General features: G+C 59.2%; 106 protein-coding genes, 1 tRNA gene and 2 pseudogenes (2 of these 109 running past the window's edge). 40 read left to right on the forward strand and 69 right to left on the reverse strand.

What is annotated here, in order from left to right; all coding sequences use genetic code 11:
- The 4 genes from secD to queA all read right to left on the reverse strand — a co-directional run.
- A protein-coding gene (secD, locus tag AC1RS8_RS07875; protein WP_057716306.1) for a protein translocase subunit SecD crosses the window boundary here: on the reverse strand, positions 1-793 show its 5' end (the start). 1,076 nt of this gene lie to the left of the window's left edge; the window shows 793 of its 1,869 coding nt (coding positions 1-793); it begins with the start codon at positions 791-793; the stop codon falls past the left edge of the window.
- A 64-nt stretch (positions 794-857) separates the two neighbouring features.
- Positions 858-1,193 (reverse strand): preprotein translocase subunit YajC, encoded by a 336-nt coding sequence (yajC, locus tag AC1RS8_RS07880; RefSeq protein WP_007956696.1) that lies wholly within the window; start codon positions 1,191-1,193, stop codon positions 858-860.
- Positions 1,194-1,236: 43 nt separating this feature from the next.
- On the reverse strand, positions 1,237-2,352 hold the full coding sequence (tgt, locus tag AC1RS8_RS07885; protein ID WP_162130301.1) for a tRNA guanosine(34) transglycosylase Tgt: 1,116 nt from the start codon (positions 2,350-2,352) through the stop codon (positions 1,237-1,239).
- A gap of 14 nt (positions 2,353-2,366) precedes the next feature.
- Positions 2,367-3,431 carry a tRNA preQ1(34) S-adenosylmethionine ribosyltransferase-isomerase QueA gene (gene queA / locus AC1RS8_RS07890; protein WP_150718723.1) on the reverse strand — a complete coding sequence of 355 codons (1,065 nt, stop codon included), beginning with the start codon at positions 3,429-3,431 and terminating at the stop codon, positions 2,367-2,369.
- Between the two features lie 107 nt (positions 3,432-3,538).
- On the opposite strand from queA, the gene AC1RS8_RS07895 reads away from it, so the two are divergent.
- From AC1RS8_RS07895 to AC1RS8_RS07905, 3 genes are all read left to right on the forward strand, one after another.
- A tRNA-Leu gene (locus AC1RS8_RS07895) sits at positions 3,539-3,623 on the forward strand.
- 158 nt (positions 3,624-3,781) lie between these two features.
- The gene (locus AC1RS8_RS07900; RefSeq protein WP_493162484.1) at positions 3,782-4,111 is read left to right on the forward strand and encodes a hypothetical protein; all 330 of its coding nucleotides are present in this window, start codon (positions 3,782-3,784) and stop codon (positions 4,109-4,111) included.
- Positions 4,112-4,394: 283 nt separating this feature from the next.
- Entirely contained in the window at positions 4,395-4,607 is a 213-nt protein-coding gene (locus AC1RS8_RS07905) for a hypothetical protein (protein WP_493162485.1), read from the forward strand.
- Positions 4,608-4,667: 60 nt separating this feature from the next.
- On the opposite strand, the gene AC1RS8_RS07910 is transcribed toward AC1RS8_RS07905, so the two are convergent.
- The 4 genes from AC1RS8_RS07910 to AC1RS8_RS07925 all read right to left on the reverse strand — a co-directional run bounded on the left by AC1RS8_RS07910 (position 4,668) and on the right by AC1RS8_RS07925 (position 7,236).
- Positions 4,668-5,645 (reverse strand): ImmA/IrrE family metallo-endopeptidase, encoded by a 978-nt coding sequence (locus AC1RS8_RS07910; RefSeq protein WP_493162486.1) that lies wholly within the window; start codon positions 5,643-5,645, stop codon positions 4,668-4,670.
- A gap of 1 nt (position 5,646) precedes the next feature.
- Positions 5,647-5,961: a hypothetical protein gene (locus tag AC1RS8_RS07915; protein WP_493162487.1), complete on the reverse strand. Its 315-nt coding sequence runs from the start codon at positions 5,959-5,961 to the stop codon at positions 5,647-5,649.
- The gene (locus AC1RS8_RS07920) at positions 5,954-6,145 is read right to left on the reverse strand and encodes a colicin E3/pyocin S6 family cytotoxin (RefSeq protein WP_493162526.1); all 192 of its coding nucleotides are present in this window, start codon (positions 6,143-6,145) and stop codon (positions 5,954-5,956) included. Before AC1RS8_RS07920 ends, AC1RS8_RS07915 begins: the two co-directional genes overlap by 8 nt.
- Positions 6,146-6,441: 296 nt before the next feature.
- Positions 6,442-7,236, reverse strand: coding sequence for an endonuclease NucS domain-containing protein (locus AC1RS8_RS07925; RefSeq protein ID WP_493162488.1), 795 nt, complete (start codon positions 7,234-7,236; stop codon positions 6,442-6,444).
- A 918-nt stretch (positions 7,237-8,154) separates the two neighbouring features.
- On the opposite strand from AC1RS8_RS07925, the gene AC1RS8_RS07930 reads away from it, so the two are divergent.
- The 5 genes from AC1RS8_RS07930 (at position 8,155) to AC1RS8_RS07950 (ending at position 11,272) form a co-directional block, all read left to right on the forward strand.
- Positions 8,155-8,847: a hypothetical protein gene (locus AC1RS8_RS07930; RefSeq protein WP_493162489.1), complete on the forward strand. Its 693-nt coding sequence runs from the start codon at positions 8,155-8,157 to the stop codon at positions 8,845-8,847.
- Between the two features lie 275 nt (positions 8,848-9,122).
- The gene (locus tag AC1RS8_RS07935; RefSeq protein WP_493162490.1) at positions 9,123-9,452 is read left to right on the forward strand and encodes a hypothetical protein; all 330 of its coding nucleotides are present in this window, start codon (positions 9,123-9,125) and stop codon (positions 9,450-9,452) included.
- A gap of 252 nt (positions 9,453-9,704) precedes the next feature.
- Positions 9,705-10,160 (forward strand): hypothetical protein, encoded by a 456-nt coding sequence (locus AC1RS8_RS07940; RefSeq protein ID WP_493162491.1) that lies wholly within the window; start codon positions 9,705-9,707, stop codon positions 10,158-10,160.
- On the forward strand, positions 10,160-10,447 hold the full coding sequence (locus tag AC1RS8_RS07945; protein ID WP_493162492.1) for a hypothetical protein: 288 nt from the start codon (positions 10,160-10,162) through the stop codon (positions 10,445-10,447). The genes AC1RS8_RS07940 and AC1RS8_RS07945 overlap by 1 nt, the downstream gene beginning before the upstream one ends.
- Before the next feature lie 3 nt (positions 10,448-10,450).
- Positions 10,451-11,272, forward strand: a complete 822-nt coding sequence (locus AC1RS8_RS07950) for a hypothetical protein (protein ID WP_493162493.1) — start codon at positions 10,451-10,453, stop codon at positions 11,270-11,272.
- A gap of 85 nt (positions 11,273-11,357) precedes the next feature.
- On the opposite strand, the gene AC1RS8_RS07955 is transcribed toward AC1RS8_RS07950, so the two are convergent.
- Together AC1RS8_RS07955 and AC1RS8_RS07960 are read right to left on the reverse strand one after the other, a co-directional pair.
- Positions 11,358-11,855, reverse strand: coding sequence for a DUF4411 family protein (locus tag AC1RS8_RS07955; RefSeq protein ID WP_493162494.1), 498 nt, complete (start codon positions 11,853-11,855; stop codon positions 11,358-11,360).
- Positions 11,852-12,988, reverse strand: coding sequence for an ImmA/IrrE family metallo-endopeptidase (locus tag AC1RS8_RS07960; protein WP_493162495.1), 1,137 nt, complete (start codon positions 12,986-12,988; stop codon positions 11,852-11,854). Before AC1RS8_RS07960 ends, AC1RS8_RS07955 begins: the two co-directional genes overlap by 4 nt.
- 718 nt (positions 12,989-13,706) lie before the next feature.
- On the opposite strand from AC1RS8_RS07960, the gene AC1RS8_RS07965 reads away from it, so the two are divergent.
- The 5 genes from AC1RS8_RS07965 (at position 13,707) to AC1RS8_RS07985 (ending at position 19,894) form a co-directional block, all read left to right on the forward strand.
- Entirely contained in the window at positions 13,707-14,018 is a 312-nt protein-coding gene (locus AC1RS8_RS07965; protein WP_489340602.1) for a DUF3077 domain-containing protein, read from the forward strand.
- A 749-nt stretch (positions 14,019-14,767) separates the two neighbouring features.
- The gene (locus AC1RS8_RS07970) at positions 14,768-15,244 is read left to right on the forward strand and encodes a formate dehydrogenase subunit gamma (RefSeq protein WP_489339785.1); all 477 of its coding nucleotides are present in this window, start codon (positions 14,768-14,770) and stop codon (positions 15,242-15,244) included.
- Positions 15,244-16,803, forward strand: a complete 1,560-nt coding sequence (locus tag AC1RS8_RS07975; protein ID WP_489339784.1) for a formate dehydrogenase beta subunit — start codon at positions 15,244-15,246, stop codon at positions 16,801-16,803. Before AC1RS8_RS07970 ends, AC1RS8_RS07975 begins: the two co-directional genes overlap by 1 nt.
- Positions 16,800-19,676: a formate dehydrogenase subunit alpha gene (fdhF, locus tag AC1RS8_RS07980; RefSeq protein WP_102669172.1), complete on the forward strand. Its 2,877-nt coding sequence runs from the start codon at positions 16,800-16,802 to the stop codon at positions 19,674-19,676. The genes AC1RS8_RS07975 and fdhF overlap by 4 nt, the downstream gene beginning before the upstream one ends.
- The gene (locus AC1RS8_RS07985) at positions 19,673-19,894 is read left to right on the forward strand and encodes a formate dehydrogenase subunit delta (protein ID WP_046040259.1); all 222 of its coding nucleotides are present in this window, start codon (positions 19,673-19,675) and stop codon (positions 19,892-19,894) included. Before fdhF ends, AC1RS8_RS07985 begins: the two co-directional genes overlap by 4 nt.
- Before the next feature lie 154 nt (positions 19,895-20,048).
- Here AC1RS8_RS07985 and AC1RS8_RS07990 read toward each other — a convergent pair whose 3' ends face one another.
- The 8 genes from AC1RS8_RS07990 to AC1RS8_RS08025 form a co-directional block, all read right to left on the reverse strand.
- Positions 20,049-20,390, reverse strand: coding sequence for a potassium channel family protein (locus AC1RS8_RS07990; RefSeq protein ID WP_090453218.1), 342 nt, complete (start codon positions 20,388-20,390; stop codon positions 20,049-20,051).
- Positions 20,391-20,683: 293 nt separating this feature from the next.
- Positions 20,684-22,327 (reverse strand): fatty acid--CoA ligase, encoded by a 1,644-nt coding sequence (locus AC1RS8_RS07995; RefSeq protein WP_489339783.1) that lies wholly within the window; start codon positions 22,325-22,327, stop codon positions 20,684-20,686.
- Between the two features lie 24 nt (positions 22,328-22,351).
- On the reverse strand, positions 22,352-24,130 hold the full coding sequence (locus tag AC1RS8_RS08000; protein WP_489339782.1) for an acyl-CoA dehydrogenase C-terminal domain-containing protein: 1,779 nt from the start codon (positions 24,128-24,130) through the stop codon (positions 22,352-22,354).
- Between the two features lie 6 nt (positions 24,131-24,136).
- Positions 24,137-26,656, reverse strand: coding sequence for an efflux RND transporter permease subunit (locus AC1RS8_RS08005; RefSeq protein ID WP_489339781.1), 2,520 nt, complete (start codon positions 26,654-26,656; stop codon positions 24,137-24,139).
- A gap of 16 nt (positions 26,657-26,672) precedes the next feature.
- Positions 26,673-27,764 (reverse strand): WD40/YVTN/BNR-like repeat-containing protein, encoded by a 1,092-nt coding sequence (locus tag AC1RS8_RS08010; RefSeq protein ID WP_489339780.1) that lies wholly within the window; start codon positions 27,762-27,764, stop codon positions 26,673-26,675.
- Between the two features lie 209 nt (positions 27,765-27,973).
- A complete protein-coding gene (locus AC1RS8_RS08015) occupies positions 27,974-29,332 on the reverse strand; it encodes a DUF1329 domain-containing protein (RefSeq protein WP_489339779.1) in 1,359 nt (452 codons plus the stop codon).
- Positions 29,333-29,373: 41 nt separating this feature from the next.
- Complete coding sequence (locus tag AC1RS8_RS08020; RefSeq protein WP_102669165.1) at positions 29,374-31,377, reverse strand: DUF1302 domain-containing protein; 2,004 nt, start codon at positions 31,375-31,377, stop codon at positions 29,374-29,376.
- A gap of 124 nt (positions 31,378-31,501) precedes the next feature.
- Positions 31,502-32,068: an RBBP9/YdeN family alpha/beta hydrolase gene (locus AC1RS8_RS08025; RefSeq protein ID WP_057716669.1), complete on the reverse strand. Its 567-nt coding sequence runs from the start codon at positions 32,066-32,068 to the stop codon at positions 31,502-31,504.
- A 356-nt stretch (positions 32,069-32,424) separates the two neighbouring features.
- Here AC1RS8_RS08025 and AC1RS8_RS08030 point away from each other — a divergent pair, with 356 nt between their 5' ends.
- Positions 32,425-33,441 carry an AraC family transcriptional regulator gene (locus AC1RS8_RS08030; protein ID WP_150815013.1) on the forward strand — a complete coding sequence of 339 codons (1,017 nt, stop codon included), beginning with the start codon at positions 32,425-32,427 and terminating at the stop codon, positions 33,439-33,441.
- A gap of 179 nt (positions 33,442-33,620) precedes the next feature.
- Here the strand turns inward: AC1RS8_RS08030 and AC1RS8_RS08035 are convergent, their stop codons facing one another.
- The 7 genes from AC1RS8_RS08035 to AC1RS8_RS08065 form a co-directional block, all read right to left on the reverse strand.
- Entirely contained in the window at positions 33,621-34,631 is a 1,011-nt protein-coding gene (locus AC1RS8_RS08035) for a YeiH family protein (protein WP_057716325.1), read from the reverse strand.
- Positions 34,628-34,954, reverse strand: a complete 327-nt coding sequence (locus tag AC1RS8_RS08040; protein WP_057716326.1) for a Rieske (2Fe-2S) protein — start codon at positions 34,952-34,954, stop codon at positions 34,628-34,630. The genes AC1RS8_RS08035 and AC1RS8_RS08040 overlap by 4 nt, the downstream gene beginning before the upstream one ends.
- A complete protein-coding gene (locus tag AC1RS8_RS08045) occupies positions 34,951-35,613 on the reverse strand; it encodes a DsbA family oxidoreductase (protein WP_154947348.1) in 663 nt (220 codons plus the stop codon). Before AC1RS8_RS08045 ends, AC1RS8_RS08040 begins: the two co-directional genes overlap by 4 nt.
- Positions 35,610-36,941: an MFS transporter gene (locus AC1RS8_RS08050; protein ID WP_090453203.1), complete on the reverse strand. Its 1,332-nt coding sequence runs from the start codon at positions 36,939-36,941 to the stop codon at positions 35,610-35,612. Before AC1RS8_RS08050 ends, AC1RS8_RS08045 begins: the two co-directional genes overlap by 4 nt.
- Before the next feature lie 92 nt (positions 36,942-37,033).
- Positions 37,034-38,086, reverse strand: coding sequence for a beta-keto acid cleavage family enzyme (locus AC1RS8_RS08055; RefSeq protein WP_090453201.1), 1,053 nt, complete (start codon positions 38,084-38,086; stop codon positions 37,034-37,036).
- A 115-nt stretch (positions 38,087-38,201) separates the two neighbouring features.
- Positions 38,202-39,050: a TauD/TfdA dioxygenase family protein gene (locus AC1RS8_RS08060; protein ID WP_057716330.1), complete on the reverse strand. Its 849-nt coding sequence runs from the start codon at positions 39,048-39,050 to the stop codon at positions 38,202-38,204.
- Positions 39,051-39,063: 13 nt separating this feature from the next.
- Positions 39,064-40,044 carry a quinone oxidoreductase family protein gene (locus tag AC1RS8_RS08065; protein WP_008050013.1) on the reverse strand — a complete coding sequence of 327 codons (981 nt, stop codon included), beginning with the start codon at positions 40,042-40,044 and terminating at the stop codon, positions 39,064-39,066.
- A 205-nt stretch (positions 40,045-40,249) separates the two neighbouring features.
- Between AC1RS8_RS08065 and AC1RS8_RS08070 the strand changes: the two genes are divergently transcribed.
- Entirely contained in the window at positions 40,250-42,172 is a 1,923-nt protein-coding gene (locus AC1RS8_RS08070) for an alkaline phosphatase D family protein (RefSeq protein WP_489339778.1), read from the forward strand.
- Positions 42,173-42,381: 209 nt separating this feature from the next.
- On the opposite strand, the gene srmL is transcribed toward AC1RS8_RS08070, so the two are convergent.
- Positions 42,382-43,530, reverse strand: coding sequence for a PheS-related mystery ligase SrmL (gene srmL, locus AC1RS8_RS08075; RefSeq protein WP_057716332.1), 1,149 nt, complete (start codon positions 43,528-43,530; stop codon positions 42,382-42,384).
- Between the two features lie 554 nt (positions 43,531-44,084).
- On the opposite strand from srmL, the pseudogene AC1RS8_RS08080 reads away from it, so the two are divergent.
- Positions 44,085-44,921: pseudogene (locus AC1RS8_RS08080) on the forward strand (CgnE/CgnB domain-containing protein); the annotation flags it as partial.
- 252 nt (positions 44,922-45,173) lie between these two features.
- Positions 45,174-45,674 (forward strand): P-loop NTPase family protein, encoded by a 501-nt coding sequence (locus AC1RS8_RS08085; protein WP_489339777.1) that lies wholly within the window; start codon positions 45,174-45,176, stop codon positions 45,672-45,674.
- A 128-nt stretch (positions 45,675-45,802) separates the two neighbouring features.
- Here the strand turns inward: AC1RS8_RS08085 and AC1RS8_RS08090 are convergent, their stop codons facing one another.
- Positions 45,803-46,978, reverse strand: coding sequence for an aspartate aminotransferase family protein (locus tag AC1RS8_RS08090; protein WP_489339776.1), 1,176 nt, complete (start codon positions 46,976-46,978; stop codon positions 45,803-45,805).
- Positions 46,979-47,080: 102 nt separating this feature from the next.
- Here AC1RS8_RS08090 and AC1RS8_RS08095 point away from each other — a divergent pair, with 102 nt between their 5' ends.
- On the forward strand, positions 47,081-47,986 hold the full coding sequence (locus AC1RS8_RS08095; protein WP_090453193.1) for a LysR family transcriptional regulator: 906 nt from the start codon (positions 47,081-47,083) through the stop codon (positions 47,984-47,986).
- A gap of 46 nt (positions 47,987-48,032) precedes the next feature.
- Here AC1RS8_RS08095 and msrA read toward each other — a convergent pair whose 3' ends face one another.
- Genes msrA through msrB form a run of 3 tightly spaced genes read right to left on the reverse strand, consistent with a single transcriptional unit; the run spans position 48,033 to position 51,098 of the window.
- Positions 48,033-48,740, reverse strand: coding sequence for a peptide-methionine (S)-S-oxide reductase MsrA (gene msrA, locus AC1RS8_RS08100; RefSeq protein WP_489339775.1), 708 nt, complete (start codon positions 48,738-48,740; stop codon positions 48,033-48,035).
- Between the two features lie 30 nt (positions 48,741-48,770).
- Positions 48,771-50,546, reverse strand: a complete 1,776-nt coding sequence (locus AC1RS8_RS08105) for a cytochrome c biogenesis protein DipZ (RefSeq protein ID WP_489339774.1) — start codon at positions 50,544-50,546, stop codon at positions 48,771-48,773.
- A 33-nt stretch (positions 50,547-50,579) separates the two neighbouring features.
- The gene (gene msrB, locus AC1RS8_RS08110) at positions 50,580-51,098 is read right to left on the reverse strand and encodes a peptide-methionine (R)-S-oxide reductase MsrB (RefSeq protein ID WP_340315268.1); all 519 of its coding nucleotides are present in this window, start codon (positions 51,096-51,098) and stop codon (positions 50,580-50,582) included.
- Positions 51,099-51,395: 297 nt separating this feature from the next.
- Between msrB and AC1RS8_RS08115 the strand changes: the two genes are divergently transcribed.
- The 4 genes from AC1RS8_RS08115 to AC1RS8_RS08130 all read left to right on the forward strand — a co-directional run bounded on the left by AC1RS8_RS08115 (position 51,396) and on the right by AC1RS8_RS08130 (position 56,325).
- Positions 51,396-52,115 (forward strand): response regulator transcription factor, encoded by a 720-nt coding sequence (locus tag AC1RS8_RS08115; RefSeq protein WP_090453186.1) that lies wholly within the window; start codon positions 51,396-51,398, stop codon positions 52,113-52,115.
- On the forward strand, positions 52,112-53,632 hold the full coding sequence (locus AC1RS8_RS08120) for a sensor histidine kinase (RefSeq protein ID WP_489339773.1): 1,521 nt from the start codon (positions 52,112-52,114) through the stop codon (positions 53,630-53,632). The genes AC1RS8_RS08115 and AC1RS8_RS08120 overlap by 4 nt, the downstream gene beginning before the upstream one ends.
- 323 nt (positions 53,633-53,955) lie before the next feature.
- Positions 53,956-54,660 carry a hypothetical protein gene (locus AC1RS8_RS08125; RefSeq protein WP_489339772.1) on the forward strand — a complete coding sequence of 235 codons (705 nt, stop codon included), beginning with the start codon at positions 53,956-53,958 and terminating at the stop codon, positions 54,658-54,660.
- A gap of 234 nt (positions 54,661-54,894) precedes the next feature.
- The gene (locus AC1RS8_RS08130; RefSeq protein WP_489339771.1) at positions 54,895-56,325 is read left to right on the forward strand and encodes an aminotransferase-like domain-containing protein; all 1,431 of its coding nucleotides are present in this window, start codon (positions 54,895-54,897) and stop codon (positions 56,323-56,325) included.
- A gap of 114 nt (positions 56,326-56,439) precedes the next feature.
- On the opposite strand, the gene AC1RS8_RS08135 is transcribed toward AC1RS8_RS08130, so the two are convergent.
- The 10 genes from AC1RS8_RS08135 to AC1RS8_RS08180 form a co-directional block, all read right to left on the reverse strand.
- Complete coding sequence (locus AC1RS8_RS08135) at positions 56,440-57,240, reverse strand: N-acyl homoserine lactonase family protein (RefSeq protein WP_057716346.1); 801 nt, start codon at positions 57,238-57,240, stop codon at positions 56,440-56,442.
- Between the two features lie 14 nt (positions 57,241-57,254).
- Complete coding sequence (locus tag AC1RS8_RS08140) at positions 57,255-58,214, reverse strand: diiron oxygenase (RefSeq protein WP_493162496.1); 960 nt, start codon at positions 58,212-58,214, stop codon at positions 57,255-57,257.
- 66 nt (positions 58,215-58,280) lie between these two features.
- Positions 58,281-59,039 carry a TauD/TfdA family dioxygenase gene (locus tag AC1RS8_RS08145; RefSeq protein WP_090453177.1) on the reverse strand — a complete coding sequence of 253 codons (759 nt, stop codon included), beginning with the start codon at positions 59,037-59,039 and terminating at the stop codon, positions 58,281-58,283.
- Positions 59,040-59,057: 18 nt separating this feature from the next.
- Positions 59,058-59,933, reverse strand: a complete 876-nt coding sequence (locus AC1RS8_RS08150; RefSeq protein ID WP_349733644.1) for a branched-chain amino acid aminotransferase — start codon at positions 59,931-59,933, stop codon at positions 59,058-59,060.
- Positions 59,934-59,964: 31 nt separating this feature from the next.
- The gene (locus AC1RS8_RS08155) at positions 59,965-61,305 is read right to left on the reverse strand and encodes a KamA family radical SAM protein (RefSeq protein ID WP_489339770.1); all 1,341 of its coding nucleotides are present in this window, start codon (positions 61,303-61,305) and stop codon (positions 59,965-59,967) included.
- A 32-nt stretch (positions 61,306-61,337) separates the two neighbouring features.
- Positions 61,338-61,982: a glutathione transferase gene (gene yfcF / locus AC1RS8_RS08160; RefSeq protein ID WP_489339769.1), complete on the reverse strand. Its 645-nt coding sequence runs from the start codon at positions 61,980-61,982 to the stop codon at positions 61,338-61,340.
- A gap of 243 nt (positions 61,983-62,225) precedes the next feature.
- Positions 62,226-62,711, reverse strand: coding sequence for a cupin domain-containing protein (locus tag AC1RS8_RS08165; RefSeq protein WP_489339768.1), 486 nt, complete (start codon positions 62,709-62,711; stop codon positions 62,226-62,228).
- Positions 62,712-62,794: 83 nt separating this feature from the next.
- Positions 62,795-63,289 (reverse strand): RidA family protein, encoded by a 495-nt coding sequence (locus AC1RS8_RS08170; protein ID WP_489339767.1) that lies wholly within the window; start codon positions 63,287-63,289, stop codon positions 62,795-62,797.
- A 48-nt stretch (positions 63,290-63,337) separates the two neighbouring features.
- Positions 63,338-64,618 (reverse strand): ATP-grasp domain-containing protein, encoded by a 1,281-nt coding sequence (locus tag AC1RS8_RS08175; protein ID WP_489339766.1) that lies wholly within the window; start codon positions 64,616-64,618, stop codon positions 63,338-63,340.
- Between the two features lie 42 nt (positions 64,619-64,660).
- Positions 64,661-65,761, reverse strand: a complete 1,101-nt coding sequence (locus AC1RS8_RS08180; protein WP_090453168.1) for an MFS transporter — start codon at positions 65,759-65,761, stop codon at positions 64,661-64,663.
- A gap of 148 nt (positions 65,762-65,909) precedes the next feature.
- Between AC1RS8_RS08180 and AC1RS8_RS08185 the strand changes: the two genes are divergently transcribed.
- Positions 65,910-67,328 carry an aminotransferase-like domain-containing protein gene (locus AC1RS8_RS08185; RefSeq protein WP_090453166.1) on the forward strand — a complete coding sequence of 473 codons (1,419 nt, stop codon included), beginning with the start codon at positions 65,910-65,912 and terminating at the stop codon, positions 67,326-67,328.
- Positions 67,329-67,611: 283 nt separating this feature from the next.
- Here the strand turns inward: AC1RS8_RS08185 and AC1RS8_RS08190 are convergent, their stop codons facing one another.
- From AC1RS8_RS08190 to cyoA, 7 genes are all read right to left on the reverse strand, one after another.
- Positions 67,612-68,064: a hypothetical protein gene (locus AC1RS8_RS08190; protein ID WP_057716355.1), complete on the reverse strand. Its 453-nt coding sequence runs from the start codon at positions 68,062-68,064 to the stop codon at positions 67,612-67,614.
- Positions 68,048-68,686: a DUF6036 family nucleotidyltransferase gene (locus AC1RS8_RS08195; RefSeq protein WP_218494955.1), complete on the reverse strand. Its 639-nt coding sequence runs from the start codon at positions 68,684-68,686 to the stop codon at positions 68,048-68,050. Before AC1RS8_RS08195 ends, AC1RS8_RS08190 begins: the two co-directional genes overlap by 17 nt.
- A 268-nt stretch (positions 68,687-68,954) precedes the next feature.
- Positions 68,955-69,842: a heme o synthase gene (cyoE, locus tag AC1RS8_RS08200; RefSeq protein ID WP_053154791.1), complete on the reverse strand. Its 888-nt coding sequence runs from the start codon at positions 69,840-69,842 to the stop codon at positions 68,955-68,957.
- A gap of 11 nt (positions 69,843-69,853) precedes the next feature.
- Positions 69,854-70,195, reverse strand: a complete 342-nt coding sequence (cyoD, locus tag AC1RS8_RS08205; protein WP_090453161.1) for a cytochrome o ubiquinol oxidase subunit IV — start codon at positions 70,193-70,195, stop codon at positions 69,854-69,856.
- On the reverse strand, positions 70,196-70,816 hold the full coding sequence (locus AC1RS8_RS08210) for a cytochrome o ubiquinol oxidase subunit III (protein WP_030128695.1): 621 nt from the start codon (positions 70,814-70,816) through the stop codon (positions 70,196-70,198). It abuts the gene before it with no gap.
- Positions 70,817-70,819: 3 nt separating this feature from the next.
- Entirely contained in the window at positions 70,820-72,850 is a 2,031-nt protein-coding gene (gene cyoB / locus AC1RS8_RS08215; RefSeq protein WP_015093557.1) for a cytochrome o ubiquinol oxidase subunit I, read from the reverse strand.
- 3 nt (positions 72,851-72,853) lie between these two features.
- Entirely contained in the window at positions 72,854-73,798 is a 945-nt protein-coding gene (gene cyoA, locus AC1RS8_RS08220; RefSeq protein WP_489339765.1) for a ubiquinol oxidase subunit II, read from the reverse strand.
- 27 nt (positions 73,799-73,825) lie between these two features.
- On the opposite strand from cyoA, the gene AC1RS8_RS08225 reads away from it, so the two are divergent.
- On the forward strand, positions 73,826-74,086 hold the full coding sequence (locus tag AC1RS8_RS08225) for a hypothetical protein (RefSeq protein WP_057716360.1): 261 nt from the start codon (positions 73,826-73,828) through the stop codon (positions 74,084-74,086).
- Between the two features lie 551 nt (positions 74,087-74,637).
- Here the strand turns inward: AC1RS8_RS08225 and AC1RS8_RS08230 are convergent.
- Together AC1RS8_RS08230 and hmpA are read right to left on the reverse strand one after the other, a co-directional pair.
- On the reverse strand, positions 74,638-75,147 hold the full coding sequence (locus AC1RS8_RS08230; RefSeq protein WP_057716361.1) for a disulfide bond formation protein B: 510 nt from the start codon (positions 75,145-75,147) through the stop codon (positions 74,638-74,640).
- Between the two features lie 296 nt (positions 75,148-75,443).
- Positions 75,444-76,625, reverse strand: coding sequence for an NO-inducible flavohemoprotein (gene hmpA / locus AC1RS8_RS08235; protein WP_057716362.1), 1,182 nt, complete (start codon positions 76,623-76,625; stop codon positions 75,444-75,446).
- A 156-nt stretch (positions 76,626-76,781) separates the two neighbouring features.
- Between hmpA and norR the strand changes: the two genes are divergently transcribed.
- The 5 genes from norR to AC1RS8_RS08260 all read left to right on the forward strand — a co-directional run bounded on the left by norR (position 76,782) and on the right by AC1RS8_RS08260 (position 81,229).
- Complete coding sequence (gene norR, locus AC1RS8_RS08240) at positions 76,782-78,332, forward strand: nitric oxide reductase transcriptional regulator NorR (protein ID WP_407514323.1); 1,551 nt, start codon at positions 76,782-76,784, stop codon at positions 78,330-78,332.
- A 196-nt stretch (positions 78,333-78,528) separates the two neighbouring features.
- Positions 78,529-79,431 carry a chemotaxis protein CheV gene (locus tag AC1RS8_RS08245; protein WP_007970363.1) on the forward strand — a complete coding sequence of 301 codons (903 nt, stop codon included), beginning with the start codon at positions 78,529-78,531 and terminating at the stop codon, positions 79,429-79,431.
- 27 nt (positions 79,432-79,458) lie between these two features.
- Positions 79,459-79,917, forward strand: a complete 459-nt coding sequence (locus AC1RS8_RS08250; RefSeq protein WP_489340601.1) for a GNAT family N-acetyltransferase — start codon at positions 79,459-79,461, stop codon at positions 79,915-79,917.
- 152 nt (positions 79,918-80,069) lie between these two features.
- Positions 80,070-80,396: a hypothetical protein gene (locus tag AC1RS8_RS08255; RefSeq protein ID WP_489339764.1), complete on the forward strand. Its 327-nt coding sequence runs from the start codon at positions 80,070-80,072 to the stop codon at positions 80,394-80,396.
- 83 nt (positions 80,397-80,479) lie between these two features.
- The gene (locus AC1RS8_RS08260) at positions 80,480-81,229 is read left to right on the forward strand and encodes a YkgJ family cysteine cluster protein (protein ID WP_493162497.1); all 750 of its coding nucleotides are present in this window, start codon (positions 80,480-80,482) and stop codon (positions 81,227-81,229) included.
- A gap of 128 nt (positions 81,230-81,357) precedes the next feature.
- On the opposite strand, the gene AC1RS8_RS08265 is transcribed toward AC1RS8_RS08260, so the two are convergent.
- Positions 81,358-81,615 (reverse strand): hypothetical protein, encoded by a 258-nt coding sequence (locus AC1RS8_RS08265; RefSeq protein WP_407514329.1) that lies wholly within the window; start codon positions 81,613-81,615, stop codon positions 81,358-81,360.
- 195 nt (positions 81,616-81,810) lie between these two features.
- Between AC1RS8_RS08265 and AC1RS8_RS08270 the strand changes: the two genes are divergently transcribed.
- Positions 81,811-82,785 (forward strand): 2-hydroxyacid dehydrogenase, encoded by a 975-nt coding sequence (locus AC1RS8_RS08270; protein WP_493162498.1) that lies wholly within the window; start codon positions 81,811-81,813, stop codon positions 82,783-82,785.
- Positions 82,786-82,972: 187 nt separating this feature from the next.
- A complete protein-coding gene (locus tag AC1RS8_RS08275; RefSeq protein ID WP_493162499.1) occupies positions 82,973-83,482 on the forward strand; it encodes a DUF2165 family protein in 510 nt (169 codons plus the stop codon).
- 27 nt (positions 83,483-83,509) lie between these two features.
- Here the strand turns inward: AC1RS8_RS08275 and AC1RS8_RS08280 are convergent, their stop codons facing one another.
- Positions 83,510-84,412, reverse strand: coding sequence for a DMT family transporter (locus AC1RS8_RS08280; protein WP_057716370.1), 903 nt, complete (start codon positions 84,410-84,412; stop codon positions 83,510-83,512).
- Between the two features lie 151 nt (positions 84,413-84,563).
- On the opposite strand from AC1RS8_RS08280, the gene AC1RS8_RS08285 reads away from it, so the two are divergent.
- Positions 84,564-85,439, forward strand: a complete 876-nt coding sequence (locus tag AC1RS8_RS08285) for a helix-turn-helix domain-containing protein (protein ID WP_057716371.1) — start codon at positions 84,564-84,566, stop codon at positions 85,437-85,439.
- Between the two features lie 141 nt (positions 85,440-85,580).
- On the opposite strand, the gene AC1RS8_RS08290 is transcribed toward AC1RS8_RS08285, so the two are convergent.
- The 5 genes from AC1RS8_RS08290 to AC1RS8_RS08310 form a co-directional block, all read right to left on the reverse strand.
- On the reverse strand, positions 85,581-88,010 hold the full coding sequence (locus AC1RS8_RS08290) for a TonB-dependent siderophore receptor (protein ID WP_489339761.1): 2,430 nt from the start codon (positions 88,008-88,010) through the stop codon (positions 85,581-85,583).
- Between the two features lie 237 nt (positions 88,011-88,247).
- The gene (locus tag AC1RS8_RS08295) at positions 88,248-89,237 is read right to left on the reverse strand and encodes a FecR family protein (RefSeq protein ID WP_489339760.1); all 990 of its coding nucleotides are present in this window, start codon (positions 89,235-89,237) and stop codon (positions 88,248-88,250) included.
- Complete coding sequence (locus AC1RS8_RS08300; RefSeq protein ID WP_150812778.1) at positions 89,234-89,812, reverse strand: RNA polymerase sigma factor; 579 nt, start codon at positions 89,810-89,812, stop codon at positions 89,234-89,236. Before AC1RS8_RS08300 ends, AC1RS8_RS08295 begins: the two co-directional genes overlap by 4 nt.
- Positions 89,813-90,035: 223 nt before the next feature.
- Complete coding sequence (locus tag AC1RS8_RS08305; protein WP_057716375.1) at positions 90,036-90,443, reverse strand: HPF/RaiA family ribosome-associated protein; 408 nt, start codon at positions 90,441-90,443, stop codon at positions 90,036-90,038.
- Between the two features lie 214 nt (positions 90,444-90,657).
- Positions 90,658-91,605 (reverse strand): LysR substrate-binding domain-containing protein, encoded by a 948-nt coding sequence (locus AC1RS8_RS08310; RefSeq protein ID WP_057716376.1) that lies wholly within the window; start codon positions 91,603-91,605, stop codon positions 90,658-90,660.
- A gap of 135 nt (positions 91,606-91,740) precedes the next feature.
- Between AC1RS8_RS08310 and AC1RS8_RS08315 the strand changes: the two genes are divergently transcribed.
- A complete protein-coding gene (locus tag AC1RS8_RS08315) occupies positions 91,741-93,117 on the forward strand; it encodes an L-serine ammonia-lyase (RefSeq protein ID WP_489339759.1) in 1,377 nt (458 codons plus the stop codon).
- Positions 93,118-93,427: 310 nt separating this feature from the next.
- Entirely contained in the window at positions 93,428-93,742 is a 315-nt protein-coding gene (locus tag AC1RS8_RS08320; RefSeq protein ID WP_057716378.1) for a DUF3509 domain-containing protein, read from the forward strand.
- Here AC1RS8_RS08320 and AC1RS8_RS08325 read toward each other — a convergent pair.
- The gene (locus AC1RS8_RS08325; protein ID WP_057716379.1) at positions 93,739-94,239 is read right to left on the reverse strand and encodes a phosphate-starvation-inducible protein PsiE; all 501 of its coding nucleotides are present in this window, start codon (positions 94,237-94,239) and stop codon (positions 93,739-93,741) included. The genes AC1RS8_RS08320 and AC1RS8_RS08325 overlap by 4 nt on opposite strands.
- 276 nt (positions 94,240-94,515) lie before the next feature.
- Between AC1RS8_RS08325 and AC1RS8_RS08330 the strand changes: the two are divergent.
- A pseudogene (locus AC1RS8_RS08330) lies at positions 94,516-94,755 on the forward strand (YebG family protein); the annotation flags it as partial.
- Between the two features lie 188 nt (positions 94,756-94,943).
- Here AC1RS8_RS08330 and AC1RS8_RS08335 read toward each other — a convergent pair.
- Entirely contained in the window at positions 94,944-95,963 is a 1,020-nt protein-coding gene (locus AC1RS8_RS08335; RefSeq protein WP_057716381.1) for a Glu/Leu/Phe/Val dehydrogenase family protein, read from the reverse strand.
- A 183-nt stretch (positions 95,964-96,146) separates the two neighbouring features.
- Here AC1RS8_RS08335 and AC1RS8_RS08340 point away from each other — a divergent pair, with 183 nt between their 5' ends.
- A complete protein-coding gene (locus AC1RS8_RS08340; protein WP_489339758.1) occupies positions 96,147-96,950 on the forward strand; it encodes a SirB1 family protein in 804 nt (267 codons plus the stop codon).
- Positions 96,951-97,007: 57 nt separating this feature from the next.
- Here the strand turns inward: AC1RS8_RS08340 and maiA are convergent, their stop codons facing one another.
- From maiA to hmgA, 3 genes are read right to left on the reverse strand one after another with little or no spacing between them, the layout of a single operon-like run.
- Entirely contained in the window at positions 97,008-97,643 is a 636-nt protein-coding gene (gene maiA, locus AC1RS8_RS08345) for a maleylacetoacetate isomerase (protein WP_057716383.1), read from the reverse strand.
- Between the two features lie 12 nt (positions 97,644-97,655).
- Positions 97,656-98,960: a fumarylacetoacetase gene (gene fahA, locus AC1RS8_RS08350; RefSeq protein WP_489339757.1), complete on the reverse strand. Its 1,305-nt coding sequence runs from the start codon at positions 98,958-98,960 to the stop codon at positions 97,656-97,658.
- A gap of 3 nt (positions 98,961-98,963) precedes the next feature.
- Positions 98,964-100,268, reverse strand: a complete 1,305-nt coding sequence (hmgA, locus tag AC1RS8_RS08355; RefSeq protein WP_090453136.1) for a homogentisate 1,2-dioxygenase — start codon at positions 100,266-100,268, stop codon at positions 98,964-98,966.
- A 165-nt stretch (positions 100,269-100,433) separates the two neighbouring features.
- Between hmgA and AC1RS8_RS08360 the strand changes: the two genes are divergently transcribed.
- Complete coding sequence (locus tag AC1RS8_RS08360) at positions 100,434-101,219, forward strand: IclR family transcriptional regulator (protein WP_090453134.1); 786 nt, start codon at positions 100,434-100,436, stop codon at positions 101,217-101,219.
- A 3-nt stretch (positions 101,220-101,222) separates the two neighbouring features.
- Here AC1RS8_RS08360 and AC1RS8_RS08365 read toward each other — a convergent pair whose 3' ends face one another.
- From AC1RS8_RS08365 to AC1RS8_RS08380, 4 genes are all read right to left on the reverse strand, one after another.
- On the reverse strand, positions 101,223-101,912 hold the full coding sequence (locus AC1RS8_RS08365; RefSeq protein ID WP_489339756.1) for a hypothetical protein: 690 nt from the start codon (positions 101,910-101,912) through the stop codon (positions 101,223-101,225).
- A 171-nt stretch (positions 101,913-102,083) separates the two neighbouring features.
- A complete protein-coding gene (locus AC1RS8_RS08370; RefSeq protein WP_489339755.1) occupies positions 102,084-104,630 on the reverse strand; it encodes a LuxR C-terminal-related transcriptional regulator in 2,547 nt (848 codons plus the stop codon).
- A 141-nt stretch (positions 104,631-104,771) separates the two neighbouring features.
- Entirely contained in the window at positions 104,772-106,142 is a 1,371-nt protein-coding gene (locus AC1RS8_RS08375; protein ID WP_057716389.1) for a DUF1329 domain-containing protein, read from the reverse strand.
- A 23-nt stretch (positions 106,143-106,165) separates the two neighbouring features.
- Entirely contained in the window at positions 106,166-107,959 is a 1,794-nt protein-coding gene (locus tag AC1RS8_RS08380; protein WP_489339754.1) for a DUF1302 domain-containing protein, read from the reverse strand.
- A gap of 581 nt (positions 107,960-108,540) precedes the next feature.
- Between AC1RS8_RS08380 and AC1RS8_RS08385 the strand changes: the two genes are divergently transcribed.
- Positions 108,541-109,311: an N-acetylmuramoyl-L-alanine amidase gene (locus AC1RS8_RS08385; protein ID WP_340315206.1), complete on the forward strand. Its 771-nt coding sequence runs from the start codon at positions 108,541-108,543 to the stop codon at positions 109,309-109,311.
- Between the two features lie 74 nt (positions 109,312-109,385).
- On the opposite strand, the gene AC1RS8_RS08390 is transcribed toward AC1RS8_RS08385, so the two are convergent.
- From AC1RS8_RS08390 to AC1RS8_RS08405, 4 genes are all read right to left on the reverse strand, one after another.
- Positions 109,386-110,297: an SDR family oxidoreductase gene (locus tag AC1RS8_RS08390; RefSeq protein WP_057716392.1), complete on the reverse strand. Its 912-nt coding sequence runs from the start codon at positions 110,295-110,297 to the stop codon at positions 109,386-109,388.
- Positions 110,298-110,583: 286 nt separating this feature from the next.
- Positions 110,584-111,486 (reverse strand): alpha/beta fold hydrolase, encoded by a 903-nt coding sequence (locus tag AC1RS8_RS08395; RefSeq protein ID WP_057716393.1) that lies wholly within the window; start codon positions 111,484-111,486, stop codon positions 110,584-110,586.
- On the reverse strand, positions 111,486-112,268 hold the full coding sequence (locus AC1RS8_RS08400; RefSeq protein WP_218494938.1) for a class II aldolase/adducin family protein: 783 nt from the start codon (positions 112,266-112,268) through the stop codon (positions 111,486-111,488). Before AC1RS8_RS08400 ends, AC1RS8_RS08395 begins: the two co-directional genes overlap by 1 nt.
- Before the next feature lie 191 nt (positions 112,269-112,459).
- Positions 112,460-112,915, reverse strand: a complete 456-nt coding sequence (locus AC1RS8_RS08405; RefSeq protein ID WP_102669108.1) for a flavodoxin — start codon at positions 112,913-112,915, stop codon at positions 112,460-112,462.
- Positions 112,916-113,017: 102 nt separating this feature from the next.
- Between AC1RS8_RS08405 and AC1RS8_RS08410 the strand changes: the two genes are divergently transcribed.
- Both AC1RS8_RS08410 and AC1RS8_RS08415 read left to right on the forward strand, forming a co-directional pair.
- Entirely contained in the window at positions 113,018-113,494 is a 477-nt protein-coding gene (locus AC1RS8_RS08410) for a PAS domain-containing protein (RefSeq protein WP_218494936.1), read from the forward strand.
- A 54-nt stretch (positions 113,495-113,548) separates the two neighbouring features.
- Positions 113,549-113,956, forward strand: partial view of a hypothetical protein gene (locus tag AC1RS8_RS08415; RefSeq protein ID WP_057716397.1) — the 5' portion only. It continues 198 nt past the right edge of the window; only the first 408 of its 606 coding nucleotides appear in the window; its start codon is at positions 113,549-113,551; its stop codon lies beyond the right edge, outside the window.

Consider the following 113,956-nt stretch of genomic DNA (forward strand, 5'->3'; position numbering starts at 1 on the left):
GCTCAACCACGATGCGGTTGGCGCCCTGACGCTGGACGATCGGTTCGGCAACACCCAGCTCGTTGACGCGGTTACGTACCGTGGTCAAGTTCTGCTTGATGGAGTATTCACGGATTTCCGCCAGCTTGGCCGGGGTCATCGCCAGACGCAGCACCGGTTGACCGTTGAGGTCGGCCGGAACAATGTCGAAATCGTTGAAGTTCTTGCGGATCAGCGTACGGGCCTGTTCGCGGGCTGCTTCATCAGTGAAGCCCAGCTGAATGGCACCGCCCAGTTGCGGCAGACTGCGATAGCGCAGCTTCTCTTTACGCAGCAGGCTCTTGACGTCACCTTCGTAGACTTTCAGGCGCGCGTCGAGGGCTTTGTCCATGTCCACTTCCAGCAGGAAGTGCACACCACCGGACAAGTCCAGACCCAGCTTCATCGGATGCGCAGCGAGGTTGCGCAGCCATTGCGGGGTGGTTTGTGCCAGGTTCAGCGCGACGACGTAGTCATCACCCAATGCCTTGCGCACGACGTCCTTGGCCGGCAGCTGGTCTTCAGCCTTGGTCAGGCGAATCAGACCGCCCTTGCCGCCCTCTGCCAGCGTGGCAGCCTTGACGTTGATCCCGGATTCCTTGAGCGCAGCGCTCACGCGATCCAGATCAGCCTGATTGACCTGCAGCGCAGTGCTTGCACCGCTGACCTGAATGGCCGGGTCATCAGGATAAAGATTGGGAGCGGAATAAATCAGACCGACCGCCAGCACCGCCAGGATCAGAATGTATTTCCACAGAGGATATTTGTTCAGCATCACGCCGCCCGTTTATGACGCGGGGCGCCTTGCGCGCCCCGTCGATTGAAAATGAAGTTGAAACTTAGATCGCTTTGAGCGTGCCTTTTGGCAGCGTGGCGGCGATGGCGCCTTTCTGGAACTTCATTTCGACGGTGTCGGAAACTTCCAGAACGACGAAATCGTCGGCCACTTTAGTGATCTTGCCGGCGATGCCGCCGGTGGTCACAACTTCGTCGCCTTTCTGCAGGCTGCTCAGCAGGTTTTTCTGCTCTTTGGCGCGCTTGGCCTGTGGACGCCAGATCATCAGGTAGAAGATGACCAGGAAGCCGACCAGGAAAATCCACTCGAAACCGCCGCCCATAGGGGCTGCCGCAGGTGCAGCAGCGTCTGCCATGGCATTAGAGATAAAAAAGCTCATTTAGCACTCCAGTTGCAAATGTTGAATCTTGGGGTCAGTAAACTCAGTCCAAAGGCGGAACAGGCAACCCGCGTTTGGCGTAGAAGGCATCGACAAAGGCGGCCAATGTACCCTGTTGAATAGCCTCGCGCAAACCAGCCATAAGCACTTGATAATGGCGCAAGTTATGGATGGTATTGAGCATGCTTCCCAGCATTTCGCCGCACTTGTCCAGGTGATGCAGATAAGCGCGGGAGAAGTTCTGGCAGGTATAGCAATCGCAGGTCGGATCGAGCGGCGAATCATCATGGCGATGGAACGCGTTACGGATCTTCAGCACGCCGGTATCAATGAACAGATGCCCATTGCGGGCATTACGGGTTGGCATCACGCAATCGAACATGTCCACACCGCGGCGCACACCCTCAACCAAGTCTTCCGGTTTGCCAACGCCCATAAGGTAACGAGGTTTGTCAGCCGGCATCATGCCCGGCAGGTAATCCAGCACCTTGATCATCTCGTGCTTGGGCTCGCCCACCGACAGGCCGCCGATGGCCAGGCCGTCGAAGCCGATCTTGTCCAGGCCTTCCAGGGAGCGCATGCGCAGGTCCTGGTGCATGCCGCCCTGAACGATTCCGAACAGCGCCGCCGTGTTGTCGCCATGGGCTTCTTTCGAACGCTTGGCCCAACGCAGGGACAATTCCATGGAAATACGGGCGACGTCTTCGTCGGCCGGGTACGGCGTGCATTCGTCGAAAATCATCACGATGTCGGAGCCCAGGTCACGCTGGACCTGCATCGACTCTTCCGGCCCCATGAACACCTTGGCGCCGTCGACCGGGGAAGCGAAGGTCACGCCCTCCTCCTTGATCTTGCGCATCGCGCCCAGGCTGAACACCTGGAAACCGCCGGAGTCAGTCAGAATCGGGCCTTTCCACTGCATGAAATCGTGCAGGTCGCCGTGTTTCTTGATCACTTCCGTGCCCGGACGCAGCCACAGGTGGAAAGTGTTGCCCAGAATGATTTCAGCGCCAGTCGCCTCGATATCCCGTGGCAGCATGCCCTTGACCGTGCCGTAGGTGCCCACCGGCATGAAAGCCGGGGTCTCGACGGTACCGCGCGGGAAGGTCAAACGACCGCGACGAGCCTTGCCATCAGTGGCCAGCAGCTCGAAAGACATACGACAGGTGCGACTCATACAGTTTCCTCTGGGCCCGATTCTTTAGGGGCAGTCGGCGCAGGATTACGCGTGATGAACATCGCATCACCGTAGCTGAAAAAGCGGTAACCGTTGTCGACCGCAGCCTTGTAGGCAGCCATGGTCTCGGGATAACCGGCGAACGCCGAAACCAGCATCAACAGCGTGGATTCAGGCAAATGGAAGTTGGTGACCAGGGCATCGACCACATGAAACGGCCGGCCAGGGTAGATGAAAATGTCTGTATCGCCGCTGAACGGCTTGAGCACGCCATCGCGGGCGGCACTTTCCAGGGAACGCACGCTGGTGGTCCCCACCGCCACCACGCGACCACCGCGAGCGCGGCAGGCGGCAACGGCATCGACCACGTCCTGGCCGACTTCCAGCCATTCTGTGTGCATGTGGTGGTCTTCGAGCTTCTCCACCCGCACCGGCTGGAACGTACCGGCGCCAACGTGCAAGGTCACGAACGCGGTCTCGACGCCCTTGGCGGCAATCGCCTCCATCAGCACCTGATCGAAATGCAGCCCCGCCGTCGGCGCCGCCACCGCGCCCAAACGCTCGGCGTAGACGGTCTGGTAACGCTCACGGTCCGCGCCCTCGTCCGGGCGGTCTATATAAGGAGGCAACGGCATGTGCCCGACGCGGTCGAGCAGCGGCAGCACTTCCTCGGCAAACCCAAGCTCGAACAACGCATCATGACGCGCCAGCATCTCGGCCTCGCCACCGCCGTCGATCAGGATCTTCGACCCCGGCTTCGGCGACTTGCTGGAGCGCACATGGGCCAGCACGCGATGACTGTCCAGCACCCGCTCCACCAGGATTTCCAGCTTGCCGCCGGAAGCCTTCTGGCCAAACAGCCGCGCCGGAATCACCCGGGTATTGTTGAACACCATCAAGTCGCCGGGACGCAAATGCTCCAGCAAATCAGTGAATTGACGGTGTGCCAGGGCGCCGCTGACCCCATCAAGGGTCAACAGGCGACTATTGCGCCGCTCGGCCAGCGGATGGCGGGCGATCAGCGAATCAGGGAGCTCGAAGGTAAAGTCAGCAACGCGCATGATGGGGTTCGTCTAGCAGGGCCGGGAAGTCTAGCGGAATTATCAAAAATTCTCCATGTACCTGATTGACCAGCGGTTATCTCATCTCTATACTTCGCCGCCATTGAGCCCTGATGGCGGAATTGGTAGACGCGGCGGATTCAAAATCCGTTTTCGAAAGGAGTGGGAGTTCGAGTCTCCCTCGGGGCACCAAAATTAAGAAAGGTCTTGCTTAGCAAGGCCTTTTTTTTCGTCTGCAGAAAAGCACCTGCCATCTCACCGACCTGTAGGAGCCGGCTTGCTGGCGATGCTTTTGACCCTGCTCTTCCACACCACCCGCACCGCCGGAAAATTTCACAAGGATTCCCCCCATGGAATTGCACCTGGAAACCGTCGCCCTCTTCTCCCTCAAACTGGCTTACGAATCGGAAGATTCAAGCCCGATTTTGCGTGACGATCTGGTCATGGGTGACTACCAGCGGGATGTGTTTGAGTTGCTGGTGCGGCGGGGGGATGTTGAGACGATTCAGGTGAAGGTGGGTGAGTGTGTGGGGTTGGCGCTGGAGGCCATTGGCGGTGTGGATAAACCGTTGGGGCGGGAGTTGCGGAGGTTGGCGGGTGAATTTCGCAGTGCGCAGACGATAGAGCAACTTGATGCTCCGCTCATCGGGCTTAAGGATTACTTGAAAGACATTCAATGAATGAAGGCGGGTGACCTAAGAAGCAGGAACGCCCAACTGCCGGACGGCACTGGTAGCCCATCTTATCCAATAATAAATCTGCTCCTTTCACCCAGCAGGTTAAGCAATCGATGCCCTTGAGGCATCGAGCTAACCAACTCCAGCAACCATTTGAGTATAGGGGTCATGCAGCTACCCAGTCCTGAGCACTCAAACTTTTCTGTAATAGCCGGGTGAGTTCGACCCAAAAAAGACACTCTAGGGGGAGAGGCGATTCAGCACCCAATGGACAGGAGGTAGTTAGTTGAAGAAGAGTCTTCCACCTCAGTCCCCTGATCAAAAGCGGATTTTTTCACCCATCACCGATAAGCGCAACCCGGCCATACTGACCATCGCAGGCGGAGAACATGTCGAACTTGAGATAATCGCTAGCAAACACGCTTTCACCTCTTTCGACAAAGTGATGATCGGCAGACCGATAGGACAGGTCGAAGGCGGCTATGTGATCAGCGAATAGACGAACTTATGCCAAGACGAATTCTTTCTTGACAATTTGATCCGACATAGGCGCTATTTACTACCCTCTCGCTTTTTCGATCAAATCTCGTACTTTAGAGGAAAGGAATTCTTTAAATTTTGGATGACTTGTAATCGGCTCAAGCTGTTCGTTTCCTGCCAATCGCTGGATGCATATGCTACACAAAGATTTTTCATTATAATTCCCTCTACGAATGACTCCATTCGCGTACCCCAGCACGCCGTTTAGTTTCTGCTTGTATTTAATCTTTTGCTCTTCGCCACCTGAGACTTCAGAAACTATTTCTTCGAGAATCTCGCGCCAGTCTCCTTGAGAGACTGAATGCAACTCCACTTCAGATGGAAGCTTTAACCATAAGTACCGATCTCGACCAGAATAAAACTCGTATATCTCTTCGGCATATTCGTACCTATCTATTGCGCTTTCGCCCTCCCCCCGCTGCGGTGGACTAGCATAGGTGCCGTCACTTCGTCCAGAATATGAAACCACGCCATCTCCACCATAAACAATAAATATATAGCCAGGAGACAGGATTGATCTAAGGCGCAGGGTTGCAGCAATAGGTGAGACTTCTGCTTTTTTGGCTATCCGCTCGTTGAGCTTCGCAGGATTGGAAGTTTTTTTTATCAAATCCTCGATCCATGCGGTAGGCATTAGCAGCTCAGTTGCAAATGCATTGGCTTCAGCCTCCATTTCCCAATAATCAATAGTTCCATCCGAGTTTGCGCCATTGGTAATATCGAAAATCGTTCCCATATGCCAAGGAATAATCACATGACCTATTTCATGTGCGATTGTAAAACGCTGCCTCGTTTTTGGGCGGTTTTTATTGACAAGTATTGTCGGCCTAATCCCAGCTTTCTTTAAGTTTGCTGCCACGCCATCAATTTCAAATGGTATATCAACAAACTTCAAATCTCCGTACTTTTCTGCCAGCCCGATAACATCAACCGGAATATCCAAGGAATATTTTTCGTGCATCCGTTTGGCATAATTAACTACGGTCTCTTTGCGCAAATTAGAACCCTTCCTTCCGAAGCCATCTCATCAGAAATTTTGCCTTCTCAGGAGAGTCCGCCCTTGCCGCCAATGGTAACTCGTGCAAGTCAGCAACGACATCATCAATAACCCGATTTTGAATTCTTGCTGTGATTATAAACGCGAGAATGTCGGGATCGTGGACCCATAGGCGATACTCTTGCCGCGTCATCCCTAAGTAAGAATATATTGATCCCATACTATCAAGCTCATGCCACTCATCAATAAAATCGTCTATCTCTTCAGGGAGAACTTCTCCTTCTACACAAAGATCAATGAATCGCTTGTTAGACATCAACTGTCCTCCCCTTTACGGCATCTTTAATGTTTTCGCCAGTGGTGGCGTCGAGAACACCCAAATGTTTGCCTCGCGACGAAAACACTTCAATTTCTCCATGGAATGCATCCCAAGTATAAAGCCGACGGCCACATAACGACCGCCACCGACGCTCACCGTGGACGAACCCCAGGTACTCCATGCTGTCGAAGTAGGATGGCTTGGGAATGGTTTTTTTTGTCACCGTTCCTCCTTGATGTCGTTATTCTATGCGGGGCATCATAACGTCCAGACCTTCATGTCAGATACCCCAGAATTCTCGATCTCAGCACTCCAAGCAATGGTATGCCGCGTCCCAGCTCTCTGGAGTCTCGACGGAAAAGCGGAAAAGGGGGCAAAAAGGGGACAGATTTATTTTCAAGAAAATAAATCTGCCCCCTTTTTGCCAGTCCCCTTTTTGCCTTTTTGCGCGTTGCTGGATTGGTCGTGCGGTCTTCTTCATTCCGGTAGCTGCAGCGCCGGTACTTTAGTTACGGCTACGGAAAGCTTGTATTCGAACAGCTCCACGTCCTTCATGCTCGAGCAGGCCAGAAGCAGATCCTCGGACATGCTGCGGCAAACAATGATGCCGCGTACCTTCTGGTCTAGCTCCGCGAGATCGCGCCGAACCCAGTTCATATAGCGCAGCAGTTGGCCGATTACGCGGTCGTAGCCCCGAGAAACCTTCAGCTCAATCACAACGAACGCACCATTACGGTCGACGGCGAGAATGTCGATACGTCTTCCTCCACCCGCTTCATATTCGATGCCACGTAGGTCTTCGTCTTCGTACAACTTCAAGCCCGGCTCGATGCATTCGAGGTTTTCGGCCAGGTAACGCTGCAGGTCTTTCTCCAGTAGAAATTCGGTGGAGCCCGGTAGGTTGGTTTCGTCAGAACACTCGCGACCGCTTTCAACCTCCTCTATATCTTGCTCGGCGATATCGCCCTTGACCATTTCCCGAATAGGCGCCGGATCCTTGCCCGCTTCATAGAGCCGAAACTCTCCGGGGGCCACCTTGAACAGAATGTCGTCAGTGGTATTGGTCGAGGGATGATGCAGGCGACTTGGGTCGTTCGTAGCGGCCTGGACTAAATGCGCGCGGATGCTGCCTGGTTTGAGTTTGGGGTAGTTCGTCGCAAACCACTGTATCGCGCGAGCAGCAGTGAATACTTGGCCCGCTTGGAGGTTCCAGCTCACGAGCATGTCTTTGAGCAGCGCGCGGGTGGTCTTGTCGTAAATCGTCCTGGCCATGTGGGCTTCCTTGCAGCGTTCGATTTGACAGAATGCGCCACATATTGCCTTTAGTGGCGCACAGACATCAAATTGACTTGCGGCGCGATGCTCTGCGAAATAGAAAATCAGCCCAAGTTTCCTTTGCTCGATTGTCCTCTTCTGGCCGAATGCGGCCTACCGTATACTCAATTTTGTAAACGCTGCTGCAACACCTATTAGGCTTGTAACACCCAACGCACGTGGAAGATGAACGGTGTGCAACATCAACAATATTTAGCAAATTCAATTAGTTAATATCATTTGTAACACCTGCAACACCTGTAACACGTCTTTTCGAGCCCCCACACCCTATCGCGTCATAGCGCCGCCTGCGAAAGCAATACTGGCTTGGTATCGACTAATGCAGAATTCGAACGCTGGGCCGCTGAATGCCAGGACGCTTGGGAGGTGCCGTCTGCCAACAACGAACAGAGGATCGGGGCACCGACAGCGCCTGGGACCCTGGAGACGTTCGGCAAGCACGGGGTCGGAAACCCGCGCCTTCGTGTTAGTGGGAGGTTTTTTCACATTGGTTGACAGGTTGACGTGGTTGACACCTATCCCCGTGGTTGACGGTGCTCTGGCATTCACAATCTTCAACACGAAGGGACACCTTTACAGATGCGGTAAAGGTGCTTCTTTTTCTTTAATATCCTTACAATTTCAACATTGAAATTTCAGTAAGCTGGGTAAGCTGCTGCTACCACGATCCCGCGGGTTTCCGACCCCGTATCCATGGTGGATGCTCAGGGTCCCCAGCAGGATTCCAAAATGCTCTAATGGCTTCGCCTATCTCCGTTGAACAACCGCCAGGGTTATGGTTTGCAACGGGCTGCAACATCACCTTTGCCTCCCCGATTAAGCAGATCTGGACAACCTAATGAAAGGGATCCACTCGTGACTACATGGAACTTGGCGGTTTTGAGGGGTGCTGTACAACAGCGATACGGGGATGATCAGCAAGAAATGCTCAGTCCTTCTTTAAATTCAATAGTTCAACGTGGAGCATTCGCTAAATATCACTACGGAGAGGCTAAACGCTTACTGAATGCCGCGACCACTGGTCATGCTGAACCGGGCGAGATGATGAAGTTGATTCTTGGGGACGATGCTGCAAGCATCGCTTTCAATCAGGCTCGATTCCAAGCTGCTGCACACATCACCGCTTGCGTCCAGAATATGCATGCAACAGCAGATATCCTCGCTCACACAGTGTACTTCGCTCTTGGGATGAATTTGGATCCGAGTACCTTCCTCAAACCCCGAGAGATATGCATAGCGAAAATTATTGAAAAATTACCGACCGGGCTGATCCATCAGCAGCTGACTGACCTAGTGGTTCATGAGGGCTTTCGCTATCTATCGGCCCTCAACAATCACTCGAAGCATCGCAGTATGGTCGACACCCCTTACTCCCTCGATTTAACTTCGAAACCTGCTCCGTCAGGACTAAAATTCGCGGCATTCAAGTATGGCAAGAAAGTATTTGCAGAGCGCTGGGCTATGCCAACGCTAGACGAAGAATACGGTCGTCAGTCGAAGCTCATAATTCACATTGGGCAGTTAATCAATTCGACCCTCATTTCCTAGCACACCTCGAAAGGGTGACAACTCGATAGCAGCCGACACCCCGCATCCCTACGTGTATCCCTCACTGTATAATCAAGCTGCAAGCCACGTAATATATAGAGCCCTACAGTCCCCCCTCGGGCACCAAAATTAAGAAAGGTCTTGCTTTGCAAGGCCTTTTTTTTCGTCTGTAGAAAAGCCACCTCGTCGCTGTAGGAGCTGCCGAAGGCTGCGATCTTTTGATCTTGCTCTTCAACGTCGCCCACACCGGTGGAACATTTCACAAGGATTCCCTCATGGAATTGCAGCTGGAAACTGTCGCTCTCTTCTCCCTCAAACTGGCTTACGAGACGGAGGATTCAAGTCCGATTTTGCGTGATGATCTGGTCATGGGTGACTACCAGCGGGATGTGTTTGAGTTGCTGATGCGGCGGGGGGATGTTGGGGCGATTCAGTTGACGGTGGATGAGTGTGTGGGGCTGGCGCTGGAGGCTATTGGGGGTGTGGATAAGCCGTTGGGGTGTGAGTTGCGGAGGGTGGCAGGTGAGTTCAGCGGCGCTCAGTCGCTGGAGCAGCTTGATGCCCCGCTCATCGCGCTCAAGGATTATCTGAAAGACATTCAATAATGAGGGGGCGGCTGAAAAAGCTGGTGCGCCTGCTAGTGGGACACGTCGGCGCTACTATCCATTTTTTTCCAATAATATATCTGTCCCCTTTTCCGGTCCCTTTTCCGGTCCCCTTTTCCTCCAGCCACACCTGGTCGCGAGCTTCAATTACCGAGCTACACTGCAACGACTTGGATTACGATGCTTTACTTGTCCTGCTCGAGCTAGGACAGCATACCCCCAACGGTTGAAATACCTAATAAGGAACGCAAGATGTCTGATGATGAAGGACGGAACTTACAAGTGTCTGGGAAAGGTGCCGAGGTGCCGACAGATAAGTCCCTGAAGCTGACGCAGAATGATGTAATCGACTTGAGCGGTCTAAGCGACAATCAGGTTTCGGAGCTACGTCTTCAGCACGCCAAAGGCTTGCTTTCGCTTCAACAGAAAGCACAGGAAATGAAGATCGACGTTGCTGCTCTAGATGCGTCGTTAAATTCTTTCAACGACCAAACTGCGAAGGCCACTCAAACTGGTGCTTCAGCAACTATTCAGCACTCGCAGACCACGTCGATTGGGCGCACCGAGGTGATCATCGGGAATACTGACCGCGCTGCTGCAGGGAAACTGTCGCGTTCTGCGGCAGGTGAAAGGGATCGAACACTGATGATTATCGGCATAATCGCTGTGGCTGTGGTGCTTGTCGCGATGTTCATGGGAGGGAAGTAATGTTTCGGAGCAGCATCACAATTCGCGCCCCCGAAGATGCTGTGACTGAGCTGGAGCGATTCCAGATCGCCCTTAACAAATCAGGTTTGTCAGAAACGACTTCTGTGTTTTTGTGGGATCAAGTAAAGATGGCACTTCAACAGTTCAAAGATCAAATGGCGCTTCGTCACATGCAAATGATTACTGCCGACAGGGTTTTCGAGGGCAAAGACTACCGTGTCTCAATTACCGTTCGCCAGGGACAAGAAAGCCTGATGTCCAAGATCATTCGCTTGATCAGGGGGTAAGCCATGGGACGTTATCACCATGGTTCTCGCAAGGGCACCAAATATCACCACAGTACTGGCGCGGAAGCAGCCCGACGCCACATTCAGGAAGCGCAAGCGTTTTCGCAGGAAATTGGCGGAAATGATACAGATGTGAAGTCATATTTCTTCGGCTTATCTGGAACTGAATTTGAATCCATCCTAACGGAATACGGCAAAACGTACGGCCCTGAAGCGGAGAGTTATGCACGGAATACCATGTATAAATGGCGCTCGGGCGTGACAAAAATGTCGGGCATGGTAGCAAAGCGGTTGTTCGACCTACTGCCGCCCCGAATGCCTGAGAAAAAAAAATACGAACTAGCAGAAAGTGTGTGGTTGCACTTTGGCCCTTCCTCGCGTCACGCCTATACAGTTGGGCCACAAGCCGATGTTGCCGCCCTTGCGCATGTAGTCGTGGAAAAGTTGGATCAGGTCGTGCTTTCTTACGGGCTCCCCGAAAACGTCAAGGCCCGCTTCGCCTGGTTGGCTTCGGGAGACGTGGTAATTAAGGAACAGCTCCTGAACCACTTCAGACAATTGCAGAAATCCATAGCGGCTGAGAAGGTCAATCTTGAAATCCCCGTCTTGCAAAAGCAGGTTCTTGATCACCCGGACACTACTGGATTGGTTCGCTCTCACATTGAAATTCATAAGCATGTGGTGAGCATTACAGTGGATAAGCGTCTGACAATGGAGGTCAACGAAGGTGACCCGGAACCATTGAAGAGCACGGCGAGCGGAAGTCTGTGGTGGCTATGGGTTGTTGGTGCCGCGATCGTTTTCTTTCTGTTGTCTAGGCGGTAATACAAAGAAAAAAGGGACCTCAGATTTATTTCCATTTACTCTGCTAAAAATTTCGAGCCCAAACGATTTGAGCGAGCCACTTTTATCAAGCAGGCAACACAAACCTAGCTTCAAGTCTATGCAACAACTCAAACGTATTCAAAAAAGGAACATTAAGCTCCCGACAAATATTGGGAATGATGAATTTTCGTTTAACGTCGAGATTCAGCACTTCATGAGTAACGACTGTAGCCCCTGTCGTCATCGCTTTCGCAATTAACCAAGGGTCAGCGCCCGCTAGAAATTCTTCCATAGCGCCTATTTTCATCTTATGCGCTTGATCAGCCACAAGCCCCGCAATCTGCGCGAATGCCAGTTGCGTATCCTGATCGGTGGTGGAGTGAAAGAAATCGGAATTGTCCTTCGCCCAACCCGCCAGATCGTCATGCCCTTTTGTTAGCTCATCCATTACAGGTGCAATGCTTGCTAAATCCAATGCTTTATTTTTAAGCAATAACCATTGCCAAAATCCAGGACAGATAGCCATCCCGTAGTAACGATTCTTCGCTTCGATCAGTGTGTTAGCGTCGAGTAAATGATTCATTCCGTAATCTTGCTGGCGAGAGTCCTTAATTTAGCAGGTTGCACGCCGAGCAAGTGTCCCGCCTCGCGCAGCAGCATCCGGCCACTCATTGCTTCAGTCAGCACTGCCTTGCTTAGGCGAGGGCTGTTTTTCGCGGTGGCGTTACGGTAATAGTCACCCGCTCCACCTTTTTCATCCTGGAAAGCCTTGAGGATCATTCGATAGTAAGCGCTGTATTGCGCTTGGTTTATATATCCAAGATCCAATGCGCGGCGCCCGATAACTAATTTACTGATATGAAACCGAGTGGCTAGCGGAGCTAAATTGTCTTCCCAGCTAACATCTGCGTTCCACAGGGCGCGAAATAGAGCTTCGGGAGTAAGAAACTCACCTGCGACTGCATTGCAGAAACGCTCCTCGTCTCGACCATTTGCGGAATTCCCGTCAGACACTCCACTGCTGCCTATCCAGATATGGGCAAGCTCGTGAATTAAAGTGAACAGCCTGGCGGTCGGTGCGTCGGAACTGTTGATAAATATAACGGGGGCGTAGGCATTGCTGATGGCAAAACCTCGAAATTCGCTCACTTCAAGTTTGCGGTGAGTGTTCCCTAGCGCAATGCCACTGCGCATCACCAAAACGCCAGCCGCTTCAGCAGCTTCGATCAAGGCACGGCTGTATTTTTCATAGTCCAATCGAGCAATGTCAGGGTTCACGCCGAGGACCCGACGGATATCGTCCACCACCTCTCTGACTTGAGATCGACTACTGAAGCGACCTACAAATGCCAGCGGTTGATGCTCCTGATTTTGCAGATACTCCAGGTACCAGTCCTGCTTACGTATGGCATCCCTTACGGTATCCAACAGTTCCAAAGTGGGACGTTGTGGAGCAATCCCTCCCACTGTCCGCAGATCTGGTAAAGGCAGCTGTTCGACAGGCGGGTGCTGAAGAAACAAGAAGCCAAAAGGGATGTGAGCAACACTCGCCCACTTTTGAGCCTGTAGGAACGTTGGTTTCGTCTCGCCAGTTTCCCACTCCTTTACTCGATCAGGCTTCACTGGCAGCTTTTTTGCCACCTGCTCAGTGGAGAGACCTGCGCGCTCACGAGACCAGGTGAGTAGGCTGGGATTGACTAGGGCTGCTTGGCTCATAGGGTCGCACGCAAATCAGATAGGGCCAGTAATCGCTCAAGCGCATCCGTGGCAGATGCATCGGGCTCACGCCTGTTCCAGCTATTTTGCATTGCCGCTCTCCTTGGCTATGAAAAGGTCTGGTGGTAGCGACTACAGACTAGTAGAGAACCAGAACTACTGACATGAGAAGACTGGTGGAAGCGCGCGATTATGGGGGAAGTCCGCAACGACCCGAAGCGCAAATATGTAACCCGCAGACAAATGGCATGTTGCAATACTTGTCATAACGCAAAAGCCTGCCCCTACGCCGTCAATACTGAACCTCAGCAACAACTGGCTACATAGTCATCCCCAGCACTCTCGACGGTTGCAGGAAACGGATCTCCACGATACCCTCCCACCGTCGCTGCCAATTCAGCGACCGGGTGTGAGAGCCCGAAACAATCAAGGCGCAAAGCGCCCAAAAACCTATCGCGGCGTTTTTTTTCGTCTGCGATATGGCTTTATGGCGGCTGTGCGTGGGAGACCTTCGGGTCTACCGGTTGCCTTGATTGCCGGTTTCTCACCCCGCGCACGGCTGTCACCCAAGCCCGTGAGAAGGCTCGTGGCAGCTCCTCAAATCAAGGATGTTGACCATGACCAAGACAAATCCGTTTGAAATTTGGCTGTCCCCTCTACGCAATCCCCAATCGCGTAACACCCTCCCCCATTGCCTCTCCATCCTCGGAGGTGGCCAATGACCGAACAACCCGAACTCAAAACCATCGGCCTGACACCTGCCATCTACTGCGCGGATCAAGCGCTGTTTCATGTCACTCGCGGCGTTCCTCTCGGCGATGCATTGTCCATGGCCTCCGATTTTCTGTTCCTGGCCAAGACGCTCACTGAAGATGCTGCTTATGCCAGAGATACCGACCGTCACGCTTGGGCGGCGCATTATCTGACTTCGATGAGTAAGGCGTTGGTGGATGATGCAGTGAAGGTGCTTACTCGGGATCGGGATAATGAGCTGGCGTCTAAACGGACGGGGACTAAGGCTGAGGGGTAGTGGGCGAGGCGCCAGGATAGTTTTTGGTTTCAAAAGTCAGGCGTGACGCTGTGAGAGCGGGCTTGGTTGCGGTGGCCGGGGTATTCAGCGGGACACGTGGATGCCTTGCGTTTTTCGCGAGCAGGCTCGCTCCTACAGGGGGTTGCGGTGGGCTGGCGGGCATTGTTTGGCCCCAGTGTGTGAGTGGGTTTGTGGTGCAATCTTCAGCATTGAGGGTGGTTGGGCTGGCGCTATCGCGAGCAAGCTCGCTCCCACAGGGGGGTTGTGTGGCGGGTGGTATTTCGGCTTGGCCTTGAGGTTTTTCGGGGCGTTTTGTGTTCGGTTCGGGGGATGGCTTTCGGTTTGTAGCAGAATGGATCGGCGGATCTGCTCCGTAGAATTGCCCTTGGTTCTGATGCTTCTTTTCACCTGTAATGCTTGCTATACATCAGCCATCGACAAGCCCTCAGGGCATTGGGCCAGTGTATGAACGCCCCTTGCGGCACTCATCTAGACTTAATGGATAGTCGTAGGCAGAACCGAGCACGTCGCTTTGGTGCAGGTCGATCAACAGCAGCGTGGCAAGCTGCCCTTTATGCCCAGTAGAGATGCGGCGAAGACCGCGCCGGGCACAACAAGATGCCCGCTCAGGGTGCCCTGGCCAACGGCCTGAAAATGCCACGATACCGTGACGTGGTGTGAGTGCCGCAGCCGACACTTTCGGACGACCGACGACCATCTGGTTTGTCCGTGACCGTGAGGATTGCTGAATGCCTGATGAGATGTTGCACCTGCCTGTGGTCAACAGTCTGCTGGAGCGCCACAAGGGCTCTGCGGGTGCGCTGTTGCCCATTCTTCATGATATTCAGGAACGCATCGGTTACGTCCCCGATGTCGCCGTCCCCGAGATTGCTCATGCCCTCAATCTGAGTCAGGCCGAGGTTCGCGGGGTGATCAGTTTTTACCATGACTTCCGTACCGCGCCGCCGGCCAAACATATCCTGCGGCTGTGCCGGGCTGAGTCGTGCAAGAGTCGCGGTGCCGAGCAGTTGGCCGCGCAGTTGCGCGATCGTCTGCAACTGGACGATCACGGCAGCAGCGCCGATGGCAGCATCAGTTTGCGTCCGGTGTATTGCCTTGGTGCCTGCGCCTGTTCGCCGGCGCTGGAGCTGGATGGCCGGGTGCATGCGCGGCTCAGTGCCGAGCGTCTGGATGCATTGCTCGATGCTTGTCGGGAGGACGCGTGATGCCGACTCTCTATCTGCCCTGTGATTCGCTAGCCCGTGCCGTGGGTGCCGATGAGGTATCCGTGGCCCTGATCACTCAGGCCAAGGAACGCAATCTGCCGCTGGAGCTACAGCGCACCAGTTCGCGCGGCCTGTACTGGCTGGAGCCGCTGCTGGAAGTGGACAGCCCCCAAGGCCGGATCGGTTTCGGCCCATTGACCGCTGCCGATGTGCCGTCTGTGCTCGATGCGTTGCAAGGCGAGCCGTCCAGCCATCCACTGGCCTTGGGCCTGGTGGAAGAATTGTCTTATCTGAAGACTCAACAACGCCTGTTGTTCGCCCGTGCTGGTATTACCCGGCCGCTGTCCCTCGAAGATTACCGGGCTCATGGCGGTTTCGAGGGCTTGACCCAAGCCATCGCCCTGGGCGGCGAGCAGACCGCGACGGCGGTGTTCGATTCAGGCCTGCGTGGCCGTGGCGGTGCGGCTTTCCCCGCCGGGATCAAATGGCGCACGGTGCGCGGCACTCAGGCTGCGCAAAAGTACATCGTATGCAACGCCGACGAAGGCGATTCCGGCACCTTCGCCGACCGCATGTTGATGGAAGGCGACCCCTTCCTGCTGATCGAAGGCATGGCCATTGCCGGCATTACCGTCGGTGCCACTTACGGCTACATCTATGTTCGCTCGGAATATCCCGATGCTGTGGCCACGCTGCGTGCGGCGTTGAACATCGCCCGAGACGCCGGTTACCTCGGCGCCAATGTCGGCGGCAGCAGTCAGGCTTTCGATATGGAAGTGCGCGTCGGTGCCGGCGCTTACATCTGCGGTGAAGAAACCGCGCTGCTGGACTCCCTCGAAGGCAAGCGCGGGATCGTTCGTGCCAAGCCGCCAATTCCTGCCTTGAAGGGTCTGTTCGGCCTGCCGACGCTGGTGCACAACGTGCTGACTTTGGCCTCAGTGCCGCTGATTCTGGCCAAGGGTGCGCAGTTCTATCGCGATTACGGCATGGGCCGTTCCCTGGGCACCATGCCCTTCCAGCTGGCGGGCAATATTCGTCACGGTGGCCTGGTGGAACGGGCCTTTGGCCTGACCCTGCGCGAACTGGTGGAAGACTACGGCGGCGGGACCGCCAGTGGCCGGCCGCTGAAGGCTGCGCAGGTGGGCGGCCCTCTTGGCGCCTGGGTGCCACCTTCGCAATTCGATACACCGCTGGATTACGAAGCCTTCACCGCCATTGGCGCGATGCTCGGTCACGGTGGTGTGGTAGTGGCTGACGACACCCTGGACATGGCCCATATGGCGCGCTTCGCGATGCAGTTTTGCGCCGAGGAATCCTGTGGCAAATGCACGCCGTGCCGCATCGGTTCGACCCGTGGCGTTGAGGTGATCGACCGGCTGCTCGCCGCGCCAGACGCGAGCGGTCGCGATGAGCAAGTGATCATCCTCAAGGACCTGTGCGACACCCTGCAATACGGTTCGCTGTGCGCGTTGGGCGGCATGGTTTCCTTCCCGGTCGCCAGCGCCCTCAAGCACTTCCCCGCCGACTTCGGCTTGCAGCCCTCGGAGGCCGAGCAATGATCACTCTCTTTGACCCTAAAACCGATATCGATCTGGGTACACCTGCCCGCGACAGCCAGGTGCAAGTCACCCTGAACATCGACGGCCGCAGCATCAGCGTGCCTGAAGGCACCTCGGTAATGCGCGCTGCCGCGCTGCTGGGCACCACCATTCCGAAACTCTGTGCCACCGACAGCCTGGAAGCTTTTGGCTCCTGCCGCATGTGCCTGGTGGAGATCGACGGCATGCGCGGCTACCCTGCGTCCTGCACCACGCCGGTCACTGAAGGCATGACCGTGCATACCCAGACGCCGAAGCTCGCGACCCTGCGCCGCAATGTCATGGAGTTGTACATCTCCGATCACCCGCTGGATTGCCTGACCTGCTCGGCCAACGGCAACTGCGAGCTGCAAACCGTCGCCGGTCAGGTGGGCCTGCGGGAAGTGCGTTATGGCTATGAAGGCGAGAACCATCTGGAGGACGTGAAAGACACCTCCAACCCCTACTTCGACTACGACCCGAGCAAGTGCATCGTCTGCAACCGTTGCGTGCGCGCCTGCGAAGAAACCCAGGGCACCTTCGCCCTGACCATCACCGGGCGTGGTTTTGAGTCCCGCGTGGCTGCGGCTGGCGGTGATAACTTCCTCGATTCGGAATGCGTGTCCTGCGGTGCCTGTGTACAAGCCTGCCCTACCGCGACGCTGATGGAAAAAAGCGTGGTCGAGCTGGGCCAGCCGGAACGCAGCGTGATCACCACCTGTGCCTATTGCGGCGTGGGTTGCTCGTTCCGCGCCGAGATGAAAGGCGACCAACTGGTGCGCATGGTTCCGGACAAGAACGGACAGGCCAACCATGGCCACTCTTGCGTCAAAGGGCGCTTTGCCTGGGGCTACGCCACCCACCCGGATCGCATCACCAAGCCGATGATCCGCAAGCACATCAGCGACCCTTGGCAGGAAGTCAGCTGGGATGAAGCGGTGACTTACGCCGCCAGCGAATTCCGACGTCTGCAGCAAAAATATGGCCGCGACTCTATCGGTGGCATCACCTCCAGCCGTTGCACCAACGAAGAAACCTATCTGGTGCAGAAACTGGTGCGTGCGGCCTTCGGCAACAACAACGTCGACACCTGTGCGCGGGTCTGCCACTCGCCGACCGGCTATGGCCTGAAACAAACCCTGGGCGAGTCCGCCGGCACCCAGAGTTTCGACTCGGTGATGCAGGCCGATGTGATCCTGGTGATGGGCGCCAACCCCAGCGACGCCCACCCGGTGTTCGCCTCGCAACTCAAGCGCCGCCTGCGTGAAGGCGCGCGGCTGATCGTCATCGATCCGCGACGCATCGATCTGGTGGACACGGTGCACGCCCGCGCCGAATATCATTTGGCTCTGCGCCCTGGCACCAACGTCGCCATGCTCAATGCCTTGGCCCACGTGATCATCACTGAAGGCCTGCAAAACCAGGCCTTTATCGACGCCCGTTGCGAGGGTAGCGATTTCGCGATCTGGAGTGAGTTTGTCAGCCGCGCGGAAAACTCGCCGGAAGCCCTTGGCCCGATCTGCGGTGTACCCGCTGCCGACATTCGTGCCGCCGCGCGCCTGTATGCCACCGGTGGCAACGCGGCGATCTACTACGGCCTGGGCGTTACCGAGCACAGCCAGGGCAGTACTTCCGTGATGGGCATCGCCAACCTGGCCATGGCCACGGGCAACATCGGCCGCGAAGGCGTGGGCGTGAACCCGCTACGGGGGCAGAACAACGTTCAGGGCTCCTGCGACATGGGCTCCTTCCCCCACGAACTACCTGGCTACCGGCACATCTCCAACGAGGTGGTGCGGGCGCAGTTCGAACAGGCCTGGAACGTCACCCTGCAACCCGACCCGGGCCTGCGCATCCCCAACATGTTCGAGTCGGCCCTGGCCGGCAGTTTCAAGGGCCTGTATTGCCAGGGCGAAGACATCGCCCAGAGCGATCCGAATACCCAGCACGTCACTGCGGCCCTGTCGGCCATGGAATGCGTGGTGGTGCAGGACATTTTCCTCAACGAAACCGCCAAGTTCGCCCATGTGTTCCTGCCGGGCAGTTCGTTCCTGGAAAAAGACGGCACCTTCACCAACGCCGAGCGGCGTATCTCGCGGGTACGCAAAGTCATGGACCCGCTGGGCGGCAAGGCCGACTGGGAAGGCACGGTGGCCCTGGCCAATGCGTTGGGCTACCCGATGAATTACACGCACCCGTCGCAAATCATGGATGAAATCGCCAGCCTGACGCCGACGTTCACCAACGTCAGCTACGCCGCGCTGGATAGCCACGGCAGCCTGCAATGGCCGTGCAACGCCGAGGCACCGGACGGCACGCCGACCATGCACATCGAGGAGTTCGTGCGCGGCAAGGGGCGCTTCATGCTCACCGGTTACGTGCCCACCGAGGAAAAGGTCAACAGTCGCTATCCGCTGCTGCTGACCACCGGGCGCATCCTCAGCCAGTACAACGTCGGTGCTCAAACCCGGCGTACCGACAACGTCGCCTGGCATGACGAAGACCGCCTGGAAATCCACCCGACCGACGCCGAAAGCCGTGGTATCAACGAAGGTGACTGGGTCGGTATCGGCAGCCGCGCCGGGCAAACCGTGCTGCGTGCGCGGATCACCGAACGGGTCGCCCCGGGCGTGGTGTACACCACCTTCCACTTCCCGGAATCGGGGGCCAACGTGATCACCACCGACAACTCCGACTGGGCCACCAACTGTCCGGAGTACAAGGTTACCGCCGTGGAAGTCAGCCGCGTTTATCACCCTTCTGAGTGGCAAAAACGCTTCCAGGAATTCAGCGATGAACAGCATCGTCTGCTCAAGGACCGGGGCCGTGGCGCCAAAGCGGAGGTACGCCGATGAGCACGGACAACCTGATCAAGATGGCCAACCAGATCGCCCAGTACTTTGCCAGCCAGCCGGACCAGCAACAGGCGGTGCTCAGCGTGCGCAATCATATGCAGATGTACTGGGCGCCCAGCATGCGCAAGGAGTTGCTGGCCTGGCAGACGGAACATCAAGGAGCGGACTTGCACCCGCTGGTGCAGGCGGCGGTGACTGGGGCGGGTTGGGAGGCTTAGCCTGCTGGCTGCAAAAAACTGTGGGAGCGAGCTTGCTCGCGATGAGGGCTTAACATTCAGCATTTTTGCTGGCTGATACGCCGCTATCGCGAGCAAGCTCGCTCCCACAAGGGTTTTGTGTTGGGGTTTGGCTTTGGGTTGACCAGGCTACACCCTATTCCTCCTTCCTCGCCGCCGTCACCGTCACTTCAATGGCCCGGACACTGATCGCCGCGAATGTCGCGGTCATCAGCACGCCGTTGAAACCCAGCAGGATCGCCAGCACCCGCGACACACCCAGTTTGGGCACCAGCTCTCCATAGCCGATGGTCAGGCCGGTCACGAAGGCGAAGTAGATACCGTCTAACGGGCCCCAGCCTTCCAGGTGGGCGATGATGAGGCCGAACGTAATGATCACCAAAAGCAGTATCGAGAAGATCGGCCAGACCACTTTTAAATAGAACCAGACGGCTTTGTAGAACTCGTGGCGAACGTTTGATGCACGGGCGAGGTTCATGGCATGGGCTTCCTGGGGTTTGACTGGCCGACATTTGAATGCCCGGCGCTAATACCCCGTTCAGCTTGGCACAGGCGCTGAAAACTGCGACTTACGGGGCGTTATCTCAGACGAGGACTATGACAAAGATGACGCCAACCGGGCTATCCAGAAACCGCCTGCTGCTGGACTCGTTGTAGGAGCGAGCTTGCTCGCGATGGTCGTGAACGATAACGCGTGTTTACAGGATAAACGCGGCGCCCTTGAGTCCATCGCGAGCAAGCTCGCTCCTACAGCGTTCGGGTCAGTTCGTGTCAGTTCGCTTCAGTTTCCCGAATCAGCTTCTTGTTGATCTTGCCGACGCTGGTCTTGGGGATTTCGGCGACGAATTTGAACTGCTTGGGAATCGCCCATTTGTTGATGCGGCCGCCATCGACGAAGGCTTGCAAATGCATCTCCAGAATCTTGCGGTCGAGGTATTGCCCGGGCTCACAAACGACCATGGCCATCGGGCGTTCACCCCATTGTTCGTCGGCAATGCCCACCACGGCGACAGACATCACGCCCGGGTGTTCGCTGATCAGGCTTTCCAGTTCAAGCGAGCTGATCCACTCACCGCCCGTCTTGATCACGTCCTTGATGCGGTCCTTGATTTCCACGCCGCCCAGCTTGTCGATCGAGGCCATGTCGCCGGTGTGCAACCAGCCGTTGTGCCACAGCTCCGCACCTTTGTCCGGGGCTTTCAGATAGCCCTGGGTCAGCCACGGCGCGCGCACCACGATCTCGCCCAGGGACTCACCGTCATGGGGCACATCTTTGCCGTCGGCGTCGATGATCTTCAGGTCGACCAATGGCACCGGCGTGCCGGTCTTGATGCGGATCGGCAGTTGCGCTTCGGCGGACAGCTGCAGGTCTTCATCGCGCAGGTACGTCAGGCACAGCAACGGGCAGGTCTCGGACATGCCGTAGCCTGCGTGCACCACCATGCCTTTGGCATTGGCTTCGCTGGCCACGCCGAGGGTCAGCGCGCTGCCGCCCAGGAGCATTTTCCAGCCATCGAAACGGGTCGCTTTGCCTTCCTCGCAGTTGAGGATCATCTGCAGAATGGTCGGCACGCAGTGGGAGAAGGTCACCTTCTCTTCACGGTACAGCTTGACCAGGCTGTTGGGTTCGTAGCGGCCCGGGTAGACCTGCTTGATGCCCATCAGGGTCGCGACATACGGCACGCCCCAGGCATGCACATGGAACATCGGCGTGATCGGCATGTACACGTCGTCGGAGCGCAGCAGCGGCTGGCCCTGATAGACGCCCAGGGTGCCGACGGCGTTCAGGGTGTGCAGGACCAACTGGCGGTGGCTGAAGTACACGCCTTTCGGGTCGCCGGTAGTGCCGGTGGTGTAGAACAGCGTGGCGACCGAGTTCTCGTCGAAATCGGGGAAGTCGTACTGGTCCGAGGCCTGGGACAGCAGGTGCTCGTACTCGCCCAGCACCGGCAGCGAGGTCGTGGTCGCCTCGTCATCGGTGAGTTGCAGGTAGCCTTTAACGGTTTCCAGCCGACCGTGGATCTGCTCGACCAGGGGCAGGAAATCATCATGCACCAGCACCAGGTCATCCTCGGCGTGGTTCATGGTGAACAGCACCTGCTCCGGCGACAGGCGAATGTTCACCGTGTGCAGCACCGCGCCGATCATCGGCACGGCGAAGAAGCATTCCAGGTAGCGGTGGCTGTCCCAATCGAGCAGGGCCACGGTGTCACCGGCCTTGACCCCGGCCGCCGTCAGCGCATTGGCCAGGCGGCGAATACGCTTGTTGAGGGTCTCATAGCTGTAGCGCAGCTTGTCGGCGTAGACGATTTCCCGGCCCGGCTCGTAGCGCACGCCGGACAGCAGCAATTGCTTGATCAGCAAGGGGTAGGCATAGGCGCCGTCGGCGGGCGGAATTATTTTTGTCGCCATCATGTTTAAGGTTCCTTGTCCTTTCGATCAGAACTGATCGGCTTGCAGCTCGTAGAGGCAGTCGCTGCCGGCCTTGGCCGATGCGCTCAACGAGTGGATACGCGGCAGCAACCGGGCGAAGTAGAAACGCGCGGTGGCCAGTTTGCTGGTGTAGAAATCGTCCTCGCCATCGCCGCTCATGACGGCCTTGGCCATGCGCGCCCACATGTAGGCATAAGCGGTGTAGCCGAACACATGCAGGTACTCGACCGAGGCCGCGCCGATTTCGTTCGGGTTGTTTTGTGCCCGGTCCAGCAGCCACGCGGTCAGGTCGTCGAGAGTGTCGACGGCGGCGTTCAGCGGTTGGATGAACTCGGCAAAGTCAGCGCCAACGTTGGCGGTGAAGTTGCGGATTTCCGAAGCGAACAAGCGGTAGAGCGCCCCGCCGCTGCCGACGATCTTGCGCCCGGCCAGGTCCAGGGACTGGATGCCGTTGGTGCCCTCGTAGATCTGGGTGATGCGCACATCACGCACCAGTTGCTCCTGACCCCACTCGCGGATGTAGCCGTGGCCGCCGAAGATCTGCTGGCCATGGATGGTAGTTTCCAGGCCCATGTCGGTGAGGAAGGCCTTGGCCACCGGCGTCAGCAGCGATACCAGATCCTGCGCGCGCTGGCGTGTCGGTGCGTCTTCGCTGTACTTGGCGATGTCCAGTTGCAGGGCCACGTAGCTGGAGAACGCACGGCCGCCTTCGTTCAAGGCTTTCATGGTCAGCAGCATGCGGCGCACGTCCGGGTGCACGATGATCGGGTCGGCGGCCTTGTCCTTGAATTGCGCACCGGTTGGCGCACGGCTTTGCAGACGGTCACGGGCGTATTCGACGGCGTTCTGGTACGAGCGCTCGCCTTGGGCCAAACCCTGGATGCCCACGCCCAGACGCTCGTAGTTCATCATGGTGAACATCGCCGCCAGGCCTTTGTTCGGTGCGTCGACGATCCAGCCGGTGGCGCCATCGAAGTTCATCACGCAGGTGGCGGAGGCCTTGATGCCCATCTTGTGTTCGATGGAGCCGCAGGACAGCGCGTTGTTTTCACCCAGCGAACCGTCGGCGTTGACCAGCACTTTCGGCACCAGGAACAGCGAGATGCCTTTCGGGCCGGCCGGTGCATCGGGCAGCCGCGCCAGTACCAGATGGATAATGTTTTCCGTCAGGTCGTGCTCTCCACCGGTGATGAAAATCTTGCTGCCGCTGACCTTGTAGCTGCCATCGGCCTGGGGTTCGGCCTTGGTGCGGATCAGGCCCAGGTCGGTGCCGGAATGGGCTTCGGTCAGGCACATCGAACCGGTCCAGGTGCCGGCGTACATGTTCGGCAAGTAAGCCGCTTTCAGTTCTTCGCTGGCGTGAGCCTTGATCGACAGGCAGGCGCCGGCGGTCAGCATCGGGTACAGGCCGAACGACAGGCTGGCCGAGTTGACCATCTCTTCAACCTGGGCCGAAATCGCCTTGGGCATGCCCATGCCGCCGTACTGCGGATCACCGCCGACACCCACCCAACCGCCTTCGGCGAAGGCTTGATAGGCCTGGGCAAAACCGTCCGGGGCGGTGACCGCGCCGTCGTTCCAGGTGCAACCCTGTTCGTCGCTGGCGCGGTTCAGTGGCGCGATCACTTCGCCGCTGATCTTGCCGGCCTCTTCGAGGATGGCGGCGGCGGTCTCTTCATCGATCACGTCGGCCAGGCCGGGCAATTGTGCCCAGAGCCGGGACACCTGGAAAACCTCGTTGAGTACGAAGCGCATATCGCGCAGGGGAGCTTTGTAATCAGACATCTTGGCTTACTCGGAAGTGGTCACGGCATGGGGCATGCCGGGACGTTCAGTGGATTCGGTGTTTTCGGTTGCCGCGACAGAACCGGGCTTGGGTGCCCGTTCGCGCAGCAGGAAGTACGACAGAGCGGGAATCAGGATCAGCGCGCCGAGCATGTTCCACAGGAACATGAAGGTCAGCAGGATGCCCATGTCGGCCTGGAACTTGATCGGCGACCAGACCCAGCACACCACACCGGCGGCGAGGGTGATGCCCACAAGCCCGACCACTCTGCCGGTGAAGGACACGGCGTTGCGATAGGCCTGGGACAGCGGCAAGCCCTGGCGCTGGAAGTGCAATTGCACGCTGAGCAGGTACAAGGCGTAGTCGACGCCGATGCCCACCCCGAGGGCGATCACCGGCAAGGTTGCGACTTTTACGCCGATACCCATGGCCACCATCAAGGCTTCGCAGAGGATCGAGGTCAGCACCAGCGGCAACAAGGCCACCAGTGTGGCGCGCCAGCTGCGGAAGGTGATCAGGCAGAACAGCGTCACCGCCGCATACACGTACAGCAGCATGGTGCGGTTGGCTTCGCGCACCACGATGTTGGTCGCGGCCTCGATACCGGCGGTACCGGCGGCGAGCAGGAACTGGCGATCCTCGCTGCTGTTTTCCCTGGCGAACTTGTCGGCAATCGCCACCACGGCATCGAGGGTTTCAGCCTTGTGATCCTTGAGGAAGGTGATCACCGGCATCAGTGAGCAGTCGGTGTTGAACAGCTCCGGCGAGTTGACCGAGGCTTGCTGGGCGGCGTAGTTGAGCACGTCCTGGTTGCGCTGGATGCTGTTGAGCTTGGGGTTGCCCTCATAAGTACCGGCAGTGATCTGCCGTACCGCGTTGACCAAGGACGCGGTCGCCTGCACACCCGGATACTGTTGCAGCTCCCAGGCCAGGCGGTCGGCGAGCACCAGGGTCTTGTAGTTCAGGCAGCCTTCCGGCGCGGTCTTGATCATCACCGCGAACAGGTCGCTGGACAGCGCGTAGTGGCTGGTGATGTAGGCGTTGTCGCGGTTGTAGCGCGAGTCGGCGCGCAGCTCCGGCGCTCCGCTTTCCAGGTCGCCGATCTTCAGGTTCAGGCTGACCATGAAACCGCCGATACCCATCAACACTGCGACCAATACTGCACCGGTGGCCCACTTGCGCGTGGTGAAGCGGTCGAGCAGGTCCCACAGTTTGCCGAAGCCTTTGTGGTGTTCGGCGCGGTTGTCGATTTTCAGCGCACGCTCGGCGGCTTTCGCGCCCACACCGACATAGGACAGCGCCACCGGCATCAGCAACAGCGAGGTGAAGATCAGCACCGCGACGCCGATGCTGGCGGTAATCGCCAGGTCCTGGATCACCGGAATATCGATCAGCATCAACACGGCGAAGCCCACGGCATCGGCCAACAGCGCGGTGACACCGGCGATGAACAGACGGCGGAAGGTGTAGCGCGCAGCGATCAGCTTGTGGGTGCCACGAGCGATGTCCTGCATGATGCCGTTCATCTTCTGCGCCGCGTGGGACACACCGATGGCGAAGATCAGGAACGGCACCAGCACCGAGTACGGATCGATGGCGTAGCCCAGCCAGGCGACGATACCCAGTTGCCAGACCACCGCGACCAGCGAGCAGCCGACCACCAGCAGGGTGCTGCGCACGCAACGGGTGTAGGCGTAGATGATGATCAGCGACGTGACGACGGCCAGGCCGAAGAACATCATCACTTGAATGAGGCCGTCGATCAGGTCGCCCATGAGTTTGGCGAAGCCGATCACCCGCACCTTGTAATGACCGGTGCCTTCGACCCCGGATTTACGCGCAGCGCTGTCACCGGCGTATTCGATCTTGTCGCGCAACTGCTCTTCGAGCATCTGCGAGAAGGCGTGGTAGTTGATGCGTTGACCGCCGGCGGCGGCTTTGTCCATCAGCGGCACGATCAGCATGGTCGACTTGAAATCACTGGCTACCAGGCTGCCGACCACACCGGCGCGGGAGATGTTCTGGCGCAACTGTTCGATTTGCTCAGGCTGCCCCGAATAGGTGTCGGGCATCACCGGGCCACCCTGGAAACCGTCCTCGGTGACTTCGGTCCAGCGCACGGCCGGGCTCCACAGCGACTTCATCCACGCGCGGTCGACGCCTTCGGTGAGGAACAGCTGGTCGTTGACCTGCTTGAGCACGTCGAGGTATTCGGGGTCGAAAATATCGCCCTGGGTGTTCTCGACCACCACGCGCACCGAGTTGCCCAGACCGCGCAGCGACTGGCGGTTTTCCAGGAAGTTCTGGATGTAGGGCTGGCTCTGGGGAATCATTTTTTCGAAGCTTGGGCGCAACTCCAGGCGAGTCACGGCCATGAAGCCCAGCACCACGGTGGCGAGCGCCATCAGCAGCATGAACAGCGGGCGGTAGTTGAACACCAGCCGCTCGAGGAGGTTGCCGGAGCGGTGGTCGAAATCCCGCAGTTCGCGGATCACCGGCATGGCGTCTTGTTTGATATTGCCCATGTCTGGGTTCTCGCTCTTAGGGTTCGAGGGCTGGATCGGCGGACAGCGTCCGGGCACCACGGCTGCCCGCCAGCACCAAGGCGCCATTGGCGGACTGGGTGGCGCCGGCGACCGGGGTCGGCGCCGGTTGCTGCTTCAGATGCAACTGCGCGCCCGTCCCTTGGCTGACCAGCATCTGCCCGCCCTGGGTGAACAAGCGATAATTGCCACGGGCATCGATCAGGCCTGCGGTGATGCTGACGCGCAGGCCGGTGTCCAGTGCGGTCCAGCTCTGGCCGCCGTCGGTGCTGCGCAGCACGTTGCCGCGCAGGCCATAGATCAGCACTTCGCCAGGCTTGCCGAGCACGCCGAAGAAGCTGCCTTGATAAGGCGTCGGTACCGCGTTGAAGCGTTGGGCGCTGTCGTCCCATTTGAGCAGCAGGCCTTGCTCGCCCGCGATGTACACACTGTCGCCGGTAGAGGCGATGGCGTTGAGATGGAAACCCTGGGGGTTGTCGGTGCGGTCCTGGAATGGCGTCCAGGTCAGGCCACCGTCGTCGGTGCGCAGGATCAGGTTGAATACCCCGACCACATAGCCGGTTTTGTCGTTGGCGAACCAGACGCCGAGCAGCGGTTTGTCCGCGCCCTGATCGGCTAGTCGTTGGCCTTCCATGGCCAACTGGGGCCATTGCTCATTGCCCGGTTCGGCGCTGGCCAGCGCCGTGTAATGCTTGACCAGCAAGGCGCCGATCTGACGACCGTCGAGTTGCTTTTGCCAAGTCGCGCCGGCGTCGCTGCTGTGCAGCACCACGCCGTCATTACCCACCGCCCAGCCTTGGGTGGTGGTCGGAAAATTCACCGCAGTGAGGTCGGCACTGGCCGGTACGGCGGCCTGTTGCCAGTGGTTTCCCGAATCATCGGAAAACAGAATATGGCCACGCTGGCCGACGGCAATCACGCGCGCGCCGGCGCGGGTCATGCCGGACAACGGGCTGCTGATCGCCAAGGCACTGACCCTGGCGGGCAGGTCCAGTACATCGACGTAATCGGCCGCCTGGGCGATGCCCTGCGACAAGCCGAGCACAACGCCAAACGCCAGCTGCAAAATATTGTTTTTATACGAACACATGCTGCGTCCTCTTCGGAAAACCGCGCCGGGACACACATCGGTGTGCCTGACGTTCAAACCTTGCGCCGTGCAGGTCATGTGGGAGCGAGCCTGCTCGCGATGGACGTTAACGATGACGCGTGCTGTCTGGATGCCCGCGTCGCCCTCTGGTCCATCGCGAGCAGGCTCGCTCCCACAGTGGATCGTGCGAGCGTCTGCTTGCGGTTGGCTTAGCGAATACCGGCGCCGGCCAGGGATTCCGAAGACCACTGGGCCTTGGAGAGCGGCTCGATGTACTTGATGCCGCCGTAAGGGCCGACTACGCCGTTGATGTTGTAGGAACCACCGACCAGGTCGTAGATCATGAACGGCGTGGAGTCCGGAACCTGCTTGTCATAGCTCTGGCTCAGGAAGGCGAAGGAACCGCGATAGAGCTGACCACGGGCGTCATATTGATCCGAGGCCAAAGCGGTCCAGCTGTCTTCGTCGAGGTAGAAGCGGCGCTTCTGGTAGATGTGACGAGCACCGGCCTTGAGGTTGCCTTCGACGACCCATACACGGTGTTTTTCCCAGCGTACGAAATCCGGTGCCAGGTGATTGGCGGTGGTCAGCGACTTCGGATCCTGCACGTAGGTCAGCTTGTAGGTGTTGTAGGGCACGATCATTTCCTGCTTGCCCACCAGCTTCCAGTCGTAGCGATCCAGCGCACCGTTGAAGACGAACACGTCATCGTAGGTGCCCGCACCGGCGGTACCCGGGTTTGGCGTGTCGTAAGCCAGGCTCGGAGCCAATTTCACTCGACGCTGCCCCGGCAAGTACTGCCAGGCGCGACGCGGTTGCTGCAACGGGTTGGCGGCATCCTTGAGCATGATCGCCTCACCGGCGCGGCGCGCAGGGCCGGTGTATGCCAGCTTCATCTGGTAGTACACGTCGGCGCTGCTGATCGGCTGCGAGAGGTTTTCATAGATCGGGTAGGAGATGTTCGCTTGCCCGGTGGTCGCCAGGCTTGGAACGCCCGCGGAGTCAACGTTCCAGGAGTCGTACTTGGAACTGATGCTGACGCCTTGGTAGCGCAACAGGAAGTTCCACATCGCTTCGTTGCCCGACTGCGGAATCGGGAATGGAATGCCCGGCAGCACGTTGTCGATGGCCAGGCCACCTTCCAGGGACTTGGCGCCGCTGGCGTTCTTCACGCCGTTATCCAGAATCGCTTGAGGCAGCGAAACGGTGCGGTGCGTCGGGAACACGTCGACACGGAACGTCGGGAAACGCTTGGCCAGTTCTACCGTGGTCGCCGTGAGCATGCCCTTGTACTGATCGACGTTCTTGCCGTCGATCACCAGTACCGGCTTTTCACTGGCAAACGGGTCCGGGCGCATGCTGTCGCCGGCCTTGAAGCTGGCCGGCGGGGTGGTCAGGCCACCGTTGTAGGCAGGAATGGAACCATCAGCGTTCCCGGCTTTTTCAGCCCCTACCTGTGTCAGGCTGGTGCCCAGCTTGGCAGCTTCCTGAGTTGAAACAGCAGCCTGTGCCTGAGCGGCGAAGACCATGGCCAGCGAAGCGGCCAACACGGTTTTTACAAATTTCATCTTGTTATTCTCCTGCTTGCATTGAGCAAATCAGTGGTGAATCAGAATGTTGTTTTCATCGTCAGGTACACGGCGCCACGGTCCTCAGTCGTGGCACCACCTCCGGAGAAGGACGAGTAGCCACCGGCGTAACAGGCGTAGTTTTCGTTGCCGCTAAAGGCGTTCGGGGTGGAGCCGTCACCGCCCTTGGAGCCGGTGCTCACACCGCTGACGTTGCACTTGTCGGTTTCGCCAAAGGAGTCCACGTACTTCAGGTCGACAAAGTATTTGTTGTAGACAATGGCACCCACGCCCACGGCATAGTTGCCGGTGTCCTTGGCACCGCCACCGGAGACCGGCGACACACCGTCGAGACCGACGTTGACGGACATCGGTGCGTTGAGATCGACACCCGGGAAGACCTGGTACCAGGTCGGTGTGAAGTTGACCGCCAGACCCCAGTTGTCACGGGTCGGTGCATCGATGCCGCGATAGCTGTCCTTACCCTTGTAGAGCGCTTCGTTCTTGCTATCGAGCTTGAGCAGGTTGCTGTAGTACAGCTCGGCAAGCACAGTCGCCTGATCGAACACCGGCGTTTTCGGCAGGGTCATCAGACCGTTGAGCGTCCAGTGCAGGGTGTCGCCTGTGGCGCTCATGCTGTCGCCACGGCTCGGAGTGTCATAGACCACACCGGTGGCGTCCGTACGTGCAGGCAGCAGACCAAGCCCTTGCCCCAGGCCCAGCGGGCTGCGGGTACTGACGATCGCCGGGATACTGGCCAGCGGCATGTTGTGACGAACGTTCAGGTCCGAACCCACGCTCACGCCACCCACGTCCTTGGACAAGCTCAAGCCAAGGATCTTGATGTTGTCGGCATAGGCCAGTTGATAGGTGGCGGTGTCCAGCGAATTGAGGGTGTTGATCACCGCAGGCACTTGCCCCGCCGGACGGGTGCCGTTCGGGTTGGCCGAGGTAATGCCTCTGGCGTCCAGATAGGCTTGGGGCAGGATTTCCGAGGTTTCGCGGTAGTAAACGCCGAGGGTGCCATCCAGCCAGGCCGGCGACCATTTGGCCATGACGCCCCAGTCACCGCTGTCATGCGGAGTCAGGTCCTTGCCACGACGCACATTGGTCAAGGCGTTGCACGGCGCCAGGCCACAACCTAGCGGGCTGCCCGGTACCACGGCGTTGGTGTTGCCCAACAGGAACGATTGCGCGCCGAAGCCGACCAGGTCGGAACCACCGTAATAGGTGCCCGCTTCCGGCAGACGCGCGGCATCCCAATTCAGGAAATACTGGGCACCCACGGTCAGCTCGGGATTGACGGTGAACGACATCGACAACTGGTTACGCGGAACGAACAGTTCCTTGGCCTCGGTACCCGGCGACGCGGCAAGCTTGGCCAGGTCGAGGCCGGACTGGCCATAGCTGACCGAGTGCACCGGGTTGAGAATGGTCTCGCCCCAGAACACGTTGTGCTGACCGGCCTTGGCGCTGAACATCGACTCCTCGCCCACTTCTGTGCTGTAGAACACGAAGGCATCGAGGATTTCGCCCGAAGGACCGCTGTAGTAGCGCTGGGCATAATTGCTCAGGTGCGAGCTGCCGTTGCCGACGTTGTCACGGGTGACCCCTGCCAGGCGCGGGTCATTGGCGATCAGGCCCGAGGTCGATCCATTGCCGTTGACGAACGGGTTGGAGTTGGAGCCGGTATTGTCATAGGCCTTGTCGTACCAGCTGGCGGCGCTGACGCGAAAGCCCATGGCGTTCTTGTAGACCACGTCCATTTCGGTCAACAGATCGATACGGTTGGTGATGTTGGTCCCGGCCTTGCGGAAGTTGTAGTCGCCGTCGTTATTGTTCGGCGTTCCCAACATGCGTTTGTCGGCGCTTTCGGTGCGCACGCCATAGTTGTACTTGATGGTGTTATCCACGCGGACGTTCCAGTCCGGATTCCCCGTCTCGATCTCGACCGCATGGGCCGCAGGTACCGTTGCCGCAAGAATGGCTGAGGCCAGCAAGGTGTAGCGTGGAGCGGTGAAGCCGTGACTCTTATTGTTGTGCATTGCGTTGTCTCCGCTTTTTTGTCTTTGTTTTAAGCGCAGCCGCCCTCGCGCAAACATTGATGGGTTTGCGTTTAAGGAATGAGGGCAAATGCCGGTTGGCGTACTGCCAGTCCAGCTCCTTGTACTAGCGATCGAGCTCCAGGATGAGTGCTTCAGCTTGCTGCCAGTGGCCAAATCCTGCGGCCGGATTGAGGTGGCCGACATCGCCCAGATTGAGCAATTCGGCGCCCCAGCCTTCTGCCATGCGGGTGACCGCAGGAAGGCTGGCCAAGTGATCGTTGGTGCTGCCGGCCACGATGCTGCGAAATGGCAGCGGGCCTTGTGGCAGAGGATTCCAGCCCTGGCTACGCAGGGTTTCGGAAGACGGATAGTTTGACGGCCAGACCGCATCGAGGTCCGGTGGCGCGGCCAGCAAAGCGCCCTTGATCGGACGGCTGTAGTGCGCAGCCCAGTGCGCGACCATCAGCACACCGGCGCTGTGGGCCACCAGAATCACGGGGCCGTCGATTTGTTCGAGTTCGTGTTGAATCGCCCGCACACGGGCCATGCAATCGAGTTTGTCGGTCTCCAGCGGCGCAACACTACGCACGTTGCTCAGCCTGGCGGCAAGCAATGTTTGCCAATGTTCGGCCACGTGCTCGCGCAGACCCGGAACGATCAGAATGGTGGCGGCAGTTTGCAGTTTATCCACGGTCAACACCTTCGCTTTCTCGATAACTCGACTGGCTGTTTTCGCCAGGGGCTTTTTGTAGTGTCGACATTAAAGAGCGCCCACCCGAAGCGCTTTACATTGGACGTCATGCACTTTTCTTTTGATGACAAATTGTCCGACAGCAGGACAGTGCGACCACTGGTCGAAAATCCCCGCAGGTTGGCGCAAGGTCACTGTAATCAACGGATGAGCGCTGATGGCTCCATGCAGCGTAGAAGATTGGTGACCGTATGGCATGAAATCCATCAACGACATGACAACTGTTCAACTGTTGATACGCTGGATATAGTCGCCACGCTCACGCCAACCGCCATCGGCACAGGGAAGACTTTCGCATGACCAAGCTTGTTCGCGCCGCTGTCTTGACCAACTACCTGGAGGTCACCCAGTACCTGGGTTTCAACCCGCGCGACGTGCTGGCCGGTGTCGGCTTGAGCAGGGCCCAACTGCAAGCCCCTGAACACCGCATCCATATCGATGCCGCCGTCCGTTTGCTGGAAGACTCGGCCGCCGCCAGCGGCTGCCAGACCTTCGGCCTGAGCATGGCCGAATCGCGCCAGCTCTCGGACTTCGGCGTGGTCAGCCTGTTGCTCAGCCACCAGCGCACGCTGCGCGATGCCTTGCAGGTCGTAGTGGATTACCGGCACCTGATGAATGACTCACTGGCCATCTTCATTGAGGAGGCCGGCAAGATGGTGATCATTCGCGAAGAGGTGGTCACCGAAACGCCGATGCCCAGCCGCCAGGCCACGGAGCTGGCCATCGGTGTAATGTTCCGGCTGTGCTCGGCCCTGCTGGGCTCACACTGGCATCCCTACAGCGTCAACTTCATGCACCAGCCACCGGACAACCTGCACCTGCATCGCCGCCTGTTCGGCTGCAACCTGGAGTTCGGCAGCGAGTTCAACGGCATCGTCTGCCCTGACATCAGCCTCGACATGACCAACCCCAACGCAGACCCGGCCATGGCCCGCTATGCCCAGGGCTACCTCGACTCGCTGCAGAACCACGAAGGCGCCTCGATGCTGTTCGAGGTGCGCAAGGCCATCTACCTGCTGCTGCCCATGGGGCGCGCCACCATTGAGCAGGTGGCCCAGAGCCAGGGCATGAACGTGCGCACCCTGCAGCGCCGCCTCAAGGACGACGGCTGCGCCTTCAACGACGTGATCAACGACGTGCGCCGCGACCTGGTGCTGCGTTACCTGGACAACCCCAACTACTCCCTCAGCCGCATTGCCGACATGCTCGGCTACTCGATGGCGAGTTCGTTTACCCGCTGGTTCATCAGCCAGTTCGGCATGCCGCCGGCGACGTGGCGTGCGCAGAAGCAGGCTGGGGCGAAACCGTCCTGACAGCAGGGCAAAAAAAACGGCGACTGCTGGTACAGTCGCCGAAAGCGCGAGATTGGAACTGCAATCCTTGTGGGAGCGAGCTTGCTCGCGATGGCGGTGTGTCAGCCACCATGAGTGTTGAATGTGAAACCGCTATCGCGAGCAAGCTCGCTCCCACAGGTTTTGTATCAACCTGACAATTAGAGCCCCCAGCGCAGCAACAACAGCACCAGCACGACCAGGAACACCGTCTCCCCCACCATCAGCAGAATCGGCTTGATCCCGACCGCCGCCAGCTCGCGCAAGCGGGTCTTCATGCCCAGGGCACTGATGGAAATCACCAGGCACCAGCGCGACAGTTCGTTGACCGATCCCTGCACCGCAGGCGCTATCCATCCGGTGCTGTTGATGCAGGCCAGAATCAGAAAACCGACGGCGAACCACGGCAACAGCGGCGGGCGCTTGCCGGTCGGATCGGCGCCTTGCATGCGGGTGATCATCGCCGCAGTGACGATCACCGGCAGCAGCATCGCAACGCGCATCAGCTTGACCACCGTGGCCGTGTCGCCCGTCTCGGTCGACATGCTGTAGCCGGCGCCGACCACCTGGGCCACGTCGTGGATCGTGGCGCCGAGGAACACACCCGCCACCTGCGGTGACAACTGCAGCCAGTTGGCGATCATCGGATAGACAATCATCGCCAGAGTCGACAACGCCGAAACGCCAATGACGGTGAACAGGGTCGCCCGCTCTTTCTGCGGATGGTTCGGCAGCGCCGCTGCCAGCGCCAAGGCCGCCGAAGCGCCACAGATGGCCGTCGCGCCGCCGGTGAGCATGCCGAACAGGCGCTGGAAGCCCAGGGCCTTGGCGGCGATCACAGACACGCTGATGGTCACCACCACCAGGATCACCACCAGTGCAATCGGCTTCCAGCCCAGCGCGGCCATTTGCTCCAGGGTGATGCGCATGCCCAGCAGCGCCACGCCGATGCGCAGCACGGTGCGGGCGGTGAACTCGATACCGGCCTTGCAGGGGCCGTCATCGGCGAGAAAATTCAGGGCCATGCCCAACAGCAAGGCAAACAGCATGACCGGCGCACCGTAGTGCTCGGACAAGAACGACGCGGCGGCCGCGACAATCAGACTGACGATTAACCCAGGTGCCAGTTCGCGCGTGCGAGTGTGGATACGGGTAAGAGCAATGGCGCTCATGGCGCGGACTCCTCGGATGCGATGACGATAAACGCCTGGCCGTCGATGATCTCGACCGGGTAGTTGGTGACTTTGACCTGCCTGGAGTTGAGCAGGTAGCCGCTGTGCAAATCGAAGCGCAAACCATGGGCGAGGCATTGAATCACCCGGCCTTCAAGACGCCCCCCACATAGGGAAGAGCCCTGGTGCGGGCAACTGTCGTCAATGGCAAACAACTGCCCGTCGACGTTGAACAGCGCCAGGCTTTTGTCTTCGAACTCGAACAGCGCCCGGCCTCCAGCCTGCGGGTGTTTGCCGGCTGGCACGGGAATGCGTCGGGTCATGCTGGCTGCCGCTCGCGATCACTTTCCTTGAGGGCTTCGGTCATGGCCGCGAGCAGCGCCTGAGCAGGTTGTGCGCCGATCACCGTCATGCGGTTGTCGAACTTGAAGCTCGGCACGCCACTGGTCGCGTCGGGGGATCCTTCAAACGGCGTGGCATCGCCCTTCAGGCAATCGAGCACCCCGTCCGGAGCGACGCCGCAGGAGCGGGCAATGGCAAGCAAGGTCTCACGGCAACCGAGGTTTTCGCGCCTCAGGAAATAAGCGGCGAACAGTCGTTCGAGCAACATTTCACGCTGACTGGCATTGCCCAGTGCGCTGGCACGCTCGAACAAACGATGGGCGTCCGCGGTGTTGGGCATCGTCTCGATACGGCTGAGGTCGATGGCCAGTCCAACCGCCCCGGCAGCCTGCTGTACCTGATTCTGGCGCATGGTCATTGCGTCGGCATTGCCCAGGCGCTTGCGGTAGAAATCGGCGAAAGGTTCACCTTCTACCGGTATCTGGGGCAGCAACTGCACGCCATGCCACACCGTGGTGATCTGCACATCCGGGTGACGACTGCGAAACTGCACCTGCGCATGCTCCAGTTGGCGTTTGCCGATCAGGCACCAGGGGCAGATAAAATCGAAAAACACATCAATACGTAAACGACGACTCACAACTTCACCTCTATCCCGGCTGCACTGACAGGCTCAGGCACGCTCTGACCCTCAAGCCGGGCGATATCTTTTTGGTAATGACACTTGGCATAGAAGAACACCGCTGCCGCCGCGAGGCTGACCAGTGGCACTAATTGGAAAGCGGCATGCAGGCCGATGAGGTCGGACACACGGCCAGTCAGGAACGGCCCGGGTGCCAGCCCCAGCAGGTTATTGGCCAGGGTCAGCGTGGCGAACGCCGTACCGTGGACGGAGTAATGGGTCAGGTTGGCAACCATCGCACCGGCGGGGCCGGTGGTGCCGGTGGCAATCGCCATGCCCAGACAGATCAGCGCCAATTGCACAGGCCCTGCCGACAATGCGAACGCTGCCGACAGCAACAGGCAACTGCCCAGGCAAAAACCAATGGCCAGGCTGACCTTGCGCTCCGGCGAGTTCCGACACAGGCGATCGCTGAGCATGCCGCACAGGATCATCCCCGCACCGCTGCACAACACGATGATTGCCGCCATGCCACCGGCCTTGTCGGTAGGCATGTCGTAGTAGCGGTTGAGGTAGCTGGGAATCCACACCATCACCGTACCGCCGACGAACAACTGCAAGCCGCTGGCGATGTAGGTCGACACCACCGAACGGCTGGACCACAGCGTGCGCAGCGGACGCTTGACCGCGGCAGCCGTCTTGTTCGCAATCTGCGCGGCACGTCGTGGCGCTATGCGCGCTTCCTTGACGATGAGCGGATAGAGCATCGCCAGCACCAGGCCAAACAGCGACATGCCGGCGAACGACCAGCGCCAGCCCAGCTTGGCGGCAATCGCACCGCCCAAAGCCATGCCCAACACCGAACCGAACATGCCGCCAGCCATGAAGGCACTGGCCAGGGTGGCCCGCATGTGTTTGGGGAACACCGAAATCACCACCGCGATGCCCACGCTGCCGTAGGCGGCTTCGCCGACGCCGACCATGAACCGCGCAATGAACATCTGCTGGTAGTCCTGAGCCAGCGCGCAACCCAGGGTCGCCACGCTCCACAGGAAAGCCATCAACGCCAGGCTCTTGACCCGACCGAAGCGGTCAGCCATCAACGACAGGGGAAATGTCAGCAGGCCGACCATCAGGGCAACGATGCCGCTAAGCAGACCCAGTTGTCCGTCGCTCAACGCCCACTCAGTCTTGAGCAGGGGGAATACTGCGTTCAGTACCTGACGCGACATGTAATCGGAAATCAACAGACCGAACGTCAAGGCAAAGACGATCCAGGCATATTGGCGCGCAACGCCGACTCCGCAGGAGTCGTCATCGTCAGCGGCTATTGGGTGAAAGGCCATGCAGCCTCCTCAAGAGCTTTGTTTTATTTTTCTTATCAAGCGTGTAACGGTCAGGCGGACGAGAGGTCACGGCCTCTCGCCCCGACCCTAGGTCAACCGCGTTGCGGTACACCTTTCTGCCCAACCTTGCGGTTGGGGGCCATGCCGTTGGCCAACAGGGTTTCTTCGATGGTTTCGTACTGCACGCCGATGCGGTAGATCTCGCGGGCTTCTTTGCCGGTGGCGATTTCACGGCCCAGTTCATGGGCAATGCGCACGGTTTGCTGGATCTGTGCAACCGAGCCGAAACGATCGCCCTTGTGATCAATGATAGTGTCTTCATTGCCCACGCGCGGGTGCATGCCCATGGCCATCGACATGGTGTTGAACGGCATGACGTTCTTGAGCAGCGATTCGGAGGTCAGGGTGCAACCGTCCGGCGCGCGGTGGATGAAGTTGAAGAAGTTGAACGGGTTCGGGCCGTCGAAACCGCCGCCGATGCCGATCCAGGTCAGGTTCAGCGGGCCCTTGTAGATGCCCCTGCGCACCAGGCGCTCGAGGGTTTCCATGGCGTGCATGCCGGTCAACTGGAAGTGTGGCTGGATGCCGTTGTCCATCAGGCGCTTGAGGTGCTCGGCCACCCAGGCCGGCCCTGCCGGTACGGTCATTTCGCTGTAGGCGGCGTGGATCAACGGGTTGTCCAGGGAAGTGCCCTTCAGGTACTCCGGATACAACAGCTCCATGATGTTCATTTGCGTGGTGTTGATCGCGACCGTGACCTGATCCGGTTTCGGCGTCAGCTCGGCCAGCATGTGGCGAGTGTCGTCGGACAGCCACTTGGCCGCTTCGCCATCGCTTTCCGGAGCGAAGGAAATCGAGCCGCCGACCTGGATGATCATGTCTGGCACGGCTTCACGCACACCGGCGATCAGCTCGTTGAACTTCGACAGGCGCTTGGAGCCCTTGCCGTCCAGTTCGCGCACATGCAGGTGCAGCACGGTGGCGCCGGCTTCATAGCATTCGACCGCTTTCTGGACTTGCTCATCCATGGTCAACGGGATGTCTTCCGGGAAGTCTTCCGGCATCCACTCCGGGCCGTACGGGGCCACGGTAATGACTACCTTTTCCATGTTTTCGGGGTGCAGGGAATCGTCGAAGAATTGCATGGGTTACTCCAGTTCTTATGCCAGTTCTTATGATTGTCTCGCCCACCCGGGGTCGTGCCGGGCAGACGTGTTTACGAGTGCGAATGCTGCTAGTGCGGATGCAGGTGGCGTTCGATCAGAACGTCTTGTCGCCGATAATCCCGGCACGCTCCATCTTGCGATGGCACGGCGGGTAATCCATGACGGCGTAATGCTGGGTACTGCGGTTGTCCCAGATGGCGATGCTGTTGGGCTTCCAGCGCCAGCGAACCTGATACTCAGGGATGTACGCCTGGCTGATCAGGTAACGCAGCAACTCGCCGGCGCCGGGGTTGGCGTCCTGGCCGAAGCGCACCCGCTCAGGGGTGTGGTAGTTGCTGAAGTGGGTGGTGAAAGCGTTGACGAACAGCACCTTCTCGCCGGTTTCCGGATGAGTGCGCACCACCGGGTGTTCGGCGTCCGGGTACATCGCCTTGAGCGCCAGGCGTTTTTCAATCGGCATGGCGGCACCGAAGCTCGCTTCGATGCTGTGGCGGGCACGCAGGTCGGCGATCTTGACCTTTACGTCTTCCGGCAAGTTCGCATAGGCCTGGACCATGTTGGCCCACATGGTGTCGCCGCCCACTGGCGGACATTCCACGCAACGCAGCACGCAGCCCATCGGCGGTGCTTCGCGCCAGGTGGCGTCGGTGTGCCAGGCGTTTTCATAGCGGTCCATCGGCTGGTCAGGATTCTTGTAGATCTGCACCAGCCCCGGATGCTCCGGATCACTGCCGGCCACCGGATGATCCTCCAGCTCGCCGAAGCGCCGGGCGAAGGCCACGTGCTCGGCGCGGGTGATGTCCTGATCACGCAGGAACACCACGCGGTGCTTGAGCAACTGGGCACGAATCTCCGCAAACAGACCATCGTCATGCACCGCGTCGGCCAGGTTGACGCCGATCAGTTCGGCGCCAATGCTGCAGGTCAATTGTTCGACTTTCATGGCTGGCCGCTCCTTAAACGACGAAAATCGATGAGCCGGTAGTCTTGCGCGATTCAAGGTCGCGATGGGCCTGCACGGCGTCCTGCAAGGCGTAGTGCTGGTTGATCTCGATCTTGATCCGGCCGCTGCCGACATGGTCGAACAACTCGCCGGCCAGGGCGGCTTTTTCCGCAGGGTCGCTGATGTAGTTGGCCAGGGCAGGACGGGTCAGGTACAGCGAACCTTTCATCGCCAGCATCACCGGGTCGAACGCCGGGATCGGGCCGGACGCGGTACCCACGCAGACCATCAGGCCACGGGGTTTCAACGAATCCAGCGAACCCATGAAGGTGTTCTTGCCAACGCTGTCGAACACCACGTTGACGCCCACACCGTCGGTCAGTTCGCGAACGCGAGCGGCGACGTCTTCATGGCTGTAATTGATCGTATGGTCGCAACCGTGAGCCCGGGCGATTTCCGCTTTTTGCTCGGTCGAAACCGTGCCGATCACGTTCAGGCCCAGCAACTTGGCCCACTGCGAAACGATCAGACCGACACCGCCAGCGGCGGCATGCAACAGAATGCTGTCGCCCGGTTTGAAGTCGTAGATGCGGCGCATCAGATACGAGGACGTCAGACCACGCATGGTCATCGCGGCAGCGGTCTCGAAGCTGATGGTTTCCGGCAGCTTGATCAGCGGCGCGGCCGGGATCAGGCGCTCGGTGCTGTAGGCGCCGAGGGTGTTGAGGAAACCGGTGTAGGTGACGCGATCACCGACCTCGACGTTGGTGACCCCTTCACCAACGGCCTGGACTACGCCAGAGGCCTCGACGCCCATGCCGTTGGGCATCGGAATCGGGTAGGTACCGTTACGGAAATAGGTGTCGGCATAGTTCAGGCCAACCGCCACATGACGAAGGCGAACCTGGCCGGGACCGGGCTCGCCGACTTCGACGTCCTCATAACGTAGAACTTCGGGACCACCGGTTTCGTAGAAGCGTACGGCTTTGGCCATTTTTCTTATTCTCCAATCTGCAATATGGGCGTGTTGCATCGAATTGCGCTGATTGGACTGTAGGACGAGGCCTGTTGAGACGCTTCTCATCAGACGACAATGGCTTTTCATTTGGTGACAGGCAGAAACGGGATCGTTCTAGCCGGTCCCGTCGTCACCTGCGCTATCATCGCCCGCCTCGATTCCCCAAGAGCCTTGACCCCGGATGTCCGAAGCACTGCCACTGTCCAACGATCACCCAGCCCTGCCGCCGGTCCTGGCCGGCCCGCTGTTGCGGCGTCTTGAGCCCATGCGGCTGGTGCTGTGGCTGGTGGGTTCCCGGGCGCTGGCGCTGACCTTGCGTTTGCAGGGCGTCGGCGATATCCGACTCGATGCCGGGCAATGCACCGTGATTGCGGTGGGGGGTCATGCCTTTGTGCACTTGATTGATGTGCAACTCGATTGCGCCCTGCCCCGGGATGAATCGATCGACTATGACCTGCTGATCGATGGCACAGAAAAAGGCATCGCCGACTGGGCACCGCACCTGCTGTATGGCGATGCCCATTGCCCGAACTTCGTCCTGCGCGCACGGGTCGATCAGTTGCTGCACGGTTCTTGCCGCAAACCTCATCACCCGGCGACAGACGGCTTGCTGTGCGTCGACCGGTTGCTTGCCCAGGAACACGAGGCAAAGGACCGCCCGGCACTGCTGATGATGACTGGCGATCAGGTCTACGCCGACGATGTCGCGGGGCCGATGTTGCGGGCGATTCACGCCTTGATCGCGCGTCTGGGGCTGTTCGGGGAGCACCTCGAAGGCGCGGTGGTCAGCGACAGCGCCAGGCTCTACGAGCATCCGGCCAGTTACTACCACCGCGCGGATCTGCTGCCGGCACTGCAAAGCAATGAAACCCTGCGCGAGCGATTTTTCGGTGGCGCGCGCAAGCCGATTTTCACCAGCAGCAGCGCCGACAATCACCTGGTGACCTTCGCCGAAGTCATGGCCATGTACTTGTTGGTCTGGTCGCCAGTGCCCTGGACCCTGATCGCGCCCCAGGCACCGACGCTGACGCCGCAAAGGCTCAAGCGCTACGCCCTTGAGCAGACGCGCATCGATGCCTTCAAGGCAGGCCTTGGCGACGTCGCGCGGGCACTGGCGCATCTGCCGACGCTGATGATTTTCGACGACCACGACATCACCGATGACTGGAACCTTTCCGCGCAATGGGAGGAAACGGCCTACGGCCATCCGTTCTCCCGGCGCATCATCGGCAACGCGCTGCTGGCGTACATGTTGTGCCAGGGCTGGGGCAACAACCCGGATGCGTTCACTACCCTGCTGGAAAAGTCCGGAGCCTTGAGCGACAGCGCACGCGACCTTCACCTCGACAGCACGGTTCAGGATGACTTGATCAGTGATCTACTGAAGTTTCAGCACTGGCATTACGTGCTGCCGACCACCCCGGCCATGGTGGTGATCGACACCCGCACCCGGCGCTGGCGCAGCGAAATGAACCTCAAGCAGCCTTCCGGTTTGCTCGACTGGGAAGCCCTGAGCGAACTGCAACAGGAACTGCTGGACCACCCGAGTGCGATCATCGTTTCGCCGGCGCCGATCTTCGGCGTCAAACTGATTGAAACCGTGCAGCGGGTATTCAGCTGGTGCGGTTATCCACTGCTGGTGGACGCGGAAAACTGGATGGCCCATCGCGGCGCGGCACAGGTGATCCTGAACATTTTCCGCCACTCGCGCACCCCGGGTAACTACGTGGTGTTGTCGGGGGATGTGCACTATTCCTTCGTCTACGAAGTGCTGATCCGCCACCGCAAGGCCGGACCGCGCATCTGGCAGATCACCAGCAGCGGCATCAAGAATGAATTCCCGCCCAGCCTGCTCGAGTGGTTCGACCGCCTCAACCGCTGGCTGTACTCGCCACGCTCACCGTTGAACTGGCTGACCAAGCGTCGACGCATGCGCATCGTGCCCCACTTGCCCGAACACGCCGAAGCGGGTGAGCGGCTATGGAACTCGGCGGGGATCGGCCAGGTGTATTTCAATGACCTGGGACAGCCGCAGACCATCTATCAGCACAATTCGAACGGCTCACCGAAGACCCGGATGATTGCGCCGGCAAGCGATGATTGAGGCAGAGAAGACACCACAAAAAACTGTGGAAGCGACGGTGCCGCGATCTGACCTGCTCCGGGCGGCGTACCGACGAATGCTGTCTGTCAGACTCTACAATTGTGACTGTCATACCGCCTTCGCAAGCAGGCTCGCACACACTGGATTTCTGGCGTATACACTTCTTGTGCTATTTCCAGATCCTGTGGGCCTGCTCGCGAAGAGGCCAGTTAAATATTGGGGGAATCCATTCTGTAACCCGCCCCCGGCGTACCTTCATGGAGTGCCACCTGAATTTTCGAATACAAGGCATTCGCCTCAGCAGTGGTGATTGATCGCGAACAATCACGCAGTACAACACGTAGTAGCACATTCTCCTGCCCCGGCAGCAATCCGAGGCGATCAATGGCCTGCAGAGGCAGTTCTGTGAACGCCCAGCGCCCTTTGATCTGCATTTCCTCGATCCAATCTGAACAATCGCCAGCTGCCTGCAACATCCTTTCAGTCAACACCTCCTCGCTCAGCCCCGGCGTTACCGCCAACGAAATATCTCGAGTAATCGAAGGCAACCGAGAGACGGCGCTCCACAGATTCAGATCATGCATCTGTGCCTGTACTCGTTCGTTCTGATCACGTAGCAAACGAATATCCGGGATGCCTTTGCGCAGCATGGTCAAGCGATCCAATCCCATTCCCAGCGCCAGTCCTCCATGACGCAAAGGATCGATCTTCAGTCGCTCCAATAATGATTTGGCAATTCGACCGCACTCCAGAACCTCTACCGGGACGCCGTCATTCAACAGGTTTACTTCGATCCCGCCCTCAGTGTAGTGATGCGGACTATCACTGTAGATCCAAGGCATATCTGGCACGGCAGATTTGAGGATATCGCCGACCAAGCAAAGTAAATGCTCATGCGTCGACAAATCAGGATCACCGAGCACCCAGATATCCATCTGATGGGGTTCCGCACAATGCCAACGATCCCGGCTGTCGCGACGAAAAGTGATACCAGGCGCGGCCAATAATATTGACTGCCCCGGTTGCCGTAGCTGGGCAGCTCGCTGAAGCGCTGCTGGAATTTGACTGGTGGTTTGCGTTCGCAGCAACGAACACTCATCAACCCAGCGGGTGTGTGCACTTCCGAGGGTGATTTCTGCTGGGTCATAACCGAGCAATCCGTAGTTTTCTTCAGCTGAGACAATTCTCGGCCCCGTCTGCACTTGCGCTTGTGGCCAGCCTTTATCCGTTAATCCTTGAAGGACCTCCTTGAGTAATAATCGAATGGCGTGATCGGGTGCAGCGGGTTCTGTTAGATCAGCCAGTAACAAGGCTTGGTGTACGGACGTATCCGTCAGATATTTCTTTGATTCCTGCACTAAACAACCTCCTTATTAACAATTGAATGTAGCCCCCCGTAAAAAGAGCCCCGTAGACCAACCTAACGATTTCAGATCGTCCATCACAACCAAACTCGGTGAAAAACTAAATTTTCAGAAGAGGACTACAGCCACTACTTACACAAATAACCAAGAGCCTCTTACAAGACACTTCACAAGCATCATTAGTTCTAAAAAACCTCAAGCAACCTATTTAATACATCAAAAAAACCTATATTAATTATTTCACCCCTCAGGACCACCAGGGAGCACAAAACCAACAAAATGAAAAATGACGATCAAATGAAAAAGAAAAATGTCGTTAAAGAAAAGCTCACCCGCATAACTTCCGGCCCGGAAAATTTTGGCTGGGCGCCGTTAGCTTGGGCTCATACTGAAGAGTAAATGATGAAAATGGGCGTCAAGATCACTCTTGCCGCCCACCGACAAAAAAGGAGGTACCAATGTTATCCAGAACGATGATAACAACGCTCTTTGGTCAAGAAGAGCCTTCCATAATTGCGGACTTTTAGGAGTTCCTCCAAGAGTGCTCTAATTTAGGATTCAAGACACTCAACATTTCTGACATCGACAACCCCCCCAAAAACAGCATCATCTTTTCATTCACTAATGATGCAGCGAAAAAGACATTTGAAATTGCGAAAAATACCAAACACAAAAAAAGCATCTTTTGTGCAACACAAGTATTCGAGCCTACTTTAAAAGCAGCACTTTATAGTTTGAATCTGTTATTGATAAGCGACTTTCAACAAGCGCTAAGCACACAAAGACGTGTACTGAACATGCTCAATTCACACAACTCATTTTTCTTGACCGGAAATGACGCTGACGCGCAAATAACGATACCCCCTCACGTTCAGCCTTATGCTTTGATTACCGAGGATATAGAAAACGATTTCATTCAGTCCGTGGCGGAGTTTTTTGAAGTCCATTATGCTCACATGAAGCCACAAGAGCCGAGTCCGTTTTCCTTTCACGGAACATTAAAAATATCCGGAATACTTACAGCTCTTAGAAGACCCAACCCAGCTTTACCAGAAGGCTTAAATATTTCTTTAAAATGGTTGAGTGATCGCATATCTGAAGAAGGCGCACTATTAACCATTGAAGACAACACAATCACCTCACTGAAAATAAATGGCAATGAACACATAAAACTATTGGATCTTGCAGCAGGACCTAGAGGCCTCAAGCTGACTGAGTTTGCTATTGGAGTAAACGAAACAATCGCAAATAGCATTGACTACAAAATCAACTCTCAATTAAACGAAGGAATTAATGGCGTTCATATAGCAATTGGGGACGGTTCCTCTGGCTATCACATAGATTTCCTGAGCCCAGCAGTAAAGGTAAGCCCAACTCACAACTGAGCCAACCTAATCGCCCTCACTACAACCACCCACATCATAGCGATGTCTAAAAACTGACACTATAAAAGGGCTTACAGAAATGATGAGCAGTGACGCACGGCAAGTTACCGATGGACCTCAAGGCGCACAGGCCGGCAGATTCTGGTGTACCTGCAGGCTTGCCCGCGATAAGACCAGCACATCCAGCATCAATACTGACTGAAGCACTGCTTTCGCGAGCAGGTTCACACCCACAATTGATCGGTGTCTCTCATGAACCTCACCCGAACCTTGATCATCGGCAACTCCGGCTCGGGCAAGAGCTGGCTGGCGCAGCGGCTGGCCGAGCAACTGCGTGTGCCCTGGACCGATCTCGACCGGATTCACTGGCTGTCCGACGAACACAGCATCCCCCGCCCCCGAAATGAAGCGCTGGGAATGGCGCGGATCGCTGCCGATGAAGAGCGCTGGGTGATCGAAGGGGGTTACGGCTGGATCGTCAGTGAAATCCTCCACCGGGCCACGGCGTTGATCTGGCTGTGTATCGATGACGTCGATTGCGTTGCCAACATTCGCCGGCGGGAAGCCAACGATGACGAACGACTGGTTGCAATGCTGGAGTGGGCTAACAACTATCGCACCCGTGACGACTCAAGTGGATTTGCGGCGCATCAGCGGATATTCGATGACTTTGGTGCCTCGAAGATCCGCCTGACCAATCGGATTGAAATCACCGACTTCGCTTCAGAAGCAGGAATATTACCCATCAGTTAAAGTACAAAACCTGTGGGAGCGAGCTTGCTCGCGATGACGGCAACACATTCGACATCAATGGTGACTGACCCATCGCTATCGCGAGCAAGCTCGCTCCCACAGGTATTGCGGTGCCCAGGGAGCGTATTTCAAGCCACCGTCACCACACCACTCACCCCTCTGACAATCATCTCCACTTCCCGCTCATCGATGGTCAGCGGCGGCAGCAGGCGAATGGTTTTCCCCCGCGTGACATTGATCAGCAAGCCTTGATCCCGGGCGGCGATCAGGCTCAGGTCGCGGATCGGTTGCTTGAGTTCGATGCCGATCATCAGGCCCTGGCCGCGTATTTGCGAGACGTTCGGGTTGCCCGCCAGTTCTGTGCGCAATCTTTCGAGCAGGCGCGCCCCCTGAAGCCGGGCGTTTTCCAGCAGCCCTTGTTCTTCGACGATATCCAGCACGGTGCATCCGACTCGACAGGCCAGCGGATTACCGCCGAACGTGCTGCCGTGGCTGCCCGGCGTGAAAAGTTCGGCCGCCTTGCCACGGGCCAGGCAAGCGCCGATGGGCACGCCGTTGCCCAGGCCTTTGGCCAGGGTCATGACGTCCGGGACGATGCCTTCGTGCTGGAACGCGAACCACTGGCCGGTGCGGCCGATGCCGGTCTGGATCTCATCGAGCATCATCAGCCATGAGCGCCGGTTGCACAGTTCCCGCACGGCCTTGAGATAGCCCGGCGGCGCCAGTTGCACGCCGCTTTCGCCCTGGATCGGCTCCATCAGGATCGCCACGATCCGCGAGCCAAAGGCCTGTTGCACCTTGTCCAGCGCGCCGAGGTCGCCGAACGGCACTTTGACGAAATCCCCCGGCAGCTTGTTGAAACCCAGGCGCACCGCCGGGCCATCGCTGGCAGACAAGGTGCCAAGGGTGCGGCCATGGAACGCATTCTCCATGACCACCACCAACGGCTGCTCGATGCCCTTGTGCCAGCCATGCAGCCGGGCGATTTTCAGTGCGGTTTCGTTGGCTTCGGCCCCGGAGTTGTTGAAAAACGCCCGGTCCATGCCCGCCAGCTGCGTCAGTTTCTGCGCCAGCCGTTGCTGCCAGTCGATGCTGTAGAGGTTCGAGGTGTGCAGCAGCAACCCGGCCTGCTCGGTAATGGCGGCAACGATTTTCGGATGGGAGTGGCCAACGTTGGTCACCGCCACACCGGCGACCGCATCCAGGTATTCGCGACCGGCCTGATCCCACAGGCGAGTGCCCAGGCCCTTGTTGAAACTCAAGGCCAGGGGTTGGTAAGTGCTCATCAGGCAGGCGGCGGTCATGACATCAAGCTCCAGCAAGGGTCGGTGTTTTTGCAGTATGGTTAGCCACCAGAGCTGGATAAACACTGTAAAACTTCAATCATTTAAAAGCAGAGCTTGATAATGGATTTATTCCAGGCAATGACCGTCTACGTGAAAGTGGTGGAGACCGGTAGCATGACCGCCGCTGCCTTGCAGTGTGAAATGTCCACGACCATGGTCGGCAATCACCTCAAGGCCCTGGAGCAACGGCTGGGTGTGCGCCTGCTCAACCGCACGACGCGGCGCCAGCGGCTGACCGAGTTCGGCGCCGCGTATTACCAGCGCTGCCTGGAAGTGCTGGGGTTGGTGGCCGATTCCGAGCGACTGGCCGAGCAGGCTCTGGACGAACCGAGCGGCATCCTGCGCATCACCGCGCCCCTGACCTTCGGGACCGAGCGCCTGGCCCCGGCACTGAGTGAGTTCAGCCGGCAAAACCCGCGGGTGAAACTTGACGTGGTGCTGACCAACCGACGCCCGGATCTGCTGGAAAACGGCCTCGATGTAGCGTTTCGCCTTGGGGCGCTGGAGCCCTCCAACCTGATCGCCCGCCCGCTGATCGACTACACCCTGACCATGTGCGCGTCACCGGACTACCTGGCCCGTCGCGGCACTCCGCAAACACCTGAAGACCTGCGCCATCACGACTGCCTGTCCTTTGCCTATCCGGCCGGAGATGACTGGCAATCGGTGCAAAAGGAATGGCGCCTGGCCGGTCCCGATGGCGAAGTCAGCGTGGGGGTCGGCGGGCCGATGCTGATCAACAGTTCCGCCGGACTGCATCAAGCGGCGCGCACCGGCATGGGCATCGTGATGATGCCCGACGCCTTGGTCGAGCAGGACCTCAAGGACGGAAAGCTGTTGGCCTTGATGCCCGATTACTGTCCGCCCAGCCGGCCGATGCACCTGGTCTATGCCCAGGATCGCCACCGTTTGCCGAAGTTGCGCCGTTTCGTCGAATTCGCCATGCAGCTGTGGGGCAAGCACTGATCCGCTGACCGACGATTCAGTGCCAGGGTCGTCGATTCCCCATTCACTACATCCCCGCCTTCACCAGCACCGGCTGTTCCTGATAACGATCCGGGTACAGCTGCTTCAACTGCGCCACTTTTGGCAAATCGTTGATCACGATGTATGGATAGGTCGGATGCTCGGTCAGGAAATCCTGATGCTCCTCCTCCGCCGGGTAGAAACCGTTGAAGGTTTCAAGCTTGGTCACGATCGGTTTGTCGAAGACTTGCGCGGCGTCGAGCTGGGTGATGTAGGCCTGTGCGACCCGCTGCTGCTCAGCGTTTTTGGTAAAGATCGCCGAGCGGTACTGGGTGCCGCTGTCCGGGCCCTGGCGGTTGAGCTCGGTCGGGTTGTGCGCCACTGAAAAGTAGATCTGCAGCAAGGTGCCGTAACTGACCTGGGCTGGATCGAACGTGACTTCGACCGACTCCGCATGGCCGGTATTGCCGTTGCTGACGCGCTCGTATTGCGCGGTATTGGCCGCCCCGCCCGCGTAGCCGGAGACGGCGTTCTTCACGCCTTTGACATGCTGGAACACACCTTGAACACCCCAGAAGCAGCCACCGGCGAACACCGCGGTTTCGCTGCGGGCCTGGGTGCTTTCATCAAGGGCCGGCGGTGGAAGGATGACCGCCTTTTCGGCACCGCCGAAAGAGAAGGCCGAGCATTGGCTGATGATGCCGGCAGCCGCCAGCCCCAGCAGGGTACGGCGCCAGGTAAAGAGTGTTTTCATGGGGCGAACTCCTGAAGCGTTGAACAGTTATCAGCCGAAAGTGAAGGCGTAAGCCGACGCCCCCGGATCAAGAAACTCGATACTGAAGGTCCGGTCGGTCACGCCGCCGCTCTGGCGTACCAGTTGATACAAACGCTGGTCCGTCACGGTGCCGCTGCCATCGGGTGCCACGTCCATGCCATGGGCATCGCCGGGGGCCTTGCCGTCGATCAGCACCTTGAAACGCACCGGTTTGCCATCGGCGCCAGGGCCGAGCACCAAATGCAAATCACGGGCGTGGAAGCGATAGACGATGCGGCTGGCCGGCGCGCTGGCGGTGGCCCGCTCCGGGCCGACATGCCACTGGCCGCCCAGGCTCCAGTCATTGAGGGCCAGTTGCGCCGGCGGGTTGTAGGCCGCGACCTTGTCCGGCACCAGCGCGGTTTCGGGCACGAAATGCTCAGCGCGCTGGTAGCCGACATAGGTTTCCGGCGACTGCACGGCGTCCTTGTCCGGGGCCATTTGCACGCCATCGGCCTTGGCACTGATCAGCCCGTCGGCGACCTTGGCCGCCCCCGCCTCGCGCAGTAATTGCTGGATGACCCGCTCCGATTCGGCGTACGCGCCTTCGCCGAAATGGTGATAACGAATGCGTCCCTGGGCGTCGGCAAAGTAATGCGCCGGCCAGTACTCGTTGTTGAAGGCGCGCCAGATCTTGAACTCGTTATCGATGGCCACCGGGTAGTTGATGCCCAGGTCTTTCATGGCCTTGGTGACGTTGCTGACGTCGCGTTCGAAGGCAAACTCCGGCGCATGCACGCCGATCACCACCAGGCCTTGATCGCGATACTTCTCGGCCCAGGCTTTCACATAGGGCAGCGAGCGCAGGCAGTTGATGCAGGAGTAGGTCCAGAAATCCACCAGCACGACCTTGCCTTTCAAGGCCTGGGCATCGAGGGGTGGCGAGTTGAGCCATTGCACGGCGCCCTCCAGTGACGGCAGGTTGCCTTCGACCGGCAAGGTGCCCGGGGTTTTGTCAGCCACTTGCACCGCGCCGGCGGAGGTCGAGTTTTGCGCCATCATCGCCCCGCTGTTACGCGGTGACTTGCCGGACAGTTTCTCCACCAGCGCTTGCTCGATACCACTGGTCGACGCCGTGGAAAACCGCGCCAGAATCCCCGTGTCCAGACCCAGGGCAATCGCTGCCACACCGGCCAGCATCGCCCCGCCAAGGCCGCGACGCAGCCATTCGCCCGCGCCAATCGAGCGTTTCATCGCGGTGAAGACTTTGCCGCCCAGCAACAAGGCCAGCGCGAGGGAAGTGGCGGCACCGGCGGCGTACGCCAGCAGCAAAAAGGTGGTTTGAATGCTGGCGCCTTGCAGCGCCGCACCGGTCAGCAGCAGGCCCAGGATCGGCCCGGCGCACGGCGCCCACAGCAGGCCGGTGGCCACGCCGATCAGGAGCGAAGCACCAGGACGTGGCCGTGCATCGGCGCCCGCCGCCTCCGACAAACGACTGCCCGCCGCCACCAGTGGCCGGGTCAGACGCTCGGCCAGTTGCGGCAGCAACAGCGTCAGACCGAACAACGCCACGAACACCAGCGCCAGCCAACGCCCATATTGATTGAGTTGCACCACCCAGCCACCGCCCACCGCCGCCAACGTGGCGACCAGCGCGAAGGTCAGCGCCATGCCCACCAGCAGCGGCAACCCGCTTTTGACGAAGGGTTGCCCGGTGCGGGCGAAGACAAACGGCAATACTGGCAGAATGCACGGGCTGACAATCGTCAGCACACCACCGAGATAAGCGAGGACCAGCAGCCACATGGCGATTACCTGCAAAAAGTGAGTGGAATGGAATCACACCGTCTTGGGCACGAATTTCATCGCCAGGCCGTTCATGCAGTAACGCAGGCCGGTGGGTTTCGGGCCGTCGTCGAAGACATGCCCCAGATGCCCGCCACAGCGCCGGCAATGAACCTCTTCACGGACCATGCCGAACGCACGGTCCTGGCGGGTCGCCACGGCCTTGTCCAGCGGTGCCCAGAAACTTGGCCAACCGGTGCGGCTGTCGAATTTGGTCGCCGAGGAAAACAGCGGCAGCTCGCAACCGGCACAGACGAACGTGCCATCGCGGTGCTCGTTGTTCAGCGGGCTGCTGTAGGCCCGCTCGGTGCCCTCTTCGCGCAGGATTTCGTACTGCTCGTCGCTCAGAAGAGCGTGCCATTCGCTGTCGCTGTGGATCACTTCGAATACCTCCGCTGCGCTGGCTTCACTGATCAAGGCCGAGCCTGTGGAAAACTTCGGCAACAGGCCGATCGCCAGGGCTGCCACCCCCAGCCCGCCGCTCGCTACAAGAAATTGCCGTCGTGAAAACATGTTCGTCTCCAAAAATCCAGGGGTGTTTCATAGAACACAGCCTAGGCTTTGGGTGATCGCCAAATCCTCACGGGAAGTTAAACAATTCGTGATAACTCGGGCGCCGAAAAACCCGCACAATGCATATGCCAATTTTGAACAATGCATTTCCTGTGGGAGCGAGCTTGCTCGCGATGACGATTGCACAGTCAGCATCGTCGTTGACTGACATTGCGCCATCGCGAGCAAGCTCGCTCCCACAGTTTTTGCGCCTTTACCGAGCGGCAATGCGTCCATTGCGCCGAAGGATTGAGCTGTATGGAACAGACCAAACGCGTCCTGGTGGTCGAGGACGATATGCATATCGCCGACCTGATCTGCCTGCATCTTCGCGACGAGCAGTTCGAGGTGGTGCACAGCGCCGATGGCAATGAAGGCATGCGCCTGCTGCAGCAAGGCAACTGGGACGCACTGGTCCTCGACCTGATGCTGCCCGGTGTCGACGGCCTGGAAATCTGCCGCCGCGCCCGCGCCATGGCCCGCTATACGCCGATCATCATCACCAGCGCGCGCTCCAGCGAAGTGCACCGGATTCTCGGCCTCGAACTGGGTGCCGACGACTACCTGGCCAAGCCCTTTTCCATGCTTGAACTGGTGGCCCGGGTCAAGGCGCTGCTGCGCCGGGTCGATGCCATGGCGCGCAACCTGAAGATGGACGCCGGCAGCCTGCTCACCGACGGCCTGGCCATCGACCCGATCACCCGCGAAGTGTCCCTCGATGGACGACGCCTGGACCTCACGCCCCGGGAGTTCGACTTGCTGTATTTCTTCGCCCGCCAGCCCGGCAAGGTGTTTTCGCGCATGGACCTGCTCAATGCCGTGTGGGGCTACAGCCACGAAGGCTACGAGCACACGGTCAACACCCACATCAACCGCCTGCGCGCCAAGATCGAGGCCGACCCGGCGCAACCGGTGCGCATCCTCACGGTCTGGGGGCGCGGCTACAAATTCGCCACCGGGGAGGAACCACGGCCATGAGGCTGACCCTGACGCAACGCCTGTCCCTGGTGTTCGCCGTGCTGCTGCTGGTGTGCTGCGGCACGTCGGCGTGGATGCAGGTGCGCTCCAACCAGATGCATGAGCAGGAAGTGGTGCAAGGCTTGTCCCGGGACCTGGCGCAGCACATCGCCCGCGACACGGTGCTGATGGACACACAGGGCTTGATGCCCAATGCCGTGCGTGACCTGTTCAGCAAGCTGATGCAGGTCAACCCGAGCGTCGAGGTGTACCTGCTGGACACCGAGGGCAAGATTGTCGGCAGCGCCGCGCCCGAAGGCCGGATCCGTCGTGAGCGGGTCGACCTGGCGCCGATCCAGCGCCTGTTGCGGGGCGATGCCCTGCCGATTCTCGGCGACGACCCGCGCAGCGTCGATGCGCGCAAGGTGTTCAGTGCTGCGCCGCTGAAGGTCGACGGCAAGCCGGCCGGTTATCTCTACGTGGTGTTGCTCGGTGAAGACCACGACCGCCTGGCCGAACGCGGTGCGACCAGTGCAGCGCTCAACACCGCGCTGTTGTCCATCGGGCTGGTGGCGTTGCTGTGCCTGATTGCCGGTCTCACCGCATTTGCCCTGATCACCCGGCCGTTACGCCGCTTGACCGAAACCGTCAGCCAGTTCGACATCGATGGGGTGCCGGTCACACCGGCCCTGCCCGTCGTGGTGGAAAAAGCCGCGAGCCACGATGAAATCGCCGTACTCGATGCGGCGTTCCGACAGATGCAGACACGCCTGGGCGAGCAATGGCGCTCGTTGACCCGCCAGGATCAGGAGCGCCGCGAACTGGTGGCGAACATCTCCCACGACTTGCGCACGCCGCTGGCCTCGTTGCACGGTTATCTGGAAACCCTGTCGCTCAAGGACGCCACGCTGTCCCCTGCCGACCGCCGCCGCTATCTCGGCATCGCCCTGGACCAGAGCCGCAAGGTGGGTGGTCTGGCGCAGTCGCTGCTGGAACTGGTGCGGCTGGAACATGGCTTCGTACAGCCGGTGCTGGAACGCTTTTCCCTGACTGACCTGGCCCAGGACATCTTCCAGAAATTCGAACTCACCGCCGAAGCGCGTCAAGTCGAATTGAAGGCCACTTTTGCCGCCAACGTCTCGGCGGCCTGCGCCGACCTTGGGCTAATCGAGCGGGTGCTGACCAACCTGTTCGACAACGCCCTGCGCCATACCCCGGCCGGTGGCGAGGTCGAACTGGGCCTGCGCCCGCAAGGCTCATTCATCGAAGTCACGGTCAGCGATACCGGCCCCGGCATCGCCCCGGAACTGCGCGAAGGGTTGTTCCTGCGTCCGTTCAATATCGGCGGCGCACGCCGTGATGGCGGGTTGGGGTTGCGGATCGTGCATCGCATCCTGCAATTGCACGGGCGCGAGATTCAGTTGATCGATGTGCCGGGGCGGGGTGCGACGTTCCGGTTTTCGCTGCCGATCGATGAAGAAACAGCGACTGCGTTGGCGGTGCGGTCGATGAACCTGAATACCCCGCGGCAGGCCTGAAAAGTTGTGGTGCCTGACAGGGCCCCATCGCGGGCAAGCCCGCTCCCACAGGGTGAGTGGGTGTACGCAAGATCTGCGAACAACCCAAACCACTGTGGGAGCGAGCTTGCTCGCGATGGTCTCAAGGGCACCGCGTTCATCCAGAATGAACGCGTTATCGTTAACGTCCATCGCGAGCAGGCTCGCTCCTACAGGGGAGCAAAAACATGACCGGCCGCCTGTTGATCCGTGACAACGCCGCCCCGGTCCAATAGATTAGTCGGCCTGAAAAAGCCCCCAGGCTTTCTCGCCCCAATTCAAGTTATAGAAGTAGTGAAATTTCAATGTCCGATTCCAATACCGCTGAAACCGTAGTCACCTTGTCGTCCAAAGCGGAATACGAAAACTCCATCAATCTTTCACAACACGTGCCTCAGGCCAAGACCATCAGCGAGATGGTGCTGGACGCGTTCCAGTCCACCCGCGAAAGCGACCAGATCCGCGAACTGCGCGCCGCGATCCGCCAGGCCCACGACAGCTTCGATGACGATAAAGCCTACGAACTGATGGGCCAGCTCAAGCAGCTCAAGGACGCCGAGGCCGCCGATATCGCCGCCCTCGAAGACCTGAGCAGCAAATTCCCGATCAGCCGCATCCTGTCCAGCTTCAAGGACGATCCGGCGTTCCAGGAAATCGTCTACGGCCTGGCCCTGAAGGTGCTGAACCAGACCCACCAGGCCATCAGCAACCCGAGCGGCGGCAAGAGCAAAGCCGCCAAGGCGAAGAAAGAAGTCGAAGTGTTCACCATCAGCAAGGACGGCATCAGCGTCACCCTGCCGCTGCGCACCCCGCGCTCGCGCCTGAGCGTCGACCGTGAAGCCCTGGAATTCCTCGGCCTCACCTTCGTTGGCGAAGGCGAAGAGGCGGAACTGGAAAGCGAGACGTTCCTGGACAACAGCGGCGCCGAGCAAGCGGTCAACCGCAAGAACATCATCACCGCCCTGCAGCAGCAGACCGCGTTCGACGGGTACAGCATCGCCGCTCAGTAATACCTGTTGTTGTGGCAAGCCCCCTCGCCACAAGGTCCTGAGCGACCGACTCAAGAGCCCCGCCATCAGTGCGGGGCTTTTTATTGCCCGTGATTCGGGCAAAACCGCGATTACTCTTCCAGTATCGACGCAGAACACCACTTCCCTTCACCCATGAGCACCACGGGTCCGCCTGCGGGGAGCGTCAACTCACTTTCCAGCCCAGACCTCAGTGGTGCAACTGCCGAGGTCATCATGAACACGCCCCCCTTGTATCGCCAGCTGGCCAACCACTACCTGGACGCTATCCGCAGCGGCACCCTGAAAACCGGTGAACGCCTGCCCTCGATTCGGTTGATGATGGAAAAACACGCCGTCAGCCTGTCGACCGCCGTGCAGGTGTGCCGGGAGCTGGAGGACTATGGCGTGCTGGAAGCCCGGCCACGCTCCGGCAACTACATTCGCCAGCCCGACACCCTGCCCAGGCCCGCCCCGACGACCTCGGCGCCAGCGCTGGATACCCGCGCGTATGTCGGCATTCATGAACAGGTCTGTGCGGTGCTCAAGGCCAGTCAGCGCGCGACGATCAAGGTCAATTTCGCCAGCGCCTACTGCGCGCCGCAGCTTTACCCACTGAAGACCTTGCAAGACAACATGATCAAGGCGCTGCGCTACGACGCCTGCCTGCTCGGCACCGCGGGCGGCGCCTGCGGCAACAGCGCATTGCGCAACATCCTGACCCGGCGGGCACTGGCCAGCAAGACCCACCTGGCCTCCGAGCGGATCGTGATCACCAACGGCGCCACCGAGGCGATCAATCTGGCCTTGCGTGCGGTCACCCGCCCCGGCGACACCGTGGCCGTGGAGTCGCCGACCTTCTACGGTCTGCTGCAAATTCTCGAAAGCCTGAACCTGCGCGTGCTGGAAGTCCCGGCCTCGGCCCATACCGGGCTGAATCTGCAGGCCCTGCAACGGCTGCTGCAAGGCCCCGAACGGGTCAAGGCGCTGATCGTCATCCCCAACCTGCAAAACCCGTTGGGCAGCATCATGCCCGACGCCAACAAGGCACGGCTGGTGAAGCTGTGCGCCGAGCACGACACCGTGCTGATCGAGGACGACACCTACGGCGACCTGGTGGACACCGAGCAGCCGCTGTCCACGCTCAAACATTGGGATAGCACCGACAACGTGATCTATTGCGCCTCGCTGAACAAAACCCTGGCACCGGGCATGCGCCTTGGCTGGATCAGCGCCGGCAAATGGCACGACCGCGTGGAGATGCTCAAGCATACGCAGTCGCGCGGGTGCGAGGCGTTATCGCAACTGGCGGCCAGTGCGTTCATGAAGACACCGTCCTACGAACGTTACCTGCGGCGGTTGAGGAAAACCCTGACCGTACAACGCGAGCAGATGAGCGCAGCGATCACCCGCTATTTTCCCATCGGCACCAGCGTGACCCACCCGCAAGGCGGCACGCTGTTATGGGTGGAACTGCCTCGCCGGCATTCATCGATGACGTTTTTTCACGACGCGTTGAAGGCCGGCATCCAGATTTCACCTGGGGATATCTTTTCCAATGCCCGGCGTTTCGATCACTTTGTGCGCATTGGCTGTGGCGCGCCGTATTCGCCGCGGGTTGATGAGGCACTGCAGACGTTGGGACGTATCCTGAAAAATCAGGGTTGACCGCGGACCTGTGGGAGCGAGCTTGCTCGCGATGGCGGTGTCTCAGACACATCAATTTTGAATGTACTGACGCCTTCGCGAGCAAGCTCGCTCCCACAGGGTTGTAGGTGATCTTCAGAGCGGATTCTGATGCAGGCAAATGATATGCGGGTCATCATTCCAGTGCGGAAAACGCTCGGCGATCAGCGGGTCGTGGCCGGGGATGACATGGTCTTCGCTGTCGGCCAGACGGTCGATCTCGGTGAAGGCTTCAAGGGTTTGCGCCAGGTCATCGAGAATCGGAAACGGACTTCGCCCGCGAATGTTGGCCCACAAATGCGCCGCATCCGAGGCCAGCACAATCCAGCCGCGCTCGGTCGCTACCCGCACCACCTGACTGCCCGGTGTATGTCCGCCTACCGGATGCAGGGTCACGCCCGGAACGACCTCGACAACTCCGTCGTGCAAACGCATCCGCCCTTCGAACAGCGGCGGCAACGCCGACATCACGTCCTCGACTTCGTAGGTTTTGTTCACCGTGCGATGGACCATTTTCGGCCCGGTGCAGAAACGCAACTCCGCGTCCTGCAAATGCACGGTCGCCTTGGGGAACAACCCGAGGTTGCCGGCATGATCCCAATGCAAATGGGTAAGGATCAGGTGCTCGACCCGGGCCGGATCGATGTCCAGTTGCCGCAGGGATTCTTCCGGCAGGCGATACATCTGGCGATTGCGCCGGTGCGCCGTGGCCGGCTGAAAACAGGTGTCGACCACGATCACCTGTTGCTCGTTGCGGATGACCCAGAAGTAGTAGTCCAGCGGCATCGGCGCATTCGGATCACCACAGCAGGCGTCGTAGAGAAAATTCTCCCTGGCGGTGCGCTGGGCATTGGCACCGACACGGATGGCGAACACTTCGTACACAGGCGTGGACATAAGCACCTCCGGGTTCAGGCGACCGCCGTGGTTTTGAGGGTCGGACGAAAGTCGAAATCGATCTGGTCGCTGATACCCAGGTCATGGGCCAATTTATGCAGGCCACTGTAGTCGCGCATGATGGTCGCGTTCCTGTTGCTCTCGCGGGTGTCGGCAATGATCAGCGCCGCCTCCTCGACCCCGAGCTGCGTCAGAATCGCCTCCCACATGGAGTAGTCCTGAGCGATAAAAGCACTCAGCGCCACTGACAGGTTGCGTGCGAAAAATTCCCGTTGCGTGGGCTGCATGTTGGCGTACATGACTTTCGCCACTTCGGCCAGCACCTTGCTGTGGGCGTACTCGTCGCGGTTGTGCAGTTCGGCCACCCGGCGGTTCTGCGGCTGGATTGTCTGGTCGTCCGCCAGCAAGTCCAGATAGGCGTTGACGCTGATCTCGGCTACCACCGCAAACGTGATCGCCGCCAGATCCCGCTGCCATTGCTCGGGCAGTGCTTCACGCTGGGCTTTCAGGCGCAGGTAAGTGACGGAGGGTGGCAAGTCCAGATCCTGGTCCAGCGCCCGATCGAGTTTGGTCCGTTCGATGGCGCGCAGGTGCATCAGCGTGTGGTAGTGCTCGTCGATCAGGGTCTGTTGCATGGCCTCGCGAAAATGCCAGTCATCCTTGCCCAGGTACTGATTGGCGATGACACTGAGTGCCGGGTTGACCACGTGTTCTTCGGCGGTGACGGTGCGCAGGTTGTAGCCGATCCAGCCCCAGGTCACCACGCTGCTTTTGAGCTCGTCGCTCAAGGCCTGGAATTTCGGATGATGGAAGAACGGCACCATACACTCCGGGTAGTCCGGCCGCGCGGGGTCGAACACTTCCTCCACCTGGCCCCTGTCCGGCGAACACACCGTGGCGCGCTTGGTCCAGGCCTGGCTGAGCCGCACGATCAGTTGATGATCGACCTGGGCGATCTCGATTGCTGTTTGCATGACGCGATACCTGTAAGGCGCGTACCCGCCAGGGGTACGCCAAAAGAATGTAGGGCGACGGAAAAATCAGGCCAGCCAATAGCGGGTCAGGTTGCGCGCCGGGTCAGTGTAACGACTGCGGGCGTGAATCATCCGCCAGTTATCCCAAATCAGCAGGCATCCGTCGGGAATCAGCACCGGAACGTTGTGCTCGACGAAATACGCTTCGCCGAGCACGGCAAACCTGGCCAGCGGCGAGGTGTTGTTGGTCACCAGTGATTGCTGCAACGCTTCCTTGGACGGGTTCACGTCGCCGTAGTGAAACTGGTTGTAGCTGAAGCGGAAAATATCCCCGTCTTCCGTAGGCGTGAGGATGTACTCCTTGACCCGCCGTTGTCCCGGTTCACCCGGTTTGGCGGTGGCGACAAATTCTACCGGTGTGTCATCCAGCCACTCACGCAGTTCCGGTTCACTGCGCTCCAGGGACTTGAGAAATTCGTAGCCGTCCACCAACCCGGTGTGCCCGCCACCGCACCTGGCCTGTTTATGGCAATGCAACGCCAGATAGCGTGGAGGCGGCCCGTACACCGGCGCTTCAGTGTGCGGGCCGATGCCGTTCATGCTCTGGGAATACGGCAAGTCTTCGTAACCCGGCTTGCGGGTAATGGCAAAGGCCGTCTGGCCGTTGAACTGCGGAATGATCCGACCGAACTCGCACAAGGTGCCTACGACATCATCGGCAAATTCGTCCGGGATCAGCACCGTCCAGCCCAACGTCGACAGTTCTTCGTGACGATGGCCGAGCGAAATGCAAGGTTGAGACGCAACAATCCCTTGGTCTGACATGGTGAGATTCCTGGCGGGTTATCCGGCGTTGACGGTTGAGGTGTAAGCGGCGATGAAGTCGCGGCAGGCGTCACCCGGTCGATAGTGCTGCTCATCGATGCTCTGCACCGGGGTGATTTCGGCGGCGGTGCCGGTGAGAAAACACTCATCGAAGTCGCCAAGCTCTGTAGGCAAAATCGTGCGTTCCACCACCTGGTAGTCCAGCGCTTTGGCCAGTTCGATCACGGTCTGCCGGGTGATGCCGTTGAGGAAGCAATCCGGTAGCGGCGTATGCAGCGTCCGGCCTTTGACGAAGAACACATTGGCGCTGGTGGCCTCGGCAACGTGGCCGCGCCAGTCGAGCATCAGCGCATCGTGGTACCCCGTGTTCTCGGCGTCGTGCTTGCTCAGCGTGGCGATCTGGTAATGCCCGGAGGCCTTGGCCTCGAACGGGCTGCTGCTCGGCGGCGGGCGGCGCCAGCTCGCGGTTTTCAAGCGGATACCGGCCATGCGCGCCGCCGGGTCGAAATAACTCGGCCACTGCCAGCACGCGATGGCCACATGCACACGGTTGAAACGCGCCGAGGTGGAAATCATCTCGCTGCCACGCCAGGCCACCGGGCGCAGGTAGCCGTCGACAACCTTGTTGCGCTGCAGCAGTTCATGGCTCGCCGCTTCCAGTTCAGCCATCTCATAGGGGATGGCAAAATCCATCCATTGCGCCGAGCGATACAAGCGTTCGCTGTGTTCGCGCAGCTTGAAAATCCTGCCGTTGTAGACCCGCTCGCCTTCATACACGGTGCTCGCGTAATGCAGGCCATGGGTCAGCACATGCAACTGCGCCCGGGACCACTCGACGAACTCGCCGTCGAGCCAGATAACGCCCTCGCGCTGATCAAACGGGATACTGCTCATATCCATATCTCCCCATTGTTCATGAATTTTCCTACGCCGTTTCCAGCAACACGGGTATCAATTCCGGCACGGCGGTGAGCTCGGTCTGAAAGAAGAACGCACGCTCACCGAAGGCCGGTTGCAAGTCGTCGAACCAGGTCACTTGCGGATCGAAGCGCGCGTAGAACGTGCGCAACACCCATTGCGGATTGCGTGCCTGGAGGAACTGCAAGACGAAGACCTTTTCCCCGGCGACGGTCTCGATGCCGTTGATCAACACCTTGCCGTAGAAGGTGCTCATGGACGGCCCGCGCACCGTTCGCGCCAGCCCCGATACCGTGCGGTACGCCGCCTGGAAGATCTCGAAAGCCCGGGCCAGCGGCATCGCGAAGTAGTGGCTGGGCCCGGTGTCACGCTCGACGAACATGTAATAAGGCACCGCCCCGAGCCGCACCCCTTCGGTCCACAGCGCTGCCCAGTCAGCGGGATTTTCATTGACGTGGCGGATCACCGGCGCCTGCATGCGCACCGTCGCGCCCGTCGAGCGAATACGCTCGATGGCCTGGCGGGCGATGACCTGGCGGATCTCCACCGGGTGGTTGTAGTGGCCCATGATCGACAGGTTTTTCCCCGCCGCGACGATGCGCTGGAACAGCTCCAGCAGCTCAGGTGCATCCTTGTCGCTGACAAAACGCTGCGGCCAGTACGCCACGGACTTGGTGCCGATGCGGATGTTCTTCAGGTGTGGCAAATCCAGCAGCGGCTCGATGTAACCGGCCAGGGAGCGGGTGTTCATGATCATCGGGTCGCCGCCGGTAATCAGCACGTCGGTCACTTCGGTGTGCACCCTCAGGTAACTGACCAGCTCCTGGGACTCACGGGCGTTGAACTTGAGTTCTTCCTCGCCGATGAACTGCGCCCAGCGGAAACAGAAGGTGCAGTACGCGTGACAGGTCTGACCGGCACCGGGGAAAAACAGCACGGTCTCGCGGTACTTGTGCTGGATGCCCGGCAGGACCTTGCCGTTGAGGGTGACTCCGTTGTGGGTCAACTGCCCGGCCGGATGCGGGTTCATGCGCCGCCAGATCGCCTCGATCCGACGCTTGATCGCCGCGCTGTCATCCTGCTCGATCAGTTGTTTGAGCGAGGCATACTCCTCCGCCAGCAACATGTCCTTGTGGGGAAAAGTCATGCGGAAAACCGGATCGTCGGGGATGTTGCTCCAGTCGATCAGCGTGCCCAGCACGTATTCGTTGGTGCGAAACGGCATGACCCTGGCCACCACGGTCATGGCCTCCTGCAACGCCGGCGTCAGCTTGTGCCAGTACGGTGTGTCGCGGATGGTGCGTGAGTTATAGGGTTTGTAGCGTTCGTGCTCCGACAGTCCTTGCATGGCCGCGCTCCTGGTGATTGCCCTGAGTGTTGTTACGCGATGGCCGGCGCTTTGCGCTCTATGTCCATCCACGCCCGAACGCTGTCGCGATCCCACTGGCGACGCACATACGCTTCGAGCCGTGCCGGCACCGGATCGCCGTTGGCAACCAGTCGGTTGAGCATGATTGCCAGGTCGGTGTCGGCAATGCTCCAGTCACCGAACAGATGCTCGGCGCCCTCTTCCAACAAATGCCCGGCGACAAAGAACAAGCGCTCGACGGCGGCTTGGGCCTCGTCGGACAGCACGGTGTTTTTCTTGCCGAAGTACACCAGGTCAAACGGGCGCTCCTTGCGCACCACCAACAAGTCACTGCGCAACCAGGCCTGCAATTGACGGGCACGGGCGCGCTGGCGAATGTCCTGCGGATAGAGTTTTTTATGCCCCGGGGAGAGTTCATCAAGGTATTCGGCAATCGCCGATGATTCCGACAAGGCAAAATCGACGTGAACCAGCGTTGGAATCTTGCAGGTCAGCGAAAGATTGCGATAAGTCGCCAGATAGTTTTCGCGTGCTTTTAAATTGACAGTAACAAGTTCAAATGAAAGTTGCTTTTCCTTGAGCGCCACAAAAGCCGACATCGCAAAAGCGCTGACATGATCGGCGCCGACATACAGTTTTAGCTTCCTGTTATCCATAGAACACTCCATTCACTGACTGCAGGGATTAACGTGCATTGGAAGTGATCGTAGTTAGTTGGATGAAGGCTGGATAGATACAGAATTTGCCTGTTTCAATCGATACAGAAAGTTGTTTTTCACCGACAGATACGCAGCGAAAATCCCGGCAATAGCGCTGCAAAAGGCGATACCGGTGGCAGGTCTGAAAAACAAAAAAGGGAGCCAACGATGGTTGGCTCCCTTGGCTGATGCGCTGGGAAATTACGGCTGGGTGGTGATCAGGCCATGGCTGTCGGCAAAGTTCGAAAGCAGTGCCATTTGCGGCATATTGCTCATGTTCAGCATCGCCAAAGGCTCGTGTTTACTGGTGTTGACGAAGCCGTGTCTGGTCCACGCCGGTACCAGTAGCACATCGCCGTTGCTGACGTTGACCCCGTCGGCATCGCCTAGGGTCAACACGCCGCTGCCGCACTGGATGACAAACAGATGCCACCAGGAATGGGCATGACCGTTGAGCGTCACACCGGGGTTGAGCCATTGCATGGCGATCGCCATGCCAGGCGTCACTTCACAGCCTTCAATGCTCTTTTCATGAGCCAACGCGACAATATCAACGTCGCTGGCTTCAAGGGCCTCACGCATACTCGCTAGTTCGGCGCCTTTCCATACCTTGGGACTTGGCGCTCGATGGTGCAGGCTTTGACGAAAATCCTTATATGAAAAAAATGCACCTTGAAAGTTATCCATTCGCACATCCTTTCTTATTATTTCCCATACTTCAGCGCCAAACCTTAAGTTAAGGATTCAGCGCTGTAAAGTCGGAAAACAACTTACAAAACCGATGGGCGCAAGGCAGCAATCATGTCCACTTCTATCGCGGCATTCTTGGGTAACTGATAAACACCCACCGTGGTGCGGGTATGTTTACCGGCATCGCCCAGCACATGGCTGAACACATCCGAGGCGCCGTTGGCCACTTCGCTCAAATCGACAAAGTCCGCCGTGGACCTCACATAGACCGTTACCCGGATCAGTGACTTGATCTTGTCCAGGGAACCAATGGCATCGACGATCAACGCCAACCCCCGCATCGCACTGATGCTGGCGGCGGCTTGCGCATCGACCATGCTGAGGTCCAGCCCGACGCGGCCGGGGTAATGGATCTTGCCGTTCATGCGCGGCACCAGGCCGCTGATGTACAGCTCATCGTGATGACGGATCAGCGGCGCGTAATGCCCGCCTGCGGTGTTTTCGCCGTAAATGTCATAACCAAACTCTTTGGCCAGGGCGATGAAGCGTTCATCGCAGGTCATGTGCTGGATCATTGATCGAACCCTCTTGATCAGTAATGCAAAAAACGGGTGCTTGCTGGCTCAACACACGGCGCGAGTGACCGGTGCCAGGCAAGTCACCTCGATGCGTGACTCAATCACCTCGGCCAGACGCAACAGGTCGTTGCTCAGTTGCCCGTAGTGTTCGTTGAACAACACGATGTGGCCGATGAATGAGAAGTTGTCCTTGACCTGCGCGCTGACCGAGTCACCGATGCGCTTGGCGTACTGGCCTTCCAGCAGTTCAATGCGCAGCGAACGGGCCACGGTGGCGATGTCGGGCGTCGCCCGCAGGATGCCGCCGGCCGGCGCCCTGAGCAGGCGAATGCCGCAGTAGCCGCGGGCCACTGGCTCATGCTGTTCGGTCTTGCCTTCCACCGCCCAGCGCACCCAGCGTTCCCACGGATCGAAATTGACGAAGGCGCGTTTGGCCAGGTCCCAGATGTGCATGCCGCCGGGGCGCATGTTGGTTTCCACGGCCGAGGTCAGGTTGTCGCTGCGCAGGAACACTTCGTTGTGCCAGGCACCGTTGTCCTGGGAGACCAGCGCCGACATGTGCCGGCCAGCCGCCATCAGCCGCGCCTGCACGTCCACCGACAACGGCGCAGGCACCACTTGCTGGATCTCGGCGCGGTAGGCGCCTTCGGTGGTGGTTTTTTCCGTCACCCAGGTGCTGCCGGCAACACAGTCCCAGCTGTATTCACGGGCGTTCTGCACCAGCGCTTCAAGGACGATGCCGCCGTCGCGGTAAGGCTTCAGGGCCAGCCAGGCGTCATCGCATTCCGACGGATGATGGATGACGCGACAGCCCCGGCTCGCACCTTCGCAGGCCGGTTTGATGAAGGCCTTGCCGCCCAGTTCGACGACGCGCTGGCGCAGTTCCGACAGGTTTTCGACCCGCGCGGAAAACACCGGCCGGTAATCTCCGGGGGAGGTGCTGGCCGCCGCTTCGAGCCGACGGAAGATCTGCTTGTCCAGGCCCGCCCGCGCTTCTTCCGGGGTAATGCCCGGCAGGCCGAAGTGAGTGGCCAGCGCTGCACCGAGCAACACGCCGCGATCGGAGAACGGCAGTATGCCGATCAGCTTCCAGCTGTCGGCATTCAGGCACCCCACCACCAGTTCAAGGGACGCCGCCACATCTTCTTCCGCCAGCGAAGTGCTGCAGACGTGATCGGCCACCTGGTCGTCATGGGGCTGGATTTTCTCGACCAGCAGGATGAGCCTGGCGTTGTAGAGCGACTTGCACAGCTCGCGCAGTTTCTGGATGTCGTGCACCCGATTGCCGTTGTAACCGACCACTACTACACATGAAGTCGTATTCATAATGCCCCTGACCTGCAAAGTGAAAACCGCAACGGCAATGACTCAGTCATGCAACGACGCATTGGATTTACGGTTGAGCCAGTACCAGGCCAGGATCCCTGCGGCACCGATGGCGGCCAGTACCAGCGCGTTGTACGGCGCCGGCACCACCCGCATGATCAACACGGTCAGCCCGGCCCCGACGCCCAGGGACACTTCCTTGACGAACATGTTGTTCTGTTTGACGGAGAAGTAATCGAGGTAGCTGAAGGCGCATTCGGCAATGGACAGCAGTGCCACCCAGACCAGCGCCCCGGCGAGGGTTTCGACGTGGAACGCGGCAGGCGAAGACAGCACCGCAAAACCGCCGACGATGATCCCGATCACCGCCACGACCTTGTAGCGCCCGGTGCGCTCGATCAGCTTCATCACCGGCACTTGGGCGAAGACCACCACGGCGCTGTTGAGGATCAGCATCAAGCCGTACCAGGCCGGCAACTCGCCGGTCTTGAGCAGGATTGCCTGTGGCAGGATCGAGAACACCCCGAACAGCTTGATGCCCATGATGATCCCGGCGATCACCCAGGGCAGTTTGTTGCCCCAGTTGCTGCCGACCTGAGTGGCCGGGCGGGCTACCACCGGCTCGGTGGTGAATGTCGCGCCGAGGGCGATCGGCAGGCACAGCAACACGAAGGCCGCCGCGCCGAGGAAAAACATCGTCGGCGTGAGAAGCGGCGACAGCAGGATCAAACCGGCCACCAGGCTGCCCAAGTTCATGGCGACGCGGTTGTAGGCCGCGCCTTCCTTGGTCTGGGCCGCTTCGCTCTTGATCAGGTAACCGGCAATGGCAATGCCGTAGGCAAACAACGCGGCAGCAAACATCACCATGCCTTGATTGCTGGTCAACGCCAGCAGTACCAGGCCAAGGCCGGCACACAGCAGCGTGACGCTCAGGGAACGACGGCCAAGTACCAGTAAAGTCAGGGGCAACAGCAGCAACAAGGCGCGATATCCAAGGGCCAGGATGCTGTTGGTGGCCGTGTCGAGCCAGACGTTGGCCTTGCCCAGTACCGCGAACAGCGAGACGGCGGTGATGATCCGGATCGTGAATAACCGCAGGTTAATGACCGGTTTAGCCACCGCGACCGTTGTTTCGACACTCATGCAGCACCTCAGGAACCGGGTGAACGCCCGCCGACAAAGGCTGACATTCAGAAAAGTCTGTAAGGGCATGGTAGAGAGAGAGGCGTGTCCTGATCAGGGCAAGTTCGTATAGAATCCAACGAACTTTACTGCCGGAGAGACCAGTAAAATGCAGGTTCAACGTGCAGTCATTGCCGCCATTGAATTCCAGCCCGGTGCGCCGCTGGTGCAGCAGATCGTCGATCAGCTGACGCATGCCATCAGCACCGGGGGCCTGCCCCACGGCGCCAAGCTGCCGCCGATTCGCGAACTCTCCGACTTGATGAACGTAGGCAAGTCCACGGTGGTCGATGCACTGGACCGCATGCGGGCCAAGGGGCTGGTGGTGTCGCGGCAGGGCTCCGGGCATTACGTGCATCGCTCCGAAGCGGCGCTGAAAAGCGGCACCGGCCCGGACCTGCAACCCCAGGACACCCTCAGCGTGATTCGTCGCGCCTTGCTGCTGGACAACGGCGCGCTGCGCCCCGGCTGCGGTTTTCTGCCGACCTCGTGGCTACCCGCCGAAGAATTACAGAAAGCCGTGCGCAGTACCCTGCGAGCAACGTCGTTGCGCATGGGCGAGTACGGCGTGGCCGGCGGTTACTTACCGTTGCGCCAGGCCCTGCGGGTGAAGCTGGCGACCTTCGGCATCGAAGCGCCGGTGGACCAGATCATCACCACCGCCAACACCATGCAGGCCATCGACCTGCTGATGCGCCTGCTGGTCAAACCCGGCGACACCGTACTGCTCGACGACCCCTGCTACTTCAACATGCACGCCAATCTGGCGCTGCACGGGGCCAAGGTCATCACCATCGCACGGGATTGCGACGGCATGGACCTCGACGCCTTCGAGCAACTGCTGATCGCCCACAAACCCGTGCTGTACATGACCAACAGCACGCTGCATAACCCCACCGGCCACTCGTTCACCCCGGCCCAGGTTTACCGCTTGCTGGAACTGAGCCACCGCCATGGCTTCCACATCGTCGAAGACGACCTGTACTGCGACATCCAGCATCGCCGCACCCCGCGCCTGGCCGCCAGCGGGCTGGACAATGTGAGTTATGTCTCCGGCTTCTCCAAGACCCTGACCGCCAACAGCCGGGTCAGCTACACCGTGCTCTCGCCACAATTGGCGGCGCGGATGGTCGCGTTGAAAATGGCCTGCGGTGGCGTGACCTCGGAACTGGCGGAGCAGATCACCTGCACCATGCTCAGCGACGGCAGCTATGCCAAGCATGCGCGGCGCACGGTGGATCGGCTCTATGAATCGAACAGTCGTGTGGCCAGTTGGTTAGCGGAGGCCGGATGTTCGCTTTCCTCGCTTCCCGGAGAAGGGGTGTTTATATGGGCGCGGTTGCCGGACGGCCTGCATGCCGAAAACCTGGCTCGCCAGGGGCTGGAGAACAATATGGTATTGGCGCCGGGCACCTTGCTGAGCAAAGGGCCGGATGCCAGCCAGTTCCTGCGCTTCAATGTGGCGCACAGTGACAGCTTGCAGGTGCGCGAGCGGTTTTTCCGGTTGCTTGATAAACAAAGCAAGTAACCGACGACCACCGATCTTGTGGGAGCGAGCTTGCTCGCGATGAGGCCGTCACATTCAAAATTGATGTTGCCTGACACGCCGCCATCGCGAGCAAGCTCGCTCCCACAGGGGTTCAGCGTCGTACTCGATATCAGCGATAACGTGGTGAAGGTGCTCGATGCCCCCTGTAACAACCGCGCATGAATGAAAAAGCCCCACCGTTCTCTCGAAAGGAGGGGCTTTGCGCTGCAGGCCATTTCAATTTTTGGGCCAAACGATGCAGCCTCTTCGCTGCAACCAGAGCTCAGGAAAACATGGCGCGCTGCTCAGCTTCGTAATGCCGGGTCTGAAAAGGCATGAGGGCTTGGGCTTTTAGGCCGAGGCCCTCACTCAACCCCCAAGAGACAGCGAGTTCATCACGGCGTCGACGCAGTGGCGTGACGGTTTGTAGCACCACGGCTTGCACGGAAGTCGAATGTGCAAAAAGCTCGAGGACATTGAGCGTTTCCGACACCCGGAGATCGGACAAGCAAGTAAATCGAGTGAATCGCTCGAGCAGATAGCCAGCGCGCCGAACCTCCACTTCGTCAGTGTGACGATTCAAAAAAGCGGTTACCTCGCTTTCAAGATTTGAGTCCGAGTACCAGACAGCTTTGGCGGCGCTCACGAGAGCAGCGTCATCCGCTTGATTTAAAGGTCTTTTTACCAGCGTGTCCAAGGCGGATGAGAGGACGTGGCCGCTATGGGGCTTCGTCATCTGTGCTCTCCAGATAATCATGCAAAATATTAGTGAGAACGGAGATTGGTGGCTCCTTGTTGCCAACATATACATCAATCGCCTGCAATGCCAGTCGACGGAACTCGGTAGTCAAGATGAAACCAGCCCTGAGAAGTGCCTTGATATCACCAATGTCCTGATCGGTCGCTCTGCCCAGTTTGGAGATGGCAATGTCGACAGGTGCTGCGATATGAACGTGCAGCGGGGACTCTATCGGAAACGCTTCAATAGGAAGGCTCCGCTCCCAATAGTCCTCATGTATTGGCCCAAAACTGGTGTTGTATTGCAGGTCGTAGTTCAGCTCCATCAATCGACCGGATCGCTCATCAACAAACTGTTCGGGTATCTCTGCGAGCATGGTTTGCAGGTGTAAACCTTCGGGAACATGAGCCTCATAAATCTCGGCATCGACGTCGGTGGAAACGCGATGATGGGTATAAAGGTGAACAGCGCAGCCACCGAAAACGATAATTTTGACGGCCCCTGGTCCTGCGTTCTCTAGCTCCAGTTCCGCTTCGACAGATTTGAATATTGAAATCAAAGCCTGCCCCAACGCTGTTTCCGTATTAACACGCGGGGTGATTACCTCTGGTAGCTCCATCGTAGATCCTCTGGGATGCTCGTAATAACGGCTCCCGAGGCTAGATAGGCGACTTCCGACCCTCAACCTGAAAAACCCGTGGGAAAGTTCAGGCAAATCCGTAAGCATTTTTGCCGGTCAGGCCCCCTATCGTAAGAGGCCTGTCAGTCCGCGTCGCGGCCATAGCAAGCAGGCTCGCGATGGCGGCAACGCGGTCCCGCAGAAAGCACCCAACAAAAAGCCCCGCTCTTCTCTCGAAGGCGGGGCTTTTCTTTACAGCATCCGACGCTTAAGGCGCGTACGTCAGCAGCAGCTCGGTCGGCACTTTGAAGTCCAGGGACATCATCACGCTCAACGCGGTAATGGTGAAGATCGAGAACACGAACAGCTTGCGTGCCCAGACCGTGTCATCCACTGCCTTGTAGCCGGTCCAGGCCATGTACAGCCAGTACATGCCCATGGCGGCGGCGACGGCGAGGTAGCTCATGCCGGCGTAGCCGCTGAAGGTCAGCATCAAGGTCGCCACGAGGAACGCCAGGATGTAGAGCAGGATGTGCTTCTTGGCCACCTGGATGCCGCGCTTCACCGGCAGCACCGGAATCGATGCGGCCAGGTAATCGTTGAAGCGGAAGATCGCGATGGCGTAGGAATGCGGCATCTGCCACAGGCTGAACATCACCAGCAGGGTCAGCGCGGCCATGTCGAAGGTGTTGCTGACTGCGACGTAGCCAATCACCGGCGGCATGGCGCCCGACAGACTGCCCACCAGCGTGCCGTGAACCGACTTGCGCTTGAGGTACAGGCTGTAGAAGCCGACGTAGATCACGAAGCCGATGACTGCGAACAGTGCGGCCAATGGGTTGGCCACCTTGTACAACAGTGCAACGCCGGCGACACCCAGGACGGTCGCGTAGATCAGGGCCAGTTTCAGAGAGATCAAGCCCTGGACCAGCACCCGGTTCTTGGTGCGTTCCATCTTCAGGTCGATGTCGCGGTCGATGCAGTTGTTGAACACGCAACCGGAGGCAACCACCAGGGACGTGCCGATCATGGCGGCCAGGAAGATGGCCAGATCGACATGCCCTTTGGAGGCCAGGAAAAATCCGCCTGCCACAGAAAGCACGTTACCGAAAATGATCCCCGGTTTGGTGATTTGGATAAAGTGCTTGAGGGACATGCGGACTTACCTCACTTCGCCATCATGAACGTGTGGATGCTGAACATGATCCACAGCGACAGGCCAACCAGCAGGACAATCACGATCGCGGCGAAGACAAACGCAATCACGTTGTTTCGCTGCGCGGCCGAACGGTCCAGGTGCAGGAAGTACACCAGGTGCACCAGCACCTGGACGATCGCGAACGCCAGGACGATCAACAGGGTGATCGACTTCGGCAGTGTCGGGTACATCACCAGACCGAATGGAATGGCGGTCAGGATCACCGACAGGATGAAGCCGATGACGTACGACTTGTAGCTGCCGTGACCGGCGTCGTCGTGGCCATGGTGGGAATGAGCTGGGTTAGCCATTTACATAGTCCCCATCAGATAAACAACGGTGAATACGCAGATCCAGACGACGTCCAGGAAGTGCCAGAACAGGCTCAGGCAGCTCAGACGGGTCTTGTTGGTCGAGGTCAGGCCATGCTTGTTGACCTGATACATCATGATCGCCATCCAGATCAGACCGCTGGTCACGTGCAGACCGTGGGTACCGACCAGGGTGAAGAACCCGGACAGGAAGCCGGAACGGCTAGGGCCGTAGCCTTCGGAGATCAGGATGTGGAACTCGTTGATCTCCATGCCGATGAAGCCCAGGCCGAACAGGAAGGTCATGGCCAACCAGCCCAGGACCTGCTTCTTGTTGCCCCGGTAGAACGCCAGCATGGCGAAGCCGTAGGTGATCGAACTGAACAACAGCAGAGCGGTTTCGCCCAGCACGTATGGCAGTTCGAAGATGTCGTGGCCCGACGGACCACCCGCTACGTTGTTAACCAGTACCGCGTACACCGCGAAGATCGACGCAAACAGAATGCAGTCGGTCATCAGGTAGAGCCAGAAACCGTATACGGTCATCTCGCCCGAGTCGTGGTGGTCATCGTGCCCATGGTCACCATGGGCGTGTCCAACATTGGTCACTAAATTCGACATGGTTTAAGCCTGTTCCAACGAGGTTTCAACACGGGTGGCGGTGGCCGGGATTTTCCCTGCCGCTACCAGACGCTTGTGCTGCTCGGCTTCGATGCGTTCGATCACGTCGACCGGCACCATATAGCCTTGATCATCACGGGCCGCGTGGATCACGAAGTAGATCACGGTGCCGGCCAGGCTAGCGATTGCCAGCCACCAGATGTGCCAGATCATCGCGAAACCGAACACGGTCAACAGCGCGCCCATGACCACACCGGTGGCGGTGTTGTTAGGCATGTGGATCGGCTGGTACTTGGCCGGGGCCTTGTACGCGGTGCCGTTTTCCTTGGCTTCGGTGAACGGGTCGATGCAGTCGGCTTTCGGCAGCACGGCAAAGTTGTAGAACGGTGGTGGCGACGAGGTCGACCATTCCAGGGTGTGGGCATTCCACGGGTCGCCGTGTTCGCACATGTTTTCCGGCTTGTTGCGGTCACGCACGCTGACGTACAGCTGGATCAGCTGGCAAGCGATACCCACGGCGATCATCACCGCACCAAACATGGCGACGTACAGGTACGGCACCCACTCAGGGTTGGTGGTGGCGTTCAGACGACGGGTCATGCCCATGAAGCCCAGCGCGTAGAGCGGCATGAACGCGACGAAGAAGCCCGAGATCCAGAACCAGAACGCAGCCTTACCCCAGCCTTCGTGCAGCTTGAAGCCGAACGCTTTAGGGAAGTAGAACGCGAAACCTGCGATGTAACCGAATACCGCACCGCCGATGATCACGTTATGGAAGTGCGCGATCACGAACAGGCTGTTGTGCAGAACGAAGTCAGCACCCGGGATGGCCAGCAGTACGCCGGTCATGCCGCCGATGGCGAAGGTCACCATGAAGCCCAGGGTCCACAGAACCTGGCTGGTGAAACGCAGACGGCCCTGGTAGATGGTGAACAGCCAGTTGAACAGCTTCACACCCGTCGGGATGGAAATCAGCATCGTCGCCAGACCGAAGAAGGCGTTGACGCTGGCACCCGAACCCATGGTGAAGAAGTGGTGCAGCCAAACCATGAAGCCCAGGATCGAGATCGCGCCCGATGCGTAGACCATCGAGTGGTGGCCGAACAGTTTCTTGCCGGTGAAGGTCGAGATGACTTCGGAGAAGATACCGAACGCTGGCAGGATCAGGATGTACACCTCAGGGTGACCCCATGCCCAGAACAGGTTCACGTACATCATCGGATTGCCACCAAGTTCATTGGTGAAAATGTGGAAATCCATGTAACGGTCAAGCGTCAGCAGAGCCAGGGTAGCGGTCAGGATCGGGAACGAAGCCACGATCAGGACGTTGGCCCAGGTGCAGGTCCAGGTGAAGATCGGCATGTCCATCAGCTTCATGCCAGGGGTACGCATTTTCAGCACGGTGGCCAGGAAGTTGACCCCCGTCAGCGTCGTACCCAGGCCGGATAGCTGTAGCGCCCAGATGTAGTAATCCATCCCCACGCCAGGGCTGTATTGCAGACCCGACAGCGGCGGATAGGCAACCCAGCCGGTCTTGGCGAATTCGCCGACGCCCAGGGACAGGTTGATCAGCACCACACCGGAAACCAGCAGCCAGAAGCTCAGGGAGTTCAGGAACGGGTAGGCAACGTCACGCGCGCCGATCTGCAGCGGCACTGCAAGGTTCATCAGGCCGGTGAAGAATGGCATCGCCATGAAGATGATCATGATCACACCGTGGGCGGTGAAGATCTGGTCATAGTGTTCAGGTGGCAGGTAGCCAGGCGAACCCTCGGTGGCCATGGCCAGCTGGGTACGCATCATGATGGCGTCGGCAAAGCCGCGCAGCAGCATGACCATGGCGACGATGATGTACATCACGCCGATTTTCTTGTGGTCGACCGACGTCAGCCACTCGGTCCACAGGTAGGTCCACTTCTTGAAGTAGGTGATTGCAGCGAACAGCGCCAGACCACCGAGCGCGATCATGGCGATGGTCACCATTACGATCGGCTCGTGGAACGGGACTGCTTCCCAACTTAATTTACCAAACATCGTTTACTCCTCTGCCCCGGCAGCTGAATGCGAGTTCATGTCCATTCCTTGCGTAGCGGCCACTTCTTTCTCTTCTTTCTCGTGCTTCACTTTCGGACCCGGTTTCATGCCTTCGTACTTGTCGACGATGGTCTGGAACAGGTTCGGCGTCACCGAGGAGTAGAGCTCGACTGGGTTGTTCTGGCTTTGCTTGGCAAGGGCTGCGTATTCAGCTTGTTCAAGCTGCTTAGGTGCCTTTTTGACTTCACTTACCCAGGCGTCGAAATCTTCCTGGGAAGTTGCGATCGCTTTGAATTTCATACCGGTGAAACCCGCGCCGCTGTAGTTGGCGGAGATACCGTCCATCTCGGCGTTCTCGTTGGCGATCAGGTGCAGCTTGGTCTGCATGCCCGCCATCGCGTAGATCTGGCCGCCCAGCGCAGGGATGAAGAACGAGTTCATCACGGCGTCGGAAGTGATCCTGAAGTTGATCGGGGTGTGCGCCGGGAACACGATCTTGTTGACCGTGGCGATGCCTTGTTCCGGGTAGATGAACAGCCACTTCCAGTCCAGCGCGACCACTTCGATGGTCACAGGCTTGACGTCGGATTCCAGCGGCTTGTACGGGTCAAGGGCGTGGGTCGACTTGTAGGTGACGTAACCCAGGGCAATGATGATCAGCACTGGAACAGCCCACACCGCGATCTCGATCTTGGTGGAGTGGTTCCATTTCGGGGTGTAGGTAGCGTTGGTGTTGGACGCGCGGTATTTCCAGGCGAACAGGAAGGTCATGATGATGACCGGAACGACGACCAACAGCATCAGCAGCGTTGCGGTGATGATCAGGTTTCGCTCATCCAGACCAACCTGGCCCTTGGGATTGAGCAAGGTCATGTTGCAGCCTGACAGCAACAACGTGCCGATCAGCGGCAATAAGCCTAGTAGTCTGGGGTACCTGTTTTTACTCATCTCACGACCTCTAAAGCAGCTTGCGCAATGCAGTTGGGTTTTGATCGCCAACACTTCACCCTGCCAAGGGTTGGCATTTTTCTTGGATTGAATAAGGGCATGCCCGTCGTGCGTCAGACGCTGTACGACAAATCCCGGGCCTGCGGTGAGTTCTTATTCGAATACGTGGTCAAAGGCCTTGTTACAGACCAATTCCATTTGGTGCGGGTAATTGGAGGCTCCGACACCTGGGAATCGCATGAAGCCACCAGACCTCTCGACACCCTGTTTCTGCTCACCCCTGGTTAAGATTTGAGCAGTGCCGGGAATTCAGTGCGGGCGATTGTAGATATGTAACGTTCCATAAACCATGTCTCATCCCGAAATAATTTTTATCCGAACCGGCAACAATCATTAACCGTTTTCGCAAAAGTGGCGCATCTTATCGAAATTAATTCTCAACAAAAACACCAAAATAAGTAGGTCTTCCACCCACGGTTCAGACAGTATCGTGTCCCTCTTCTCGGCCCTTGACCTTGCCCAAGGCCCGATATGACGGGGGCTCTGGCCATTCGCCAGAGCCTGTTAAAACTGCCTGTTCGTGCCCGTAATGGAAAAAACCGGAAGCCTGCAAAACAAGCCAATTTCGTTACGTTTCCATGCACCAATCCGGCCTTCTCGAACGCCCTGCGGCGCTCACTCTGTGACAACATGTCGCACACGTGTCGCACCCTTGATTGCCACCCGTCACAGTCTTTTTACCCGGCCTCTGAAATGTGCTCTGCAAGACAAAAAAAACCCCGGCCCTCTCTTCGAGGACCGGGGCTTTTTTGTCCGACAATAGGAGGCGGCAGTTGACCTCAACGCAGCGTTTTGCGGTTACGCGAAGTCAGCAACGGCACCAGCACCACGATCAGCACGAAGGCAACCAGCGCCCACTGCGCCAGCGACAGACCGAGGATCGGCGGGTATGGCGTGGAGCAGAAACCATCGACCTGGAAACCCAGCGGGAAGATCTTCGCCAGCGGCAAGTCATCGACAATCGGTTGCAGCACATCGATGCCGCAGCTGACCGCCGGATAGAACTGCGTATAGACGTGATGCCCGGCAACGCCTGCACCTGCCACTGCACAAATCACCACCAGGGTTTCAAACACCGTGATGCTGCGACGGCCGCGCATGGCCGCGCCGATGAAGGCAAAGATCGCGATCAGCAGCAACGCGTAACGTTGCAGGATGCACAACGGGCAAGGGGCCTCGCCCAGAACAATTTGCATGTACAGCGCGCCGCCGATCAGCGCCAGGCAAATGATGCCCAAAAACACCAGGTAGCGCCGTTCACGCCCCAACCGCATGGATTCATCGCTCATCGCGTTTCCCTTCAATATTTCGATTGCCCGTCAGTCTACACGCTGGCCCGGACCTTTGAGAGTCTGGCGCATGTGAGGGGGATTCGGGGGGAATAGACGATAAGGCGGTTAAGAAGGGATTAACTTTCTGACTTTTTTCAGTTCAGGACCGAGGTGAAGCAATCGCGGGCAAGCCACGCTCCCACAGGGGGGTATGTCGTTCACATCAATCCGGATCGACACAAATCCCTGTGGGAGCGTGGTTTGCCCGCGATGAAGGCGACGCGGTGAGCCTGCTGACCCACCGCGCCAACCCCTTACTCCAGCGCCGCTGCCGGCCCGAAGAACTCATAACGGCTTTGCTTCTCCGGCACACCCAATGCTTTGAGGTGGCGTTTGATCGCGACCATGAAGCCTTTTGGCCCCAGGAAGTAGGCATCCAGATCGCGCTCTTGCGGCAGCCATTGATGCAACTGCTGCTGGCTCAACAACCCCATCTTGTGCGCCGCCGGGCTCACGCCGTCGTCCTCGGAATAGCAGTAAAAGCGTTTGAGTTGCGGATGACGCTCAGCCAGGCCATCGATCCAGTCGCGGAAGGCATGGACGCTGCCGTTGCGCGCGCAGTGGATGAAATGCACCGGCCGCTGGGTTTCCAGCGCCGCTTCGAGCATTGCCAGGGTCGGGGTGATGCCCACGCCACCGCTGATCAGTACCAGTGGCTTGTCGCTGGCGGTCAGGACGAACTCGCCCGATGGCGGGAACAACTGGATGCTGGCGCCGACATGCAACTGGTCGTGCAGGAAGTTGGAAGCGCGGCCACCGGCCTCGCGTTTGACGCTGATGCGGTACTGGCCTTTGTTTGCCAGTGCCGACAGCGAGTAGTTACGACGGATCTCTTCACCGTCGAGGATCAGTTTCATGCCGATGTACTGGCCGGGTTCTGCCAGCAGGATCGGGCCTTTGTCCGCGGGTTCGAAGTAGAACGAAGTGATCTCGGCGCTCTCCTCGACCTTGTCTGCCACGATGAATTCCCGCGCCCCGCGCCAACCGCCCGGTGCCTGTTCCTTCTGGTCGTAGATGCTGGTTTCGGCACCGATCAGGATGTCCGCCAGTTGACCGTAGGCCGCGCCCCAGGCCGCGATCACTTCAGGAGTGGCGATCTCTTCGCCCAATACTTCGGCGATGGCCCGCAGCAGGCAGCTGCCGACAATCGGATAGTGCTCCGGGAGGATCTGCAGGGCCACGTGCTTGTTGATGATCTTGGCCACCAGGTCGCCCAACTGGTCGAGCTGGTCGATATGGCGCGCATACATCAATACGCCGTTGGCCAGGGCACGCGGCTGATCACCGCTGGCCTGGTGGGCCTGGTTGAACAGCGGGCGGACTTGCGGATATTCGGAGAGCATCATGCGGTAGAAGTGCGTGATCAGCGCCTCACCACCGCTTTCGAGCAGCGGCACGGTGGATTTGACGATGGCACGGTCTTGAGCGCTCAGCATAAGGTGACTCCTGGTCTTCTTGGGTTGCTAACGGACTACCCTATGCTTATCAGCTTTCGTGCCAACTATTTAATCGTTATAAATCAATTGCTTAATAACTAGATAGTCATTTAGACACTTCCTGATTTATAGTCATACCGACTACACGGAGTCACTATGACTGCAAAACCCCTGCTCACTGCTCTGCTGCCCCTGGTCGCCGACCTGTCTCGCGAACTGCCCGAGGGTGAGCGTTATCGCCGCCTGTTGGAAGCCATGCGCGCCCTGCTCCCGTGCGACGCCGCCGCCCTGCTGCGCCTTGATGGTGAATGGCTGGTGCCGCTGGCCGTCGACGGTTTGAGTACCGACACCCTCGGCCGGCGCTTCAAGGTCAGCGAGCACCCGCGTTTCGAAGCGCTGCTCAGCGGCCCCGGCCCGACCCGTTTCGCTGCCGACAGCGACTTGCCTGACCCCTATGACGGCCTGGTCGATGGCCTGGATGATCATCTGGAAGTCCACGACTGCATGGGTTGCCCGTTGTTCATCGACGAGCGCCCATGGGGCCTGCTGACCCTCGATGCCCTCGACCCGGAGCGCTTCGAACCGATCGAACTGGATGCCCTGCAAGCCTTCGCCAGCCTCGCGGCCGCTACGGTCAACGCCGCCGAGCGCATCGAGCGGTTGAACAACCGGGTCGAAGATGAGCATCAGCGCGCCGAGGTCTACCGCCAGGCCAGCGGCCAGCAGAATCGCGAGATGATTGGCCAGAGCAAGGCCCACAAGCGTCTGGTCGAAGAAATCAGCCTGGTGGGCGGCAGCGACCTGACCGTGTTGATCACCGGCGAAACCGGGGTCGGCAAGGAGTTGGTGGCCCAAGCCATCCATGCCGCCTCGCCCCGCGCCGACAAACCGATCATCAGCCTCAACTGCGCCGCGCTGCCCGACACCCTGGTGGAAAGCGAGTTGTTCGGCCATGTTCGCGGCGCCTTCACCGGGGCAATGAACGACCGCCGTGGCAAGTTCGAACTGGCCAATGGCGGCACGCTGTTCCTTGATGAAGTCGGCGAGTTGTCGCTGACCGTGCAGGCCAAGTTGCTGCGGGTGCTGCAAAGCGGTCAACTGCAGCGACTGGGTTCGGACCAGGAGCATCAGGTCGACGTGCGCCTGATCGCGGCGACCAACCGCGACCTCGCCGAAGAAGTACGCAGCGGCCGTTACCGCGCCGACTTCTACCATCGCCTCAGCGTGTATCCGCTGCTGGTGCCGGCCCTGCGCGATCGCGGGCGCGATGTGCTGCTGCTCAGCGGTTACTTCCTGGAGCAGAACCGCTCGCGCATGGGCCTCAACAGCCTGCGCCTGAACAGCGACGCTCAGGCCGCGTTATTGGCCTACGACTGGCCTGGAAATGTGCGCGAGCTTGAACATTTGATCGGCCGCAGCGCCTTGAAAGCCCTGGGCAATTGCAAGGAGCGGCCAAAGATTCTCAGCTTGAGCGCAACCGACCTCGACTTGCCCAGCGCCAGCGTTGAAACCGCTGCCGAGCAACCCGCCATCGCCGCTGTGGCGTTGGTAGCAGGTGATTTGCGCGAGGCGACCGAAAACTATCAGCGCCAGTTGATCGGTGCCTGCCTGGAGCGGCACAACAACAACTGGGCAAGCGCGGCCCGTGAGCTAGGCTTGGATCGGGCGAATCTTGGGCGGATGGCCAAAAGGCTCGGCATGAAGTGATGACCCCATCGCGAGCAAGCTCGCTCCCACAGGATGTGTGAACGACGACGATCCAATGTGGGAGCGAGCTTGCTCGCGATGGCGTCTTACTGTTCACCGCAATTGTTAAAGCCTGCCCCAAACAAGTCGATAACCCGGCATCGAAGTCATTGGCGATCCCTGGATTGCCCATCACCTTTTTCCAGAGAAGGTTTATATGTCCTCCACCAAAGCCCGCGCAGACTCACTTTCGCTTCTGCTGTTTACCTTGCGCAGCGGCAAGCTGATGGCGATCAACCTGCTCAAGGTCAGTGAAATCATCCCCTGCCCGCCGCTGACCAGACTGCCGGAGTCACATCCCCACGTGAAAGGCATCGCCACCCTGCGCGGTGCCTCGCTGTCGGTGATCGACCTCAGCCGTGCCATTGGCGAACGTCCGCTGGAAGACCCCAACGGCGGCTGCCTGATCGTCACCGACGTCAGCCGCTCCAAGCAGGGCCTGCACGTACAGGCCGTGAGCAAGATCGTCCATTGCCTGACCACCGACATCCGCCCGCCGCCCTTCGGCTCCGGTGGTTTGCGTGCCTACATCACTGGCGTGACGTCGGTCGATGGCACCCTGGTACAAGTGCTGGACATCGAAAAAGTCATCCATGGCATCGCCCCGGCACAAATCGAAATGGCGCCGACCGAACTGAGCATGGAAGACGCCGAACTGCTCGGCAACGCACGCATCCTGGTGGTCGATGACAGTCAGGTCGCCTTGCAGCAATCGGTGCACACCCTGCGTAACCTCGGCCTGCAGTGCCATACGGCCCGCAGCGCCAAGGAAGCCATCGACTGCCTGCTGGACCTGCAAGGCACCGCGCAGCAGATCAACCTGATCGTCTCGGACATCGAGATGTCGGAGATGGACGGTTACGCCTTCACCCGCACCCTGCGGGAAACCCCGGATTTCGCGCATCTTTATGTACTGCTGCACACCTCTCTGGACAGTGCGATGAACGCCGAGAAAGCACGACTGGCGGGGGCGAACGCGGTGCTGACCAAGTTTTCTTCGCCGGAATTGACCCAGTGCCTGATCACCGCGGCCAAGGCTGTCGCCGAACAGGGTTATTGAGTGTTGACCGAAGAATTCTGCTGGCTGATGCGGCGCGACCTCTCTGTCGTCGTGCCGCCCCCTGATTGGCCAACCGGCCTTCAACTGAGCGAATACCGCCCCGAACTGGGCGCCGCCGTGCACCGGTTGATGGAGTTCGGTTATCTCGACGGCGGTGGTCGCGTAGCCGCGCTGGACATGTGGCAACGGCAGTTCGAAACCGATCCGGAATATGACCCGGCCCTGTGCTTCATTGCCCTGGATGCCGAGGAAGTGGTCGGCGTTTGCCAGTGCTGGACCAGTGCCTATATCAAGAACCTGGTGGTGCACCCGCGGTTTCAGGGTCGGGGGTTGGGGCGTGCGCTGTTGTTGCAGGCGTTCAAGGTGTTCCAGCAGCGGCATGAAGGTTTCGTGGACCTGAAGGTACGTGAAGACAACCTTCGGGCGCGGCGCTTGTATGAAAGCGTCGGGATGCGCGCGATCCGCCGGGAGCCGGTTCCGCTCTGATGCCGCCATCGCGAGCAGGCTCGCTCCCACAGTTGATGTGTGTACACCGTCCAATGTGGGAGCGGGCTTGCTCGCGAAAAGGTCAGCAAAGTCTCCATCTACCTTTCAGGCATACTCCTGCCTTGGCCACTCAGCCCAAGGAAGCCTGAACCATGAAAGCTGCGCCCCTGATTCTGTTCTGCCTCACCGCCCTCGCCTCCCAGGCCCACGCCTCCAGCCCCGACGCCTGGGCCACCTACGACAAAGCCGTACTCACCAGTTGCACCAAGGCCAGTGGCCTGAAGGACAGCAAACCGGTCGGCAACGCCGCGCAGTTCGATGACCGGGTCGGCTACACCGCGCTCCTGCTCCAGGGCCAGTACCCGCAAAAGCACATGAAAGGCGCACAAGGCACCGAGTTGTGCCTGTACAACAAAAAGAGCAAAACCGCGTACGTCACCGAATGGGACTCCATCCGCTCGGCCGGCAAGGCAAACTGACTGGCGCATAATTTGCTTCGATAGCGGCTTTTGCGGCGGCATTCTGTCGCCGCTTCATGCCCTGTGACGCGAACGAACGCTCGATGAATACAACATTTTCCTGTGTAGGCTGCGGCAAATGCTGTAACGACCACCATGTGCCCCTGACCCTGGGCGAAGCCCGGATGTGGGCAGCCGATGGCGGTCAGGTGATCGTGCTGGTGGAGGCGCTTCTGGGCAATGGCCTGGGTCTGCCGGTGCACCAACGGGAACACGCCGAACGCCGTTCGGCGGCAGTGCGCAGCGGTGAATCCGAGGCGTACGTGGCTATCACCTTCGCCGCCTACAATGTCGGCCCCTGCCGAAATCTTGACGAAGACAACCTCTGTCGCATCTACGAACGCCGGCCGCTGGTGTGCCGTATCTATCCGATGGAGATCAATCCGCACATACCTCTGAACACCGCCATGAAGGAATGTCCGCCTGAGTCGTGGGAAAAAGGACCGGAGCTGATTGTCGGTGGTGAGCTGGTCGACCGGGAATTGTCGGAGTTGATCCAGCGCTCCCGCCAGGCGGATCGTGATGACATTCCGATGAAGGATGCAATTTGTGCGCTGCTGGGGATTCGCACCACAGCCCTGAAGGGCGACGGGTTTACCGCTTATCTGCCGGATATGGCGGAATTTGCCGCGATCATCGACGACCTGGCCGGGCAAACGTTGCCGCAGTGGGGCAGCGAATGGCAGTTTCATGTGTCGGGGGATGATATTGCCGGGCAAGTGCTGGCCGCAGGTGCGCAAGTGGCGGCGGATGCGCCGACGAATTATTCGTTTATTTCGTTGCGGGCGGTTTGATCCGGGATTTGCAGTGTTTGTGCCGGCCCCTTCGCGAGCAAGCCCGCTCCCACTGGAGGAATGCATTCCAAATGTGGGAGCGGGCTTGCTCGCGAAGACGGCAGATCAGTCACCGCAGACTTAAGAACTCAGCGCTTACCCATCGACCGACGAGTCCCCGGCGGTGCCATGCCCGGCGTCTTGGTGTGGCCGTTCTTGGCGCCGTTCTTGTACCACGGCTGGTTGGAACCCTTGGCGGCCGCCAGCTCACCCGGCTTGAACGGGAATTTGAAAGCCGGGATCTCGGCTTTGGATTCGCTGTCGGCGCTGGAGTCGACGCTGTCTGGCAGCTCTGCCTGCACGTCGTTCAGGACGTCGGCGACCGGCGGTTGTTTCGGGGAAGTCATGAAAGCTCCGGGTGGTGCATGAAATGTCGGGCCCGGTGAGCGGGCCGCATGCCACAGTATAAGAAGTGCGGCAGTATAACTGGATGGAGCACGACAAGCTGCAAGCTTGCATAGACCGCCTGACGACTCGCACAAATCCCGCGAAGAATGTTAGCGTGCTCATCATTCTTCACCGCCCGACGAGCCCGCCCACCCATGAAAAAGACCGTCCTTGCATTCAGCCGCGTCACTCCACCAATGATCGAACGCCTGCAACAGGATTTCGACGTCATCGTGCCGAATCCGAAAAACGGCGACATCAACGCCCAATTCAACGAAGCCCTGCCCCACGCTCACGGCTTGATCGGCGTCGGTCGCAAACTCGGCCGCGCTCAATTGGAAAACGCCACCACGCTGGAGGTGGTATCCAGTGTCTCGGTGGGCTACGACAACTATGACCTGGCCTACTTCAACGAACGCGGGATCATGCTGACCAACACGCCGGATGTGCTCACCGAAAGCACCGCCGACCTGGCGTTTGCCCTGTTGATGAGCAGCGCGCGCCGCGTCGCCGAACTGGATGCCTGGACCAAGGCCGGGCAATGGCAGGCCACTGTCGGTGCGCAGCTGTTCGGTTGCGATGTGCATGGCAAAACCCTGGGCATTGTCGGCATGGGCAACATCGGCGCCGCCATCGCCCGACGTGGTCGCCTGGGGTTCAACATGCCGGTCATCTACAGCGGCAACAGCCGCAAGACCGAATTGGAACAGGAGCTCGGCGCGCAGTTCCGCAGCCTTGATCAACTGCTGGCCGAGGCCGATTTCGTGTGCCTGGTGGTGCCGCTCAGCGAGAAAACCAAACACTTGATCAGCCATCGTGAACTGGCGCTGATGAAGCCAAGTGCCATTCTGGTGAACATTTCCCGTGGCCCGGTGGTGGATGAGCCGGCACTGATCGAAGCACTGCAAAACAACTGCATTCGTGGTGCCGGGCTGGACGTTTACGAAAAAGAACCGCTGGCCGAGTCCCCACTGTTCCAGTTGAAAAATGCCGTGACCTTGCCGCACATTGGCTCGGCCACCCATGAGACCCGCGATGCCATGGCCAACCGTGCCCTGGCCAACCTGCGCAGTGCGCTGTTGGGGGAACGCCCACAGGATCTGCTCAACCCGCAAGTCTGGAAGGGTTGAAAAAAGGGCAGGCGTTAAAAGCGCCTGCCCTTAAATGCAAAAAATAAAAACAATATCACTCTAAACCTGTAAAAAAACTGTCTGAATACACACCCTGCAATTCAGTCAATAAACAAATAACAAAACCACCCGCTAGACTCTCCTTACTTTTCCAGACACAACGGAAACAACAAAGGAGATCACCACCTTGAATCAACTTACGACAAATCAAGTCATACGCTTCAGCAAAGCCACACTAATGTTATTCATAAGTATTTTTGGATTACTGGTGATGTACAGCAACGTTACGGACTACGCAACCAACTACGAAAACATCAGTAACATCCTGAGCATGGAGACCACAGATGACGACGAGAAGTACACCTACAGGGCCATTACCTCGCAGATACTCCATCACCGCATCTACTGGCTCATCATTACGATCGAGGTTATCTACACGCTCTTCTTCATGATCGGAACCTGTTATCTTTATAAAAACATGAGTAGCAGCGCTGAAGAGTTTCACGAGGCCAAAAAGCCCGCGATCATAGGATTACTCATTGCGCTCTTGCTTTACTATGTCGGCTTTCAAGTTATCGGCGTGGAATGGTTCAACATGGACCAATCACAAGCCTGGAGTTACAAAGACTGGACCCGGCATATTGTCGACTTCATACTACCGCTGCTGATTTATATTGCGATCAAAGTCGAGCACTGAGGACTTCAGCGCTCGATGAACGTCATCTCAAGCGAGCTTGCTACTCCCTTGTACCAAGCGTGGTTTGGGCTTGCGAAACACCAGTACGTTACCCGACATCACCAATACCAGCCCCAACAGCGCCGGCATCGTCCACTGATAACCCTCGGCGAACGCTGACACGTTGAGTGCCACCACCGGAAACAGCACTGTGCAGTACGCAGCCCGCTCTGGCCCCATGCGGCCGACCAGGGTCAGGTAGGCGGTGAAACCGATCACCGATCCCGGAATCACCAGGTACAACAGCGACCCGATGTAACGCGTGCTCATCTCCATGTCGAAGGGAATGCCTTTGACCAGGCACCACACGGTTAGCATCGCTGCCCCGTAAGCCATGCCCCAGGCATTGGTGGTCAGCGGTTTGAGACCGGCCTTCTGTTGCAGGCTCGAAAGCATGTTGCCCGCCGAGAAACACAAGGTGCCGCACAGGGCCAGACCGAGGCCAAGCAAGGTTTCCGGGCTGGCGGTATGCCCGGCCAGCTCCGGCCAGAACAGCAGCCCCAACCCAAGCAGGCCCAACGCACCGCCCATCAGCACATTGCGGGCAATTCTCTGACCGAAGAACACCCGCGCGTTGAGGGCATTCCACAGGGTGGCGGTGGAAAACACCACGGCCACCAGACCGCTGGGGATCCACTGGCTCGCGGTGAGGAAGCACATGAAGTTGACGCAGAACAGGCACAAGCCCTGAGCCAGGCAGATCAGGTGCCCGCGACGGTTCATCACTTGCAGGCGTCGGCTGAGCAGCAGGATCACGAACAGCACCAGTGCGGCGAGGCCGAAGCGATAGACGATCGACACGGGAATGGCCACCACGCCCAGTTGCCATTTCAAGGCAATCCAGGTGGTACCCCAGATCAGCACAGTCAGTAGGTACAAAGAAAGGTTCATGACTAAGGCTCCTCGCTAGGTGCCCAGTGTCCGGCGCCACGCCTGGGCGCACTTGCATAAACTTGCGCTTTTGTCTGAGGACAGGCTGGCAGGCGCACGTCTACGGAGTAGGATGCAAGCCGTTGGATGCAGGTGTTAGAGAGCAACGATCATGGCTGCACTGGATACCCTACAAGTCTTTCAAGCCCTCAACCGCTCGCCGAATGCTCGCCTTGAGCACAGCGCCGAGCTCGGTGACGGCTTGTCTGCAGCCTTGTGGAGCAATCACCATGACGCTCAGGAATACGAAGCGCCCAGCCACCACACGTTGTCCTGTTACCTCGCCGGCGGCACCGGCACCTTTCGCCGCGACCAGCCCGGCAACAAGGGTGGTCCGGACAAACTGTGCATCCTCCCCGCCGATCACCAGTCAGGCTGGGTGATCAATGGCGATATTCGCCTGGCACACCTGTATTTCAGCCCCGAACAATTTGCCCTTGGCTGCGTCACCCTGCTCGATCGCGAGCCACGGGAAATGCAGCTGCGCGAGCAGACCTTTCTCGATGATCCGCAGCAGGCGCTGCGCTTTCGGCAGTTGGTCGCCTTGAACTGGGACGAGCCGGGCGAGCGCCTGCTCACCAGCAGCCTGGCTCACGAACTGCTCAGCCATGCCCTGCTCAGCCAGGTCAACGTGCGTCAGGGCTTACGCCTTAAAGGCGGGCTGGCCGCGCACCAGCGCCGGCATCTGGTGGAGTTCATCAACAGCCATCTGGACGAGGCCATCAGCCTCGGTCAATTGGCGGCGTTGTGTGCGTTGTCCGAATACCACTTCGCGCGGATGTTCCGCGAAAGCTTCGGCTTGCCACCCCACCAGTATGTGCTGGCGCGGCGCCTTGACCGGGCGCGGGAGTTGCTGCGCACGACCTCGCAGCCACTGGGGGAGATTGCACTGGCTTGTGGTTTTGCCAGCGCCAGCCATTTCACCAACCGGTTTCGCCAGACACTTGGCGGGACGCCCGGCGAGTATCGACAGGCGTTTTTGCGCTAGTCCCGATTTTTTTCGCCTGTACTGCCGCCTTCGCGGGCAAGCCCGCTCCCACAAGGTTTGGTGGTGCTTACCTGTTTTGTGGCTACCCTATTCCCCTGTGGGAGCGGGCTTGCTCGCGATGAACGATGACGCGGTCTATCGTCAGAACTCCAAGGTGCTCGACAACGTCACCTGCCGCGAATCCCCCATCGACACAAAGAACCGACTCGCCGCCGAGGTGTAGTAGGTGCGATCGAACAGGTTCTTCACGTTGAGCTGGAACTTGACCTTCTGCCCTTCGACCCTGGTGTCGTAGGTGGCGAACGCATCGGCCACGGTGTAGCTCGGCAGGTCGAAATCATTCACCGCGTTGCCCGCGCGCTCACCCACATAACGCGCCCCGGCGCCGACCCGCAGTTGATCACCGCCAATGACGCTGCCGAAGTCATAGACGGCCGACAACGAGCCGCTGTTCTTCGCCACGTTCTGCAACTGATTGCCTTTGTAATCCGGGTCTTCGGTGACTTCGGCATCGGTATAGGCGTAGCTGCCGATCATGCTCCAGCGATCGGTGAGCTGACCGCTCAGGTCCACTTCCAGGCCACGGGAACGCACTTCACCGGCGGCACTGTAAATCGTGGTCGGACCTTCGGCGTTGGCCACCAGCACATTGCGCTTCTTGATGTCGAACAGTGCGATGTTGCCGGTAACGCGGCCCGGCAGATCAAGCTTGGCACCCAGCTCCCAGGACTTGGCTTCTTCCGGCGCGATACCGCCGTCAAGCACGGTACTGCTGCCGCTCAATGGCGCGATGGTCGAGTTGGGTTTGAACGACTCGGTGTAGCTGCCGTAGAACGACAAGGCATCGGTGTATTTGTACACAAGGCCTGCGCGCGGCACCCATTTCTGCCCGTTGCTGTCGGTGTTGGCGTGGAACGGTACGCCTTTGCCGGCGTACTGGTCGTACGCCTGGAAACGCGCGCCGGCCACCAGAATCCACTGGTCGGTGAGGTGGATGGAGTCCTGGAGGAAGACCGAATCGCTGCGCAGTTCATCTGTCTGCGCGCTGTCGGGCGCACTGACGGTGGTGCCCGGCACTTCACGACCATAGACAGGGTTCACGTAACTGAATGTGGTCAGGCTTTTCTGGCGGATCAGGTCTTCGCGGTAGATCTTGCGGTACTCATCGTCGATACCGAACAGCAGGTCATGCTGCATGCCGAGCACATTCACGTTGCCTTCGAGGCTGGCGGTGGTGAAACGGTCGGTGCTGATCGCATTCTGGGTGCCGTCCATGTTGCGGGTCAGGGTGCCCTTTTTGGTGTCGATGGCGGTCACGCGCACCTGGCTGGCATCGTAGGTTTCGCGGTTCCAGCTGTAGCCGAAATGGGCTTTCCAGTTGTCGTTGAGTTCGTGATCGGCCTCGAAGTGATAGAGGTCCGAGCGCCCTTCCATGTTGTTGAACGGTTCGTCGAGACGCTCGTTGCGCGAGATGTCCAGCGGATGGTTGGTCCGTGGATCGATCAGCGTGCCGCGGTCGAACGGTGTGAGGAATTCGCGGTGCTCATAGGAGAACAGCAGCTTGGTGCTTTCGCCGTACCAGGCCAGCGACGGCGCGATCAGGCTCTCGCGATGCACACCGAAGTTACGCCAGTAATCTTCGTCTTCGTAGTCCAGCACCATGCGGTAGGCCAGTCCGGAATCGCCGAGGGCCCCGGTGCTGTCGAGGCTGCCACCGCTGCCGTTCTTACCGTCGTCATAGCTCGAACCGCGCGCGGTCAGCGCGTTGTACCGCTCAAGCTCGGGCTTCTTGCTGACCATATTGACCACGCCACCCGGATCCTGGATGCCATAGAGCAACGAGGCCGGGCCCTTGAGCACTTCGACCCGGTCCACGCTGGCGTTGAGGCCACGACCCTGCACGATCGGCATGCCGTCGCGCATGATCGAACCGTTACGGTTGTCGCCAAAGCCACGGACCATCACCGAGTCCTGGGTGCTGCCCAGGGTGTTGGCCTGGGTGATGCCGCTGACATTGGCCAGCGCGTCATCGAGATTGCGCGGCGCCTGGTCGCGGATGACCTGGGCCGGAACGACGTTGATCGTCTGCGGGATCTCCTGTACGGGGACCGAGGAGCGCATCACTGAAGTGATGGGTGGCGGTTGATAGCTCATGGAGTCATCCATCACCGAGGTGATGGTGGTCGCACCCAGGTTCAACGCCCCTTCAGTCGGCCGTGGTTCCAGTGCAATGGTGTGGCCGTCGGTGCGACGGAACGTCAAGCCCGAACCAGTGAGCAGACGTTGCAGAGCCTGTTCGGCGCTCATCTGGCCATTGATGGCCGGCGCATTGAGACCGTACGGTGCCTCATCGGTGTAGACGACGCTGATGCCGGTCACTCGGCTGAAATCGCTCAGGGCCTGGGGCAACGGTTTGGCGGCCAGCGCGAAATTGAATTGCCCACGCGACTGACTGCTGCCTGCCTCTGCGGCCAGCGCTACGCTCAGCGGCAACAAGGCCAATGCCGAAAAGCTCAACGCAGACACACCCAACCATTGTTTGACCGAACCCGATTTTGCCCTGGACTTCATGACTCATGACCTGTGTAGAACCGCAACGGATGCGAATGACTCGCAGTTTCAGTCACTACACGGATGGCAATCGGGTTTACCTCAGCAAAAACTGAAAATATTTTTATTTGAGTGGTTGGGTGTCTGATCTGCCGTCATCGCGAGCAAGCTCGCTCCCACAGGTATTGAGTCGGTCACAATATTGGGGCAACACGTAACCCTGTGGGAGCGGGCTTGCCCGCGAAGAGGCCAGCAGCTTTAGCGCAGAATAATCAGATGCCCCAAAACCTGATGCTGCTCAAACCCCAACACCCCCTGCAAGGAACTCAACACCGCCTGCGGGTTCCTGCTCGGAAAGCTGCCACTGACCCGACGCCTCGCCAGTTCATCATTGAGCAACACGATCCGTCCGGGGTAATAGCGCGCCAAATCCTGTACCACATCGGCCAACGTCGCCTTGTAGTAATTGAGCCAGCCCTGGCGCCATGCCAACTGCGCTTCGCTGTCCACCGAGTGGAGTGTTTGCGCCGAGCCTTCGCCATAGGCCACTTGCTGGCCGGCGGTGAGCACTTGCTGATCGGCTTTCTGGTGCGCCGTCACGCCAACCCGTCCCGACAGCACCGTGACCTGTGCACCGTGGGGCTGCAAACGGACTTCGAACTGCGTACCCAGGACCCGCGTCTGGCCTTTCTCGGCGTCCACCACAAACGGCTCGCCGGTATGGGTAACGCTGAAAAAGCCGGCGCCGCGGCGCAGTTGCACATGCCGCTCACCGCGACTGAAATCCACGGCGATGGCGCTGTCGGCATCCAGTGTCACCTGCGACTGATCGGCCAGGGTAACGGTGCGAATTTCCCCCGGTGCCGAGACGTAATCCGCCCCCAGGTCATCAATCCAACGCATAGGCTGCCAGCCTGTACCGACACTTATCATCAACAGCAGACACGCGGCCATCGCCAGCGTACCGGACCAGCGCCCGAGCGTGCTGCGCCGCGGCTTGTCCATGGCGTTGAGATAGCCCTGCAAGGCAAAAGCGTCTTCATCGGCGAGTGTGCGCGCCGGTCCTTCGCTCAACTCCCACAGGACCTGCGCCCGGGCATAGGCCTCGGCATGGGCGGGGTCGGCCTGCAACCACTGGCTGAACGTCGCTTGGTCACCGCTGTTGGGCTGGTCATGCAACAGGCTCAGCCAGGCCAGCGCGGCCTGCTCCTGCGCCGGCGTCGGGGTGACGCGTTTGAAGTCGTTCACGGTGCTGTCCCTGGCGTACGCGGTTCGGGTTCCCGAAGGCTGGCCTTGCAGGCTTCGAGGGCGCGCATCATATGTTTTTCCACGGCACTTTGGGACAAGCCCATGGCCTTGGCGATCTCGGCGTATTTGCGGCCGTGAATGCGATTGAGCAAGAAGATCTGCCGCGTACGCTCCGGCAAGGCACGCAACGCGGCTTCGACATGGCGCAGATCGTTGCCCGCCTCCAGCGCCGCTTGCGGTCCGCTGCCATGGCTGTCTGGTGATTCCACCATCAAACCTTCGCTGGCCCGGACCCGCGTGCCTTCACTGCGCAAGTGATCGATGGCGATGTTGCCGGCGCAGCGCAGCAGGTAGGTGCTGAGCTCCTCGACTTGCACCAACGGCCGCCGCCAGAATCGCAGGAACAAATCCTGTACCAGGTCAGCCGCCGTCGCCCGACAACCGACACGCCGGCTCACCAGTGCTTCCATTTGCGAACGCTGGGAGAGAAACACCTGGAGAAAATGCGCACGGTCCCCGCGCTGTTGATCGCGCTCGATATCGTGGGGCTCGGGGGCAGAGTGATCATCGTTCATGTTTCGACCTGAAAACCGGGGAGGCCACGACAGCGTCAGGGGACCGGAAAGGTCGCAATATTAATGATAAATATTCTCATATGCAAAAGGATCGGGTGCAGCCCTTTATTACGCCCGTTGGTTGCACCAATGGCATAGCCATCGAATCCAAAAGCCACCGAAAACAAAACGGGCCTGCAATGCAGGCCCGTTTTCATGGGAAGGTAAAAAAGTGAATCAGGTGTCAGCCGTTAAGCGCTGCCTGTTCGTTCTCAAGAAACTCTTCTTCCAGCAGATGGTCGGCATGGGCGGCACTCTCGATGGGCACCACATTGGCTCGTTTGCCGCGTAATTTGCCGAACATATGCTCCAGCGCATGTTCAAGTTTGGTAGCCGCTCCGTCGATCGCCTGCTCCATGGTGGAGGCTTTATGGGTGACGGAAATCGGTTGATGGCCTTTTGGCCGCGCCTCCAGCTGGCAGCGCATGTCGTGGGGACCCGGCTTGTCGCCGTTCTCGTCCCGCAGGTGAACCTCGACTCGTGTCAGGTCCTCTTCGTAGCGTTCGAGCGTGCTCTCAATGGTCGTACGTACCCACTCCTCCAGTCGTTTACTGCCTTGAATATGGTTATCGCTATTGACTTGGATTTGCATAGTTCATCCCTTATTTCAGCTAGCTCGCGAGAGGCCGGTCAGCTAAGCCCTTGGGCGTCATCACCGTGACCTCTTACTTACACAATCGGTCTGTACGCTGAACAATTCAACCCCCTAAAAAAGATAAATTTTCAATCGCAAAAAAAGCCGGACAACCGGTAAAAGCGCTGTTAAGGTCGGGAGTTGGGTCGCCCTGCTCTTACGTAATAATTGCTCACATTTGCCGCTCCCCCAACGGGTGCAGGCTGCGAAAAGCACCCGCCTCCTCCACCAACCAATCGTGCACCGCGCGCACACCCGGATGGCTCAACGCCCCGGGTGCGTAAAGCAGCATGTAGCGCTTGTGATTGGGCACCGCCAAGCCAAACGGCACGATCAAGGCACCACGTTCCAACTCATCATTGAGCAAAGTTCGGCGCGCAATCGCCACCCCCATCCCGGCGATTGCCGCTTCGATGGTCAGGTGATTGCGATTGAAGGTATGCCCGCGTCGCACATCCGCACCCTCAAAGCCGATGGCGTTGAGGTAAAACTCCCATTCCGCGTACTCGTAGCTGCCGCGCCAGGCGGTGATGTCGTGCAGCAAGGGAAAGTGCATCAGGTCCGCCGGACCATGCAGTGGTGGACGACCACGCAACAGGCTCGGCGCGCACACCGGAAAAATCTGTTCATCAAGCAAGGCTGTGGATAACAGGCCCGGATAACTGCCGTCGTTCAGGTCGATCGCCAGGTCGAAGTCACCTTCATGCAACGGCACGCTGCTGTCCTCGGCCACCAGGCGCAACTGGATGTCCGGAAAACGCTGCTGCAAACGCGGCAGTCGCGGCGTCAGCCATTTGCTCAGGAACGACGGAATCGAACGCACCCGCAAAATCCCGCTGATCATGCCCGCGTCCAGTCGCCGCAATTCCGAGTCGATGCTGCCAAAGGCCTCGTTGACGGTAATGGCCAGGCGCTGACCCTCTGCGCTCAGCTCCACTCCGCGGGCGCGGCGGTGAAACAGGCGAAAGCCCAGGCGTTCTTCCAGCTGGCGGATCTGCTGGCTGACCGCCCCCGGTGTGATGTGCAGTTCTTCGGCGCAGCGGGTGAACGACAGGTGCCGCGCGGCACAGGCAAACACGTTCAGCCAGACATACGTCTGGGCGTGTAATTGACGGCTCATCGTTTAGTCCTGCTAAAGGATGTCTTAGGAATTTTCGTTGGTCACGCAGGCTCGTGACAGGCAGTATCGCCCAAATTGCGCTTGTCCTACAGAAATGGCAGCGATTTCTCTTCCATTACTTGTACAGGCTTTAGCATGGCTATCAGTGTTTTCGATCTCTTCAAAGTGGGTATCGGCCCGTCCAGTTCCCATACCGTCGGTCCGATGCGCGCTGCCGCAACCTTTGCCCAAGCGCTGCTCGATCACGGTTTTCTGACCGACGTGCGACGCGTGGAAATCCGCCTCTATGGTTCTCTTTCAGCGACCGGCGTCGGCCACGCGACGGACCGCGCCTGCGTCATGGGCCTGATGGGCGAGTGGCCCGATCGCATCGATCCAACCACCATCGACAGCCGCATTCACACCCTGCGCGAAACCGGCAAACTGTGCCTGGCAGGCGTTGCGCAAATTGCCTTCGACTGGCAACGCGATCTCCTGCTGCTGGACGAAAGCCTGCCCTACCACCCCAACGCCATGTCCCTGACAGCCTTCGGTGAAACCGGCGAACTGTTCGAGCAGACCTACTACTCGGTGGGCGGCGGTTTTATCATCGAAGCAGCCGAAGCCGAATCCGGGATCGCGCCGGCCGGCGACGTGGTGCTGCCTTACGATTTCTCCAGCGCCGCCGAACTGCTCAAACTCTGCAACGAGCACGGGCTGCGGGTGGGCGAACTGATGATGGCCAACGAACGGGCATGGCGCAGTGACGCGGAAATCCGCCAGGGCCTGTTGCATATCTGGTCGGTGATGCGCGAATGCGTCGAGCAGGGTTTGCGCCACGAAGGCATCTTGCCCGGCGGCCTGGGTGTTCCGCGTCGAGCGGCGAAACTGCATCGCAGCCTGCAGGAAATCGGCAAGCCGAATGTCATTACGTCCACCTTGTCAGCGATGGAATGGGTCAACCTGTACGCCCTTGCCGTGAACGAAGAAAACGCGGCCGGCGGGCGCATGGTCACGGCGCCGACCAACGGCGCGGCGGGGATCATTCCGGCGGTGCTGCACTACTACATGAAATTCAATGCCGATGCGTCTGACGATGACGTGGTCGCATTTTTCCTGGGTGCAGCTGCCGTCGGCATCCTGTGCAAGAAAAACGCTTCGATCTCCGGAGCCGAAGTCGGCTGCCAGGGCGAAGTCGGCTCCGCTTGCGCCATGGCCGCCGCAGGCCTGGCAGAGGTGCTTGGCGCCACCCCGGAGCAGCTGGAAAACGCCGCCGAAATCGGCCTGGAACACAACCTCGGCCTCACTTGCGACCCGGTTGGCGGACTGGTGCAAGTGCCGTGTATCGAGCGCAACGCGATCGCCGCGGTCAAGGCCATCAATGCCACGCAAATGGCCCTGCGCGGCGACGGCAAACACTTCATTTCCCTGGACCGGGTGATCCGCACCATGCGCGACACCGGGGCCGATATGCACGACAAGTACAAAGAGACGTCGCGGGGCGGACTGGCGGTGAACTGGGTGGAATGTTGACCGTTTTGGAGGCACGTCGAGGTTAATTGCCCTGAAACGTGCAGAAAACGCGGCCCCCCCGTAGGAGCGAACTTGCTCGCGAAAAACCCTCAGACGCCGCGAACCATCTGGTTTGACGCGTTATCGTTCACGACCATCGCGAACAGGCTCGCCCCTACAGAACATGTTTTTTGTCCGACAACTTTCCGGCATGGGCCTTGCTACTTCCATGCTGGAACAATGATGGCGAGATGGCCGGTGGTCTGGCGTTGCGAACCAACCCGATCATGGCCGGTCAACAACTGCACGTTCAATCAGGCGGTGACGCATCATGGACAACCCTTTCCAGCTCATTACCGATGCCTTTGCAGCGGATTACCAGATCAACCTGAGCATTCAGGGCCTGGACGGCCGCATCATGCTGACCCTGTCCAACAGTGGCCGCGTGGTGGCCAAACGCATGATCAGCGCCGAACAACGCAATGACCCCGAGCGCCTCAAACGATTGGTGCAAAGCATTCAGTTCGGCATTGCCATCGAGCAGGGCCACTGCGCCGTGGCCATCCTCGAATCAATGACCGACGGCGGCACGCGCAACCTGCCCCCACCAGCCAGTGACCGCCACCGACCCACCATGGGGCTTTAAAGCTCGCCCTTTTCTACTTCCGGATGTTCACTGGAGCCCTTACCTGTTTTGCGGTGCGGGTTCTCAATCTTCACCGAAGGAAATTGCGACGAAGCGTAACGCACCACCAGAATCGCAAACGCCAACAGCAGAATCCCGCCGCACAGGTAGATGATCCCCAGGTCCGGCGGGTTGTGGTGCGATACGTTGGAAATCAGCAGCCGCGTCAGCGCGGTGATCGCCACGTAGATCAGGAAGCGCACGGGCATGTGGTTGGTCTTGAAGTAAATCCCGACCATCGCCCCCAGTTCCAGGTAGATGAACAGCAGCAAGATGTCATCGATCTTGATGTGCCCTTCTTCGATCATCCCGAGAAATTCCATCACCGCCGCCCATGCGGTCACCGCACCAATGGCGAACAGCGCCAGGTAGTGAAAGGTTTCGACAAACAGATTGCCCAGGGACTCGGCCAGTTCATGCACGTTCTGCCGCAGTTTTTCGGCCCAGTTGATTTTCACGATGATGCTTCCTTAGGTCGGCTCGACCGGATGATGCGGGTTGGACGTGACGGTTTTTCTGCATGCAGAAAAAAGGCCAGCCCATGATGGCGAGCCGCTCGGGATTGTGCGCCGTGGCGTTTGGTCGCACCTGTGCAGCGCCCCGCCTGACAAATCCCGAATTCGGTCTACATTAAAAAGCCACTACCCAAGAGGCAGGGATTCGCTTATCCTTTAGCTGTATATAGATACAGTAGTCGAAATCGACAACCAATGTGAAGGCATGTGAGGTGGTGAATGGCCGTCGAAGTGGTATACCGCAGCAGCCGAGATCTGGAGCGCTTGTTCATGGATAAAGCCGAAGCTGACCGTCATGACAAAATGCTCGAACTGGCCGAATTGCTGGCTGAAGTGTTGAAAAAAGCCGTTCCGTCCCTGACCGAGCAGCAAGTGGAAGAAGCCGGGATCTACATGGCGAAAAATCGCGACGTGTTCGCCAAGGCGTTCAAGAGCCAGCCGGACGCCCTGTCCGAACTGCTCAGCGCACCGGTTGAAGTCGCACAACCTGTTGCGGCAACCGAGGTCGTTGAGGCCGCTGAGCCGGTCACCCCGGCCAAGCCTGCCAAGGCCCCAAAAGCCGCCAAATAGGCAAAGCCCGAATTGAACAGGCCCTGAGTCGAATGACCCAGGGCCTTTTTCATGCCTGTGGAAAACTCATGCCAGTTTCACCGGTACAACACCTTCTCCGCCAACTCGTCGGCCACCCGCGCGGGGGAGCGTTTTTCCGCCTGGGCGTGGGCGAACACTTCAGTCAGGCGCGAGCTGATTTTCGACAGGTGCGCGGTGATGGTCGACAGTTCCTCGCCGCGGTGCTTGAGCGACACGTAAATCAGTCCGCCGGCGTTTATCACGTAATCCGGTGCGTACAGGATGCCGCGCCGTTCCAGTTGGTCGGCAACATCCAGATGGGTCAGCTGATTGTTCGCCGAACCGGCCACTGCCGAGCAGCGCAGTTGCGTCACGCTGTGGCTGTTGAGCACCCCGCCCAAACCGCATGGCGCAAGAATATCGCAAGGCGTGCTGAGCAGTGCGTCGTTGGCGATGGGGTGAGCCCCGAGTTGCTCCATTGCCAGTTGCACCTTGCCGTGATCGATATCGCTGACCAGCAGTTCGGCCCCGGCAGCGTGCAACTGTTCTGCCAGGGCATAACCAACGTTGCCCAAGCCTTGAATGGCAACGCGCAGGCCTTCGAGGTTATCGCTGCCCAGTCGCGCCATCGCTGTGGCGCGAATGCCGGTGAATACGCCCATCGCCGCGTGTGGCGCAGGGTCGCCCGCCGCGGTGGTGCTGGTGACATGCTGGGTCTGCTGGGCGATGCAATCCATGTCCGCCACTGAGGTGCCACTGTCGATGGCCGTGATGTAGCGCCCGTCGAGCTGATTGATACAGCGCCCGAAGGCTTCGAACAGCGCCGCGCGGTTGGCCACATGAACGGGGCGAATGATCACCGCCACGCCGCCGCCCTGGGCCAGGCCGGCCAGTGCCGCCTTGTAACTCATGCCTTGGGCAAGGCGCACCGCATCCTCGACCGCAGACTCGTCGCTGGGATAGGCAAGGTAACGACAACCACCTAGGGCAGGCCCCAGCCGGCTGTTATGAATGGCAATGACCGCCTTCAACCCGGTGACCGAGTCAACGCTCAGATGCAGCGATTCAAGGCGAGTGCTTTGCATGAGAGCGAACATCGTAGGGCTCCCGAATCACTTCTTGTAGACGCCAGTATAGGCTTGCGCCCAAAAATTGCAGAAGCGCACCGGAATAAGCACGGCCCCGATGCAGGCTTTCGGAAATAACCCGTGGTCGCTCTTGTACGGTACTGGACGAATGCCGGAGAGGGGGCTAAAACGAGGCATTGCCCGGAGATTTTGATGACCCCGCGCCAATCGTTCTTCGCCTGTCTGCAACGTTCACCGCCCGCGCTGTTCGAGGCGGCACTGTGGATTGCGGCCGAGCACGATAGCGAGGTGAAGCCGCAAGCACTGTTGGCCGATTTCCAGGCGTTGCAACAGCGGGTCAGTGGTGGCTTGCCGATGCTGCCGGTCAGTGAACTGGCCCAGCCGCTGCTGCGGCGCATGAATGACCTTGGCTTCGCCCAGGACGACTTCACGCCATTGCGCCCGCAAGTGGCACTGCTCGACAAGGTACTGGAGCGCCGACGAGGGCAACCCTTGACGCTGGGGCTGATTGCGCTGGAGTTGGCCAAGGGCCTGGAAATTCCCATGGTCGGGGTCAACTTCCCCGGGCATTTCCTGCTGCGGGTGCCGGGCGCCGATCATTTGCTCGACCCTTGCGGTGGCCGTCGCCTTTATCCCAACGATTGTCGGGAGTTGTTGAACCGCCAGTACGGCCCGAACATCAAGCTCAGCGCCGAGCACCTGGAAACCGCCGAGCCAGTGCAGATGTTGCAGCGGCTGTCGCGCAACCTGCGCCAGTTGTACCTGTCCCACGACGACGTCATCAATGCCTTGATCGACGCCGAACGCGTTCTGGAACTGGGCAACGCCAGCGCCGCCGACTATCTGGCCCGGGCCAGCCTGTACCAACGGCTGGACTGTCCGAACGCCGAGCGTTTTGACCTGGAGCATGCGCTGCTGCTCAGCGACGATCCGATCCAGCGGATTCGCCTGACGGAGCGGCTGGGGCATTTGCCGCCGAACTCCATCGTTCACTGATCACAAATCATTGTGGGAGCGAGCCTGCTCGCTCCCACAATGGAACGGTGTGAGGTTTCAGGGCGTGTCTGGCTGGTTCGCCGGATGCGCCTTGATGAACGCCGGGTGAGTGGCCGCCAATGCCGCCACTCGCCGGATACGTGGATAAGCCTCAAGAGAAACATTGAAACGCTCGGCCGCGTACAGCTGCGGGATCAGGTAGACGTCCGCCAGCCCGGGTTCGGGGCCGAAGCAGTAACCGTCATCACCGATCAACTGCTCCACCGTGGCCAGCCCCTGGCCGATCCAGTGACCGATCCACTCCACCACCTGCGGTTCGTCGTGGCCCGACTGGCGCAGCCGATTGAGCACGCTGACGTTGTGCAGCGGGTGCACATCGCAGCCGATCACTGCCGCCACACCGCGCTCGTGAGCACGGGCAGCCAGGTCTTTGGACAGCAGCGGGACCTGTGGATAACGTTCCTCCAGGTACTCGATGATCGCGGGAGACTGGATCAGCAACTCGCCTTCATCGGTGCGCAAGGCCGGCACGCGGCCCTGCGGGTTGATGCCCAGATAAGGCGGCTGACGATGCTCGCCACCCTGCGGTGCGATCAGGTTGACTGGCAAGGATTGATAATCCAGGCCCTTGAGCGCCAACGCGATACGCACCCGGTACGAAGATGTCGAACGGTAGTAGGTATAGAGTTCCATGCCCCGCTCCTGTTAGCGCGCCGGCAGCACTTTGCCGCGGCATTCGCCGAAACCGATGGAAGCAAAACCGTCGCGGCGGCAACGGCCGCGCAGGATGATTTCGTCACCGTCCTCAAGGAATTTACGCACCTCGCCCGAGGCCAGTTCGATCGGCTTTTTACCGCCTTCGGTGATTTCCAGCAGGCTGCCGAACTGACCACTCTGCGGCCCCGACAACGTGCCCGAGCCGAACAAGTCACCAGCCTGCAATTGGCAACCATTGACGCTGTGGTGCGCGACCATTTGTGCCACGGTCCAGTACATGTGCCCGGTGTTGCTCAGGGTCAGGCGATGGGCTGGCAGGTTCTGTTCACGCATGGCCTCGGTGAGCAGCAATACTTCCAGTTCGATGTCGAACGCGCCAGCGGCCTGGTCGCGCTTGTCGAGCAGGTACGGCAGCGGCTGCGGATCGCCTTGGGGACGTGCAGGCTGGGCACGACGGAACGGCTCCAGCGCTTCGGCGGTGACCACCCACGGCGAGATGCTGGTGATGAAGCTTTTCGACAGGAACGGCCCCAGCGGCTGGTATTCCCAGGCCTGGATGTCCCGTGCCGACCAGTCGTTGAGCAGGCAGAAACCGGCGATGTGGTCGGCGGCGTCGCCAATGGCAATCGAGTCGCCCATGTCGTTACCCTGGCCGATCCAGATGCCCAGCTCCAGTTCGTAGTCCAGGCGCGCGCAAGGGCCGAACGTCGGTTCGCTCTGACCGGCCGGCAGCGTCTGGCCTTTCGGGCGGCGCACATCGGTACCGGACGGGCGAATGGTCGACGCACGACCGTGGTAGCCGATTGGCACGTACTTGTAGTTCGGCAGCAACGGGTTGTCGGGACGGAACAGCTTGCCGACGTTCTGCGCGTGCTCGATGCCGACGTAGAAGTCGGTGTAATCGTTGATTTTCGCCGGCAGGTGCATCTCGCAATCTGCCGCCAGCGGCAGCAGTTTTGCACCCTGGGCTTCGATCTTGCCGTGCAGGGTACTGCCCTCGGCGAACAGTTCCAGCAAACGCTCGCGCAATGCGACGCGAGCCTCGCGTCCCAGTTCGAAGAACGCATTCAGCTGGCCGCCACGGGTGGCCTCGACGGCCGTCTTCGCGGCGCCATCGAACAATCCGGCCTCAAGGGCCGCTTGCAGATCAAAGATATGCTCGCCAATCGCCACGCCACTGCGCGGTGCCGAGCCGTTGAGGCTGAACACGCCCAGCGGCAGGTTTTGCAGGGGGAAGTCCGCGTGGCCGTTGGCGGATGCAACCCAGCTGCGAGTGATGGAAGTCTGCGTCATGGGTTATCTCCGGGTCGGGTCGAAAGTGGCGGGCAGCGTAGCCCAGCAGGCGTCGTAGGTGTTTTGCAGTTGCGGGCAATCGAGGGCGAAACGGCTTGGGCGCAACACCTGGCTGGTCTCGAACATGAACGCCATGGTGTTGTCGATTTTCGCCGGTTTGAGGTCAGCGTTGATCGCTTTGGTGCAGGTCTCGCCGTCCGGACCGTGGGCGCTCATGCAGCTGTGCAACGAAGCACCGCCGGGCACAAAGCCTTCGGCCTTGGCGTCGTATTCGCCCTGGATCAACCCCATGAATTCGTTCATCAGGTTGCGATGGAACCACGGCGGACGGAAGGTTTTCTCGGCCACCATCCAGCGCGGCGGGAAGATCACGAAGTCGAGGTTGGCCAGGCCGTGAACGCTGGTCGGCGAGGTCAGCACGGTGAAGATCGACGGATCGGGGTGATCGAAACTGACGGTGCCGATAGTGTTGAATCGGCGCAGGTCATATTTGTACGGCACGTTGTTACCGTGCCAGGCGACCACGTTGAGCGGCGAATGATTGAGCTCGCAAGCCCACAACTGGCCGAGGAATTTCTGCACCAGCGTGGTGGGTTGTTGCAGGTTTTCGTAGGCCGCCACCGGGGTCAAAAAGTCCCGCGGATTGGCCAGGCCATTGCTGCCAATCGGCCCTAGGTCCGGTAGACGCAGCGGTGCGCCATGGTTTTCGGCGACGTAACCGCGAGCTTGCGGGTCGAGCAGTTCGATGCGGAATTTAAGGCCGCGTGGCAGTACGGCAATTTCCAGCGGCTCGAGCTCAAGCACGCCCAGTTCGCTGGCAATGCGCAGGCGTCCCAGTTCAGGCACCAGCAACATCTCGCCGTCCGCGTTGAAGAACACGCGTTCCATGGAACGGTTGGCGCGGTAGTTGTAGATGCTGATCCCGGCCGGTTTTTCTGCGCCCGAGTTGGCGGCCATGCTCACCAGGCCGTCGATGAAATCGGTCGGTTCGGCGGGAATGTCCAGCGGGTTCCAGCGCAGGCGGTTGGGGGTCACCTCACCCAGCGGGCCACCGGCCAGTTGCCGATCCAGTTTGACGAATGCCGGATGATTGGCCGACGGCTGAATGCGGTACATCCAGGTCCGCCGCGCTTCGCTGCGCGCCATGGTGAACGCCGTGCCGGAGAACAGTTCGGTGTAAAGGCCGTACGGGGCTTTTTGCGGGGAGTTCTGGCCGACAGGCAGTGCGCCGGGCAACGCTTCGCTGCTGAACTCGTTGCCGAAGCCTGACAGGTAGGCCAGCGCTGGCGTCGTTGAATCGGGGTTCATGGAGCCTCCTGAACAGGGAGTCGGCAGTGGCCGCTCGCTCTGTTGCAGAGGTCGAGGCACGCCTGGGTTGTTTTTATCGTAATTTGATTACGCATAACGTAATTTGATTGGTATTGACCGTCAAGCTATAAAGACGCCCATTCGTCACGGGATCACAGCACCACCATGGAAAAGACCAGCGACAGCAACGGCAAACAGAAAGTCCGCTCGGCCGAGGTTGGCACCGACATCCTCAAGGCTCTGGCCGAGTTGTCGCCTTCGACTTCGCTGTCGCGCCTGGCCGAACACGTGCAGATGCCGGCGAGCAAGGTTCACCGCTATTTGCAGGCCCTGATCGCCAGCGGATTCGCCGAACAGAACGCCGCCACCAACCATTACGGCCTGGGCCGCGAAGCCCTGCGCGTAGGGTTGGCGGCACTCAACAGTATGGACGTGCTGAAAGTCGCCGCCCTGCCCCTGGCTGAACTGCGCGATGACTTGAACGAAACCTGTTTCCTGGCGGTGTGGGGCAATCAGGGCGCGACCGTGGTCCATATCGAACCGGCGGTGCGTGCGGTGACGGTGGTGACACAACTGGGCTCGGTGTTGCCCTTGCTCAGCTCTTCGACGGGACTGGTGTTTGGCGCCTACCTGCCTGCGCGTGAAACCGTGGATCTGCGTGAACAGGAACTGCAAAACGTTACCGCCCACGCCTTGGCGGATGATCAGGCCTACGCAACGATGTGCGATCAGATCCGCCATCGGGGCCTGCATCATGTGCATGGACTCTTGATGCCCGGAGTGGATGCCTTGTCGGCACCGGTGTTCAACGCCATGGGCAGGATCACGGCAGTACTGACCGTGGTCGGGCCGACCTCGCTGTTTCATGCCGATGAAAACGGCCCGGCGGCGCAGCGGTTACTGGCTGCGACGCGGGCCGTCAGTTGGAGAATGGGCTACGAAAGTCCCTGAGTATCAGATCAGGAAATCCGGAGCAATTTCGATTATAAGGTCACTGATGTCCTTGATCGTGAGTTGCGGATGCAAATCAGATTCCCGGGAACTGTAGGCGATCGAATAAACACCCAGTCCTTCGCCGTGATAGTAAGGAATTTCATCATGTTGAAAATGAGCAAAGATATCTTCGGCCAGACTTCTGGATTGAAGTATCTTTCGCCCGTCCGACTCAGTCACAAAGCTGGTCAAGTACACATTATCAATATTGATTTCCGGGATCTGATACTTTAACGCTGCGTGGACCTGCTCGATACCAGAAACCTTGACCGAGCGTTTTGAGAGGTTGATTGAGGGCGCATCGGTCAACCAACGGACGGTATCCATTACTATTTCTTCAAACTCTAGCAAATCCAGCCCTTTAACCTGATACTCCGGCTCGAAAGAATAACGCCGTTTGAAGATTCCATTGATAACCTGGACATAAGTAGGCAGCGACTCTTTCTCAACCCACTCCAGCGTCTCATCGAATAACGTCCTGGACTCAATGACGTCGGCGTCAATACTCTCACTCAACGTATTCAGATAGGTCGTGAACGGGTTGATCCCGAGTTTCCCCAGGCGTTCAACCAACAGCACCTCGACGGCGAAATCCGCACGAATACGCTTCAATAGAACAATTTTACTGGTAGAAAAAAAACTGTCACTCATACAGACTTCCTGTCACGTTAAAGAACCGAGCATCCTGCTCGAACTGTCGTTCAACATACTGACATCGCAAACACTTGCTTGTTTGTCAGCGCCGACGACCATACTAATCAACACAGTTATTTATGCACGCGACCATATGTTTTAATTCATTTCCCGACTAAAAACCAACAACTACCAGGCCTGCATTATCAATCCCAACTTCTTTGCCATGGCAACTGCCTGTGTACGCCGTTCCACACCCAACTTGCTGTGAATGCGCCGGGCATGGGTTTTCACCGTATGCAGCGAAATGAACAGCTGCTCGGCAATTTGCTGATTGGAATTACCCTGGGCAATCAGGCCGAGCACTTCCAGCTCCCGACAACTTAGCAGGCTGGCATCCAGGGCCAGCGCGGTCACCGTCTCCTCGCCTTGTAAACGACAGATCAGGTTCGGCTGGCGCAAGTTCAAATCACGCAATGCCTGTTGTCCCTGACAACGCTTGACCAACGCCAGCCCGGCCTCCAGTGCTGCGTGAGCCGTGTCCGGCTCACCCGTCAGGTCCGCCACTTCGCAGATTGCCAATTGCAGCTCCGTTTCCAGCGCCAGCATGGCGTGTTGTTGCGCGTGTTCGAGTAACGCCTTGAGTCGATCCAGTGGACGTTGCACCAGCTGCAGTTGAGCCTCGGCCAACACCAACTGGTATTCGATACGCGCAATCAGTTGCAGCGTGGCCGGCGGTGCCTGGCGCGCGTTGGCCCCACGATAATGACGCAAGACTCGGGTCAGCGCTTCCCGGGCCAGCTCCGGGCGCCCTTGTTGCAGCCAGAAATGACTGCTGATTTGCAGCAGCACGCCGCGATACACCGTGTCGGGGATCTGCCGTTGCTGCATCAACCGTTCGGCCTCGCGCAGACGATCAAATGCATGGGCGTAATCACGTTGGTTGGCCGCCAGTTGCGCCTGCCCAAGAAACCCGTACAGCACATGCTTGTCCTGACTGTGGAGGCAGTCATCAAGGCCCGCCTGGAAACATTCACCGGCCAATTCATCCTGGCCCTGGCACAAGGCCAAGCGCCCACGTCGCAGGGCGATTCGTCCCAGCAGCGGCGTCGGTCGATCAGCCTGCCGTCCGAGCATTTCATGGATGTCGGCCAGCAACTGCCCTGCTCGCCGCGGTGCGCCACGCTGCTCCAGCAACTGCGCATGATCGAGTTCGAGCAAGCCTTCAAACAGCAACGAGCCTTGCGCCCGCGCCAGGCACAGGGCATCACGATTGAAGGCCTGGGCGGCATCGAGGTCGGCGTTGAGCAGTGCTTGCTGGGTCAGCCCGGACAGACACAACAACCGTGCGGGCCATGCCTCGGCCGCCAGTTCGTCCAGCGCCTCGATAAAATGCGCCCGTGCCGCCGGCAGGCGTCCCTGCAAATGCAGCAACCAACCCTGTTGCGCCTGCCAACGCGCCAGCAGTTGGCGTTGCAAGGATGCCGTCGGCTGCGGGGCAAATCGGGACAGTTGCCCAATGCAGGCAGCCGCCTGCTCGAAACGCCCGGCAAACAGCAACGCCGCGGTGATCAACCCCACCCGTTGCGGCGTGCCAAGGGTCAACTGTTCACCCAGCTGCTCGTGCAGTTTGAGTAACCAGCTGACGTTCTGACGCTTGAACAGATGCTCAAAACTGAAGTGTTGCAACAGGCTGACCGCGACCTCGTGCTCTTGCGCCAGCAACGCCTGCTCGAAGGCGCCCTGCCAGTCTTCTTCGGCGCTGAACCATTGGCACGCGCGGCGATGCCAGGACCGCCCGGCCGGGGTCGGTTCTTCACGCATCTCCCGGGCCAGTGGCTCGAAGACCCGCAACCACTCGACGGAGTCTTCCCAGGGTTCAATGAAGCAGCCCATGTCCTGCAACGCGTGCAACCACTGCGCGCCCTCACCCGTGCCGAAAAGATGCTCGCACAAGCTGGCGTTGAAGCGTGGCAGATGAACCAACACCTTCCAGACCTCAACCAACTCCGATGGCAAGGTGTTGAACAACTCGTGTTGCAGATAATCGAGCAATGTCGCCGAACGCCCCTGCTCACCCGACCACGGACAACCATTGAGCAATGCGATCCGCACGCCAGCGCACCAGCCACCACTGCGCTGAACCACCCTTTTGGCGGTTTGTGCCGCCAGGATCGGCTCGACATGACCGAGCAACTGCCCGACCTCGGCCTCGGTAAACGCCAGCGTCCGGCCTTCGCACTCGTACAACTCATCATCGAGCAGCAGCCGCGGCCAGTTGCAGGGTGGTCGTCGACGGGAGCTCAGCCACCAGGTCAGCGCCGGGCTGTCGACGGCCAACAGGCGATCGAGCATCCGGTCGAGTTCCGGATTGGGTGCTCGACAGTAATCATCGATAAACAGCCAGGTCGGTGACTGTAATCGGGCCAGATGCGCCAACAGCCCGGGCTCATCCGTCGAGGGCAGACCCAGCGCTTGCGTCAGGCGCAATAGTAAATCGGCTGCACTCAACGACGCCCCCGCCAGCGGCAGCCAACAGATCCGAGCGTGCTCCGGCGCCCGCAGCAGGCATTCGGTAAGCAACGCGCTCTTGCCACTACCGGCCGGTGCGCAAAGCAACTTCACCCGCGCGGTCGAAACCAGCATGGGCTCGATCAGTCGCTCGCGGGACAGATGATGGGACGACAGTCGGGGCAGGAAGCCAGGGCGGTCCAGACAGTGCGTCATTGCAGTCATTGTGGTGCGCCTTTTTTATAATTCTGGCGCCACCCTAGCCCCCTCCCGAGCGCTTGTTGAAGAAGTATTCAACACACTGATCGACCGCTATAAAAAAGGTGACCGCAAAGTCACCCTTTTGTGTAAGGCCCTGTAGGAAACCTACCTGACTCCCGTGCTCCGCAAGGCTGCTGGCGTGTAGTCCCCCGCTTTTGCATCGATGTTGAATTCGAAGCTGCGCTTCTCTTCGTTCTTCATTCCCAGGGCGATATAGCGACCGGCGATCAGGTCATAGAGCGCTTCGACGGTGTAGGCCGGCACCTGGTGATCGTAGTAGAACTGGGCATGCCCTTCGGCGACGCGCCAGAGTTGACCACGCCCGTCGTAGTGGTCGGCCAGCGCCACTTGCCAGCTGTCTTCGTCGATGTACATGTGGCGCTTGGCGTACACGTGACGCTCGCTCGGCTTGACCGTGGCGACGACTTCCCAGACACGGTGCAACTCGTAGCGGGTCAGGTCCTGATTGATGTGCCCGGCCTTGATCACATCGGTGTACTTGAGGTTGGGCGAGTCGAGCTTGTAGCTGTTGTAGGGAATGTACATCTCCTTCTTGCCGATCAGTTTCCAATCGTAGCGATCCGGCGCGCCGGAAAACATGTCGAAGTTATCGGTAGTGCGCAGGCCGTCGGATGAGGTGCCGACACCGTCATAAGCGACCTGCGGCGCACGCCGTACCCGGCGCTGGCCAGCGTTGTAGATCCAGGCCTTGCGCGGTTCCTTGACCTGGTCGAGGGTCTCGTGGACCAGCAACACGTTGCCCGCCAGCCGCGCCGGCGCGGTCACTTCCTGCTTGAAGTAGTTGAGGACGTTATCGTCGCTGCCCGGTTTCAGATCGCTGAGCAACGACGGCACGGCGACTTCGTCCTTGAAGCGGATCACCGTGAAGTCGCCATTGGACTGCGGTGTCGCCTGGGTGATGGTGCGGCGCAGATTGCCGCCGTGGTAACGAGTGACATGGTTCCAGATCACTTCCACGCCATTCTTCGGAATCGGGAATGCGTAGTAGCGATTACCAGTGAAGTTGGCCAGACCGTTACCCTCGTTGATCGGTGTTACGTTCAGCGCACTGCGCTTGGCCGACTCATAGATTTCTGCCGGTAACGCCACGGTGCGATGGCTCGGGTAGACCGGAATCTTGTAGGTCTCTGGATAGCGCTTGAACATTGCGATCTGGCCGTCGGAGAGTTTGTCCTTGTACTTGTCGACAGTCGCCGCGGTGATCACGAACAACGGCTTTTCGCTGGCGAACGGGTCGGCCAGGAAACCTTTGCTGTCCACCGCGCCAGCGTTTTTCGGGATACCGCCGGTCCAGGCCGGAATCGAGCCATCGGCATTGCCGGCCTTCTCGGCACCGAGCGGTGTAAGGCTGGTGCCGAGCGTGTTGGCTTCTTGCGGCGACACCGCCGCCATCACGTTGGCGGCCAGCAGACTCAGGGCCAGAACGGTGCCCAATTGCAGAATCATCTTGCGCATAGAATTCATCCTTTTCAGCCAGATCAGAAGTTCACACCAAAGCTCAACGCCACGAAGTCACGGTCGGTGAGGACGTTGTAGTCGCCGCCGAAAAAGTCGGTGTAACTGAGGCTGGCGGTATAGGTGTTGCGATAGTCCGCATCGACTCCGAGGCTGATGGCCTTGGCGCCTTCGTTGAACAGACCGTTAGGGCCATAGCCGGAGACATCGTGGGACCATGAGAGGTTGGGCCTGACGTTGATCCCGGCGATGAGGTTGTTGTAGTCGAGGATGGCCCGGGCGCGATAACCCCATGAAGTCGAGGTCACAAAACCGTCGGTATCGCCGCCGAATCCATACTGGCCATACACCGAGTCGCGGCCGTAGCGCAGTTTGGTACGTGCTTCCAGACCACCGACCCGAACCACCGCCGCCTCGCCTACCAGGGTCAGGCGATCTGCACCCGCGACCTGATCGATGAAGTGCGTCAGGGTGCTCTGGATCTGCGTCACTTCCTTGCGGCGGTAGCCTTTGTTGTCGGCCCCCGGTGACGTGGCAATGGGCGATGCTGCTCCGCCCGCGATAGGGTTGAGCAAGGCCAGGGTCAGGTCATTGGTGTTGACCTGCACCGGGGCGTTGGGACGGTAGCTGATTTCCCCGCTCCACGCGGTGCCGGTGGATAACGTGGTGGCGAAGCTGGCGCCGTAGAGGCGGATGTCCTCCGGGTATTCGAGGTAATACTGGCCGCGACCGAGCATCACACTTTGGGCCAGGCCCGAACCGCTGCCGGGGGCGATGCGGTTGGCGGTGGCAACTATTCCCGGAATGCTTGCCAGCGTACCGGGGCCGGCGGTGGTGGTCCCGACATTCGGTGAACGGCTGTGGTAGTTCATGAAGTACAGGCCGTACTCGGTGTCGTCCCCCAGCCAGCGCAGCGCCGTACCCCACTGCCCGGAATCCCGGGCATCGCGGTCACCGCCACGGGGAACGATCACCCCCTCCTTGCTGACCTCGAAGCCCTGGCCAAAGGCAGCCGCAATCGGCTGCAAGGGTGCAATGGCCGGGTTGGCGACGGTGTAGCCCTTGTTGCAGCCGTCCGCCACCACATCGACACCAAAGAAAGTGCCGCAATTATCGACGACCGTCTGGTCCCATTCCAGTTGATAGAAGCCTTCCACGGTCAGCTTTTCCGTCAGCCCCTGGGAGGCGAACAACATGTTGACCGGGATCAGGCCTTCCTTGATCTCGGCGCCAGGACGACGGAACGCGGACACGTCGACCGGATTGATGCTGTTGATAGAGTTGCCGATGAACGTGCTCTCCCCCCAACTGACCACCTGCTTGCCGGCGCGGACCGTGCCCGGCAAATCGGCGAGGGAGTAGTTGTGATAGACGAAAGCGTCGAGGATTTGTCCGCCTGAAGACTTGGCGCCTTCTTTGCGATTGTGATCGCTGATGTCCTTGAAGGGGCGGCTTTCATCCTTGAGTTCAAAGTCGTACCAGTACTTGCCACGCACAAACGCACCGGTGTCGCCGTACTTCAGTTCGAGGTCGTGAATACCCTTGAAGATCTTCGAGAAGGTTTCACCCTTCTTGAAATTCAATCGCCCGTCGTCACCGGTCGAAGACTGGCCGGAGCCGCCGTTGACGATGCCCACCAGGGATTTATCCGCGTCACGCATGCCCCAGCTCGCGCCGACCGACAACGATGAGTCGAACGTCCCCTCGATTTCCCCGATGTTGAATGAAAGGGCCTGCGCCTGGGCGCAACAGCCTAATGCGACCGCAACCGCCAGCGCCTGCGGTGTGAAGATGGCGCGCATTGTTGTTTTTGTCATGCGTCTTCCCCGGTGAGTGACAGAAGGCCTCACCCTACTGCCGGGCACCGGGGTCGATAAGCGCACCAAGGAGGTATTCGTGGTGTACCTCTAAAGGATGACTGGCACAGACGACGAGCACCAGAATCCCGACTGTTGCCGGGGCTGCAACAGTGCATGTCGGGAATTGGTATTTTTCCTACAGCGCCGAGGGCTTACTCTTACCTCACTGTCACAGTAAACCACCGCAGGCACCCTGTACCGGCCTGCGCCGTGACTGAAAGATTTCAGATGAATCGAGGATTCGGTTCGTCACCCTGTGTACACTGACGTTGATTTGTAGCTCCTGATCCAACGTCTTACTTTGGCCGCTGCGTTTGCAGCGGCCTTTTTTATGGGCGATGGTTTTTGATAATTAACAGCTGCCAGTCAGTGCCCCCCGGAGCATCCAGGTAAAACTTCGCATGCCTACATTTCTTTCAGAAAGTACCTACAAGCATAGGTAAACACCAAAAGCACTCGAGTCTTTAAGTTGAACAGCACGTCGGCGAACGACTTTTTATCTTCGTCCGACTTCAAACCTGCTTATTGCGAGTGCAACCATGAAACCCATCAACTACAACCGGTATCGCTCAACCAGAAGTTTCAACAGTCGAATACGCTTTCTGATTCTTCACTACACGGCCGCTGACTTTTCAAGTTCTGTCAGTGCCCTGACTGGCCCCAATGTCAGCGCGCATTATCTGGTTCCAGATATCACGGACCCCAGTTACCTGAAGGCCGGCCATACCGGGCAGGAAGTTTTCAGCCTGGTGGATGAAACCTATCGCGCGTGGCACGCAGGTGTCAGTCAGTGGGGTAGCCGCAGCAATCTGAACGATACGTCCATCGGCATTGAAATCGTCAACCTGGCGACCGACAACAAGGGCGAATTCACCTTTCCGCCGTATCACCCCGAGCAGATTGCTGCGATTGAACAACTGGCGCTGAATATCCTCATGCGCTACCCGGATATCACGCCGACGCAGGTTCTGGGCCACTCCGATGTTTCGATCGGCCGCAAAAGTGACCCGGGGCCGATGTTTCCCTGGCGGGAGCTTTACTTGAAAGGTGTCGGCGCCTGGTTCGATGAAGCCACTCGGGACGAGTATCTGCGCCAATACAACACATCGGGGGTTCCAGCCCGAAGCGAATTGCTGGGGCTGTTCAAATCCTATGGGTACGATGTTTCGGGAGCGTCTACGGAAGGCGGTTTTCAACAATTGGTGCGGGCATTCCAGATGCATTTTCGCCCGGAAAACTTCGATGGAAAAATGGACGCGCAAACAGCCGCCAACCTGAAGGCGCTGGTCGTCAAATACTTTCCCGGCTGACCATTGGCAAACGGCTTTGCAGCCGACAAATGCAACAACCGGCAAGGTCAGTCAATGTGACCTTGCCGGTGGTATCAAAGCGTATATTTCTGCAAATTCCCCATCATTTCCTTCAGCGCTTCGATGTTGTCCTTCGGATGCGCCGCGCCCTCGAAGTCGCAGATCTGCTGCCAGTGCGCCGCCACGTCTTCCGGGGAGAAGCCGGCCCGTGGATCGAAACCGATGCCGAGGCTGCGCTCCCAGCGGACCTTGCCCATCCAGCCGCCGCCGACTTCGAACAGACCGGAGGTTTCCTGACAGTTCTCGCTGGCCAGGTACACCACCAGCGGGCTGACCAGTTCGGGTTTGAGCTGTTCGAAGACTTGCGGCGGGATCAGGCCTTCGGTCATGCGCGTGCCGCCGGTGGGGGCGATGGCGTTGACCAGGATGTTGTTCTTGCGGCCTTCGATGGCCAGGGTGCGGGTCAGGCCATAAAGACCGAGCTTGGCCATGCCGTAGTTGGACTGGCCGAAGTTGCCATAGATGCCCGAGGTCGACGCGGTGAAAATCACCCGGCCGTAATTCTGCTCGCGCATGTGCGGCCAGGCGGCGCGGGTGACTTTGTAGGCACCTTCGACGTGGACGCGGTAAACCAGGTCCCAGTCGGCGTCATCCATTTTGTGGAAGGTCTTGTCCCGCAGGATCCCGGCATTGTTGACCACCACGTCGACGCGACCGAAGACGTCCAGGGCGTGCTGGACCAGTTTGTCACCGTCAGTGACCGAGTCGTGGTTGGCTTCGGCAATGCCACCGGCCTCGCGAATCTCCGCGACCACGCGATCGGCGGCCGAGGCATTGGCGCCTTCGCCCTGAGCCGAGCCGCCAAGATCGTTGACCAGCACCCTGGCGCCCTGTTTGGCGAACAACAGTGCATGCGTCCGTCCCAGGCCGCCACCGGCTCCGGTGATGATCACGACTTTATCTTCGAAGCGCACAGACTCATTCATGGGGGGGACTCCAGCAGGCCAAGGGACAGTGAGTCCGAGTTTCAGGCACGGCGCAGCAGGTCACAATGAACACGGGAGAGGCTGAATGGTGCGCGATAAGGCAGGGGGATGATTGAAAGAGAAACAGGCATGAACCCTGTGGCGAGGGGGCTTGCCCCCGTTCGGCTGCGAAGCAGTCGTAAACCGGCTAAACGCGTTATACCTGAATCACTGCGCCGTATGGTTTGGGGCCACTGCGCAGCCCAACGGGGGCAAGCCCCCTCGCCACAACAGTTCATCTTAAGGTTCAGGAACACGCCACCTTGCGCGGCGGCAAGAGCAATTGATCGCGAAACGCCAGGTAGTGCTTGAGCACCTCGCAGGGCGCCTCGATCTGCGGGTAGTGGCCAATGTCAGGCAACACTACCGTGTCCGCCTCCGGGATCAACTCCCGGTAACGCTCGACCATGTGCACGCCGGAGACTGGATCGACCCCGCCATCGATCACTCGCAGCGGCACTTCACCGCGTTGCATCGCGCTCACCCAGCGGTCGCGCCAGACGCGTCGCTCCGGGATGTAGCCGATCAATTTGTGCATGATCCGTGGCCCCTGATGGCTTTCGACCAGACTCCAGAAATCATCCATCTGGCTTTCACTGGGACGGGTTTGCGGACCGAAAATCTGCCGAAAGCTTCTTACCAGGCCATCACGGCTGAAGGCGCGGCCGATCATCCAGCCCAAAGGGCTGAGCAAGAGTTTTTGCATCAGTACCGGGCGGTGGGTTTCCGGAAACAACCCGCCATTGAGAAACACGCAACTGGCCAGCTCCACCCGCGATTCGTAATGCCGGGCCAGCAGTTCCTGAGCCACGCTGTCGCCGTAATCGTGGGCGAGCAGGTGCACTGGCTGCTCGACATTCAGGTGTTCAAGCAGTGCCTGTTGCAGATCCGCTTGTTCCAGCAGGCTGTATTCGTGATTCGCCGGTTTGGCCGAATCGCCGAAGCCCAGCATGTCGCAAGCGATCACGCGAAAGCGCTGGGCCAATGGCTGCCACAGGTAATGCCAGTCCCAACTGGCGGATGGAAAGCCGTGAATGAGCAACAGCGGCTCACCCTGGCCTGCTGCCCAGTAGCGGATGCTCTGGCCACGGAATACGAACGTCTGGCTGCGTTTGCGCCAGACACACAAGGGGATCTCGGCGAGCTCCATCAGAGTTTATAACCCGGGTCCAGTTTATCGAGTTTGCGCAGCAGTGCCGGCCAGGCCAGCGCTCCGCCCATTCCTTGAGCACTTCGGGTGACACCCGCGATCATGGCTTTGGCGCCGGCCAGAATCTGCGGTTCGATGGCGATCAGTTCAGCGGCACCGTTTTGCGCCATGACCTGAATGTCGCAGGCACGCTGAAAGGTGAACATCATCAGGAACGTATCGGCGATGGTGCTGCCGCAGGTCAGCAGACCGTGGTTATGCAACATCAGGAAATTGTTTTCACCGAGGTCGGCCTGTAGCCGCACTTTCTCTTCATGGTTGAGCGCCACGCCTTCGTAGGCGTGGTAGGCCAGACTGGAAAGCACGAACAACGACTGTTGGCTGATCGGCAAAACACCCTGCTTCTGCGCCGACACCGCCACCCCCGAAGCCGTGTGGGTGTGGAGCACGCAGACGACATCGTGACGGGCTTCATGCACGGCACTGTGGATGGTGTAACCCGCCGGATTGATCTCGTAAGGACTGTCCATCAACTTGTTGCCGGCCTGATCCACCTTGACCAGGCTCGACGCGGTAATTTCGTGAAACATCAACCCGAACGGGTTGATCAGGAAATCTTCGGTGCCAGGCACCTTGGCGGAGATATGGGTGAAGATCAGGTCATCCCAGCCATGTTGGGCGACCAGGCGATAACAGGCTGCCAGGTCGACGCGGGTCTGCCACTCGGCAGCACTGACCTGGTCTTTGACACTGGGTGGCGATTGGACGGGAGGGACAGTCACGGCAAGGAGCCTCGGTGTTTTTATTATGGAGTGTTTCCTATGTCCACCGAGTCTAGTCAGCCCTTGAGGTTCGTGTAGTTGCATTGGCAGCCAGCTTGATGGCCCAGCGAGTCAGCCGCCCTGCCGTCCTGGTTCCATGTCAAACGACCGGCGCCAGCAGGGGTCTGACAGGCATAGGGCCGGGGCAACGCTCAGTCGCGCAGTGCACTGATCAGGTCCGCCAGCCAAGGCTCGGCGTCCGTCTCTGGGGTCACCGTTTCGCTGGCATCCAGGCGCAGCATCGGCAGCACTTCGCGAATGCCAAGTTCAGCGAACAATTCGCGCATCTGCTCGCCGCCGCCACAAAAAGTATCGCCATAACTCGCATCGCCCAATCCGATCACCGCGCCCGGCAAACCGCGCCAGGCTGCTGGCAATTGATCACGAATGGTCGAATACAGCGGCTGCAGGTTGTCCGGCAGCTCACCCATGCCGGTGGTCGAGGTCACCGCCAGAAAGGCTTCAGGGCCAAACGCCTGGATGTCGGCGAGGGTCGCACGCGGGTTGTGCCAGGTTTCGAAACCGGCGGCGTTCAACAGGCTGGCGGCGTGGCGGGCAACTTCTTCGGCCGTGCCGTACACCGAGCCGGAAATGATGGCGACTTTCATCGAGCTGATCCTGAATCCGAGTGAAAGACCCGGATATTAACACCACGGTTGTGATTATTCTTTTAGAATGCAATTGACAATCAATCAGGAAAGGATACTCCGATGATTAATGCACAACTGCTGCAAATGGTGATCAACGCCTCCAACGACGGTATCGTGATTGCCGAAAAGGAAGGCGATCAGGACAAGATCCTCATTTACGTCAACCCCGCGTTCGAACGCCTGACGGGGTACTCCAGTGAAGAAATCCTCTATCAGGATTGTCGCTTCCTGCAGTCGGGGGACCGCGATCAGCAAGCGCTGCCGCTGATTCGCGATGCATTGAACCGTGAAGGATCCTGCCGGGAAATACTGCGCAACTACCGCAAGGACGGCACGCCGTTCTGGAACGAGCTGTCCCTTTCAACGGTGAAAAATCCAGCGGACGGGCAAACCTATTTTGTCGGCGTACAGAAAGACGTCACTGTGCAGATCAAGGCGCAACAGCGCGTGGCACAGCTGGAGAGGCAGTTGGCTGAACTCCAGGCCGAGCTTGCTGCGCTCAAGGCGACGAACGGCGCAAACGAAACTCAGAATTAATGGTCAGTAATTACAATCACCAATGACTTTGTAACTACATCTTTCGAGCTGGCCATGCAACGCGACGCGCTCCTGACCCAAGATGAGCTGGATTTCATCCAGACCATGCAACACAACCCGCAACTCAATGTGCGGGACGCGACGTCGAGCCTGCTCGTCAACGGTGGGTCGCAAATCCGTGACCTGCTCACCCGCCTGGCGGCCCATGAGCAGGTCACCATTCAAGCCAGCTTCGAAAACCAGCAAATGACCTTCCCCCTGCACTTGGTGGAAGACGAGTTCCATGCGCTGCATTTGCGCCTCGGCGTGCCCAGCATCTATGAAGACGGGCCGATGGTCCGGCCTTGGCGCCTGGTACTGGACGAACCGGTAGCGCTGGAAAACGCCAAGGGTCAACCCGGCACCCTGTGGGTACACGAAGTGTCGTGCAAAGGGGTTTTGCTGGAAGCTCGCAACAGGACC

The sequence above is a fragment of the Pseudomonas sp. GW821-FHT12A04 genome (genome assembly GCF_058807755.1).

Coding starts and splice junctions, on each gene's coding strand:
- msrB (WP_340315268.1), bottom strand. CDS start 51,098: ATGTTTTCACGACGGCAATTTCTTGTAGCGAGCGGCGGGCTGGGGGTG.
- AC1RS8_RS08105 (WP_489339774.1), bottom strand. CDS start 50,546: ATGTGGCTGCTGGTCCTCGCTTATCTCGGTGGTGTGCTGACGATTGTC.
- AC1RS8_RS08170 (WP_489339767.1), bottom strand. CDS start 63,289: ATGATCCAGCACATGACCTGCGATGAACGCTTCATCGCCCTGGCCAAA.
- AC1RS8_RS07960 (WP_493162495.1), bottom strand. CDS start 12,988: ATGAGCCAAGCAGCCCTAGTCAATCCCAGCCTACTCACCTGGTCTCGT.
- AC1RS8_RS08050 (WP_090453203.1), bottom strand. CDS start 36,941: ATGGCCTTTCACCCAATAGCCGCTGACGATGACGACTCCTGCGGAGTC.
- maiA (WP_057716383.1), bottom strand. CDS start 97,643: ATGGAACTCTATACCTACTACCGTTCGACATCTTCGTACCGGGTGCGT.
- AC1RS8_RS08020 (WP_102669165.1), bottom strand. CDS start 31,377: ATGCACAACAATAAGAGTCACGGCTTCACCGCTCCACGCTACACCTTG.
- cyoD (WP_090453161.1), bottom strand. CDS start 70,195: ATGGCTAACCCAGCTCATTCCCACCATGGCCACGACGACGCCGGTCAC.
- AC1RS8_RS08040 (WP_057716326.1), bottom strand. CDS start 34,954: ATGACCCGACGCATTCCCGTGCCAGCCGGCAAACACCCGCAGGCTGGA.
- AC1RS8_RS08370 (WP_489339755.1), bottom strand. CDS start 104,630: ATGACTGCAATGACGCACTGTCTGGACCGCCCTGGCTTCCTGCCCCGA.
- AC1RS8_RS07920 (WP_493162526.1), bottom strand. CDS start 6,145: ATGGAGTACCTGGGGTTCGTCCACGGTGAGCGTCGGTGGCGGTCGTTA.
- AC1RS8_RS07995 (WP_489339783.1), bottom strand. CDS start 22,327: ATGATGGCGACAAAAATAATTCCGCCCGCCGACGGCGCCTATGCCTAC.
- AC1RS8_RS07915 (WP_493162487.1), bottom strand. CDS start 5,961: ATGTCTAACAAGCGATTCATTGATCTTTGTGTAGAAGGAGAAGTTCTC.
- AC1RS8_RS07975 (WP_489339784.1), top strand. CDS start 15,244: ATGCCGACTCTCTATCTGCCCTGTGATTCGCTAGCCCGTGCCGTGGGT.
- AC1RS8_RS08385 (WP_340315206.1), top strand. CDS start 108,541: ATGAAACCCATCAACTACAACCGGTATCGCTCAACCAGAAGTTTCAAC.
- tgt (WP_162130301.1), bottom strand. CDS start 2,352: ATGTCTTTCGAGCTGCTGGCCACTGATGGCAAGGCTCGTCGCGGTCGT.
- cyoA (WP_489339765.1), bottom strand. CDS start 73,798: ATGAGTAAAAACAGGTACCCCAGACTACTAGGCTTATTGCCGCTGATC.
- AC1RS8_RS08120 (WP_489339773.1), top strand. CDS start 52,112: ATGAGGCTGACCCTGACGCAACGCCTGTCCCTGGTGTTCGCCGTGCTG.
- AC1RS8_RS07940 (WP_493162491.1), top strand. CDS start 9,705: ATGTCTGATGATGAAGGACGGAACTTACAAGTGTCTGGGAAAGGTGCC.
- AC1RS8_RS08135 (WP_057716346.1), bottom strand. CDS start 57,240: ATGTCCACGCCTGTGTACGAAGTGTTCGCCATCCGTGTCGGTGCCAAT.
- fdhF (WP_102669172.1), top strand. CDS start 16,800: ATGATCACTCTCTTTGACCCTAAAACCGATATCGATCTGGGTACACCT.
- AC1RS8_RS07970 (WP_489339785.1), top strand. CDS start 14,768: ATGCCTGATGAGATGTTGCACCTGCCTGTGGTCAACAGTCTGCTGGAG.
- AC1RS8_RS08085 (WP_489339777.1), top strand. CDS start 45,174: ATGAACCTCACCCGAACCTTGATCATCGGCAACTCCGGCTCGGGCAAG.
- AC1RS8_RS08145 (WP_090453177.1), bottom strand. CDS start 59,039: ATGTCAGACCAAGGGATTGTTGCGTCTCAACCTTGCATTTCGCTCGGC.
- AC1RS8_RS08195 (WP_218494955.1), bottom strand. CDS start 68,686: ATGGAGCTACCAGAGGTAATCACCCCGCGTGTTAATACGGAAACAGCG.
- AC1RS8_RS08310 (WP_057716376.1), bottom strand. CDS start 91,605: ATGAGCCGTCAATTACACGCCCAGACGTATGTCTGGCTGAACGTGTTT.
- AC1RS8_RS08290 (WP_489339761.1), bottom strand. CDS start 88,010: ATGAAGTCCAGGGCAAAATCGGGTTCGGTCAAACAATGGTTGGGTGTG.
- AC1RS8_RS08280 (WP_057716370.1), bottom strand. CDS start 84,412: ATGAACCTTTCTTTGTACCTACTGACTGTGCTGATCTGGGGTACCACC.
- AC1RS8_RS08265 (WP_407514329.1), bottom strand. CDS start 81,615: ATGACTTCCCCGAAACAACCGCCGGTCGCCGACGTCCTGAACGACGTG.
- AC1RS8_RS08000 (WP_489339782.1), bottom strand. CDS start 24,130: ATGTCTGATTACAAAGCTCCCCTGCGCGATATGCGCTTCGTACTCAAC.
- AC1RS8_RS08070 (WP_489339778.1), top strand. CDS start 40,250: ATGTCCGAAGCACTGCCACTGTCCAACGATCACCCAGCCCTGCCGCCG.
- AC1RS8_RS08115 (WP_090453186.1), top strand. CDS start 51,396: ATGGAACAGACCAAACGCGTCCTGGTGGTCGAGGACGATATGCATATC.
- norR (WP_407514323.1), top strand. CDS start 76,782: ATGACTGCAAAACCCCTGCTCACTGCTCTGCTGCCCCTGGTCGCCGAC.
- AC1RS8_RS07935 (WP_493162490.1), top strand. CDS start 9,123: ATGGAATTGCAGCTGGAAACTGTCGCTCTCTTCTCCCTCAAACTGGCT.
- AC1RS8_RS08095 (WP_090453193.1), top strand. CDS start 47,081: ATGGATTTATTCCAGGCAATGACCGTCTACGTGAAAGTGGTGGAGACC.
- AC1RS8_RS08190 (WP_057716355.1), bottom strand. CDS start 68,064: ATGACGAAGCCCCATAGCGGCCACGTCCTCTCATCCGCCTTGGACACG.
- AC1RS8_RS08140 (WP_493162496.1), bottom strand. CDS start 58,214: ATGCAAACAGCAATCGAGATCGCCCAGGTCGATCATCAACTGATCGTG.
- AC1RS8_RS08255 (WP_489339764.1), top strand. CDS start 80,070: ATGAAAGCTGCGCCCCTGATTCTGTTCTGCCTCACCGCCCTCGCCTCC.
- AC1RS8_RS08410 (WP_218494936.1), top strand. CDS start 113,018: ATGATTAATGCACAACTGCTGCAAATGGTGATCAACGCCTCCAACGAC.
- AC1RS8_RS08360 (WP_090453134.1), top strand. CDS start 100,434: ATGGAAAAGACCAGCGACAGCAACGGCAAACAGAAAGTCCGCTCGGCC.
- AC1RS8_RS08270 (WP_493162498.1), top strand. CDS start 81,811: ATGAAAAAGACCGTCCTTGCATTCAGCCGCGTCACTCCACCAATGATC.
- AC1RS8_RS08055 (WP_090453201.1), bottom strand. CDS start 38,086: ATGCAATTCTTCGACGATTCCCTGCACCCCGAAAACATGGAAAAGGTA.
- AC1RS8_RS08365 (WP_489339756.1), bottom strand. CDS start 101,912: ATGAGTGACAGTTTTTTTTCTACCAGTAAAATTGTTCTATTGAAGCGT.
- msrA (WP_489339775.1), bottom strand. CDS start 48,740: ATGAAAACACTCTTTACCTGGCGCCGTACCCTGCTGGGGCTGGCGGCT.
- AC1RS8_RS08185 (WP_090453166.1), top strand. CDS start 65,910: ATGCAGGTTCAACGTGCAGTCATTGCCGCCATTGAATTCCAGCCCGGT.
- AC1RS8_RS08390 (WP_057716392.1), bottom strand. CDS start 110,297: ATGAATGAGTCTGTGCGCTTCGAAGATAAAGTCGTGATCATCACCGGA.
- AC1RS8_RS08125 (WP_489339772.1), top strand. CDS start 53,956: ATGTCCGATTCCAATACCGCTGAAACCGTAGTCACCTTGTCGTCCAAA.
- fahA (WP_489339757.1), bottom strand. CDS start 98,960: ATGACGCAGACTTCCATCACTCGCAGCTGGGTTGCATCCGCCAACGGC.
- AC1RS8_RS07985 (WP_046040259.1), top strand. CDS start 19,673: ATGAGCACGGACAACCTGATCAAGATGGCCAACCAGATCGCCCAGTAC.
- AC1RS8_RS08230 (WP_057716361.1), bottom strand. CDS start 75,147: ATGAGCGATGAATCCATGCGGTTGGGGCGTGAACGGCGCTACCTGGTG.
- AC1RS8_RS08090 (WP_489339776.1), bottom strand. CDS start 46,978: ATGACCGCCGCCTGCCTGATGAGCACTTACCAACCCCTGGCCTTGAGT.
- AC1RS8_RS08340 (WP_489339758.1), top strand. CDS start 96,147: ATGACCCCGCGCCAATCGTTCTTCGCCTGTCTGCAACGTTCACCGCCC.
- AC1RS8_RS08375 (WP_057716389.1), bottom strand. CDS start 106,142: ATGCGCAAGATGATTCTGCAATTGGGCACCGTTCTGGCCCTGAGTCTG.
- AC1RS8_RS08175 (WP_489339766.1), bottom strand. CDS start 64,618: ATGAATACGACTTCATGTGTAGTAGTGGTCGGTTACAACGGCAATCGG.
- AC1RS8_RS08005 (WP_489339781.1), bottom strand. CDS start 26,656: ATGGGCAATATCAAACAAGACGCCATGCCGGTGATCCGCGAACTGCGG.
- AC1RS8_RS08150 (WP_349733644.1), bottom strand. CDS start 59,933: ATGAGCAGTATCCCGTTTGATCAGCGCGAGGGCGTTATCTGGCTCGAC.
- yajC (WP_007956696.1), bottom strand. CDS start 1,193: ATGAGCTTTTTTATCTCTAATGCCATGGCAGACGCTGCTGCACCTGCG.
- AC1RS8_RS07955 (WP_493162494.1), bottom strand. CDS start 11,855: ATGAATCATTTACTCGACGCTAACACACTGATCGAAGCGAAGAATCGT.
- AC1RS8_RS08165 (WP_489339768.1), bottom strand. CDS start 62,711: ATGGATAACTTTCAAGGTGCATTTTTTTCATATAAGGATTTTCGTCAA.
- AC1RS8_RS08320 (WP_057716378.1), top strand. CDS start 93,428: ATGGACAACCCTTTCCAGCTCATTACCGATGCCTTTGCAGCGGATTAC.
- AC1RS8_RS07990 (WP_090453218.1), bottom strand. CDS start 20,390: ATGAACCTCGCCCGTGCATCAAACGTTCGCCACGAGTTCTACAAAGCC.
- AC1RS8_RS08225 (WP_057716360.1), top strand. CDS start 73,826: ATGCAGTTGGGTTTTGATCGCCAACACTTCACCCTGCCAAGGGTTGGC.
- AC1RS8_RS07900 (WP_493162484.1), top strand. CDS start 3,782: ATGGAATTGCACCTGGAAACCGTCGCCCTCTTCTCCCTCAAACTGGCT.
- AC1RS8_RS08010 (WP_489339780.1), bottom strand. CDS start 27,764: ATGTGTTCGTATAAAAACAATATTTTGCAGCTGGCGTTTGGCGTTGTG.
- AC1RS8_RS07950 (WP_493162493.1), top strand. CDS start 10,451: ATGGGACGTTATCACCATGGTTCTCGCAAGGGCACCAAATATCACCAC.
- AC1RS8_RS08285 (WP_057716371.1), top strand. CDS start 84,564: ATGGCTGCACTGGATACCCTACAAGTCTTTCAAGCCCTCAACCGCTCG.
- AC1RS8_RS08030 (WP_150815013.1), top strand. CDS start 32,425: ATGACCAAGCTTGTTCGCGCCGCTGTCTTGACCAACTACCTGGAGGTC.
- hmpA (WP_057716362.1), bottom strand. CDS start 76,625: ATGCTGAGCGCTCAAGACCGTGCCATCGTCAAATCCACCGTGCCGCTG.
- AC1RS8_RS08260 (WP_493162497.1), top strand. CDS start 80,480: ATGAATACAACATTTTCCTGTGTAGGCTGCGGCAAATGCTGTAACGAC.
- AC1RS8_RS08130 (WP_489339771.1), top strand. CDS start 54,895: ATGAACACGCCCCCCTTGTATCGCCAGCTGGCCAACCACTACCTGGAC.
- AC1RS8_RS07945 (WP_493162492.1), top strand. CDS start 10,160: ATGTTTCGGAGCAGCATCACAATTCGCGCCCCCGAAGATGCTGTGACT.
- AC1RS8_RS08250 (WP_489340601.1), top strand. CDS start 79,459: ATGCGGCGCGACCTCTCTGTCGTCGTGCCGCCCCCTGATTGGCCAACC.
- queA (WP_150718723.1), bottom strand. CDS start 3,431: ATGCGCGTTGCTGACTTTACCTTCGAGCTCCCTGATTCGCTGATCGCC.
- AC1RS8_RS08380 (WP_489339754.1), bottom strand. CDS start 107,959: ATGACAAAAACAACAATGCGCGCCATCTTCACACCGCAGGCGCTGGCG.
- AC1RS8_RS08015 (WP_489339779.1), bottom strand. CDS start 29,332: ATGAAATTTGTAAAAACCGTGTTGGCCGCTTCGCTGGCCATGGTCTTC.
- AC1RS8_RS08335 (WP_057716381.1), bottom strand. CDS start 95,963: ATGTTCGCTCTCATGCAAAGCACTCGCCTTGAATCGCTGCATCTGAGC.
- cyoB (WP_015093557.1), bottom strand. CDS start 72,850: ATGTTTGGTAAATTAAGTTGGGAAGCAGTCCCGTTCCACGAGCCGATC.
- yfcF (WP_489339769.1), bottom strand. CDS start 61,982: ATGGATAACAGGAAGCTAAAACTGTATGTCGGCGCCGATCATGTCAGC.
- AC1RS8_RS08305 (WP_057716375.1), bottom strand. CDS start 90,443: ATGCAAATCCAAGTCAATAGCGATAACCATATTCAAGGCAGTAAACGA.
- AC1RS8_RS08060 (WP_057716330.1), bottom strand. CDS start 39,050: ATGAAAGTCGAACAATTGACCTGCAGCATTGGCGCCGAACTGATCGGC.
- AC1RS8_RS08315 (WP_489339759.1), top strand. CDS start 91,741: ATGGCTATCAGTGTTTTCGATCTCTTCAAAGTGGGTATCGGCCCGTCC.
- AC1RS8_RS08300 (WP_150812778.1), bottom strand. CDS start 89,812: ATGAACGATGATCACTCTGCCCCCGAGCCCCACGATATCGAGCGCGAT.
- AC1RS8_RS08065 (WP_008050013.1), bottom strand. CDS start 40,044: ATGGCCAAAGCCGTACGCTTCTACGAAACCGGTGGTCCCGAAGTTCTA.
- AC1RS8_RS08245 (WP_007970363.1), top strand. CDS start 78,529: ATGTCCTCCACCAAAGCCCGCGCAGACTCACTTTCGCTTCTGCTGTTT.
- cyoE (WP_053154791.1), bottom strand. CDS start 69,842: ATGTCCCTCAAGCACTTTATCCAAATCACCAAACCGGGGATCATTTTC.
- AC1RS8_RS08395 (WP_057716393.1), bottom strand. CDS start 111,486: ATGGAGCTCGCCGAGATCCCCTTGTGTGTCTGGCGCAAACGCAGCCAG.
- hmgA (WP_090453136.1), bottom strand. CDS start 100,268: ATGAACCCCGATTCAACGACGCCAGCGCTGGCCTACCTGTCAGGCTTC.
- AC1RS8_RS08155 (WP_489339770.1), bottom strand. CDS start 61,305: ATGCAAGGACTGTCGGAGCACGAACGCTACAAACCCTATAACTCACGC.
- AC1RS8_RS07965 (WP_489340602.1), top strand. CDS start 13,707: ATGACCGAACAACCCGAACTCAAAACCATCGGCCTGACACCTGCCATC.
- AC1RS8_RS08405 (WP_102669108.1), bottom strand. CDS start 112,915: ATGAAAGTCGCCATCATTTCCGGCTCGGTGTACGGCACGGCCGAAGAA.
- AC1RS8_RS08180 (WP_090453168.1), bottom strand. CDS start 65,761: ATGAGTGTCGAAACAACGGTCGCGGTGGCTAAACCGGTCATTAACCTG.
- AC1RS8_RS08035 (WP_057716325.1), bottom strand. CDS start 34,631: ATGAGCGCCATTGCTCTTACCCGTATCCACACTCGCACGCGCGAACTG.
- AC1RS8_RS07925 (WP_493162488.1), bottom strand. CDS start 7,236: ATGGCCAGGACGATTTACGACAAGACCACCCGCGCGCTGCTCAAAGAC.
- AC1RS8_RS08210 (WP_030128695.1), bottom strand. CDS start 70,816: ATGTCGAATTTAGTGACCAATGTTGGACACGCCCATGGTGACCATGGG.